At 41.0% G+C, this 111,617-nt stretch carries 140 protein-coding genes and 1 pseudogene (2 of these 141 running past the window's edge); 11 read left to right on the forward strand and 130 right to left on the reverse strand.

Annotated elements, in window-relative coordinates:
• A protein-coding gene (gene htpG / locus DWX96_RS03425) for a molecular chaperone HtpG (RefSeq protein WP_118056802.1) crosses the window boundary here: on the forward strand, positions 1–721 show its end. Its footprint begins 1,391 nt before the window's first position; 721 of the gene's 2,112 nt are visible here — the last part of the coding sequence; its start codon lies off the left edge, out of view; its stop codon occupies positions 719–721.
• 109 nt (positions 722–830) lie between these two features.
• Here htpG and DWX96_RS03430 read toward each other — a convergent pair whose 3' ends face one another.
• The 14 genes from DWX96_RS03430 to DWX96_RS03495 form a co-directional block, all read right to left on the reverse strand.
• A complete protein-coding gene (locus DWX96_RS03430) occupies positions 831–1,820 on the reverse strand; it encodes a peptidylprolyl isomerase (RefSeq protein WP_118056803.1) in 990 nt (329 codons plus the stop codon).
• A 47-nt stretch (positions 1,821–1,867) separates the two neighbouring features.
• Positions 1,868–3,271 (reverse strand): NAD(P)/FAD-dependent oxidoreductase, encoded by a 1,404-nt coding sequence (locus DWX96_RS03435; protein ID WP_118056804.1) that lies wholly within the window; start codon positions 3,269–3,271, stop codon positions 1,868–1,870.
• Between the two features lie 18 nt (positions 3,272–3,289).
• Positions 3,290–3,550: a hypothetical protein gene (locus DWX96_RS03440; RefSeq protein ID WP_022243115.1), complete on the reverse strand. Its 261-nt coding sequence runs from the start codon at positions 3,548–3,550 to the stop codon at positions 3,290–3,292.
• A gap of 18 nt (positions 3,551–3,568) precedes the next feature.
• Entirely contained in the window at positions 3,569–4,174 is a 606-nt protein-coding gene (locus tag DWX96_RS03445) for a Maf family protein (RefSeq protein ID WP_118056805.1), read from the reverse strand.
• A 538-nt stretch (positions 4,175–4,712) separates the two neighbouring features.
• Entirely contained in the window at positions 4,713–8,330 is a 3,618-nt protein-coding gene (gene addA, locus DWX96_RS03450; RefSeq protein ID WP_118056806.1) for a helicase-exonuclease AddAB subunit AddA, read from the reverse strand.
• 3 nt (positions 8,331–8,333) lie between these two features.
• Entirely contained in the window at positions 8,334–11,762 is a 3,429-nt protein-coding gene (addB, locus tag DWX96_RS03455; RefSeq protein ID WP_118056807.1) for a helicase-exonuclease AddAB subunit AddB, read from the reverse strand.
• Position 11,763: 1 nt separating this feature from the next.
• Entirely contained in the window at positions 11,764–12,774 is a 1,011-nt protein-coding gene (locus DWX96_RS03460; protein WP_117947624.1) for a LacI family DNA-binding transcriptional regulator, read from the reverse strand.
• A 44-nt stretch (positions 12,775–12,818) separates the two neighbouring features.
• On the reverse strand, positions 12,819–13,412 hold the full coding sequence (locus tag DWX96_RS03465; RefSeq protein ID WP_118082910.1) for a ribonuclease H1 domain-containing protein: 594 nt from the start codon (positions 13,410–13,412) through the stop codon (positions 12,819–12,821).
• Between the two features lie 105 nt (positions 13,413–13,517).
• Positions 13,518–14,195: a DUF6198 family protein gene (locus DWX96_RS03470; RefSeq protein WP_255415045.1), complete on the reverse strand. Its 678-nt coding sequence runs from the start codon at positions 14,193–14,195 to the stop codon at positions 13,518–13,520.
• A gap of 36 nt (positions 14,196–14,231) precedes the next feature.
• Complete coding sequence (locus DWX96_RS03475) at positions 14,232–14,774, reverse strand: DUF3877 family protein (RefSeq protein ID WP_118056809.1); 543 nt, start codon at positions 14,772–14,774, stop codon at positions 14,232–14,234.
• A gap of 94 nt (positions 14,775–14,868) precedes the next feature.
• Positions 14,869–15,744: a hypothetical protein gene (locus DWX96_RS03480; protein WP_117699317.1), complete on the reverse strand. Its 876-nt coding sequence runs from the start codon at positions 15,742–15,744 to the stop codon at positions 14,869–14,871.
• Positions 15,745–16,035: 291 nt separating this feature from the next.
• Complete coding sequence (locus tag DWX96_RS03485; RefSeq protein ID WP_117699318.1) at positions 16,036–16,272, reverse strand: hypothetical protein; 237 nt, start codon at positions 16,270–16,272, stop codon at positions 16,036–16,038.
• A 397-nt stretch (positions 16,273–16,669) separates the two neighbouring features.
• Positions 16,670–17,968, reverse strand: a complete 1,299-nt coding sequence (locus DWX96_RS03490; protein WP_118056810.1) for a tyrosine-type recombinase/integrase — start codon at positions 17,966–17,968, stop codon at positions 16,670–16,672.
• An 84-nt stretch (positions 17,969–18,052) separates the two neighbouring features.
• On the reverse strand, positions 18,053–18,673 hold the full coding sequence (locus tag DWX96_RS03495; protein ID WP_005604344.1) for a helix-turn-helix domain-containing protein: 621 nt from the start codon (positions 18,671–18,673) through the stop codon (positions 18,053–18,055).
• 175 nt (positions 18,674–18,848) lie between these two features.
• On the opposite strand from DWX96_RS03495, the gene DWX96_RS03500 reads away from it, so the two are divergent.
• Both DWX96_RS03500 and DWX96_RS03505 read left to right on the forward strand, forming a co-directional pair.
• Positions 18,849–19,079, forward strand: a complete 231-nt coding sequence (locus DWX96_RS03500; RefSeq protein ID WP_005604346.1) for a helix-turn-helix domain-containing protein — start codon at positions 18,849–18,851, stop codon at positions 19,077–19,079.
• Between the two features lie 350 nt (positions 19,080–19,429).
• A complete protein-coding gene (locus DWX96_RS03505) occupies positions 19,430–20,956 on the forward strand; it encodes a MobA/MobL family protein (protein ID WP_105309368.1) in 1,527 nt (508 codons plus the stop codon).
• An 85-nt stretch (positions 20,957–21,041) separates the two neighbouring features.
• Here the strand turns inward: DWX96_RS03505 and DWX96_RS03510 are convergent, their stop codons facing one another.
• The 11 genes and pseudogenes from DWX96_RS03510 to DWX96_RS03570 all read right to left on the reverse strand — a co-directional run bounded on the left by DWX96_RS03510 (position 21,042) and on the right by DWX96_RS03570 (position 27,108).
• Positions 21,042–21,728, reverse strand: a complete 687-nt coding sequence (locus DWX96_RS03510) for an SdpI family protein (RefSeq protein WP_105309369.1) — start codon at positions 21,726–21,728, stop codon at positions 21,042–21,044.
• Complete coding sequence (locus DWX96_RS03515) at positions 21,725–21,994, reverse strand: autorepressor SdpR family transcription factor (RefSeq protein WP_005604351.1); 270 nt, start codon at positions 21,992–21,994, stop codon at positions 21,725–21,727. The genes DWX96_RS03510 and DWX96_RS03515 overlap by 4 nt, the downstream gene beginning before the upstream one ends.
• A 257-nt stretch (positions 21,995–22,251) precedes the next feature.
• Positions 22,252–22,491 carry a DUF6061 family protein gene (locus tag DWX96_RS03520; protein ID WP_005604353.1) on the reverse strand — a complete coding sequence of 80 codons (240 nt, stop codon included), beginning with the start codon at positions 22,489–22,491 and terminating at the stop codon, positions 22,252–22,254.
• Positions 22,492–22,775: 284 nt separating this feature from the next.
• Positions 22,776–23,090 carry an XRE family transcriptional regulator gene (locus DWX96_RS03530; protein WP_242986319.1) on the reverse strand — a complete coding sequence of 105 codons (315 nt, stop codon included), beginning with the start codon at positions 23,088–23,090 and terminating at the stop codon, positions 22,776–22,778.
• A gap of 250 nt (positions 23,091–23,340) precedes the next feature.
• Complete coding sequence (locus DWX96_RS03535) at positions 23,341–23,562, reverse strand: hypothetical protein (protein ID WP_242986320.1); 222 nt, start codon at positions 23,560–23,562, stop codon at positions 23,341–23,343.
• A complete protein-coding gene (locus tag DWX96_RS03540; RefSeq protein ID WP_117840915.1) occupies positions 23,549–23,797 on the reverse strand; it encodes a hypothetical protein in 249 nt (82 codons plus the stop codon). Before DWX96_RS03540 ends, DWX96_RS03535 begins: the two co-directional genes overlap by 14 nt.
• 4 nt (positions 23,798–23,801) lie before the next feature.
• A complete protein-coding gene (locus DWX96_RS03545) occupies positions 23,802–24,359 on the reverse strand; it encodes a hypothetical protein (protein ID WP_242988719.1) in 558 nt (185 codons plus the stop codon).
• Between the two features lie 473 nt (positions 24,360–24,832).
• Positions 24,833–25,720: pseudogene (locus DWX96_RS03555) on the reverse strand (type IV secretory system conjugative DNA transfer family protein); the annotation flags it as partial.
• A gap of 105 nt (positions 25,721–25,825) precedes the next feature.
• Complete coding sequence (locus DWX96_RS03560) at positions 25,826–26,098, reverse strand: hypothetical protein (RefSeq protein WP_242986327.1); 273 nt, start codon at positions 26,096–26,098, stop codon at positions 25,826–25,828.
• A 448-nt stretch (positions 26,099–26,546) separates the two neighbouring features.
• Positions 26,547–26,858 carry a type II toxin-antitoxin system RelE/ParE family toxin gene (locus DWX96_RS03565; protein WP_118056812.1) on the reverse strand — a complete coding sequence of 104 codons (312 nt, stop codon included), beginning with the start codon at positions 26,856–26,858 and terminating at the stop codon, positions 26,547–26,549.
• Positions 26,848–27,108, reverse strand: coding sequence for a type II toxin-antitoxin system Phd/YefM family antitoxin (locus DWX96_RS03570; RefSeq protein WP_117699361.1), 261 nt, complete (start codon positions 27,106–27,108; stop codon positions 26,848–26,850). Before DWX96_RS03570 ends, DWX96_RS03565 begins: the two co-directional genes overlap by 11 nt.
• Positions 27,109–27,413: 305 nt before the next feature.
• Here DWX96_RS03570 and DWX96_RS03575 point away from each other — a divergent pair, with 305 nt between their 5' ends.
• Entirely contained in the window at positions 27,414–28,016 is a 603-nt protein-coding gene (locus DWX96_RS03575) for a Type 1 glutamine amidotransferase-like domain-containing protein (RefSeq protein ID WP_117840910.1), read from the forward strand.
• Positions 28,017–28,261: 245 nt separating this feature from the next.
• On the opposite strand, the gene DWX96_RS03580 is transcribed toward DWX96_RS03575, so the two are convergent.
• On the reverse strand, positions 28,262–28,522 hold the full coding sequence (locus tag DWX96_RS03580) for a type II toxin-antitoxin system Phd/YefM family antitoxin (protein ID WP_117699361.1): 261 nt from the start codon (positions 28,520–28,522) through the stop codon (positions 28,262–28,264).
• A gap of 292 nt (positions 28,523–28,814) precedes the next feature.
• Here DWX96_RS03580 and DWX96_RS03585 point away from each other — a divergent pair, with 292 nt between their 5' ends.
• From DWX96_RS03585 to DWX96_RS03595, 3 genes are all read left to right on the forward strand, one after another.
• On the forward strand, positions 28,815–29,396 hold the full coding sequence (locus DWX96_RS03585; RefSeq protein ID WP_117840908.1) for a methyltransferase family protein: 582 nt from the start codon (positions 28,815–28,817) through the stop codon (positions 29,394–29,396).
• Between the two features lie 140 nt (positions 29,397–29,536).
• Positions 29,537–30,037, forward strand: a complete 501-nt coding sequence (locus tag DWX96_RS03590; RefSeq protein WP_197420879.1) for a helix-turn-helix domain-containing protein — start codon at positions 29,537–29,539, stop codon at positions 30,035–30,037.
• A gap of 60 nt (positions 30,038–30,097) precedes the next feature.
• Positions 30,098–30,541: a GNAT family N-acetyltransferase gene (locus DWX96_RS03595; RefSeq protein WP_117840906.1), complete on the forward strand. Its 444-nt coding sequence runs from the start codon at positions 30,098–30,100 to the stop codon at positions 30,539–30,541.
• Positions 30,542–31,017: 476 nt separating this feature from the next.
• On the opposite strand, the gene prfA is transcribed toward DWX96_RS03595, so the two are convergent.
• The 5 genes from prfA to rho all read right to left on the reverse strand — a co-directional run bounded on the left by prfA (position 31,018) and on the right by rho (position 35,751).
• Complete coding sequence (gene prfA / locus DWX96_RS03600) at positions 31,018–32,091, reverse strand: peptide chain release factor 1 (RefSeq protein WP_022243126.1); 1,074 nt, start codon at positions 32,089–32,091, stop codon at positions 31,018–31,020.
• 1 nt (position 32,092) lies between these two features.
• Complete coding sequence (gene prmC, locus DWX96_RS03605; protein WP_117699008.1) at positions 32,093–32,923, reverse strand: peptide chain release factor N(5)-glutamine methyltransferase; 831 nt, start codon at positions 32,921–32,923, stop codon at positions 32,093–32,095.
• Positions 32,924–32,941: 18 nt separating this feature from the next.
• Positions 32,942–33,862, reverse strand: coding sequence for a DUF1385 domain-containing protein (locus DWX96_RS03610; RefSeq protein WP_118056814.1), 921 nt, complete (start codon positions 33,860–33,862; stop codon positions 32,942–32,944).
• A gap of 80 nt (positions 33,863–33,942) precedes the next feature.
• A complete protein-coding gene (gene rpmE / locus DWX96_RS03615) occupies positions 33,943–34,143 on the reverse strand; it encodes a 50S ribosomal protein L31 (protein WP_022243129.1) in 201 nt (66 codons plus the stop codon).
• Positions 34,144–34,272: 129 nt separating this feature from the next.
• Complete coding sequence (gene rho, locus DWX96_RS03620) at positions 34,273–35,751, reverse strand: transcription termination factor Rho (protein ID WP_118056815.1); 1,479 nt, start codon at positions 35,749–35,751, stop codon at positions 34,273–34,275.
• A 208-nt stretch (positions 35,752–35,959) separates the two neighbouring features.
• Between rho and DWX96_RS03625 the strand changes: the two genes are divergently transcribed.
• From DWX96_RS03625 to DWX96_RS03635, 3 genes are read left to right on the forward strand one after another with little or no spacing between them, the layout of a single operon-like run.
• Positions 35,960–37,111, forward strand: coding sequence for an NAD(P)-dependent malic enzyme (locus DWX96_RS03625; RefSeq protein WP_022243131.1), 1,152 nt, complete (start codon positions 35,960–35,962; stop codon positions 37,109–37,111).
• A complete protein-coding gene (locus tag DWX96_RS03630) occupies positions 37,111–38,055 on the forward strand; it encodes a TIGR01212 family radical SAM protein (protein ID WP_242988721.1) in 945 nt (314 codons plus the stop codon). The genes DWX96_RS03625 and DWX96_RS03630 overlap by 1 nt, the downstream gene beginning before the upstream one ends.
• 4 nt (positions 38,056–38,059) lie before the next feature.
• Positions 38,060–38,575, forward strand: a complete 516-nt coding sequence (locus DWX96_RS03635) for a DUF4364 family protein (protein ID WP_022243133.1) — start codon at positions 38,060–38,062, stop codon at positions 38,573–38,575.
• 191 nt (positions 38,576–38,766) lie between these two features.
• Here the strand turns inward: DWX96_RS03635 and DWX96_RS03640 are convergent, their stop codons facing one another.
• From DWX96_RS03640 to DWX96_RS14870, 81 genes are all read right to left on the reverse strand, one after another.
• The gene (locus DWX96_RS03640) at positions 38,767–39,075 is read right to left on the reverse strand and encodes a histidine kinase (RefSeq protein ID WP_117469730.1); all 309 of its coding nucleotides are present in this window, start codon (positions 39,073–39,075) and stop codon (positions 38,767–38,769) included.
• Between the two features lie 14 nt (positions 39,076–39,089).
• Positions 39,090–39,674 (reverse strand): hypothetical protein, encoded by a 585-nt coding sequence (locus tag DWX96_RS03645; RefSeq protein ID WP_117469731.1) that lies wholly within the window; start codon positions 39,672–39,674, stop codon positions 39,090–39,092.
• Between the two features lie 27 nt (positions 39,675–39,701).
• Complete coding sequence (locus tag DWX96_RS03650; RefSeq protein ID WP_039891743.1) at positions 39,702–39,917, reverse strand: phage holin; 216 nt, start codon at positions 39,915–39,917, stop codon at positions 39,702–39,704.
• Positions 39,904–40,239, reverse strand: coding sequence for a hypothetical protein (locus DWX96_RS03655; RefSeq protein WP_118082912.1), 336 nt, complete (start codon positions 40,237–40,239; stop codon positions 39,904–39,906). Before DWX96_RS03655 ends, DWX96_RS03650 begins: the two co-directional genes overlap by 14 nt.
• Positions 40,240–40,264: 25 nt before the next feature.
• Positions 40,265–41,461, reverse strand: coding sequence for a reverse transcriptase domain-containing protein (locus tag DWX96_RS03660; protein WP_118082914.1), 1,197 nt, complete (start codon positions 41,459–41,461; stop codon positions 40,265–40,267).
• Between the two features lie 212 nt (positions 41,462–41,673).
• Positions 41,674–42,162: a hypothetical protein gene (locus tag DWX96_RS03665; protein WP_015544745.1), complete on the reverse strand. Its 489-nt coding sequence runs from the start codon at positions 42,160–42,162 to the stop codon at positions 41,674–41,676.
• Positions 42,159–42,302, reverse strand: coding sequence for an XkdX family protein (locus DWX96_RS03670; protein WP_118082916.1), 144 nt, complete (start codon positions 42,300–42,302; stop codon positions 42,159–42,161). The genes DWX96_RS03665 and DWX96_RS03670 overlap by 4 nt, the downstream gene beginning before the upstream one ends.
• 14 nt (positions 42,303–42,316) lie before the next feature.
• A complete protein-coding gene (locus tag DWX96_RS03675) occupies positions 42,317–42,628 on the reverse strand; it encodes a hypothetical protein (protein ID WP_118082918.1) in 312 nt (103 codons plus the stop codon).
• Between the two features lie 54 nt (positions 42,629–42,682).
• The gene (locus DWX96_RS03680; RefSeq protein ID WP_118082920.1) at positions 42,683–43,657 is read right to left on the reverse strand and encodes a hypothetical protein; all 975 of its coding nucleotides are present in this window, start codon (positions 43,655–43,657) and stop codon (positions 42,683–42,685) included.
• Positions 43,658–43,672: 15 nt separating this feature from the next.
• Positions 43,673–44,803: a hypothetical protein gene (locus DWX96_RS03685; protein WP_118082922.1), complete on the reverse strand. Its 1,131-nt coding sequence runs from the start codon at positions 44,801–44,803 to the stop codon at positions 43,673–43,675.
• A 7-nt stretch (positions 44,804–44,810) separates the two neighbouring features.
• The gene (locus tag DWX96_RS03690) at positions 44,811–45,884 is read right to left on the reverse strand and encodes a siphovirus ReqiPepy6 Gp37-like family protein (RefSeq protein ID WP_118082924.1); all 1,074 of its coding nucleotides are present in this window, start codon (positions 45,882–45,884) and stop codon (positions 44,811–44,813) included.
• 5 nt (positions 45,885–45,889) lie between these two features.
• A complete protein-coding gene (locus DWX96_RS03695; RefSeq protein ID WP_118082926.1) occupies positions 45,890–46,804 on the reverse strand; it encodes a phage distal tail protein in 915 nt (304 codons plus the stop codon).
• Positions 46,801–53,214, reverse strand: a complete 6,414-nt coding sequence (locus tag DWX96_RS03700) for a tape measure protein (RefSeq protein WP_118082928.1) — start codon at positions 53,212–53,214, stop codon at positions 46,801–46,803. Before DWX96_RS03700 ends, DWX96_RS03695 begins: the two co-directional genes overlap by 4 nt.
• Complete coding sequence (locus DWX96_RS03705; protein WP_003500495.1) at positions 53,211–53,588, reverse strand: HK97 gp10 family phage protein; 378 nt, start codon at positions 53,586–53,588, stop codon at positions 53,211–53,213. The genes DWX96_RS03700 and DWX96_RS03705 overlap by 4 nt, the downstream gene beginning before the upstream one ends.
• 9 nt (positions 53,589–53,597) lie before the next feature.
• The gene (locus tag DWX96_RS03710; RefSeq protein ID WP_242988723.1) at positions 53,598–54,371 is read right to left on the reverse strand and encodes an endolysin; all 774 of its coding nucleotides are present in this window, start codon (positions 54,369–54,371) and stop codon (positions 53,598–53,600) included.
• A 227-nt stretch (positions 54,372–54,598) separates the two neighbouring features.
• The gene (locus DWX96_RS03715; RefSeq protein ID WP_118082932.1) at positions 54,599–55,141 is read right to left on the reverse strand and encodes a hypothetical protein; all 543 of its coding nucleotides are present in this window, start codon (positions 55,139–55,141) and stop codon (positions 54,599–54,601) included.
• 14 nt (positions 55,142–55,155) lie between these two features.
• Positions 55,156–55,575, reverse strand: coding sequence for a hypothetical protein (locus tag DWX96_RS03720; RefSeq protein WP_003500504.1), 420 nt, complete (start codon positions 55,573–55,575; stop codon positions 55,156–55,158).
• Positions 55,576–55,659: 84 nt separating this feature from the next.
• Complete coding sequence (locus DWX96_RS03725; RefSeq protein ID WP_003500508.1) at positions 55,660–56,364, reverse strand: hypothetical protein; 705 nt, start codon at positions 56,362–56,364, stop codon at positions 55,660–55,662.
• Positions 56,365–56,378: 14 nt separating this feature from the next.
• A complete protein-coding gene (locus DWX96_RS03730; RefSeq protein ID WP_117469744.1) occupies positions 56,379–56,702 on the reverse strand; it encodes a hypothetical protein in 324 nt (107 codons plus the stop codon).
• The gene (locus tag DWX96_RS03735) at positions 56,677–57,009 is read right to left on the reverse strand and encodes a DUF7253 family protein (RefSeq protein WP_118082934.1); all 333 of its coding nucleotides are present in this window, start codon (positions 57,007–57,009) and stop codon (positions 56,677–56,679) included. Before DWX96_RS03735 ends, DWX96_RS03730 begins: the two co-directional genes overlap by 26 nt.
• A gap of 22 nt (positions 57,010–57,031) precedes the next feature.
• Positions 57,032–58,903 (reverse strand): HK97 family phage prohead protease, encoded by a 1,872-nt coding sequence (locus DWX96_RS03740; protein ID WP_117469746.1) that lies wholly within the window; start codon positions 58,901–58,903, stop codon positions 57,032–57,034.
• 13 nt (positions 58,904–58,916) lie between these two features.
• The gene (locus DWX96_RS03745) at positions 58,917–59,801 is read right to left on the reverse strand and encodes a hypothetical protein (protein ID WP_117469747.1); all 885 of its coding nucleotides are present in this window, start codon (positions 59,799–59,801) and stop codon (positions 58,917–58,919) included.
• Positions 59,801–61,153: a phage portal protein gene (locus DWX96_RS03750; RefSeq protein ID WP_117469748.1), complete on the reverse strand. Its 1,353-nt coding sequence runs from the start codon at positions 61,151–61,153 to the stop codon at positions 59,801–59,803. Before DWX96_RS03750 ends, DWX96_RS03745 begins: the two co-directional genes overlap by 1 nt.
• Before the next feature lie 275 nt (positions 61,154–61,428).
• Positions 61,429–61,911, reverse strand: coding sequence for a DUF7211 domain-containing protein (locus tag DWX96_RS03760; protein WP_117469750.1), 483 nt, complete (start codon positions 61,909–61,911; stop codon positions 61,429–61,431).
• Between the two features lie 11 nt (positions 61,912–61,922).
• Complete coding sequence (locus tag DWX96_RS03765; protein WP_117469751.1) at positions 61,923–63,668, reverse strand: terminase TerL endonuclease subunit; 1,746 nt, start codon at positions 63,666–63,668, stop codon at positions 61,923–61,925.
• A 12-nt stretch (positions 63,669–63,680) separates the two neighbouring features.
• The gene (locus DWX96_RS03770) at positions 63,681–64,094 is read right to left on the reverse strand and encodes a DUF7211 domain-containing protein (RefSeq protein ID WP_117469752.1); all 414 of its coding nucleotides are present in this window, start codon (positions 64,092–64,094) and stop codon (positions 63,681–63,683) included.
• Complete coding sequence (locus tag DWX96_RS03775; protein ID WP_118082936.1) at positions 64,091–64,630, reverse strand: phage head-tail connector protein; 540 nt, start codon at positions 64,628–64,630, stop codon at positions 64,091–64,093. Before DWX96_RS03775 ends, DWX96_RS03770 begins: the two co-directional genes overlap by 4 nt.
• Positions 64,631–64,644: 14 nt before the next feature.
• Entirely contained in the window at positions 64,645–64,863 is a 219-nt protein-coding gene (locus tag DWX96_RS03780) for an SH3 domain-containing protein (RefSeq protein ID WP_117469754.1), read from the reverse strand.
• Between the two features lie 11 nt (positions 64,864–64,874).
• Positions 64,875–65,222 carry a hypothetical protein gene (locus DWX96_RS03785; RefSeq protein ID WP_330416226.1) on the reverse strand — a complete coding sequence of 116 codons (348 nt, stop codon included), beginning with the start codon at positions 65,220–65,222 and terminating at the stop codon, positions 64,875–64,877.
• Positions 65,223–65,280: 58 nt separating this feature from the next.
• Positions 65,281–65,613 (reverse strand): hypothetical protein, encoded by a 333-nt coding sequence (locus tag DWX96_RS03790; RefSeq protein WP_319021197.1) that lies wholly within the window; start codon positions 65,611–65,613, stop codon positions 65,281–65,283.
• A 334-nt stretch (positions 65,614–65,947) separates the two neighbouring features.
• Positions 65,948–66,214 (reverse strand): hypothetical protein, encoded by a 267-nt coding sequence (locus DWX96_RS03795; protein ID WP_015544759.1) that lies wholly within the window; start codon positions 66,212–66,214, stop codon positions 65,948–65,950.
• Positions 66,215–66,224: 10 nt separating this feature from the next.
• Positions 66,225–68,981 (reverse strand): helix-turn-helix transcriptional regulator, encoded by a 2,757-nt coding sequence (locus DWX96_RS03800; protein WP_118082937.1) that lies wholly within the window; start codon positions 68,979–68,981, stop codon positions 66,225–66,227.
• A gap of 3 nt (positions 68,982–68,984) precedes the next feature.
• Positions 68,985–69,542 carry a DUF2800 domain-containing protein gene (locus tag DWX96_RS03805; RefSeq protein ID WP_117469756.1) on the reverse strand — a complete coding sequence of 186 codons (558 nt, stop codon included), beginning with the start codon at positions 69,540–69,542 and terminating at the stop codon, positions 68,985–68,987.
• Entirely contained in the window at positions 69,514–69,804 is a 291-nt protein-coding gene (locus DWX96_RS03810; protein ID WP_006776126.1) for a hypothetical protein, read from the reverse strand. The genes DWX96_RS03805 and DWX96_RS03810 overlap by 29 nt, the downstream gene beginning before the upstream one ends.
• Positions 69,805–70,103: 299 nt before the next feature.
• Positions 70,104–70,679, reverse strand: a complete 576-nt coding sequence (locus DWX96_RS03815) for a PASTA domain-containing protein (protein ID WP_242988725.1) — start codon at positions 70,677–70,679, stop codon at positions 70,104–70,106.
• A gap of 252 nt (positions 70,680–70,931) precedes the next feature.
• Positions 70,932–71,120 (reverse strand): hypothetical protein, encoded by a 189-nt coding sequence (locus tag DWX96_RS03820; protein ID WP_117469758.1) that lies wholly within the window; start codon positions 71,118–71,120, stop codon positions 70,932–70,934.
• A complete protein-coding gene (locus DWX96_RS03825) occupies positions 71,117–71,395 on the reverse strand; it encodes a hypothetical protein (RefSeq protein WP_117469759.1) in 279 nt (92 codons plus the stop codon). Before DWX96_RS03825 ends, DWX96_RS03820 begins: the two co-directional genes overlap by 4 nt.
• Positions 71,396–71,750: 355 nt before the next feature.
• Complete coding sequence (locus DWX96_RS03830) at positions 71,751–72,005, reverse strand: hypothetical protein (RefSeq protein ID WP_117469760.1); 255 nt, start codon at positions 72,003–72,005, stop codon at positions 71,751–71,753.
• A gap of 2 nt (positions 72,006–72,007) precedes the next feature.
• Positions 72,008–72,238: a hypothetical protein gene (locus tag DWX96_RS03835; protein WP_118082939.1), complete on the reverse strand. Its 231-nt coding sequence runs from the start codon at positions 72,236–72,238 to the stop codon at positions 72,008–72,010.
• A 5-nt stretch (positions 72,239–72,243) separates the two neighbouring features.
• The gene (locus tag DWX96_RS03840; RefSeq protein WP_117567483.1) at positions 72,244–72,456 is read right to left on the reverse strand and encodes a hypothetical protein; all 213 of its coding nucleotides are present in this window, start codon (positions 72,454–72,456) and stop codon (positions 72,244–72,246) included.
• Positions 72,446–72,580: a hypothetical protein gene (locus tag DWX96_RS14720; RefSeq protein WP_278286999.1), complete on the reverse strand. Its 135-nt coding sequence runs from the start codon at positions 72,578–72,580 to the stop codon at positions 72,446–72,448. The genes DWX96_RS03840 and DWX96_RS14720 overlap by 11 nt, the downstream gene beginning before the upstream one ends.
• Positions 72,581–72,949 (reverse strand): hypothetical protein, encoded by a 369-nt coding sequence (locus tag DWX96_RS03845; RefSeq protein ID WP_117469762.1) that lies wholly within the window; start codon positions 72,947–72,949, stop codon positions 72,581–72,583.
• A gap of 12 nt (positions 72,950–72,961) precedes the next feature.
• Positions 72,962–73,123 (reverse strand): hypothetical protein, encoded by a 162-nt coding sequence (locus DWX96_RS14365; RefSeq protein WP_199535183.1) that lies wholly within the window; start codon positions 73,121–73,123, stop codon positions 72,962–72,964.
• Positions 73,101–73,322 (reverse strand): hypothetical protein, encoded by a 222-nt coding sequence (locus DWX96_RS03850; protein WP_118082941.1) that lies wholly within the window; start codon positions 73,320–73,322, stop codon positions 73,101–73,103. The genes DWX96_RS14365 and DWX96_RS03850 overlap by 23 nt, the downstream gene beginning before the upstream one ends.
• 4 nt (positions 73,323–73,326) lie before the next feature.
• Positions 73,327–74,196, reverse strand: a complete 870-nt coding sequence (locus DWX96_RS03855; protein WP_118082943.1) for a hypothetical protein — start codon at positions 74,194–74,196, stop codon at positions 73,327–73,329.
• A gap of 4 nt (positions 74,197–74,200) precedes the next feature.
• A complete protein-coding gene (locus DWX96_RS03860; RefSeq protein WP_117469767.1) occupies positions 74,201–74,755 on the reverse strand; it encodes a LemA family protein in 555 nt (184 codons plus the stop codon).
• A 3-nt stretch (positions 74,756–74,758) separates the two neighbouring features.
• Positions 74,759–74,920, reverse strand: a complete 162-nt coding sequence (locus DWX96_RS14370; RefSeq protein ID WP_165859972.1) for a hypothetical protein — start codon at positions 74,918–74,920, stop codon at positions 74,759–74,761.
• A gap of 14 nt (positions 74,921–74,934) precedes the next feature.
• Positions 74,935–75,486, reverse strand: a complete 552-nt coding sequence (locus DWX96_RS03865; RefSeq protein ID WP_117567469.1) for a DUF5662 family protein — start codon at positions 75,484–75,486, stop codon at positions 74,935–74,937.
• Entirely contained in the window at positions 75,483–75,662 is a 180-nt protein-coding gene (locus DWX96_RS03870; RefSeq protein WP_181968352.1) for a hypothetical protein, read from the reverse strand. The genes DWX96_RS03865 and DWX96_RS03870 overlap by 4 nt, the downstream gene beginning before the upstream one ends.
• Positions 75,652–75,816, reverse strand: a complete 165-nt coding sequence (locus DWX96_RS14375; protein WP_015544764.1) for a hypothetical protein — start codon at positions 75,814–75,816, stop codon at positions 75,652–75,654. Before DWX96_RS14375 ends, DWX96_RS03870 begins: the two co-directional genes overlap by 11 nt.
• 178 nt (positions 75,817–75,994) lie before the next feature.
• On the reverse strand, positions 75,995–77,248 hold the full coding sequence (locus DWX96_RS03875; RefSeq protein WP_118082945.1) for a DEAD/DEAH box helicase family protein: 1,254 nt from the start codon (positions 77,246–77,248) through the stop codon (positions 75,995–75,997).
• On the reverse strand, positions 77,248–77,541 hold the full coding sequence (locus DWX96_RS03880; protein ID WP_117567466.1) for an L-tyrosine decarboxylase: 294 nt from the start codon (positions 77,539–77,541) through the stop codon (positions 77,248–77,250). Before DWX96_RS03880 ends, DWX96_RS03875 begins: the two co-directional genes overlap by 1 nt.
• Positions 77,538–78,440, reverse strand: a complete 903-nt coding sequence (locus tag DWX96_RS03885; RefSeq protein ID WP_118082947.1) for an N-6 DNA methylase — start codon at positions 78,438–78,440, stop codon at positions 77,538–77,540. Before DWX96_RS03885 ends, DWX96_RS03880 begins: the two co-directional genes overlap by 4 nt.
• Positions 78,441–78,502: 62 nt before the next feature.
• Positions 78,503–78,979: a hypothetical protein gene (locus DWX96_RS03890; RefSeq protein WP_117469771.1), complete on the reverse strand. Its 477-nt coding sequence runs from the start codon at positions 78,977–78,979 to the stop codon at positions 78,503–78,505.
• 23 nt (positions 78,980–79,002) lie between these two features.
• A complete protein-coding gene (locus DWX96_RS03895; RefSeq protein ID WP_118082949.1) occupies positions 79,003–83,349 on the reverse strand; it encodes a DUF5906 domain-containing protein in 4,347 nt (1,448 codons plus the stop codon).
• Positions 83,350–83,357: 8 nt separating this feature from the next.
• Complete coding sequence (locus DWX96_RS03900; RefSeq protein WP_118082951.1) at positions 83,358–83,591, reverse strand: hypothetical protein; 234 nt, start codon at positions 83,589–83,591, stop codon at positions 83,358–83,360.
• Positions 83,591–83,803, reverse strand: coding sequence for a hypothetical protein (locus tag DWX96_RS03905; protein ID WP_006772671.1), 213 nt, complete (start codon positions 83,801–83,803; stop codon positions 83,591–83,593). The genes DWX96_RS03900 and DWX96_RS03905 overlap by 1 nt, the downstream gene beginning before the upstream one ends.
• 9 nt (positions 83,804–83,812) lie before the next feature.
• A complete protein-coding gene (locus DWX96_RS03910; RefSeq protein ID WP_117469773.1) occupies positions 83,813–84,361 on the reverse strand; it encodes a hypothetical protein in 549 nt (182 codons plus the stop codon).
• On the reverse strand, positions 84,361–84,957 hold the full coding sequence (locus DWX96_RS03915) for a hypothetical protein (RefSeq protein ID WP_118082953.1): 597 nt from the start codon (positions 84,955–84,957) through the stop codon (positions 84,361–84,363). Before DWX96_RS03915 ends, DWX96_RS03910 begins: the two co-directional genes overlap by 1 nt.
• A complete protein-coding gene (locus DWX96_RS03920; protein WP_003500587.1) occupies positions 84,950–85,111 on the reverse strand; it encodes a hypothetical protein in 162 nt (53 codons plus the stop codon). Before DWX96_RS03920 ends, DWX96_RS03915 begins: the two co-directional genes overlap by 8 nt.
• A gap of 111 nt (positions 85,112–85,222) precedes the next feature.
• Positions 85,223–85,795, reverse strand: a complete 573-nt coding sequence (locus DWX96_RS03925) for a cell wall hydrolase (RefSeq protein ID WP_118082955.1) — start codon at positions 85,793–85,795, stop codon at positions 85,223–85,225.
• Positions 85,796–85,814: 19 nt separating this feature from the next.
• Positions 85,815–86,738 carry a DUF6353 family protein gene (locus DWX96_RS03930; RefSeq protein WP_118082957.1) on the reverse strand — a complete coding sequence of 308 codons (924 nt, stop codon included), beginning with the start codon at positions 86,736–86,738 and terminating at the stop codon, positions 85,815–85,817.
• Position 86,739: 1 nt separating this feature from the next.
• Complete coding sequence (locus tag DWX96_RS03935) at positions 86,740–87,000, reverse strand: DUF3310 domain-containing protein (RefSeq protein WP_006772676.1); 261 nt, start codon at positions 86,998–87,000, stop codon at positions 86,740–86,742.
• 11 nt (positions 87,001–87,011) lie between these two features.
• Entirely contained in the window at positions 87,012–87,611 is a 600-nt protein-coding gene (locus tag DWX96_RS03940; RefSeq protein ID WP_039891291.1) for a hypothetical protein, read from the reverse strand.
• Positions 87,612–87,625: 14 nt separating this feature from the next.
• Complete coding sequence (locus DWX96_RS03945) at positions 87,626–87,817, reverse strand: hypothetical protein (RefSeq protein WP_006772678.1); 192 nt, start codon at positions 87,815–87,817, stop codon at positions 87,626–87,628.
• A gap of 80 nt (positions 87,818–87,897) precedes the next feature.
• Positions 87,898–88,221, reverse strand: coding sequence for a hypothetical protein (locus tag DWX96_RS03950; protein ID WP_006772679.1), 324 nt, complete (start codon positions 88,219–88,221; stop codon positions 87,898–87,900).
• A 26-nt stretch (positions 88,222–88,247) separates the two neighbouring features.
• Positions 88,248–89,006 carry a DUF6353 family protein gene (locus DWX96_RS03955; protein WP_242988728.1) on the reverse strand — a complete coding sequence of 253 codons (759 nt, stop codon included), beginning with the start codon at positions 89,004–89,006 and terminating at the stop codon, positions 88,248–88,250.
• A 63-nt stretch (positions 89,007–89,069) separates the two neighbouring features.
• Entirely contained in the window at positions 89,070–89,855 is a 786-nt protein-coding gene (locus tag DWX96_RS03960) for a hypothetical protein (RefSeq protein ID WP_118082959.1), read from the reverse strand.
• Positions 89,856–90,216: 361 nt separating this feature from the next.
• Complete coding sequence (locus tag DWX96_RS14380; protein WP_015544740.1) at positions 90,217–90,390, reverse strand: hypothetical protein; 174 nt, start codon at positions 90,388–90,390, stop codon at positions 90,217–90,219.
• 52 nt (positions 90,391–90,442) lie between these two features.
• Positions 90,443–91,255 carry a DUF6353 family protein gene (locus DWX96_RS03970; RefSeq protein ID WP_226970617.1) on the reverse strand — a complete coding sequence of 271 codons (813 nt, stop codon included), beginning with the start codon at positions 91,253–91,255 and terminating at the stop codon, positions 90,443–90,445.
• A gap of 18 nt (positions 91,256–91,273) precedes the next feature.
• The gene (locus tag DWX96_RS03975; protein WP_054344782.1) at positions 91,274–91,591 is read right to left on the reverse strand and encodes a hypothetical protein; all 318 of its coding nucleotides are present in this window, start codon (positions 91,589–91,591) and stop codon (positions 91,274–91,276) included.
• Between the two features lie 164 nt (positions 91,592–91,755).
• Entirely contained in the window at positions 91,756–91,974 is a 219-nt protein-coding gene (locus DWX96_RS03985) for a hypothetical protein (RefSeq protein WP_054344783.1), read from the reverse strand.
• 78 nt (positions 91,975–92,052) lie between these two features.
• On the reverse strand, positions 92,053–92,274 hold the full coding sequence (locus DWX96_RS03990) for a hypothetical protein (RefSeq protein WP_118082961.1): 222 nt from the start codon (positions 92,272–92,274) through the stop codon (positions 92,053–92,055).
• 475 nt (positions 92,275–92,749) lie between these two features.
• On the reverse strand, positions 92,750–92,998 hold the full coding sequence (locus tag DWX96_RS04000) for a DNA-directed RNA polymerase I (protein ID WP_117469780.1): 249 nt from the start codon (positions 92,996–92,998) through the stop codon (positions 92,750–92,752).
• A 171-nt stretch (positions 92,999–93,169) separates the two neighbouring features.
• Entirely contained in the window at positions 93,170–93,586 is a 417-nt protein-coding gene (locus DWX96_RS04005; protein ID WP_118082963.1) for a hypothetical protein, read from the reverse strand.
• A gap of 49 nt (positions 93,587–93,635) precedes the next feature.
• On the reverse strand, positions 93,636–93,860 hold the full coding sequence (locus DWX96_RS04010) for a beta-lactamase induction signal transducer protein (RefSeq protein ID WP_118042286.1): 225 nt from the start codon (positions 93,858–93,860) through the stop codon (positions 93,636–93,638).
• Between the two features lie 331 nt (positions 93,861–94,191).
• Positions 94,192–94,398, reverse strand: coding sequence for a hypothetical protein (locus DWX96_RS04015; RefSeq protein ID WP_054344786.1), 207 nt, complete (start codon positions 94,396–94,398; stop codon positions 94,192–94,194).
• Position 94,399: 1 nt separating this feature from the next.
• The gene (locus tag DWX96_RS04020; protein WP_006772692.1) at positions 94,400–94,819 is read right to left on the reverse strand and encodes a hypothetical protein; all 420 of its coding nucleotides are present in this window, start codon (positions 94,817–94,819) and stop codon (positions 94,400–94,402) included.
• Positions 94,819–95,070: a hypothetical protein gene (locus DWX96_RS04025; RefSeq protein WP_006772693.1), complete on the reverse strand. Its 252-nt coding sequence runs from the start codon at positions 95,068–95,070 to the stop codon at positions 94,819–94,821. The genes DWX96_RS04020 and DWX96_RS04025 overlap by 1 nt, the downstream gene beginning before the upstream one ends.
• A gap of 94 nt (positions 95,071–95,164) precedes the next feature.
• The gene (locus DWX96_RS14385; RefSeq protein ID WP_006772694.1) at positions 95,165–95,329 is read right to left on the reverse strand and encodes a hypothetical protein; all 165 of its coding nucleotides are present in this window, start codon (positions 95,327–95,329) and stop codon (positions 95,165–95,167) included.
• Between the two features lie 28 nt (positions 95,330–95,357).
• The gene (locus tag DWX96_RS14870; RefSeq protein WP_118082965.1) at positions 95,358–95,672 is read right to left on the reverse strand and encodes a DUF6431 domain-containing protein; all 315 of its coding nucleotides are present in this window, start codon (positions 95,670–95,672) and stop codon (positions 95,358–95,360) included.
• 144 nt (positions 95,673–95,816) lie between these two features.
• On the opposite strand from DWX96_RS14870, the gene DWX96_RS04035 reads away from it, so the two are divergent.
• Positions 95,817–97,055: a tyrosine-type recombinase/integrase gene (locus DWX96_RS04035; protein ID WP_039891300.1), complete on the forward strand. Its 1,239-nt coding sequence runs from the start codon at positions 95,817–95,819 to the stop codon at positions 97,053–97,055.
• Positions 97,056–97,257: 202 nt separating this feature from the next.
• On the opposite strand, the gene DWX96_RS04040 is transcribed toward DWX96_RS04035, so the two are convergent.
• The 18 genes from DWX96_RS04040 to DWX96_RS04125 form a co-directional block, all read right to left on the reverse strand.
• Entirely contained in the window at positions 97,258–97,857 is a 600-nt protein-coding gene (locus DWX96_RS04040) for a flavin reductase family protein (RefSeq protein ID WP_118056816.1), read from the reverse strand.
• Positions 97,858–97,939: 82 nt separating this feature from the next.
• Positions 97,940–99,592 (reverse strand): putative manganese-dependent inorganic diphosphatase, encoded by a 1,653-nt coding sequence (locus DWX96_RS04045; RefSeq protein ID WP_118056817.1) that lies wholly within the window; start codon positions 99,590–99,592, stop codon positions 97,940–97,942.
• A gap of 24 nt (positions 99,593–99,616) precedes the next feature.
• A complete protein-coding gene (locus DWX96_RS04050; RefSeq protein ID WP_022243136.1) occupies positions 99,617–100,411 on the reverse strand; it encodes a hypothetical protein in 795 nt (264 codons plus the stop codon).
• A 53-nt stretch (positions 100,412–100,464) separates the two neighbouring features.
• Positions 100,465–101,211 carry a tRNA (guanosine(37)-N1)-methyltransferase TrmD gene (gene trmD, locus DWX96_RS04055; protein WP_118056818.1) on the reverse strand — a complete coding sequence of 249 codons (747 nt, stop codon included), beginning with the start codon at positions 101,209–101,211 and terminating at the stop codon, positions 100,465–100,467.
• An 8-nt stretch (positions 101,212–101,219) separates the two neighbouring features.
• Positions 101,220–101,765 carry a ribosome maturation factor RimM gene (gene rimM / locus DWX96_RS04060; RefSeq protein WP_022243138.1) on the reverse strand — a complete coding sequence of 182 codons (546 nt, stop codon included), beginning with the start codon at positions 101,763–101,765 and terminating at the stop codon, positions 101,220–101,222.
• A gap of 162 nt (positions 101,766–101,927) precedes the next feature.
• Positions 101,928–102,335, reverse strand: a complete 408-nt coding sequence (locus tag DWX96_RS04065) for a hypothetical protein (protein ID WP_117840898.1) — start codon at positions 102,333–102,335, stop codon at positions 101,928–101,930.
• A gap of 93 nt (positions 102,336–102,428) precedes the next feature.
• The gene (nrdR, locus tag DWX96_RS04070) at positions 102,429–102,881 is read right to left on the reverse strand and encodes a transcriptional regulator NrdR (protein WP_022243140.1); all 453 of its coding nucleotides are present in this window, start codon (positions 102,879–102,881) and stop codon (positions 102,429–102,431) included.
• Between the two features lie 164 nt (positions 102,882–103,045).
• A complete protein-coding gene (locus DWX96_RS04075; protein ID WP_022243141.1) occupies positions 103,046–103,297 on the reverse strand; it encodes a YlmC/YmxH family sporulation protein in 252 nt (83 codons plus the stop codon).
• 61 nt (positions 103,298–103,358) lie between these two features.
• Positions 103,359–104,459 (reverse strand): redox-regulated ATPase YchF, encoded by a 1,101-nt coding sequence (ychF, locus tag DWX96_RS04080; protein WP_118056819.1) that lies wholly within the window; start codon positions 104,457–104,459, stop codon positions 103,359–103,361.
• A 186-nt stretch (positions 104,460–104,645) separates the two neighbouring features.
• Positions 104,646–105,104, reverse strand: coding sequence for a DUF6548 family protein (locus tag DWX96_RS04085; protein WP_117699077.1), 459 nt, complete (start codon positions 105,102–105,104; stop codon positions 104,646–104,648).
• Between the two features lie 12 nt (positions 105,105–105,116).
• Positions 105,117–107,708: an ATP-binding protein gene (locus DWX96_RS04090; RefSeq protein WP_118056820.1), complete on the reverse strand. Its 2,592-nt coding sequence runs from the start codon at positions 107,706–107,708 to the stop codon at positions 105,117–105,119.
• Between the two features lie 78 nt (positions 107,709–107,786).
• On the reverse strand, positions 107,787–108,722 hold the full coding sequence (gene cysK, locus DWX96_RS04095; RefSeq protein WP_117699075.1) for a cysteine synthase A: 936 nt from the start codon (positions 108,720–108,722) through the stop codon (positions 107,787–107,789).
• Positions 108,723–108,738: 16 nt separating this feature from the next.
• A complete protein-coding gene (locus tag DWX96_RS04100) occupies positions 108,739–109,641 on the reverse strand; it encodes an NAD(P)/FAD-dependent oxidoreductase (protein ID WP_022243145.1) in 903 nt (300 codons plus the stop codon).
• Positions 109,635–110,045, reverse strand: a complete 411-nt coding sequence (locus tag DWX96_RS04105; protein WP_118056821.1) for a M67 family metallopeptidase — start codon at positions 110,043–110,045, stop codon at positions 109,635–109,637. Before DWX96_RS04105 ends, DWX96_RS04100 begins: the two co-directional genes overlap by 7 nt.
• Positions 110,046–110,105: 60 nt before the next feature.
• A complete protein-coding gene (locus DWX96_RS04110; protein ID WP_117699072.1) occupies positions 110,106–110,912 on the reverse strand; it encodes a HesA/MoeB/ThiF family protein in 807 nt (268 codons plus the stop codon).
• Positions 110,896–111,117 carry a sulfur carrier protein ThiS gene (gene thiS, locus DWX96_RS04115; RefSeq protein ID WP_022243148.1) on the reverse strand — a complete coding sequence of 74 codons (222 nt, stop codon included), beginning with the start codon at positions 111,115–111,117 and terminating at the stop codon, positions 110,896–110,898. Before thiS ends, DWX96_RS04110 begins: the two co-directional genes overlap by 17 nt.
• 29 nt (positions 111,118–111,146) lie before the next feature.
• Positions 111,147–111,470, reverse strand: coding sequence for a thioredoxin (gene trxA / locus DWX96_RS04120; RefSeq protein ID WP_022243149.1), 324 nt, complete (start codon positions 111,468–111,470; stop codon positions 111,147–111,149).
• Positions 111,471–111,491: 21 nt separating this feature from the next.
• Positions 111,492–111,617 carry the end of a sulfurtransferase TusA family protein gene (locus tag DWX96_RS04125; protein ID WP_242988730.1) on the reverse strand. 126 nt of this gene lie beyond the right edge of the window, so the window shows 126 of its 252 coding nt (coding positions 127–252); the start codon falls outside the window, past its right edge; the stop codon is at positions 111,492–111,494.

The following is a 111,617-nucleotide window of genomic DNA, read 5'->3' on the forward strand; positions in this document are numbered from 1 at the left end:
AAAAAATACGGAAGGAAATACCGAAGATACAAAGGCTGAAGATACCGCTTCAGACAATGTGTCTGATGCTGATAAGACCGCTGATACTGCTTCTGACTCAGAAGAAAAGGATGAAAGAAAACCGATTTACTATGTTACCGATCCGGTTCAGCAGGGACAGTATATCAAGATGTTCAAGGAACAGGGCATGGATGCAGTTATCTTAAATCACAATATCGATACCTCCTTCATCAGCCAGTTAGAGCAGCGTAATGAGAAATTCAAATTCATGCGAATCGATGCAGACCTTACCGATTCCCTGAAAGAAGAAAATGCTGAAGAGACTAAAGAGACTGAAGAAACACTGTCCAAAGTATTCAAGGATACTTTAAAGAATGATAAGCTTACGATTAAAGCTGCCAAACTGAAAAATCCCGACATTGCTTCTGTTATTACTCTCTCCGAGGAAGGCAGACGTATGCAGGATATGATGAAAATGTATGCCATGAATGGCATGGGCGGTATGGATACTTCCATGTTTGCGGCAGACCAGACACTGACCTTAAATACCAGTCATCCTCTGGTCCAGTACATCTTAAATCACAAAGATTCCGAGCATGTACCAATGTTCTGTCAGCAGCTTTACGATTTAGCTGTTTTAAGCAACCAGCCATTATCCGTAGATGCTATGACAAAATTCATCCAGCGTAGCAACGATATCATGATGCTGTTGGCAAAATAAAAGTTCAAGAAGAACTACCCAAAAGGGAATCTGATTTTCATCAGATTCCCTTTTATAGTTGCCAGCGGCAGATTCTGTAGATTTTTTCTACTATTGTTCTACTATTGTTCTACTCTTCTAACTGGTAATATTTATCCAGCACTTCAAAAAAACTGTTGGTGGTTATGGTTCCGTCTGTTTTAAGTTCCAGTTCATCCCAGGCTTTTTCATTGAGGCTCGAAGATAAGTCTGCCACAAAAGCATCATATTCGTCATTAAACGCTTCTTTCTCACGCTTTTTAACAATCTTATCCTTATTTGCATCCGTCAGCTCCTGATTGAATTTATTGATGCACTTGATAAAATAATAACCATCCTCTGTCGCAATGCTTTCTGATATTTCATCATCATTTAAGTTAAATGCAATATCCTCTACTTCCTTTGGCATCTCATCTCTTCCAAAGGTAATATCAATCTGGGCAGCCTCATTATAATCTGCTGCTACTGTCCGGAAATCCTCTCCATTTGCCAGTCTGGATGCCACCTCTCCTGCACGGTTCTGATCCTTTACATAAATCTGCTGTGCTTCCATAACCCTTGCTTCATCATCACTGACTTCCTCATTGACACCGGTTGTTAAAGATGTATACACCTTGCTTGCCAGTGCATAATTCTCATAGAGCTTCTCTATGGTTGCCTCACTGACATCCATATAACTTTTTTCCTCTTCATTCAATGACTCATAATATTCTTTTGCAGCCAGCTTCAGATTGGTCTTTTCTTCTTTACTTAAAGTAATTTCCTTCTGCTCTGCCAGCTGGTCCATACAGATTACCCTGGTCATTTCCGATAATGTAACGTCCTTCACATACTGCTCTAAATCATCGGTCTGATACTGCTGTTCCCACAAATCGATTCCATAGACATTTCCATATAGATTCTGGTAGTTACAAAGATATACCTTGGCTTCTGCCAAAGATACCTTTTCATGCTCTATCTTAAAAACTTCATTAGCAGATAAGCCTGTTGTAAATACAATGTCAGTTTTTCCAAGACTGCATCCACCAAGAAATACGGAAATGCTTAAGACCACTGCGGCAATTTTACTCTTTCGTCCCATGAATTTTCTTCCTTTTCTTATTCGAAAACCAATTCTTTGGTATGTTTTTATGCTTCAAGACTCTTTAATATACTTCTTGCCACGCTGATTCCGTTTGCAGATGCCTGCTGTAATCCTCTGGTTACGCTTGCACCATCACCGATGGCACGCAGACCTTTAATGCTGGTTTCAAAATCTTTGCTGACAACAACTTTATTGGAATAGAATTTTACTTCTACACCATAAAGTAATGTTTCATCACTGGCAATACCAGGTGTAACCTTATCCAGTGCCTCTAACATTTCTTCGATATCTACCATAATACGATGTGGAAATACCAGTGATAAATCTCCCGGCACTGCATCCTTTAAAGTTGGAATCAGATTGTTTCTCGCCAGGCGTTCCTCTGTAGTTCTTCTGCCCCGCTTAAAGTCACCAAATGTCTGTACTAAAATTTTGCCATCACAAAGCATGTTGGAAAGCTGTGCAATCTGCTTACCATACTCAATCGGAGTCTTAAATGGCTTGGTAAAGTTCTTGGATACCAGCAATGCAAAGTTGGTATTATTTGTTTTCATATCTTTCGACTTGTAAGCATGTCCATTTACAACCGCAAGTCCGTCATCATAATATTCGGTTGCTACTTCACCGGATGGGTTTGTGCAGAAAGTACGCACTTTATCGTCAAAGGTTGGTGTATGATAAACCAGTTTTGCTTCATAAAGGTTTGTATTTAAGAAATCCATAACCTCATCACGCACTTCCACACGGACACCGATATCAACCGTACCTACCTTGGTTTCAATCTCTTTTTCCTTACAGATATGTGAGAACCAGTCTGCGCCTTCACGTCCTACTGCAGAAATGATTTCTTTCGCATAATATGTATCTCCCTTTTCTGTTACAGCACCGGTTACGGCATTGTTTTCTACCAGAATATCCGCTACCATGGTATTAAAGAGAATCTCCACACCAAGGTCTAACAAATGCTTCTGCAGACGTGCATAAATCTTATATCCTTCTTCTGTTCCAAGATGACGAATCGGACACTCGATTAATTTTAAATTGGCATTGATTGCTTTTCTACGAATCTCACGGATTTCTTTTTCCTTATCCACACCATAGACATTAGTGTCTGCACCGAATTTCAGATAAATATCATCCGATTCTTTAATTAAGGATAATGCTTCTTCATATCCTAAGATTTCCGGCAGATTGCCACCTACATCCGGTGATAATGATAATTTACCATCTGAGAATGCTCCCGCTCCGGCAAATCCTGTTGTAATCGAACACGGCTGACATCCTACGCAGACCTTTGTCTTACGCTTCGGGCACTGGCGTTTCTCAATGCTTCTTCCCTTTTCTATCATGAGAACCTTTAAATCCGGTCTCTTTTCCTTTAATTCATAGGCACAGAAAATTCCGGACGGACCTGCACCGATAATGATTACATCATAGTTATTGCTCATATTTAATACCCCTTTCGTTTACGCTTCTACCACCAGATATCTGCCATCTGGCAGTGAAAATACTTCTTCTGCTTCTTCAATTTCATGATTACTCATTCCGGATACATCCGCACCGCTTTCGTCTAAGAACTGTTTTACTTCTTTGATGCTGTCACAGATAACCGCCATACAGTCCTCTAAAAACGCTTCTGCCTCTTCTAAACTGTCTGCCACATTTTCATCAAATAACTGTGACTGATGCTCCAAAAAGTAATTCAGACATACCTCATCGTATTCCATTTATTCTTTCCTCCTGTTTTAAGAAAATTTATACACATCAATACCTAATTGTTTTAATTCCTGATAAATCCGGGCAATCGGCAGACCTACTACATTGTTGTAATCACCTTCAATTTTTTCGATAAATGCAGCTGCTTTTCCCTGAATTCCATATGCACCTGCTTTATCCATCGGTTCCCCGGTATCTATATAACGGTTCAGTTCCTCATCTGTAACCGGATACATGGTTACTTTCGTACATTCATAAAAACTGTATTGCACTTTCTTTCCATCCTCCCGCATCCAGAGCGAAACTCCGGTATAAACTTCATGGATACTTCCGGAAAGTCCTTTTAACATTGTAAATGCATCCTCCCGGTTCTTCGGTTTACCCAGCACTTTGCCATCCTTTACCACGACGGTATCTGCTCCGATTACCAGACTGTCCTGTTCTCCTACTTTGGCTTCTATCATCTTCTCATAAATCTCTCCCGCTTTCTGCTTCGCCAGATTCATGACAATCTCAGAAGGCGTATCTCCCACCTGCGTTTCTTCTCCCTGTGCCGGAAATACCAGAAAGGTAAGTCCAAGCTGCTCTAAAAGTTCTTTTCTTCGTGGGGAAGCTGATGCTAAAATTATTTTCACGTTTTTTCTCCTTGTGTTCCAGTATATTATAAGTGAGTGGATGAAACGGTTAATAGAAAAGTTTTTACGTCTAAAGGCATTTGCTTTAACCTTTGAAATGCCGAAGTTCTAAGGCATATGTTTTCCTTTTTTCTATAAATACAGTCTTTCCAATGTTTGACAGACACATTGCACGGTTCGCTGCCTGCGGATACATGAATAGGCTTGTTAGGGGCACTTAGAATTTCGTCTGCAACCAGGCAACGCTGGTACAGGGATGTGTACCAGCGAGGCACAGATGAACACGGATGTGAATTTGTGCCGGTTGCCAGACGAAGTTCATATATTAGCCGAAATTCTTAGTGCCCCTTACAGGCGTATGCGGTATCCGCAGACAACGGACAGTGCGACGTGTCGGTCCAAGCAACGGAAAGACAGTTTATCATCAAGGAAAATATACGCCTAAGAACTGCTGGTATTTCAAAGAAACTAAAACAAATGCTCTTCATACGCAAAAACTTTTCCTATTAACACTTTCCCTCCCATCACTTATGACACCTTATACTTCAATTGCCTGATTCAACCGGAAGGAATAAAGATACTTCTCCTTCACCGGAAGCGGAAATATCCGTTCTAACGCTTCTGCATATAAATCCAGCTGTTCTTTATACATATCCCGCAGCCTTGTGGCACTATCTACCCGGTCTGTCTTATAATCAAGCAGTACAATTCCATCTTCTTCCACCCAGAAAACATCTATGATTCCCTGGATTAAAACCATCTCTTCTTCCATCTCATGATTTCCCATGACAAACGGCTTCTCGCGGAACAAATCATCCCGCATTGCAGCTGCTTTCATACGGGGTGCAAGCTGCGATTTTAAGAATAATTCCACGGATGGTATACGGATTAATTTTTGCATATCCTCAGATACTTTACCTATTTGTACCAGTCCTGTCAACTGCTTTTTTATATTCTCTGCAAATTCATCGGAACGATCCGGCATTTTCGTAAAATCATAGCATTCCATCAGACGATGCATTGCTGTTCCACGCAGTGCTCCCTGATTTACTTCTGCTTTTCCTTCCATAAATGCCGGAACATATGGGGTAGATACTTCTTCTAAGAATTTCGGTGTAACATCCTCTTCTTCCTTTGCTGCAAGCTCCCTCATTGCCCGGTGTTTTAATTCCGATACAGAATATTTTGTCACCAGATGAATGGCATCCGGGTGCGGATACTGATAGGATAATTGTTCCTTTATCTTTTCATACAAAGTATCCGAAACTTCCTCCGCCTGCTGCACACGCTGCCTCAATGACACATGTTCTGTTATCTGATGCGCCGCCTCGTCCTCTAACATGCTCCATGGTGTCACATAGGAAACCTTGTCCCAGCTGCCACTGGCGGCTGCCGCCGGAAGAATCCACTCCAAGAAGGTCTTTGCTTCTGCCCGCTCTTTAAAATTAAGTGCTTTTCGGTTACTTCCGCAATAAATTTCTCTTATCTGCTGCAGCATTTCTTCATCCTTGATATAACCGGTTATAATTAATTTTTCTTTGGCTCTTGTAAATGCCACATATAAGACACGAAGCTCCTCGCCAAGGCTTTCTAATTCTGTCTGCCTTGCAATTACCTTCTTAAAAAATGCAGGTACTTTTATCCTCCGGTCTTCCTCTATAATATCAAGTCCAACACCAAGGTTCGGATGCAGAATCATCTTGCTGCGGCTGTCCTGCTTATTAAAGGATTTGCCCATTCCACTGACAAAGCAGACCGGAAATTCCAGTCCTTTACTCTTGTGGATACTCATAATATTTACGGCATCCTCATTTTCTCCCACAAGCTCTGCTTCCCCAAAGTCCACATCATACTTCTGCAGCTCATCAATATATCTTATGAAATGATAAAGTCCGCGATAACTGGTTTTCTCATAGGCAATGGCTTTTTCTGACAGCATATGAAGATTTGCAAGTCTCTGTCTACCCGCCGGCAATGCCGATGCATACCTGGCATATCCCGTTTCCTTCAATACCTTCTGCAGCAGTTCGTGCATTGGTATATCCATGGTCTGTCTACGAAGTTTTTTATATGTTTCGGAAAAACGTTTTAATTTTGCCCGCATGTCTTCATCCGCTGTTGATTCTTTTTCTGTCAGCTCTTCTTCCGCTTCCAAAAACATCTTTACGCACTGATGATACGGCTTGTCCTCTGCCAGTAACCGGAGTCTTGCAAGCTGCTCATCGGAAAGACCTGCCATTGGGGATTTTAATACTGCTGCCAGTGGAATATCCTGTCTTGGATTATCTAATATCCTAAGATAATTTAATACCGTCCTGATTTCTAATGTGGAAAAATATCCGGTTCTTGAAACCGTATGTGCCGGAATTCCATTGGCATTTAAAACCTCTGCAAAAAGGTCCGCCCATTCACTTAAACTACGCAGTAAAATTACAATATCGCCATAGCGGACTTTCCGGAATTCTCCGGTTTCTTCGTCTACCACCTCTTCTTTGCCTACCATCTTCCGAATCCGGTCTGCAATTAATTTTGCTTCCAGTTCCTGTTTTGAAATCTGCTGTTTTGTTCCCTCTTCCAGTTCCTGTGTAGTTGTAAGAAGAATCTCACTGTCAAAAGCATCCTCTTTCTCGCCCGCCGGATAATCTGCACCACAATACAATGCCGCCTCATCGGTATAATCCACACCGCCAAGATTCCGTTTCATAATCTGATAGAAAATATCATTGGTAAAAGTAAGCACGCTGTCTCTGCTTCGAAAGTTCTTATGCAGATCAATCCGCTGGCAGGGTGCATCTGTTGTCTCATAAGTATCAAACTTTTCCATGAAAAGCTCCGGTCTCGCCAGACGGAAACGATAAATACTCTGTTTTACATCTCCTACCATAAAAAGATTATTCTGTCCGACCACTTCTCTTGAAATTGCCCGGAGAATCGTCTCCTGCACATAGTTGCTGTCCTGATACTCATCAATCATAATTTCTTCATAGGCATTTTGAAATTCCTTTGCAGTCTCCGTTGGTTTCCCGGTCTCTTCCTCTACCAATATCTCTAATGCAAAATGCTCAAGGTCTGAGAAATCCACCAGATTCTTATCCTGCTTTCTTTCTGCGAAAGCATCGATAAAACGCTCCGTCACTTCAGCTAACGCTTCTGCTGATGGCTGCACCAGAGTGAGCTGCTCTAAGATTTCCTGAAAATTAAGGGCAAAGCAGTCACTTTTTAACTTTCCGATTCCATCCTTAAGCTTCTTACGTTCTGTCTTTACCTGCTCCTGCTTTTCCGGACTTCCGATATAATCCTTTGCCCTGCCTAATGTTGCAAATTTACATTTTCCTAATTCTTCATAAAAATCCTGATAAGTACTGCAGGAAAGCAATTCCTCCATCAGCTCTACATCCTGCTCACAGGCTTCCTCATACATATAGGGGCCATCGACATCCTGACAAAGTTCATGATAATGCTCTGCCTGCTCTAAATAGCCCTTTACCATCTGCTTCCCATATTCTACCGTCATTTCAATAAAAGGCGCCTGTTCTAATTCCTGCTCTGTTTTTATCTCATAGCAGCTTAACGCTTCCCGAAGCCACTGCTTCGGCCATGGATAACTCTGTGCATAGGAATAAAGTTTAAAAATCATATCCCGCACCGGTGCATCACTTCTACTGGTTCCATAACAGGAAATGAGATGCAAAAAACCCGGATGTTTTCCTTCATAACACTGTTCAAACAATCCGGTCATTACATCTTCCCGAAGAAGCTTTAACTCGCCTTCATCTCCAATCCTGAAATTCGGCTCCAGACCGATTTCATGAAAATGATTCCGAAGCACATAAAGGCAGAAACTGTCTATGGTAGTAATCTGCGCATTCTGCACCAGTGCAGCCTGCTGCTGTAATCTCACATCGGAAGGATTCTCCTGCAATGCCTTTTCCAAGGCTTTTGCTACACGCTCTTTCATCTGGGCTGCCGCCGCATTGGTGAAGGTTACCACCAGAAGATGGTCAATATCTACCGGATGCTTCTTATCCAATACCAGCTCTTTGATTCTCTCTACCAGTACGGCTGTCTTTCCGGAACCTGCTGCCGCAGACACTAAGATATTACGGTTTCTTAAATCAATGACCTGCTGCTGTTCTTTTGTCCATGTCATTCCCATTTCTTAAAAAACCTCCTTCATGCGTTCATAGATTTCCTCGGAAGATAATTCTTCCAACCGCCTTACTTCATATCCCGGAATCTTTTTATCAAATCCACAGACCGCAGCATATGGACAATAATCACAGCTGCTCCGGTTCTTTAATAGATACGGATTCACCTCTGTATTTCCCTTTAAAATAGCATTTCCAGCTTCTGCAATCCGATAGCTGGCATAATCCGCAATCAGCCTAAATTCTTCCTTGTCCACAGCCTTATCGCTCTTTCGCACCGTTCCGTCCTTATTTACAGAAATCGGAAGGACATTGGATTTACCGGAAAGTTCCACATCCATGGCACGGTAAATATCATCCTCTGTATTTACCACTCCATCCAGACGTAAATTTTCCAATATCTTTCTTCGAATCTCTTCTTCAGATTCACTACCGGTTCCTTCCACCATCGGATCATCAATATGATAGTAGAACATACCTGCCGGCACTATCTCTTTTGCCGGATTTTGCTTTGCAAATAATTCCATGGCTGCATTCATATAAACCACAAGCTGAAGCTTCAGGCCATGGTACAGAGATAGCAGTTCAAAACCGGTATTACCGGATTTATAATCAATAATCTTTACATATAACTTATCTTTGTCTTCATAAGTATCAATACGGTCAATTCTTCCCTGGAGCCGCATATGCTCTTCTTCACTGAGTTTAAAATTCACTGCATTTAAATCATCCGCATAGGAAAATCCCACCTCAAACTGCGATGGTTCAAATTTTCCCTGACGAATCTGGCTGGTCAGTGCCCAGATGGTCCGTGCAAAAATCTTTTTCATCTTTGCTACCTGATAACGGTTTGCCGCTGTATCTGCCATGGCTGCATTTCCACTGGAAGCAATTGCTTCTTCCATTGCCCGCTCCATAAGCTGTTTTTGTGCTTCTTCTGTAATATCAAACCAGCTATAGGATGATTCTTTCAGATACCGGCTATAATTTTCCAATGCCTGATGATAGATATTTCCCATATCCGCCATACGGAATTCAAAGAGTTCCCGTTCCTGTAAACGCAGTCCATAAGTCAGGAAATGGGCACAGGCACAGGCTGCATACTGTTCCAACCGCGTAACACTGTTCTTTAACTCATTTCCATAAAGAGCCTTTGCCACAGTTCGGCTGATTGGCTCTGCATGATATTTAAGCTCTGCTGCATCAAGAATAGCTTTTACCTGCTCCCGATATGCCGGTTCCTCTTCATACCAGTGCAGCAAAGCCTGCCAGAGTACTTCCTTCTCATCATTCCACCCGGCATCTTCCTGATACAGTCCCTCTAACAGAAATGCCATGCTGCTCTCCGGTGTTACCAGTGTTTCATCAACCTGTTCTCCCGTTATCAGCTCTGCTTTTAACCCCGGGAACAGTCCCTCAATCATATGAATAAAATAGGACGGGCGCTTTGCACTTCCATCACTGCCTACCCTTGCATAGGTAAGATAAAGTTTTTTCGATGGCTTTGTCACTGCAAGATAAAGGTAAAAACGCTGGATAAAAACACGTTCCCTTGCTGTAGGAGCCAGTTCCATATGATTTTTCGCAAGTTCTTCTCTTTCCAGCTGGGAAATGATGCCGCCACGATTATCGGATTTTGGCACAATACCATCATTGACTCCCACGATAAATAATACTTTTATATCATCAAGACGGGTTCTTTCGATATCACCAATCATCACGCAGTCATAGCCACCCGGAATCACGCCTACTTTGGCAGCTTCAAAGCCAGCCTCTAAGACCTTGGCATATTCGGATATGTCCATGACTTCATCACCCAGAAGCGTTGCCATCTTATCCAAAATATCCATTACAATGCGATAAATCTGTGCATATTCCTTTGCCTTGGCTAAGTCCTTCGCCTCTTTATACTGATTCTCCCGGTATTTTAACTGCTGCTCTATCTGTAAGGACACAATAAACTGATAGAGTGCTGTCGTGCATTCCCGTACGGTAGCACCTTTTTTATGAAATACAGCCGCCAATTCCGAAAATGGCTCCATTACACGGATCCGGAGTTCATTTAAAGCTTCTAAATCTTCTTCCGCAACCTCATGGGTGGTATAAATAAATCTTGCCTCCCATTTTTTCTTTCCACGGATGCCTGCTGCCAGTACATAATTTTCCAACAGGTCAATCTCATCCTCACTGATTTGGGATAATCCACAGCGCAGATAACGGAACATTGCTTCCTCCGAAAAATTGTCCTCGATTACCTGCAAAAGAGACCGGACAAATTCCAAAAATGGATGCAGTAAAATATTTTTCGTTGTATCTAAGAAAAACGGAATGCCAAACTCCTCCATAATCTGCGGCACATAGCTTCCATACTCTTCTATGGCACCGGAAATAATGGCAAAATCCCGGTAGCGGTATGCTCCGGTATGCACCAGCCTTGCAATCTCTTCTGCTGCATACTGCAGTTCTCTTCTTGGATTTGGCAGGGATAAAATCTCTATGCCTTCTTTGATTTCTTTCTCATCCTTCTTTTCGTAGCTATGATGTCTGGTACGAAACAGATTCTGCTCTAAGAACCGTAGTACCGGTGCCTCCCGGAACCGGTCAGCTTTGGGATTCTTTAATACCACCGGCTCTGTTACTTCAAAATGCTTCTCTTCCGCCATTTTCATTAGGCTGGCTACCGTCTTCTTACTCATGGCAAACAGCTCCTGCATATCATGATAAGAATAAATATCCTCTGCCGGGTCAATGGTTACTGTCACATATATATCTGATACAATTCCCATCAGGCGGTACAGCACGTTATTCTGAATCGGTGTAAATCCGGTAAATCCATCGAAAACCAGCACGGCATCCTGTAAAAGCTTTGATTCCTCTGCCATATCACAGAAGGCTTCTAAAACTTCTTCAGCAGTAATATACATCCCGGAAATTGCACTTCGAAAACCCCGGTACATGGTCAGGATATCCTGCAGTTTATAGGAAAATGCCGGTGGCATATTCTGTTCTTCAATAAATGTTTCCAAAGTATCCGGATCGATATTATACTGTGTCAGCTCTGATATCAGGGACTTCACTTCACTGATATATCCCATCTTTTTCATATTTCCCTGCATGACACATAAATCATCCATCCGCTCTTCGGCAACCTTACGCAATACAAGGTTTTTCCCGGTCTCCTCTAAAACTGCCATATTCGTCTTTCCTAATTCGTCGAAAATACGATATGCCAGTCGCTGGAAGCTGACCACATCTATATTCATAATACTGTTTTTTTCCTGTAACCGAACAAGTTCACGCTGCGTCTGCATCGTGAACTGTTCCGGTACTACTACATAATAATTTTTCTTTAAATTCTTCTGAGCTTCTTTGACTGTTTTGCGGAATACATAGCCTGACTTTCCGCTTCCAGCACTGCCCAGCACAAATTGCAGTGCCATATCAGATTCCTCCTACTGATTCTCCTACCAAAAGTTCCCCATTGATAATCACACGCTCCACCAGCGTTGTCTTAGGCTGCTCGATTCTCTGTACCAGACGTTTTACGGCCTCTTCCCCAATCTTTCTGGTATTCTGCCGTATAGTCGTAATCTTTGGACTCATCATCTGGGATACTTTTGTTCCATCAAAACCTGCAATAGAAATATCATCCGGTACTTTAAGTCCCATTTCATCAATTACATTAATCCCACCAATTAATGCTGTATCATCCGGGTAGAGAATACAGGTCGGCGGGTCAGGCAGATTTAAAAGTTCCCTGGTTGCCTTTGCCACAAGCCTGGTATCTAAATATTCTCCTTCCTTTAAGTAGTCATCCGGAACATTCAGATTAAAGCTCTCCATTGTCTGGAAAAAGCTGGTCAGACGATCTCTGGTAACAGCCGAATGTTTTTCCCCATAAATGTATGCAATTTTCCGGTGTCCCTTGGAATAAATATAACGTACCAGTTCATTCATCCCTTTTACATTATTAGAAGAAACAACCGTGCAGTTGTGATATACATAATCCACAGTAACAATCGGAATATTACTCTGCAAAAGTTCCTGTACCTCCGGTTCATCAAACCTGGCACACACAATTCCAACTCCGTCAAAATTCCGGTATTTGCAGTGTTCAAGATATGACATCTTATGATTCACATGCTCATTATTAATAAAAGTGATATCATAGCCTAATTCTTCCGCCTTTTCTTTAAATCCATTTAAGATGCCAGAGAAATATTCATGGGTAAGCCCTCTTCCGGCCTCCTCTTTAAAAAGTACTCCTAAGTTATAAGAACGGTTCGTCTTTAATGCCCTTGCTGCCGCATTCGGAAAATACCCCATCTCCTGTGCTGCTTCTTTAATCCGTATCCTGGTCTTCTCTCCAATATCGCTATGTCCATTCAACGCTTTACTTACTGTTGCCGTTGAGACACCACAACGCTTCGCTACGTCCTTTAATGAAACCATTTCTTTCCTCCTGTTTTATCCCCGTATCCACTCTTCTGCAGATACTATAGCTCAATTCCGACTGCCTCTTTTGCCAGCCGGTCTGCTTCTTCATTTCCTTCTACTCCTGAGTGCCCTTTTACTTTTACAAAATGAAGTGTAATTTTATCCTTTATGCCCTGAATATAGTCATAATAAGCAATGGTCCCTTTCTTATTCCGTTTCCATGCTCCTGTTGCCCACATTTCAATACCCATATAGTCATAATATATCGTAAGCTCTGCCAGTCCAAGTTCCACTGCCTTCTCAATGGCAGCCATGCTTCCTAATACTTCTCCTGCCACATTATGCATGGATACCATTTCTTCTTCCGATCCTGAGCCCTGCAGCACTTCTTTTTTCCCATCTGCCATCAGAAAGCCGCCATATCCGTATACCTTAGTTGCAATATTATAAGAGCCATCCACAAAGGCATAATTTTCCGGCTCTTTTTCTACTGTCTGCTGCTTCTGACCGATATATTCTTCTGCCGCTTCCCTTGTTGGAAAGCTTTTAAATTCTGCTCCCGGAAAACCATCGGTCTGCTGCTTACACATATCCCAGCTCATATAAATACCCGGTTTCTTTCCTTTTCGGACTGCATAAAACTTTGCTGCCATTCTTCTTCCTCTTACTATCTTTTATTTCTGTGAATTTTCTTCTTTTCTTAACTTACATCATTAGCTCTATTTTACCATTTTTCCCTTCGAATGGCTAGGACAAGCTTAGGATTCGTAACGATATTTTCCAAAGAAATGATTGTATACTGCAATTACTCTTCCCACTCCAAGTACTGACAATAGTGTACCGGCTCCAATCCCGATAATTTCTCCCTTTATAATAAGTCCAGCGATACAGGTTATCGTAACGTTACACACATCAAAGCAGTTTTTGGTAAACCCTACCGACTTTCCGGTAAAGTCTGCAATTGCCTGTACAATTCCATCTCCCGGATTTGGTATGATACGCATATTTAAAGACATTGCGGCTCCTACACCTGTCAATATGATTGCCAGTATCAAAAGCATCAAACGTGCCGGAACGCTGCCCCAGAATGTACCTGCACAGTCTTTGGCATATTCAGGAACGAATCTTGCAAAAAGGTTCATAAACCGGGTAAATACAATACTAAGTGGTATCTGCAGAATATCCAAAAACAGGCGTTTTACATATTCTCCTTTTTTGCGCCGGATGGTATGTAATATCATTTCTATCAATACAAAAATGCTATATAAAATCAGCGTCATATTGCCCAAATTCATTCCACTGATTACCGATACACTGTATGCTACCGAAATAATCGGAGATACGCCAAGTCCCGTCTTGGTATTTAATATAATTCCCATGGCAAGTAACAGTAATCCTGCCACATATACGATTCCTCTGTTTATTTTCTTTTGCAACTTCTCTTCCTCTTTTCTTTTATCATAAAATAGTTCTTACTCTACACTTTCAGAAAACAAATCCCGGTAATCCTCCGGCATAAAACGATGATAGATGATATGGCAGCCTTCGTCCTTAAAGCAATAATAATAGGAATCCTCTCCGCTTTCAAAATAAATGAGATAGTCAAAATCCTCTGTCTCAATTTTCTCAAAATGTATCTTCTCGCCGGTTCCTAAGAACAGCTTATGGATGTCCTCTATGGTGCAAGGATGTGTCTGCAGCAGAGCCACCAGCTTTTTAATAAAAGAATTTCCACTTCTTTTTTCATGCACATATTCTGCACCTTCTTCCGGCACTACAAAACAAAAGCGGTCCTTGTTTCTGCTGATTTCTACTCTGCCAAGCCGTATTCCTGCTGCTTCATAAAATTCTTTTTCCAATTCTTCCGTTGATTTTCCACCCACTTCTTCTCCTAAGAAATGTTTTAAGGAACTTAAAGGATAATATAACCGGATTTTTTCTTTCCGGTATCCAAGCTTTACCTGCTCCTCCTGTATGAAATCCATAATTCCTTTTTCTAATCTGCTATAATCCATTGTATGCTCCTTTAAACGTGGAAAAACAGAACCACCTTTCGACGATTCTGTTTCATGCTGATACAAAGTAAGCTTTGCCCACTTTGCTCAGTTTCTATTCTGCATTGATATACTCATAATCCCGGTCTAACTCAATTGCCACACTTCCATCATTGATTGTGCCATCATATGTATGTGCTTCATCTGTTCCAAGACCCTTTACAATTCCATTTTCATATTCTTCTGCGGTACGCTGTGTCTGTAATACGAACAGCAGTCCCTTATATTCTGCCGGTGCTGTTACTTTATAAGTCTCTTTTATTTCATAGTAAGTCACCATCGGATACTCACTGCCATCCTCTACCATCCAGTCACCAAATGTTGTCTCTGTATCTTCTGTGGCTGCCACCTGATATGTTGTGCCGGCACAAGCCACTTCTGCCATCATAGCCATGGAACTGTCTGTTGCAGCTACATGCTGCGGCAACACCATTCCGGTAGTTGCATCCACGAGGCTGATGTCTTCATATTCGATATAAGCTTCTGCATCCGTCTGTATGCCATTCCACGGAATCTTTGCAGATAAAGTAACCGTATAAACTGTATTTCCTTCTTCGTCTGCCTCAGTACGATTCCAGCTTATCTCATACTCCGCCTGATTTAAATGATTGGTAAAATCAGATGCCTGCACAAAGGTCTCACCATCCATGGTTCCTGCCATATTGTATACATTGACATTTTTTATCACAGCGGTATTCTCTTCGGTTTCCATTTTGTGCTGATACATACCGGATAAAACATACCAGGTATCTTCCTTAAGATTTCCCTGTGCCTCTGTCTCCGTCTCTGTGGCATGGAGCCCTTCCACTGCTTCTGTTTCTGTATTTCCTGCTGCTTCCTTGTCTGTATCTTTCTCCTTTGGTCCGCATCCATCCAGCATTCCTAATACGACAATGCAAATCAAAGCTGCCGCCCATATTTTCTTCTTCATTTCCTGCTCCTTCACTCTATCCATAACACAATATATTCATTCTTATCCCCGCATGCGATTGGTTGCACACGGACTTTACGATTATACCGTAGATGAAGGGGAAGTGCAAGGAGTTAATAGAAAGATAATTGTGGTATATACTCTGTAGTTATATTTAGCAAAAAACAGCCACCAATCGTTAGATTTGAAACCTAACTTTTGGTGGTGGCACACAATAACCTCTCCTGTATTACTTTTATATTATTCTTTATAAATTATTCCAATATATTCCCATAATAATTTTGGGCTAACTTAAAAATCGTATTGAGATGATTCTTTCCCTTCATAACTACCATTTGGGATTGTTTTCTTAAATGCAACTCCAATCGGCAAAATCCCCCTTATTATTCCCTGCCGAATAAACTGCTGGTCTTTTCCCATTAGTTTAGCAACTTCTATAATAGGAACATTCTTACCTGAAAACTCTGGAAGAATATAATAGATTTTATTATTAAACTTATTAGTTTGCTCCTGTGTTTCCTGTTCCATATGTGCTCACCTCATCTATATATTCTACTTCTTCAAATAGTATTTCCAATTGAATTTCTCCCTTTTTACAAAAGTGTGTCTGATGCATACTAACTCATTTTTATTCGCTTTCCCACACTTTTATTCATTTTCTATTCATTTCTTACTAATGGGTATTCTTTTTTACTCTAAGTTGTCGTGCAATTTATTAAATTTGAATTTTGAAAAAGCCAGCACCTTGAATGGACTGGCTCTTTCAATGTCTCCTGTAATTGACAAACTTGAATTTATCTATTAACTCTCTTAACTTTCCCCTATTTTCAAGGCTTCCCGCCATTGAAAATTCTATATATGTATCCTTTTCCCTTGTTTTTGCCCTTATGGGATAATTACAAGGGAAAATTCATTATTCAGTTGTTTAATCGTTGCCTGCCACTTTATCAAGAAGTCTTGCGGAAGTCCGCTTTGCTTCCCTTGTAGCATGGGCGTAGACATTCATGGTGGTACTCACGTCTGAGTGTCCTAACAGTTCCTGCACATCCTTAGGCTGAGCCCCGTTGGATAAGAGGTTTGTCGTGTAGGTATGCCTCAGTGTGTGGAAATGGAAACCTTCAAGCTCCGGTACTTTTCTTCCTGCTGTCCGGCAGGCTGTTTCTATGGTTGCCGGAAGTTCCAGACAACCATCCTCCCTTAAGCATACAAGGAAGATTTCGGTGTAATCTTCCGGCACATTCTCTGTCATTCCCAAATGATAATACTCGTAATGCACCCGATTCTTTTCCATTACTTCTCTGTAAAAATTCCGCTGGTAGAGTTCCCCATAATGAAAACGGTTTTTGTGCTGTTCCTTTTTTGCATTCCTCAAAATATCTGCGAGGGTATCGCCAAAGTCAACAACCCTGATCTTTTTCCACTTTGTCGGACCGATTTCGTGCTTATGGGTAGCACCATTGTAGCGGATGCTCCTGCGTACAGTGAGATACTGTTCTTCAAGGTTGATATCCTGCCATGTCAGACCTGCTACCTCTCCAAGTCTGAGACCTGTAAAGTATGCTATCTGAACCGGAAGAATCGCATCCCCACTTCGTTTTCCAAGCTGTTCAATCAGTTTCCGGTACATTTCAAAGGAAAGCGGTTTAACCTTGTCTCTGTCTGTGGCTGTTTCATCCGCAAACAAATCCGTTTCTTCCTTTTTATGCCTCATCACCACATACTGCATTGGATTGAAGGTAATAAACTGTTTCGGAAATACCGCAAACCGGAATGACTGTTGCAATACTGCTGAAAATGACCTTACATAATCAATGGAATATCCTTTTGATATAAAATCTCCCACAGTGCCTCCAAATGAGAGCAAATCCATAAACTCCTGCAGGTGTACCGAAGTCACCGTTTTCAGTTTCCTTTTGCTGATAGGGTGTTGTTTGATTCTCCCAATTGTCTGAAGATAATTGCCAACCGTTCCATTACTCAATGTGCCTGTCTTTAATTCTTCCTCAGCCCACAGGTCAAGCAACTCTCCGAGTGTGATGTTTTCAGCCTTTGCAACAAACCGCTTGGCTTCATAATCCTCCATTGCCTGCCTCAACAGCTTTTCCGTTTCGCTTTTGTTTTCCGTACCTGCAAATTCCTTCTGCACCAGATTACCGCTTGCATCTTCCACATAGAAGCGGTAGTACCATTTCTTGCCTTTCTTTCTTACAGAACCTTTTGCCATAATCGTTACTCCTTTCGATATCGACAATCGGAACTGATGAAATGCTTTCTGCGTGTAAGTATATCATAACTCCGGTTGTCTAATCTATACCGGTTCGGAGTCTTTCTCTGAAAGAAGATTTGCAAGCCTTACGGCTGCCGTTTCGGGATTCTTGGAATAGAGCCTTACAATGTCGCCCATGTCGTTCAGTGCGTTTACCGTATGGGTGATTTCCCTAAGGAACATAATCTCATTATATTCCTGATTGGATTCAAACCCCATTACTTTTGCAATTGTGGCATCTTCCGTATTCCCTTTAAAATTCTTACAGGCATATTGAAAGGAATCAACGAATAATTCGTATTCCTTCAACATCAGCAGCAGTAAATCTTTGGAAAAATCCGCTTCGTCTGCCTTCATATCATAAGGCAGTTTGGAGAGAATGGAAGTCATGGTATCACGAATCTGTAATTCCCTTTTATCCGTAACATCACTTGTCATTTCTTCCGTCTCGCCCTTCAGCCACTCCACTGATACATGAAGTGCTTCCGACAGACCATCCAGAACAAGCTTCTTGGTGTTGTCAATCGTTCCTGCCTCATACCGCTGTATGGTGGAAGCGGTAACTCCCATCTTTTCTGCTATATAAGGCTGGTTGACACCTAATTCCAGTCTGCGTTGTTTTGCCCTGCTACCGATTAACTTGCGTAATTCTTTATCTTTCATTCTGATACGCCTCCTTTTTCGGTATGGCTAAAGTATAACACAGTAAAAGCAGCATTGCAATATGCAAGTTAATAATTGCTTTTAAAATTTCGTAACGCTTGACAAGAAGATATAAAAGTTATATAGTAGGCATAGTCACAAAATTGCATTATGCAATTCAAGAGGAGGTGTTTTAATGACAGAAGTGAAGATTGCACTGTCCATTGAGGAAGCTGCCGACTATACGGGTATCGGCAGAAATACCCTGCGGAAACTGGTAGAATGGAAAAAGCTTCCGGTATTGAAGGTAGGACGGAAAGTCCTTATCAAAACGGATATGCTTGAAAAGTTCATGACCGCCAATGAAGGCAGGGACTTAAGGGACAAAGGAAATGTCAGAGCTGTCACAAGAAATGTGACAAATTAAATAGGGACAGTCCTAAGACCATCCCTAAGGTATGTATCTGACCGAAGCCATGATATACCTACACGCAAATAGATTATACCATGTGCTTCCTCTAAGATACAACCGGAAATTTAAGAAGTGGGGAAGAAACTTTTTTATACAAGCCCTCGGCGTTTGAGAGCGAAATACACCCCTCGCACAAATCTTACGATTTGTACTCTGTGTATTTCGCCCTGCTGGGAGCTTTCGCCGACAGGCGGATATGTTCGTAGACAGGCTACCTATGTAGCCTACTCACTTTCACATTAGAAAGTTTCCCATCCTCATTTCTTGCAGCTTCGTACTTGGCAGATACGGAAAGGAGGAAGCACATGCCAAGAAATTCATTTATTCAGATGACGAAGCTCCACAATGTCCGGGGAAGAATTTATTATATTTCAAGCCCAAAGAAGCAGGAAAATCTGTATGCGGTATATGAAACCACAGACCGTAATTTTTGGACTGACCTTGCAAAATATAATCAGGCAGAATTTAAAAAAAGCGGTACGGAGGGGAAATGTATTGAGGCAAGGGAATTGATCATAGCCCTGCCGGAATCTTTTACGGAGTATCCTCCAGACAGACTGTTGCAGATATTTACAGACCATTTCAGACAGACTTACGGAACGGACTGTATCGCAGCCCTGCATCACAATAAGCGGAAAACCAACTATCACATCCATCTCATTTTTTCGGAGCGTACACTCTTGGAACAGCCCATAGAAAAGGTTGCCACCCGCAATATGTTCTATGACGAAAAGGGAAATCATGTACGCACCAAGAAAGAGATACTTGATGAAGAAGGAAATATCCGTAAAAGATGTAAGGTGATTCACAAAGGTGAGGTATACGAAAGACAGATTTTCTCCATTAAGGATAAACACTTCAAGGCTGAAAATTTCCTTGATACCGTCAAGCAGGATTATACCAATCTTATCAATCAGTATGTGTGGGATAAAAGCCAGCGGTTAGAAGTTTTTGAGCGTGGCGGTATGTATCTTGCCACCAAAAAGATTGGTAAGAACAATCCGAAAGCCACCGAGATTGAGGCAGACAACAGTAAACGCACCTTGTGGAATCAGACTGTTGACAGAGCGATTGTAACGGGTGTTTCCAAGTCAGAAATCATGCAGATAAAAAAGGAACGGATAACGGACAAGATTGTGGAATCCGTATGGCTTTACGGAAACAGACCGAATCTGTTATCTTCCATTATCGGTACTGCCATTGCAGTATTAGAACTGTTAATCTCCAAAGTATTTCTCAAAACTCTGGAGCTTGCAGATAAAGTAATTTCCAAAGAGCTTGAAGCAAGACCGGAGAACACAGATTTCAAAGAGCAGAAAGCTGTACCAGAAGAAAGCAGAAAGCAGACAGATACACCAAAGCCTGCCATACCGCCAAGACCACAGCCATCACCGGAAGCAGTTTCTTACAAGCACTTATGCGAAATTTATCAAAAGCTGCAAGAACAGAATAAAGCAATTTTTGCACTCGAGAAACAGCGAAGTGACCTTGAAATTGAACTGTCCGACAGCAAAGGTATCTTCAAAGCAAAAAGGCGTTCCGAACTTTCAACAGAGATAGCCGGATTGGAGGAACGTATTTCCCGAATGAAAGCCCGATTATCCCATATCGTAAAGGAATACGGGTATCAGAATGCGGAAGCCTTCTACAAAGCATTTCATAAGTCAGAGACAGCTTATGGGGATTATCAGGACAGCCTTAAGAATTGGAAACAACGGTATGGAGAAAAGCCGCAGTCTCTACACGATAGGCTTATATCTAAGAAACAGGACATAAAGGAGCGAGAGTTAACAAGACCATATTCTCCACCAAACCGTGGAAGGAGTAGATAACAAACGAAGGGAGGCAATTGCCTCCCTTCGTTTGTTATCTCTCCGTAAAAGACTGGAATTTCACCCTCTCGCATAAAGATACAAATTATTTTTTTATTTCCTTATCATATATCTTTTTTGAGTATACCACAGTTACAATTGTTGCTAATAATAAATAAATCAACATAAAGATTGTGCCAGTCATCCCACTTGTAAATACGGTTGTAATGATAGTCAATAACCCCGTAATAATAATACATATTGCACCAAAGCGGTTACTCTTTCTCCATGTATTATCATTGTGCATACTCCAAACGGTTCGAACTCCCACTACTGCATTTCGTTTTGCCTTTGTCATAAAATTTCCTAATACAATAAATATAATACCACACAAAATACATGAAACTTTTGCAATGTCAATAACCGCATGTTCACCACCTGCATTTGCCTGTATCCAAGAAGAATAAAGAATAAAATAATGCATAATCCCGAACATGATTGCTTGCGAAATTCCTACAACACATAATACCTTTGCAGAAGATTTTGTTTCCATCTGTTCCTTTTCTGTATTTGCATTTTTTGATTTTTTCTCAAACACATAGATTAGCAAGTGCCAAAACAGTGTAATAAACAAAATAATTACCGGAAAAATAAAGCTTTCTGTTTTACTTCCCCATCTGTCAGTGTTTCCCTCCAAGTCATGATGCATAGGTATAATATCAGGCATAAACTGTAGTACAACACTTGTAACTACAACTGGTATCATTGCTACTATCCACATTATTTTTTTCATACTTTTTTTCCTCCAAACTGGTTAACCCATATAATTAATTCATCGAAAACCGTAGTGTTGATTTCATAATAAACAAAGTTTTTCTCTTTATATTCAGATATCAAGTCTGCGTTTTTAAGTAATTTTAAATGATAAGAAAGAGCAGCCGGTGTAATCTGTAATTTTTCAGCAATCTCTCCGGCATTTAATCGTTCATTTCTCAACATAATAAGAATGTCTCTTCGCTGGCTATCTGCCAATACTTTAAAAATGTTAGTTTCTCCCATATCTTTTACCTATTTAAAACTTTCTTTAAATAGATTTTAGCATGCTATTTGTTTTTGTGCAAGAACTATTTAAAAATAATTTTAAATAGAGGGGATACACTGAAAAATCAATGTGTCCTCTCTATTTACCTTAAGGCAAAATTCAAACATCTAGAAACTTAAGATTCCTGCCTCTTATTATGGAATAACCGTACGTTCTATATATTTTTCTGGAATTTTTAGTACTAGACCTCTATCATGATATTATATTAGCAAAATCACCACGTATCTAAACGATCCTCTGCATCAACCCATACTTGCATTTCTCCATCCAAGTATAATCTTGCATATTCTAATGGATTATCAATAGCCAAAGCATTCAACGAACACTGGGAGCCGGGAGTAGTTCTCAATCCTTCCTCTGCCTTATTGCAATCAATTCTAAGCACTACATTTTCAAACGTGGTTACATCTATGCTATTACATTGCGGATTATATCTTGCATAAATCAATCTCATATCTTATCTGTCCTTTCCTTAATTTTCTAAAAGTTTTGAAAGCATTTCAATCCGTTCTTCCTGCCATTTTCATTTCATGTTATAATTTGTTACTGGATTTTCTTTCCCTTAATTTTGCCCTTGTGAGCATTCGTAACATGAGGGAAAAGGATATAACACAAGGGAAAGCATAAGGGCAAACTCACTCGCTACAAATTTAGCATTTTCAAGGGGTTGCGGACTTCACGAGGATAAGATATAACAGTTAATAAATGTTATGAATTAAGTCAAATCAAAACTTGAATTTATCGCTTCTTATAGGTAATTACGATTCCAATAACAGAAGCAATGAAAGCAAATGGCGCTAATCTCACAAAGACAAATTCAAATCCATGTAATATTGTTCCTGCAACTGCAAATTCCGGGTTATTATAATCCCACCCTAGATAAGAACTTTTCATAATCGCAAGAGCAATAAAAACAAGCACTATAAACGCACATAGCGAGATAAATATCCAACGGATCGTTTTTACTTTGACCATGTTTCTCTTTGCCAACTGTAAATTAATTACCTCTAATTTTTCAGAGATTGCTTTTAGGTCATCTGTCATTGACTCCATTACAGTTTCTCCAAGCAATACACTTACAGAAGTATCCAATTCATCTGCTAATGTAATCAGCATATCCGAATCTGGAACTGATAAACCTGCTCGTGTCAACCCTAGACCAAAAAAAATTTAATTTTTTTGTACCCTCAAATATCACTTTCCATTATACCTGCTATTGCAGTATATTGAAAGCAATATTTATGCCTGCATAAGAAAGGAGTGCCACATTTTCTCGGCACTCCACACTCTTTAAACATCCATCTTACCTGAAAAATGGATCATCTGTATTCCATACAATCTCTATATTGTCCTCTCCATTGATAATCACTTTTTTGATTACCTTCTGGATTTTCTCTCTGTCAAAAGATTCCATATTGATGATACTTTCTAACTGTGTCTCAAACTTACTGGAAGAATTATCTTCTGGCGGTATTTCTGTTTTAAGCTGTTCAATTTCCTGATGCAATTCATCAATCTTCTCCATGGTAAAAAGAGTCTTCTCTTGGTAGTACACCAAATAAATCACTTATATCCTCTTCTGTCAATCCCATCTCTTCCAACTGTACTACTATGCTTTCCATCCCATCAAATAGAACTCCCAACTGTTGCTCAGTTATTGTGGACGAACCTGAAGCCATTGCGGTATAACTTTGAGAAAGTACCAGACTGACCGCAAGCACAATTGAACACATAAATTTTACAATCTTTGTTTTTGCCATACTTTTATCCTCCCATGTTTTGATTCAGTTTTTCTTGATTCCAATAAAAACTTAATTTTACTAGCAAGCCTTTTCTTTCCACATCTATAGTTGCATAAAGTTCATCACCTCCATAAACATAAAGCTCATCATCAACCGATTTCCATACAACATTTATATCACTTAAATTGTAATCTCTAAATATAAATACATTTTCTTCCACAATTTGTTTTGATATTATTTCTATGTCTTCTGTATTTTTTACATAATACTCTAGTATAAAATCACCATTATGCTTATAGTCATCTTCCGCATAAATAACATTACCCTCAAAATAATTTTTTTTGCCCAAATACAATTCTAAGGAGTTCATTCCATAATCAAATGTATGATCCACCCCTGATGCCGAACCCATCATTGTACACAATATTCCAAAAAATACCACCCAAAATCCATAGATAAAATAAAATTTTTTCTTTTTGCATTTTTTATCTCTATATCTGCCAAAGCACATTACATGCGTTATCTGATGTGCGAAGAAGAACGTTAAAAATAATGATAGCGCTAAATAGTAAACTTTCAAATTGTTCTCACCTCTCATCATGCATAATATATTCATTTAGTTATTCATATATTTCTCTGTATAAAAACCATAATAATTATTATACAAAAAAATTTAATTCTAATGTTGAAAAATATTGTTTACTTTTTTTGCTTCTATTTGTAAATGACAAAATAATTTTGTACACAATAATATAAACTAAAATCAATATATAGTATCGTGAATCACGAACTGTTCCAATAGCAATAAAAAATATAGTAGTCAATATAATTAGTATTGAAAAAACAGTAAAAATAATTTTTTTCATAAATATCTCCTATCGAAATTGTAACCCTTAATTGCATAAAAACGTTATACAACAATTAATGTGTTCATTCTACTTATTCTTTAAATTTAGTTGTACGCTTTACTTACCTAAAATATCAACGAATTTAACATCATTTTCATTTACATAGACACAGTATAACATAATTCCTGTGCCTATGCGATATCATTTAATGCTTATTCCGATATGAACTCATCTTCTCCACAGTTACCTCCGCATAAAAGTAAGTAAGAATCGTTGCCTTCGGAACTCCTGCAGCAAGTGCTTTCTTCACCTCTTCCTTCTGCTCCGGTGTATATGACCAGTGTAGCATTCTGTTTGTGATGGTATCCTCCCACTTAGGCTTTTCCCTCTCAGGATTCCTTACAGGCTTAGCTCCAGTACTTCCATTAGACGCATTGGCACTTTCTGCAGCATCAGACTTCTGCGATTCATCGACATACTCAAGCTCATTTGCTTGCTCCCTGTCAATCTTTGCCTTCTGCTCTGCTTCATCCTGCATTGAGAATCTTCTGCTTAATTCCGCATCACCAAGCATCATAAACTGCTCATAGGTAAGAGAATCTATATACACATTCTCGCCCTTATCCTTCAGTTTTTCATAATACTTAACTGCCTTATCTGACAGAATCTCAAATGGTGGACCGATAAGATTATCTGCTCCCATTATCTGATGAACATAAGGCTCTCCCTTGCCATCTGCTGTCTGGTTAAACATCGGATGATTGAATGGTATGAACTTATTGTCCATGATAGGAACAAAACCACGGATAAAGATAATACACTTTTTGTTATCCAGCTTTCTGACCTCATCGGGTGTAAACAGTTCTCTTCCTAATACATCATAGTTTCTTGAAGAGCTTCCCTGTCTGCCCTTTGTCTCCCCGCTTGACTTCTTATCAATCGTCCCTTTGCACAAAAGCTCCGAGACATACTTGTGTGTACTCTGCTCATTGCCTCCAAGATAAATGAAAGTATCGCAGTTGCCGGGAATTGTCTCCCAGGTATCTTTGAAAAGTGCCTTTAACTGGGCAAAGTTCTGAATGATGATGCGTGACTTATACAAATGCTGTCGCATTTAAGGTTATGCCGGATACGGCATTATGTTCGTAACAATGGGACTTTTTTACAGCCCCTCTGCACTATGTTAAATATTACAATTTCAATCCAAAGAAGTTATGATTATATCATTTTCAACATCTGTATGCAGTATCTTATTCCGAATAGTTCTGGCTGCTTCAAGCACCTTCGATATCAGTAGTACAAGTTCCGTAATCGCCATATTAAGTATCAATGCTAATCGTTGTGGTTTGTTTCCATACAGTTCAATCGACCTTTTTATCGGTTCTGTGATATGTTCCCTTTTTTTCTGTAAAATCTCATCCATAGGAACATCACTTATGATTGCTCTGTCAACCTCCCGATTCCAGTCCATCCGCAGTTTATTATCCTGCTCAATCTGTTCAGTTTTGGGATTATTTTTTCCAATCTTCTTGGTAGCAAGATATGGACCATTACGATCAAATACTGTAGCTCTTCATTGGTGAGTGCCATGGCATGAACCTCCTTGCATAAACAAAATTCATACCCTTAAATGCACCCTATGAATATAAAAAGGCTTCCCAGATTATCTGGAAAGCCTTATGGTATTGTATTTGAATTTGGAATACTTGATTTTCTAATTGCATACGCAATTCGTGAAATGTATAATTATACTGTTGATACATCAGACACACAAATGTAAATAGGGACTTGAATTTTATTTATACGGAACTAACAGACCTGTCATTTTTATTAGTTGCAATATCTTCCATTACTAAATTTTACTTTGCAGTATTTCTATTATACTAAATTTAATTTGTAGGATGAATACAACACATTTTTTATAATTTACTTTGATAATCCTCTAACTGATGAAAAATACCAACTACATTTACAACATCCGCTCTCACATCAAAAACGATAATATAATTCATCTGTGACACAACTGCCTCACGATATCCTCTTTTAGCAAGATATGCATCTCTGCACTCTGCGAACTGAAATGGATTAACCTCTAGCCTGTCACAGATAGTATCTATACTATCCAACAGATGCTTTGCTGCCTGTTCATTCCTTAAGCAATAAATTAAATGATACACAAGATTATCAAGCAGTTCATTCGCATGTTCAGTAACATTTATTTTATATGCCATACTTCGCCCTCATTTCTCTAAGCGCAGTTCTGGCATCCTTTACCTGTCCTTCCTCTATTTGCTTTTCAGATATTTCAATATCTCTGTACATAGCAATCTGTCTCATGGTTGACTCATAAGTCTCCATGCTCATAATTACCATATCTCCATATCCATTTTTCGTAATATAAATTGGTTCCTCTGCTTTATGACACATATCAGATATCTCTGATGTATTCTTCAAATCTTTAATTGGAATTATTTGTGGCATAATGTACACCTCCTATTCATGGTCTAATTATACCATAATTATGTCTTTTTTCAATTTAATTATCACGTAAAGTGAAATTTTTAATTTTTAATTTCTATGTCCCTATTTACATTTGTGTGTCTGATGTATCAACAGTATAATTATACATTTCACGAATTACGTATGCAATTAGAAAATCAAGTAGTCCAAATTCCATAAAATGAAATTTTAGGGCAAATTACAGACATTGGCTTGGCTGTAGTATTTTTTAACAACGTGTGTTAGACTACTGTTATACAAATCGGAATTTATAAAGGAGAATATTGATGAAATTATTTTTATGTTCGCACTTTTCAAGTGTAGGAAGTCTGATAAAGGAAGAAATTGAAAATAAGAAAGTCGCATTTATTCCAACAGCTTCACTGCGTGAAGGCTACACCGGTTATGTCGGCTCGGCTCGAAAATTATTCAAAAAGTTGGGAGCGATCATAACTGAAATTGATATTTCAACGGAGGCTTATTCAACGATACAGTCTGTTTTTGAAGAAGCAGATGTAATATATTTTACCGGTGGAAATTCTTTCTTTCTTATGGACCAGCTCCGTAAAACGGGAACTGATGGACTGCTGAAAAAGGAATTGGCAAATGGAAAATTGATGATCGGCGAGTCGGCAGGCGCAATTATATGCGCTCCAAACATCCAATATATCGAGCAAATGGATGAAAAGCCGGAGGACTACTCACAAGAAGATGATGCAGGGATTGATTTGATTGATTTCTATGTTCTTCCGCATTATCTTACAGCACCATTTAAGAAAGTTACCGAGAAAATAATGACTGAGTTTTCGGATTTGAATCTATGCCCAATTAACAACCGTCAGGGAATTGTAATTGATGGTGAAGATTCAAAGGTTATTTGCAAAGACTAATTTGAAAATTCCAGTTTGTCAATTACAGGTGACATTGAAAGAGTCAGCCCATTCAAGATGCTGGCTCTTTCAAAAATTCCATTCTAATAAATTGCACGACAACTTAAAGTAAAAATGAATAAAAGAGTGGTGTTTCGTATAATTATGAGTTAGTATGCATCAGACACACTTTTGTAAAAAGGGAGTAAATTAAATAATGCATAAGATTATCAAGTAGTTCATCCGCATGCTCCGCAACATTTATTTTATATGCCATACTTCGCCCTCATTTCTCTAAGCGCAGTTCTGGCATCCTTTACCTGTCCTTCCTCTATTTGCTTTTCAGATATTTCAATATCTCTGTACATAGCAATCTGTCTCATGGTTGACTCATAAGTCTCCATGCTCATAATTACCATATCTCCATATCCATTTTTCGTAATATAAATTGGTTCCTCTGCTTTATGACACATATCAGATATCTCTGATGTATTCTTCAAATCTTTAATTGGAATTATTTGTGGCATAATGTGCACCTCCTATTTATGGTCTAATTATACCATAATTATGTCTTTTTCAATTTAATTATCACGTAAAGTGAAATTTTTAATTTTTATGTCCCTATTTACATTTGTGTGTCTGATGTATCAACAGTATAATTATACATTTCACGAATTACGTATGCAATTAGAAAATCAAGTAGTCCAAATTCCATAAAATGAAATTTTAGGGCAAATTACAGACATTGGCTTGGCTGTAGTATTTTTTAACAACGTGTGTTAGACTACTGTTATACAAATCGGAGTTTGGAGGTACACGATGATAATAAAAATTGTTACAATTTCACTGATGGCAGTGTTCTACATCTGCTATTTTGCAAAGCTGATTAGTCAGAAAAAGCAAGGCATAAAGACAGATCAATTAGGAAAAGGAAAAGAGGGATTTGTCAAATTTATAGAAGTGGCTCTTAAAATAATCACATATTTGCTTCCTGTAATACAGATTATCAGTATTGTGTTTTATTCGGGAACAGCACATATTGTGTTGCAATTTACAGGAGTTGTAATAACAATGTTCGGTGTACTTGCTTTTATTGTTTCTGTTACACAGATGAAGGAGAATTGGAGAGCAGGTGTGCAAAAAGAAGAAAGGACCATTTTGGTAACAGCGGGCATCTATTCTATTAGCAGAAATCCTGCATTTTTGGGTTTTGATTTAATGTATATAGGAATATTGTTTTCGTTCTTTAATTGGTTCCTTTGCTTTGCCACAGGTTTTGCAGTGGTATTTTTTCATTTGCAGATAGTCAATGTAGAGGAAGATTTTTTGATAGAAGCATTCGGAAATGAGTACCTGCAATACAAATCAAAAGTATGCCGATATTTAGGAAGAAAAAGATAACTTGAAGTTCTTGGGGCTAAAGCCAATATAAATAATACTAGACAGATTTGTCCAATAGCGTAAATACGGCATTTTCTCGCTTTGTGTCGTGTTATGTTTAGTAGAATAATATTACTCTGTCAATGAAAGGAGGAAACAGTATGGATCAGAAAAAGATTGGACGTTTCTTAAAAGAACTTAGGAAAGAAAAGAATATTACACAGGAACAGCTTGCTGAAAAGATAAAAGTTTCAGGCCGAACGGTTTCTAGATGGGAAACAGGTTCTAATATGCCTGATATTAGTTTGTTGGCTGAATTGGCTGATTTTTATGATGTTAGTATACCTGAAATCATTGGTGGAGAAAGGAAAAGCGAGAATATGAATGAAGAAATAAAAGAAACAGTATTGAAATTATCTGATTATACAGAGACAATTAATCAAAAAATTAAAGGAAAGTTATTTGTACTTACGGTTATTGCAATAATAGGAATGATTGCGTTTGTGATTATTGAATTTACAGGACTAGATACACCTGGAAGTGTCTATGAAAGAGTAGCAAGTGCAGGTCTTGGGTTAGATTGTGGTATGTTAATAGTCCTTGCAATGTATCTTTCTGGACTTTTAGGAAAGATTAAGGCAAGACGAAAAATGAAACGATAGTACAACTGTAAATAAAAAGTCTGATAGACCGTAAAATTCTAGTTTGACGGAGTAATAGATATGAAAATCCGAGAAGTGAATGAGAATAAAAAGCAATTTATAGCATTATTGTTATTAGCTGATGAGCAGGAAAATATGATTGATCACTATCTTGAAAAAGGTACTATGTATGTACTTGAAGATGGTAATGTAAAAGCTGAATGTGTCGTTACTGATGAAGATAATGGAATACTTGAAATTAAAAATATTGCAGTTGATCCTCAGAATCAAGGACAGGGCTATGGGAAAGCATTGATTGACTTCCTTGTAAGTAAATATTCAGATGAATATTCTATTTTGCAGGTTGGAACAGGTGACAGCCCGTTGACCGTACCGTTTTATGAAAAATGCGGATTTGTCCGATCTCACAATATTCCGAATTTCTTTACGGACAATTATGACCACCCAATTTATGAGTGTGGTGTACAGTTAATAGATATGGTATATTTGCAAAGATGTTTATAACTTCCAGTTTGTCAATTACAGGTGACATTGAAAGAGTCAGCCCATTCAAGATGCTGGCTCTTTCAAAAATTCCATTCTAATAAATTGCACGACAACTTAAAGTAAAAATGAATAGCCATTAGTAAGAAGTGAATAGAAAAATGAATAAAAGAGTGGTGTTTCGTATAATTATGAGTTAGTATGCATCAGACACACTTTTGTAAAAAGGGAGATTTCTATTTACTCTTCCATTCTTGTTTTCTTATAGACTCTAATACTTGACTCTCCAAAGTATCCTAATACCCACAACAAAGAATGTACCTTGGCACATTCTCGCACCTGCGGCGGTCGCTTGCGACATCTACCTTATACGCCGCAGTGCGCATCCTCGCGAAGCGTTTTTTACTTTACAGGAAAGCAATTTCCTGTAAAGCAAGAAAAAAGCAATCCTTTGACCTAACCAAAAGACCGCTTTTCTTGATTCTTACTAATTCATATTAATTCTCATTCATCTTCGCCAATTTTGCTGCCTGGTCTGCTGCAATCAGAGCATCTAAGATTTCCTGGATGTCACCATTCATGATTTTATCCAGTTTATAGAGCGTAAGATTGATTCTGTGGTCGGTTACACGTCCCTGTGGAAAGTTATAAGTACGAATCTTCTCCGAACGGTCACCAGTACCAATCTGGCTTCTTCTGGCTTCTGCTTCTGCATCATGCGCCTTCTGGCATTCTATGTCGTATAATTTAGCACGCAAAAGGGCAAATGCTTTCTCTTTATTCTGAAGCTGTGATTTCTCTGTCTGGCTGTAGATTACAATTCCGGTTGGATAATGAGTCAGACGAACCGCAGAGTCTGTAGTATTGACACACTGTCCACCGTTTCCGGATGCACGCATAACGTCGATTCGGATATCCTTTTCATCAATCTGGACATCAACTTCTTCTGCCTCCGGCATTACTGCTACTGTAATGGTAGACGTATGGATACGTCCGCCGGACTCTGTCTCAGGTACACGCTGTACACGATGTACACCAGATTCATATTTCATAACAGAGTAAGCGCCCTGTCCGGTAATCATGAAAGTAACACTCTTCATTCCACCGATTCCGATTTCTTCGCATTCCATCGTCTCAACTTTCCAGCGTCTGCTCTCTGCATAATGGACATACATACGGTAAATCTCAGCTGCAAACAAAGCTGCCTCATCTCCGCCGGCACCGGCACGGATTTCCACAATGACATTCTTATCATCATTCGGATCCTTTGGAAGAAGAAGAATTTTCAGTTTCTGCTCTAATTCTTCTACTCTTGCCTTGGAATCATTTAATTCTTCCTTTGCAAGCTCCTTCATTTCTTCGTCTGTTTCTTCGTCCAGCATAGCAAGCGAATCTTCAATATTCTGCTTACACTGTTTGTATTCTTTATAAGCTTCCACGATAGGAGTTAAATCGCTCTGCTCCTTCATCAGCTTACGAAAACGCTCCGGATTATTTGCCACATCCGGTTCACTTAACTCACTCATCAACTCTTCATAACGAATCAATAAATCCTCTAAACGATCAAACATTTTAATTTCCTTTCCCTTTTACCACACGATCATTTCGTGCAAGGTCTTTGATTACTTCAACTTCTGTAAATCCTGCGTTACGCATCAGCTCAGAGACTGCTTCTCCCTGGTCATAACCAATTTCCATGTAAACATATCCGCCAGGATTCAAATAATCCTTTACCTGTCCGGCAATCTTCCGATAAAAATCAAGACCATCCGCTCCGCCATCCAATGCGTTTTCCGGCTCAAAATCCCGCACCTCCGGCATCAGTGACAGAATCTCTCCTGTCGGTATATAAGGCGGATTCGCCATGATTACATCAAAAGTCTCGGTAATATTATCAAATAAATCACTGCGTATCCAGTCCGCATCCACTTCATGCATCTTTGCATTTTCTTTCGCTACCAGCAATGCAGTTTTCGAAATATCACTTCCAACACCGGTAAGTTCCGGTGCATTTTTCAACACACTGATTAATACACAACCAGACCCTGTACAAAGGTCTAATACTTTCATCCCCGGCTTTACAATCTTCAATACCTGCTCCACTAAAGTCTCGGTATCCTGCCGCGGTATCAGAACATTGGAATTTACTTTGAATCGAAGCCCCATAAATTCCTGTTCTCCAATAATATACTGTAGCGGAATATGTTCAGCTCGTTTCTGTACTGCAATCTCATATTCTTTCTGAGCATCCTGTGTAATATCTTCTTCCCCGTGAACGTAGTAGTAACTGCGTTCAATCCTGCATACCATCTGTAAAAGATACCATGCATCCAGTGCGGCATCCGGCACTCCTGCATCTGTAAGACACTTTGTACCAAATTCCACTGCCTCTCTATAAGTCATATATTACGCCCTTTTCTTTTACATTTCGCTCAAATATTTTTTCCAGTCAAATACTGCTTCCACGGAAGCAATACCAACCTCAATCATAGAATCATCCGGTTCTCTTGTTGTAAGCCTCTGCAGCCACAATCCAGGTTTACTTAAGAAATTCACTACCGGATTATCACTTTTTCCGGCAAGCCGGATAAATTCATATGACACACCAGCAATCACCGGTATCAGCAGCAAACGAAGCACTACCTTCAAAATCCGGCTCTTTACATCAATAAATGCAAAGAAAATAATACTGATAATCATTACAAACAGGAGAAAACTTGTACCACACCGCTTATGCAGTCTGGAACTCTTTCTCACGTTTTCTACATTCAGCTCCATTCCATGTTCAATGCAGTTAATGCATTTGTGCTCTGCTCCGTGATACATGAATACACGCTGGATATCCTTCATTAAGGAAATTGAAGCAATATATGCCAAAAAAATCATCATTCGGATGATACCTTCAATCAGCGCCAGTGCCACATGGGATGTAATAAATTTCTGAAAAATCAAAGAAAGATAATATGGCAGAATCATAAAGATTCCAATGGCAAGTACAAAGGAAAATGCAACAGTAATACCCATTTCTGCCTTTTCTTTTTTTGCTGCTGCCTCTTTTGATAATTCTTTCTTTTTTGCTTTGGTGTCTTCCTCATCCTCTTCAAAGAAAGATGCGGAATATGTAAGCGTTGATATTCCAAGTGTCAAAGACTCCACAAAACTTAACACTCCACGTAAAATCGGAATGTTCCGCAATGTCTTGTTTTTAATCAGTCCATAATACTCTTTGGTATCAACGGTAATCTCTCCATCCGGCTTCCGGACTGCCACGGCGTACTTTTCCTTATTTTTCATCATTACGCCTTCTAAAACTGCCTGTCCACCGATTCCCGAATATTTCATGTGTGACCTCTCTTCCTGTTTCTAAAAAAAGGTTGAGATTAGAAACCTCAACCTTATCTTTCAGTCACATTGTGCAATTTCTATTTCATGCCGTATTTCTTATTGAACTGCTCAATACGTCCACGAGCCTGGTTAGCTTTCTGCTGTCCAGTATAGAATGGATGGCATTTGGAACAAATTTCAACGTGAATATCCTCTTTGGTTGAACCAGTTACGAATGTGTTACCACAGTTACATGTAACTGTTGCCTGATAATAATCTGGATGGATTCCTTCTCTCATGTCTCTCACCTCTCATATATGAATTGCTTCGCAATTACGACATTTGTCTAATTTAAGTGCGATACTGTTTAGTTTCCGAATAAACAGCTTATTCATTGTAGCATAGGAAAAGCTGTTATGCAAGTGTTTTTAAACAAATTTTGTCTTTTTTACAGTCTGGATATATTCCCGGTTGTTTTTCGTCCGGACAAACATATTCAAGATGCTCTCAACCGCTTCATCGGTACGCATGCCATTGATTGCCTTACGCATAATAAATACGGCCTCCTGCTCTTCCTGTGTCAGTAAGAGGTCTTCTCTTCTTGTACCGGATTTTACAATGTCAATTGCAGGGAATACACGTTTCTCAGATAACTTACGGTCAAGCACCAGTTCCATGTTACCGGTTCCCTTAAATTCCTCGTAAACAACATCATCCATCTTGCTTCCGGTATCTACCAGTGCTGTTGCAAGAATCGTAAGGCTTCCGCCCTCACGCATATTACGGGCTGCACCAAAGAAACGCTTCGGCATATGGAGGGCTGCCGGATCAAGACCACCGGATAAGGTTCTTCCACTTGGCGGAACTGTAAGGTTATATGCTCTTGCAAGTCTTGTAATACTGTCTAAGAGAATCATAACATCCTTCTTATGTTCTACCAGACGTTTTGCTCTCTCAATTACCATCTCGGATACTCTCTTATGATGCTCCGGCAATTCGTCAAAGGTAGAATAAATAACTTCTACATTCGGTCCTTCAATTGCTTCCTTAATATCGGTAACTTCCTCCGGCCGCTCATCAATTAATAAGATAATCAGATGCATCTCCGGGTTATTCTGCTTTACTGCCTGTGCCACACCTTTTAATAATGTAGTCTTACCTGCTTTTGGTGGGGAAACAATCATTCCACGCTGTCCCTTACCAATCGGAGATACTAAATCTACAATTCGCATTGCCATTGCACTATGGCTTGTCTCAAGCCGGATTCTCTCATCCGGAAAAATCGGAGTTAAATCTTCAAAATTCTTCCGCTTTACAGCCTCTGACGGATGCAGGTCATTAATAGAAGTAATGTATAATAATGCAGAGAATTTTTCAGCCTGTGTCTTAATTCTGGTATTTCCGGTCACAATATCTCCGGTTTTCAGATTGAACTTACGAATCTGGGACGGAGAAACATAGACATCATGCTCTCCCGGCAGATAATTTTCACAACGGATAAATCCGAATCCATCCGGCATAACTTCAAGAATTCCATGTGCCTTCACACCGCTGTCTAAGTCCTTGTTTTCTTCTGCCACACGCTCCGTTTCATCTTTTTCCGAAATATGCTCATCCGGTGTATGTCTTACTGTGCTTCGACGCATCTCGCCCCCATGTCCCCTCGCTGCATTTTCCCGGTGCGGACGTTCTGCGCGATAGGTTCTGGTTTCTGCTACCTGCTCCGTAGTTTCTGTTGTACCTTCTGCTTCTTTCTTGGCTTCCTGCACCTTTGCTTCCTTTTCATCTTCCGCCAGCATCGCTTCTACTAACTCAGCTTTCTTTAAGGTAGAAATTCCTTTCATTCCCCTTGCTTTTGCCAGTTCACGCAACACTGCTGCAGAAAGACTTTCATACTTCTCTCTCATTCTATTCTCCTTACCTCTTGCTTATTTGATTATCTGCTAAATAATTGGGATTTCTTTTTGAAATAAAAATAATTGGAACGTAAGATTCGTCTTTTCGTATTATACAACAGTTTCTTTCAAATAGGAAGTCCTTTTTCTTGCTTTAAAAATTTTTTAATGATATGATACTAGACGGAAGTAATCAATGGCTAAGAAAAGGAGACGAACTATGGATACCAACGAAAAAGCAATTGAAATGCATAAAAAATGGAATGGAAAATTAGAAACCATCTCCAAGACACCGGTAAAGACCCGGGAAGATTTATCTATCGCATACACACCTGGTGTTGCGGCACCTTGCCGTATCATCGCAGAAAATAAAGAAGAAGCTTATACTTATACCATGAAAGCCAACACCGTTGCCGTTGTCTCAGACGGAAGCGCTGTTCTCGGTCTCGGAAACATCGGACCGTACGCAGCCATGCCGGTTATGGAAGGAAAATGTGTACTGTTTAAAGAATTTGGAAATGTCAACGCTGTTCCAATCTGCCTTGACACACAGGATACCGAAGAAATTATAAAAACTGTTAAAAATATTGCTCCAGGATTCGGCGGCATCAACTTAGAGGATATTTCCGCCCCACGTTGTTTTGAAATTGAAGAGCGTTTAAAGGAAATGCTTGATATTCCGGTCTTCCATGACGACCAGCATGGTACTGCTATTGTTGTTCTTGCCGGAATTATCAACGCATTAAAAGTAACCGGAAAAGAAAAAGAAAACTGCCGCGTTGTTGTAAACGGTGCCGGTTCTGCCGGTGTTGCCATCACCAAACTGTTACTGACTTACGGCTTTAAAAATGTTATTATGTGTGACCGCATGGGAATCATCGGCAAAGATTATCCTGACTTAAACTGGATGCAGAAGAAAATGACCGAAGTTACCAACCTTTCCAATGAATCCGGTACCCTTGCCGATGCATTAAAGGGTGCTGATATCTTCGTTGGTGTTTCCGCACCGAATATCGTGACTCAGGAAATGGTTGCATCCATGAATAAAGATGCCATTCTTTTTGCCATGGCAAATCCTACTCCAGAAATCATGCCAGACCTTGCCAAAGCTGCAGGTGCTAAAGTGGTCGGAACCGGAAGAAGTGATTTCCCGAATCAGGTAAACAACGTCGTTGCTTTCCCGGGAATCTTCAAAGGTGCTTTAGAAGGACACGCTTCCCAGATTACAGAAGAAATGAAGCTTGCTGCTGCAAAAGCAATTGCAGGGTTAGTATCTGATGAAGAATTAAATGAAGACTTTATTATGCCGGAAGCATTTGACCCGCGTGTTGCCGAAGTGGTAAGCCAGGCAGTCAAATCACACATCCGCTAATGACAAACGACACGATTTCACTGTGGGGGGAGAAGCGCTACCACTCTCTGGACTACTATTTAAAAAATACCTATCACGAAAAGGTATACCGGATTGCATTAAATGCCGGACTCAGTTGTCCCAACCGTGACGGACGCTTAGATACCAGAGGCTGTATTTTCTGCTCTGCCGGTGGTTCCGGAGATTTTGCCGCCTCTCCCACACTTTCTATCACAGAGCAGTTAGAAACTGAAAAAAGGATTCTGAGAGCAAAAAGAAACTGCAACAAATTCATTGCATATTTTCAGGCATTCACGAATACTTATGGTTCTGTGGAACACCTGCGGGATCTTTATATGCAGGCAGTAAATGACCCGGATGTGGTTATTATTTCCATTGCCACAAGACCTGACTGTCTGCAGCCTGAGATTCTTTCACTGCTTGCCGAAATCAATGAAAAGAAAACCGTCTGGGTGGAACTTGGTTTACAGACAATCCATGATGACACCAGAGTGTTTACACGAAGCGGCTTTACTTATGAGACTTTTCAAAAAAGTCTCTTCGCCCTTCACGCCCTTTCTATCAAGGTGATTGTTCATCTGATTTTAGGACTGCCCCACGAAACCAGAGAAATGATGTCTGCTTCCGTTCAGGCAATTGCAAATCTCCCGGTCTGGGGAATCAAGCTACAGCTGCTTCATGTATTATCCGGCACCGATTTAGCCGCTTATTATGAAAAGACACATTTTCCGGTATTTTCCATGGATGAATACTGTGAAATGATTATTGACTGTCTGGAGCTTCTGCCTCCGGAAATGGTGATTCACCGGATTACCGGCGATGGTCCAAAGAATTTACTGATTGCGCCGATGTGGAGCACCGGAAAACGGACTGTTTTAAATCAGATTCACCGCCGCTTAAAAGAGCGGAATACTTACCAGGGACGCTTAGCAACTAAGAGGTGATTTTATGGCTGAACCAGCTACTTTATATAAATTAATTATTCTGCACATGCTTGAACATATTGATTTTCCATTGTCCAATGCGCAGATTTCAGATTTCTTTTTAGACAGGGAATATACCGACTACTTTACGATTCAGCAGGTCATTCATGACCTGATGGATTCCGGGCTTGTCCGTACGGAAAACACCCACAACAGTACACGGTATATCATTACTCCTGCAGGAAAAGAAACACTGCATTTTTTCCATGACAAAATATCCCCTTCTATTGAAGAAGATATTGCAGCTTATTTTCAGGCAAATAAGCTTGCCATTAAAACAGAAAATGCATATCTATCCGATTATTACAAAACACCGGAACAGGAATACGGTGTGCGATGCCAGCTCCGGGAAAAAGGCCGTACCCGCCTTGATTTTACTTTAACTGTCCAGACAAAGGAACAGGCGGAAGCCATCTGCACCAACTGGCAGAATCAGGCAGATGATGTATTTGCCTGTCTGATGGATTTACTTTTAAAATAAACGTTATTCAAAAAGCGGAACAACGAGAAGATTTTTCTCTCTGTTCCGCTTTCTATAATTTCTTATATTTTCAGTTATTTTGTTCTTTTTATAATAGAAACAAACTATCCAGCATTTACAGTACCTAGAGGGTTCAAATGTAGGAATAATCGAGAAATAAACGACACCCACACAAACTTAACCACCTCTATCTACTGTTCAAAACCGTCTTCAATCACATCGCCCGTAGAATCCAAAAGAACCGAGTTGCGAGCTTTGCGATAGATGGTTTGTCCCTGAATTGTTTTACCGGAACTGTCTTTGATTGGGTTTCCACTTGAGTCCTGGATGTTGTCTAAGAACACGAACTCATTAGGATATCCTGCGAAAGCCGTTCCGGTAATAATTGTACCATCTGCTTTGTGTGCTGTATAGCCCTTTAGCAAAGCTTCTTCCGTAACAGTATCGCCGGTAAGGTCGATCAAAACTTTATTGCCGAATACGACTTTATTCGCAGCCATTTGACAAAACCTCCTTATCCGATTGTAACAGTCTTTCCTCCGGCAGAGTTATCGGTTTCTACATATGGGATTGCCTTAACTGTAACCTGAGATAAGCAGTTGTACTCTTCATCGGGCATGATCGTCTGAGCTTCTTTGGACGGTGTTACTTCCTTGCTCTGTGGCTTCATATCCTCAGAACCAGACATGGCACCCTCAACGCCAAGAATCGTCACACCCTCACGAATGTTAGTAGCAATAAGCTTTGCCTGTTCGGTGGCGTCAATAGACACCTTACCAGAGCCATCATGATAGCCTTGCGGTACTGTATATTCTCCAGCCACAGTTGAGATGATACCCTTGACAGCGCCGTTGTTCTTCATAGTACCTGTAAGCTTACTTCCACGGGCGTGCGCAGTCTTTCCTACGAGAATCTCAGCGACAGCCGCGGTATCTTCGGAAGTATCGCTGTCGAATGTACAGGTACCCGTGATCTTTGCACCACTCTTATCATGAGCAGTAATACCTTTGAGGACCTTATCTGCACTGACGGAATCGCCAGTAAGATCGATAAGGACATCCCCCCCGTAAATGACTTTGTTTACATTCATATTTGCCATAATGTTTAGTCCTCCATGACACTTTCATTATTTTTCTTTATCAGCAGTCTTGTTGTACTGGGATGTACTGATTCCAAGGATAACACCAAGGAAAGTATCAACCGCAGTGATGGTTCCGACTACCTGCTCTCCATACGGGAGACCCCAGATTCCAGCCAGTGCAAAATATAATGTACCAGCAGCCGGAAGCAGATACATAGCAATCCACTTAAGGATGTCGTATGTCTTGTTACTCATGCTCATTGTGCTCTTCCTCCTTCTCTATAAATTTATGAATCGGGAGTTTGTCCACCTCCTGCATAATTCGCTTTGCTGAACCATTCCCGCCCATACGTTCGTAGGGTTCATAGAGATACACTCTCAGATTCTCATATTCATCCTGGGTTACACACCCACGGTCAATATACGACATTCCAAGATACATGATCCTGTCATGTGCCAATCCAATAAGCATCTCTGTTTTTACATCTTTTTGCTCGCTTTTCTTTTGCAAATAGGCCCACAGCCCAGAAGATGCAAGAACTGAGCTAAAGATCGTAAGTACAACCTGAAACCATGGTTTCATCGTTTTCCTCCTTCTTTATGTGCAATCATGCAGACCTATCAGAAACAATCAGCTTCTTGTTGACTATTGTGATTTCCTTACTAAATAGGTCTTCGTAAAGCTGTATTAAATTCTTTCGTTGTTCTCTGGATAAGAGTTTATAATGTCCTCCCATCCAACCGCGAAACATATTTTCGACATTGTCGTAATCCGCTTCTTCATTTTCAACCTTAACGGCAAGTTTCTTGAGTTTTCTACGCATTGCGGTAACTCGATCCGGGTTTATTCGTTTGATGACTTTACCTGTATCCGTAAGTGTGTACTTGATTTGCAAGAATTTGTATTTGCTCGAAATCTTAACGATTCTGGTTTTCTTACGATTGATATGGATTCCAAGTTCGGCTGCTATTTTATAGACGTTTTCGAGCAAGTTTTCAAGCTCTTCTTTACTGGGATTCATGATGTACCAATCGTCCATATACCTTCCATAAAATTTCTGCTGACGCACATACTTGACGTAATTGTCAATCGGATATGGATAATAAATTCCAATGACTTGTGAAAGTTGATCCCCAATATTGACGGACTTCTCCATCCACTTTTCGCCAGTGAGCTTCTCTTTTGGAATATTCCGATACTCCAGTTTACTGAAAGTATCGATCATACAGGTCTCGTATTCCTCGTCAGACATATACGAAACATCGATCTGGAAACCCTTAAATATCAACGTTAAAAGCCAGTCAATAAACTCATCATCATTGAACAGCTTCAACAATTCTCGTTTAGCAATCTCATGGATAATATTGTCATAGAACTTTGAAAAGTCACCGAATAGAATATAACCGTCATTTCCGTATAATTGGTAGTATTTGTGGAGATGGATTTCGAATCGTTTTCTCTGTTGTGAAATTCCGCGCCCCTTGATAGATGCGCAGTTATCATAAATGATATGTTTTCTAACTTCTGGAAGTAAAACCTCATCGCACAGAGAATGTCGGACAATGCGATCGCGGATTTGAATGCTTGTAATAGGTCTTATTCGGCCTCTTTCGTGCAGCTCGAATTCCTGTGTCGGTCCATTTTGAAGTGTCCGATTTATTAGATCGTCTTGGATTTCAAATATATACCGCAGGAAATTCATCATGAATTTTTGCGTCGATTCTTTCCACTTGCTGCTTTTCACAGAGACCTTATAAGCCCTATACAAGTTATTGGCGTCACAGACAATCTCCTCGTAGTTCATAACCTATTCACCGTTATAACAATACTTACCGTAGTAAATTGTATTAGGCTTTATTATTTATCCTTGCGGAACGGATAGCATCTCCTTCTTCGTTGGTTAATCGAAGAATCCGGACGAACTCCATTAGAGTTCGAAGCGTTGTTGTAGTTCGTATTGCCATTGTTGTTCACATTGGCAAAGTTAGCCGAAGAAACGACGCAATTTTTTAGATGTTACCCTTTTTCTAACCGCGACTTAATCGCCATGTCTCTTTGACGCCACCTTTTTATCAATCCGATTTCTCGGTCGATAGCTTTAACATACCGGTTGTACACATTCAGATCTACATCGAATATTTCAACAACCCGCTGCAACTCGTTGATGAGCTGCTCGCAATTTACAATGGCCGCATTCTGGTAATCTCTCCTGGTCTCGTACTCGTGCATTGTCCGTGGGTAAATGGTGTTTGCCGCTCTAACATTGCTCGTTATCAAGGAAGCACACTGGTTTACTTTCGATTTGAAACTCCGCATCAGTTCCCTGTACTTAGCAAAGTTTTCTTCCGAAATTTCTCCATACGCATACTTCTTCCGAACAAAGCCGTCCACATCCTTAACACCAAATCCCCTCTGCATAAGGAGTATCAGCATATCATGCAACTCGATCGAGTACGTAATCGCTTCGAATTTTGACTCTTTTCTGTCGCCTAACAGAACGCTCATTCGTAATCTTTACCGGTGATCTCAGCGAACTCCTCTTTGGTGATCCAGCCCATCTTCACCGCATTACGAACTCTGGTCTCATTCCACATTTTCATGCGGTACCAAAGCTTTACTTTACTGTAATTCTTGCTATGTTCCATGGTGATCCTCCTTCTTAAAGCTCTACATTGGACATCATCGCAATGTAGGCGATGTCAGACTGCATTTTGGTTCTGGCAAACTCCTCCTCAGAAATATCTCTAAGGACAAACCAGTATTCGCCAGGAACCTGCTCAACGATCTGAACCAGCTCCATATTCGGATGAACAGTCTCGGTTGTTCCGTCGCTGATAGTAACCGGAGAGCAGTTATCTGCAAATGCGGATTCCTCAATCTTTTCTGTAGAAATGAAATTGTTTCCGTTCAGCTTAAGATTGGAAATCTCAGTTCCATCACCGAGGGTAATTTTATAGATTTTATCTTCCATGATTAGAAGCTCCTTTCAAAAATATAAACGGGGCACAAGGCCCCGCGATTTTAATTAACCAACCGGGAAGACCGGACGAACTCCATACGAGAGCGAAGCGGAGTTGTAGCCCGCAGCGCCATAGTTGCCCACATAGGCAAAGTGAGCCGAAGAAACGACGTCTCTTAACCACTGGTTGTAAGATCTGTTTACGATGAATTTAGGACACACCATGAACAGCGCCAGCTGAGTCTTGCTGATTGTGTAGATGCTCGGAACAGTAGAACCGTCAGAAGTCGGACTGAAATGAAGATGCCCATACATCATAGGTTCGTTCGGGAGCTCAATACTGGAATCAAACCATGCTCCACCGGACGGTCTTCCGTTTGCAACCGCATTGCACAGGTATTCTCTGTGAGTAAGAACAGAACCCTGGAAAGCCGCATTGACGATTGTCTTTGCGTTCGCCAGGTTCTTTTTATACATCTCAGAACCAACGTATCCACCTGTTGTAATATTGGTAGTATTCATCTGTGCATTGTAAAGCGCTTCATCCGGCATGATCACAAGATGATGGCTGGTAAATGCAGTGTCACCGCAGTTGTACCAGTAATCCATATCAACGATACGCCAGATACGGCCTCCGATACTCCAATAATCGCCAAGGAACATTCCTTTAAAGGAACCGTCCTTAATAGCAGCTTTCTGTACCGCTGTCAGAGCTGTTCCGAGATTCTTACCTCTGAAGATAACCCGGCGAAGCTCCACTGGAGCAAAGCTGTCCAGCATAGCAAAGAGCGCATCTTCAGCAGCGATAGCCTTGTTTCCTTCCGTAGTCCCGACAAGAAGTTTGTTGCCGGATGCTAATGCATTCACCTGTGTAAGCTCGGAAAGATTTACTCCTCCGATAAAATCTTTGGAACTTAAAAGACCGATTAACGCTTTTGCTAAAGCATCTGCTGCGATGGTCTTTGTTCCGTTAGGTCCGTCAAGCAGAAAAATATTACTTGCCGCTAATGCCTGGACCTTTTCGTAGTCTGTGATTTTCATTTAATGAATCCTCCTTTATTTGATGACAAAAATAGCCCGACCTTCAATAACATCGCCATTGCTGTCACGGAGAAGATCACTGGAATATGTACGTCCAATGACCGTATCCAAATTGCTGTCAGTAATGGATGCATCCGAAGAATCGAGCACGTCTCCATAAGTACGGTATCCATTGTCGTAAAGCTTCTGATATACCGTGTATTCATTTTCAAGGTTGGAACTGAACTGATTAAGAATATCTACCTGCTTCTGTAATTCCAGAAGTTTTTTCGCAAGACTCGCTGCCGTATTGCTGTCCAGCAGTGCCTGTAACTGCTCAAACCAATCACGGAATTCCGTTTCTGATTTCTGTTTCCAGTCAGCCATTTCAGCAGTATTGGTGCTTGTGTATTCGTTGAACCACGCCTCCCATTTTTCTTTCCAATAGGTACTTGTGGCTTCCATATCTGCTGTGTGCTCCGAGTACCAAAGGTTCCACTGAGCTTCCCATGCCAAATATGCTGACTGAATCTCCTCGGTCTGTGCCAGGAACCAGGTAGACCACTGCTCTTTCCAAAACTTATTTGTTTCTTCCATATCAGTAGTCTGCTTTTCGTAGAACTCTTTCCACTGGTCCTGCCATTGGGCAATCAAATCATCGATTTCAACCTTGTCCAATGGAGCCGTTACGAATGGACACTCTGAAGTTCCAACACAGTTCGTGATGTTTGCCTGTCGAATAGAAGTGACTCCGGCGCCGACATAAATATACGCCAGTGGATATTGCCAGCGATCATTTGTCTTCACCATCGTAGGTTTCGTTGGATTCGATGCTGGGGTTCCTTTAATGATTTTGATGTCATTTGCTCTGACGGCCTCTCTCGAATCCACTTCAAGTACAACTGCATCATATCGGTTCAACAGAATCTCGGACTGTGGAACTACTAACGGTAACAGAGCGTCATTCAGCGTCCAAGTGTGATTGAACCAGGCTCGTCCGACACCAACGTTGATAATCATTGCTTCCGATTCTTTTACAACCATTGCAGTTCCGACATGCTGCAAGATTCCGTCCTGAATGATTCCATCGAAAATGCTGGACATCTGAATAGCATCGTAGCGCCGATCTCCTTCTTTTGAATTATAAAATCCAAATGTTACACTCACTTCTTCATCACGCTCCTTCCTGTTCTATAGTCTTAAAAGTCGGATAGACGGAATAACCGTCCTTATCTTCTGAACGAACAATTTCAAGAATACGAGCTTTTGTCTCGTGTCCGTATTCGTTCGCAATCTGTACAATGTCCCCGTTAAAGAAATCTTTTCCATACTGGAACATGATAGTTGTTTCCGTTTCTCCCTCAAATGAGGTAATGCTCACATTTTCTGCAAGTTTTTCTTTTCCTCTTTGCTGCAACTGAGCCATATACTCGGCATCGGTCAATGCATCATCACTTCCAACATTCGAAGAGATGTCACGAGCATCCGTAAACAGTTCCCTACGATTCAAACCAGAACCACCGCCAACTGTAGTGTATCTTCGACCAGCACCCTCGCCTTCTCCACCAACCAAAGTCACGGTTTTCAACGAAGCTTTGGATTCGATATAGTTACTGTTGATGATATTCTCAAATTTCGGAGAAAATATAACGTATGGATTCTCTGTCTGATCGTATGACCTGTCAGAACCGGCATACAATTCAAAGACGAACTGCTTTTCATCGTTCAGCGTAATCTTGAAACCGATACCCTGCTCCTCGCAAATTTTCTGAATGACATCGTATAGATTATCACCTGTATATTGAGCTTCCAGTTTCAACTTTGTAATTGCCGGGTCGATTGATTCTTTGAAAATAAAGTTTGGAATTTTTCGATTGCTGTCTGATGGGGAAATTACATTCTCATTGAGCAATGTTTTAATTCCATTTTGAAGATTTCCGCTTAATAGCTTCTGTCCCCAGACGATTCGCCTATCGAGAATAGATTCTAACGAGCGTCCAGTAACCGTTACATGGTTACCGTCTTCGGTATCGGAAGTAATCTGGATTTTTTCTACGATCATCACATGCTCAGATTCCTTGCTCTGCAAATAATAGTCCTGTTTGATATATTCCAGAAGACCATCTCGCATTGCTTCATACAGCTCAAAGTCACCATAGGCATAATACCGATCAGTCCAGATGAAGGATTCGTACGTATCCACGATGGAGACTGCATCCAGGTCAGTGTTTAAAATCATCACATCCATAGTGCTTATACCCCCTCGTAGACAATACGGTTCTCAATCTTAAACTGTAAATTTGTACTTCCGTACTCAGCTGTATAAGCAAAGATGTTGTCACCCTTCGCAAGCTGGAACCAATCTGCATTTTTATCCAGGCAGTTCAAGATGTTTGTAGTCTTTCCGTTTCTAAGAAGCGTAATCGACTTGTTTCCTTTTACAGTGCAGATGATAATTTCGTCACCTGCTATAATTCCAGAGCCAGTGAATTTCTCCAATTTATCGGTATCGATCCGCATCACTTCACGAGTACCGGTATTATAGATTGTGATATTGCTGGCTTCACCGATTGCATGAATCGTAATAGTCACTCCAATTTCAGCGTCGCCATTATACACAACCACCTGCTCTGTTTCATTTTTGATTTCTCCCATTTCCAGCAACGGGTCCTGAAGCGATTCGTTACTGAAAGGAAACTCAAACAGTGCCTCTACGCCATAGAAGATAGTCGTGTTGATTCCGTCTTTTCCAGCAGAATAAAAGAAAGGATTCGGACACACGATTGAGATATCCGAACCCTCATCTTTACTGAAGATTGCTGGATCATTTGATTCGACGTACCCTTCAATCTCCGCCTGCCTGTTATCGGTTTCGATAAGCATTGTGAGTTTCTTTTTAATAGGAAAATACTTGTATGAAAGCTGTCTTACGTCTTCGATGGAATCCTTCCACATATACGCAAGAGAAATAACAATGTTTCGGCTCGGCATCCTTGAAGAATTGAACAGGCTTCCATCGTTTGTAGCGATTTCTGTCGTATTGATGTTCGCTTTTCCCGGCCCCAAGCCAGTTACAGACTTGATGATGAAACCGGATTCCTCCGGTCTCGCTAAATCAAGTCGGATACTATCGCCAAGATAGTTTGTAAACGTGACTGCTCGAATCAAGTTTCCACCATCCTTTCCATCGCCGAGAACTGATTCTTCGTCTGCCGATAAATCTCTGTTCTCGACAGTGCCTTAGGCGAATAGTTATTCTGTACAAATTTGTAAGAGTTTCCTGTATTCGGATTGGTATCTTCATTTTGAAGATTCCGCTCACGTGATGCTGCAATTCCTGTGCTGACAGTCAACGCCTGTGATCTGCTAAACAGTGTATTCAGTCGATGGCTCTTCTCTTCAATGTCTGACAGATCCAGAATCGGTCGAATCATAGGCTGAGTATCAACGCCGTTGTCGATCATATCCTTTACCTTTGCGATTGCGTTTCCAAGACCTGTTTTTGCTGATTTAGCCATATCAGCACTTGCGTTGTATGCCTTTACTGCATAGGTTCCGATTGCATTGACGAATCCCAATCCAAAGAAATCACCGATATGGTATCCTACTCTGGAAGGTGAATGTTCGTCCAATTCGTCTTCTGCTGCTTCTGCCGCAGCCCTTGCCATTGCTCTGGCTTTCGCTTCTGCGCGATATGTGTTCTCACTGATTCCATCAGCAAAGCCCTCTACCAGGTAAGCACCTGCCTGTTTAAACTGATCATGGTAGTCCCGGATAGCCGTTACAGAAGCATTAAGATTCCCGGTGAAGGCAGTTTTTACTTCTTCGGCTTTTTCCTTAATGCCAGCAATGAACTTAATCATGCACTGCATTCCTGCATTTTGAAATTCCGGATACTTGTTCGCAATAGCTGTGAGGCATGAACTTAAGATGTTTACAAACGCATTTCTAGTTTCGTAATCTTTCGATTTGATTCCGGCAATGAATTTGATCATGAGGTTCGCACCTGCTGTATTGAATTGGGTTTGCTTGTTGTTGATAGCAGTAACACAACCGCTAATTATATTGGTAATGGCAGTTTTGGTATTTCCGTCCTGAGATTTGATTCCGGTGATGAATTTCGTCATCAACGTAGAGCCTGCCGTATTGAACTGGGTTTGATAGTTTGTAAGGGTCGTAAGTACAGCCTGCATCATGGTCGTAAACGTAGATGTCATATTGCTCTTTTGCGCATTAGCCGCATTGATGAATGTTGTCAGCATAGATGTTGCGGCTGATGTCACTCTTCCGCTCGCATCTGTAAATGCGTTAATAAAGCTGTCGATTCCGTTATTTCCAAGCTGTGTAAGCGCTGTACTGAAACCGCTCATACCACTCGTATCCAACTCAGCCATTCCCTTAGCCATCTCAACAAGGCGATTTACCTGTGTGATTACGCTCGACATGATTCCGGTATCAATTCCAGAAATAGAATCCGAATAACTCTTAATTCCACTTCCGAACTGAACCAGACTGTCACCGAAACCGCCAAGATCGTTGTCGCCAGTAAACCAGCTTACAAGTCCTCCGGTATTTGGAATGGTGTTGGCAAGCTCCACTAGGGCTTTACCAGCTGTTGCTGAGTTCGTAATAGCCGCAGAATCCATACCCATAATAGCTTCAGAATATGCCTTCATAGCTTCACCGAACGGTACAAGTTTCTCACCGAAAGTATCAACATCGTTGTTTCCAGTAAAGAATGCTACAACGCCACCTGTATTGGGAACAGTATCAGCAAGCTCGACTAAAGCCTTGCCCGCCGTTGCAGAATTGACGATTGCATCGGCTTCCAGTCCACGAACCGCATCGCCAAATGCTTTCATTGCTTCGCCAAATGGTACAAGCTGTTTTCCAAACTCACCCATATCGTTTTCACCAGCAAAGAATCCTACGACACCACCAGAATTTGGAATGGTTGTTGCCATCTCTGCCATGGCCTTGCCAGCGATTGCCGCTTCTGTAACGGCATTTGCATCGAGTCCAGTAATTGCATCCCCGAACTGTCTCATAGCTTCGCCAAATGGTACAAGCTGCTTTCCAAAGGCAGTCATGTCATTTTCTCCTGCGAAGAAAGACACTAATCCGCCTGTATTTGGAATTGTGGCTGCCATTTCAGCTAATGCTTTGCCAGCTGTCGCCGCATTTGCCACGATTTCCCCGTCCATGTTTCCGATAGCTAACGAGAAATCTCTCATAGCTTCGCCAAACGGTACAAGTTCCTCTCCGAACTTAGATAAAGACGATCCTCCTGTAAGCCAAGAAGTCAATCCCTGTAAAATATCAGCCGCTGTCAGAATAAGCACAGTCTCGGCTAATGCCTTTACTCCGTCCATCATAGATGGCTGAATCTGACTAGCTCCCTGTAAAAACGGCTGAACATTATTCATAAAAGTGGATAAATCAGCTCCAATTTGCGGGAACTGACTCGACACACCGCTCATAAATCCGCCGACGATTCCACCAACGAACTGACCGATTGCCGTTCCGATTCCCTGTAAAAGCTTTCCACCTTCTCCGATAAGCCAAGAAAGTCCTGGAAGTTTCGATAAGAGTCCGACGGCTGCAAGCACTAACGCCATCTCAGCAACAACCGCACCCATACCAAGGATTCCAACCATTGCTCCTGGAACAAGCGATGCTGTTGCACTAAGAGCAAGCATAATAGCTGATAACAGACCGATTCCGGCAATTCCTTTTAGCAAAGCTCCAGTATCGATTCCTCTCAGTGCATCGACGATACCAGCGAAAAATGCTACGAGTACATCGACACCAGCTTTAATCAGTGACGGCAGATTACTAGCAATACCATCTAAAATTCCAATAAGGAATTTGAAAGCTAGATCTACAATTTGAGGCGTATAAGTAACCAGAGCCGCTAATACACCAACCACTAATTGTAAAGCTCCGTCTGCCAGCTGCGGTACACAGGATACGAAAACATCGATCAGCGTTAAGACAACTGCCTTTACAGCTTCACCAATAGCTGGCGCTCCGGCAGCAATAACTTTGCAGATTGCGATAATTCCTTCTCCGACTTTTGTAAGAACAGCCGGAATTAAGCCAGCGATACCAGTAACGATAACTGTCAGTGCTGCTACGATTGCAGTCGCTCCAGCGGCACCAGCAGTTGCCAGCGCTGTGAATCCGATAGCAAGTGCCGAAAGTCCTGTGCCAGCTGCAAGTAAACCCGCTCCGATTGTAAGAACCCCAACACCAATCAATGCAAACGCTCCCGATAATGCCAGAATAGTCGGAACCAATGGTGTAAGTACCGCGCCTGCTACGCCGATAATTGTGAATGCTCCGGCAATAGAAATAAGTCCTTTCGCAATCGCTTCCCACGATAACGCTCCCAAAATACTGAGTACCGGCGCAAGAACAGCTAAGGCTCCGGACGCAACCAACAATGCTGCTGATCCACCAAGCGTACCTTTCATGAAATTGAGACTGATAGCCAACTCAGCTAAGGCCCCACCCATGACGGTAAGACCTCTACCGATCTCTTCCCACTGCATACCTCCGAATTTACTCATACAGTTTGCAATGGTTTCAAGTGCGCCGCCGACGATAACGAGCCCAGTTCCAATACCGATCATGTTCTTCGGCATCAGATTAACAGCAATAGCTACCTCTGCAAGTGCGCCGCCCATAGCAGTTAAACCTCTGCCGATTTCATCCAACTGTAATTGACCAAAATCTTTTACAGCGGAAGCAAAGATTTTCATTGCAGCGCCAATAGCAATTAAGGCTACGCCAGTAGACATTACGTGTTTTGCATTTCCAGCCAAATTCGTAAAGACAGCAAGTTCGGCAAGTAATCCACCGATTCCAGCTAATCCTTTTCCAATCTCGCTCCACTCCATCTGACCAAAGTCTTTGCAAGCGGATGCCAGAACTTTCATTGCCGCCGCCAGAATAACAATTCCAGTCGCAGTGCTAAGCATTTTTCCGTTAAATTTTGCAACTCTAAGGAATACAGCAATCTCAGCAAATAAGACTCCGACTCCTGTTAATCCACGTCCAAGTTCATCCCACTGTAATTTCGATAAATCCCTACATGCCGAAGCCAGGATTTTGATAGCTGCTCCAAATATAATTAAGCTGGTAGCGCCTTTCATAACTTGTTTCTGACCGCTTGCCATGGCTTTAGATGAAGCAACAACAATAGTCGTAAGACCGGCAATTCCAACCAGACCTCTCGCAAGTTCACCCCAATCAAGGTCTGAAACTTTCTTCAAAGCTCCTGCCAGAATAGATACTGCAACTGACATAGCGATCATCGCGGTACATGCTTTGGATACTTTTCCCGTATCACTGCTGATTTTGTTAAAAATCGCCATCGCTCCAAGTAGATTAGCAAAGAGAACTGTGATAGCCCCAAGAGAAACTGACAGTTTATCGCTATCGATCAAAGAAATAGCTACGATAGAACCAGCAAGCAAAGCGATTGCTGCTCCGATTTTAAGTAACGTTCCGGCTTTAAGATTTGTCTGATATGCCTCAAAGCATCCTCTAACGCCGTCAAGGATTCCAGTTACTCCTTCAAGAACGCCATTCAACCCCTCAAGAGGTTCTGTTACACTCTTTAAGAATTTTGAAATTGATAAGGCAATTCCGCCAACAGCAATGCTATTAAGGACATCAAGAACTCCACTGAAATCAGCATCTCCGAGTTTCTCGGCGAGTGTTCCCATCATAGTCCCGACTGCATCGGCAATACCGCCAGCAATTACTTTCACAGCGGTCCACAATGCTTCCATAACTTTGAGAAATTTACATTTTTCAAGTGCTTCGCCCATCATCTCGAAAGCAACGATGACTCCGCTCTTCATTTTTCCAGCACCATCACCAATCTGAGCCATGCGATCATGTACTCGTTCAAGGAATGAGTGGAATAATTCAAATCCAGGAAAATCAAACTTCTCCCCGGCAGTTTTTCCAAATTCTTTTACTTTTTCTCCGGCAGTTTTAACAAACGTAATAGCTATCTTTACGATATCAACAACCGTCGAAACTGCTTTGCCAAAGACATCTGTCTTCTTTACCGTTTCATCAAGCTTAACAAGATACTCACCGAAACTTCCAGTAAGTGATAACACTCCGTTTCCAGCCGGTAAGAAAAGACCAATCAATTCGCCGACACCACCGGCAACAGCTTTGAAAGCTTGTCCGACGATATCAAGCACTGCAAATACGCCTTTAAACGTATTCTTCAGATTCTTTGAACTTTCTTCCCCCATTTTGAATTTTGCTGTCAGATCACGGATACGCTCTGTGATTTCGGCTAACTGTTTTCCAGTCATTGGCGGGAAGATTTCGTTGAATGCCTCCCGAACCGGCTTGGCAACGCTAACCAGTCCCTCGAAAACATTCTTTACTGCTTCGATCATCATGGTACGACCGCCAAGGTCTTTCCAATCCTGAAGCATTTTATTTCTCGCATCGGCAGAAGCATTGATTACGGCACTGAACGTATCGCTCACCTCAGTAAGTAATTCTTTTGCCTCTTCAAAGTCGCCGACGATAATTTCCCAGCTTTGTGTCCATCCTGACTGGGCAGCCTCTTTCAACGTGTCGAACAGCTGAGTAAAAGTCTTTACTTTTGTTGCTGCATCGTTCGCTGTTTTACCCATCTCCATAATGGATTTGATCTGATCATCGGTATATCCCATGGTCCGAAGCTGATCTTCGTTGAGATCACCTGTAAATTTTGCCAAGGTTTCAGTCAAGATGTCAGAGGTAAGCCATCCTTTACTAAGGGTCTCTCTGAATGAGCCCTCATCTTTGATCATTTCGTCAATGGCAATTCCATGAACTTTAGCCGTTTCTTTCAGCGCATCCTGGAATACCTGACCGCCCATACCAGCGTTTACCACTGAGTTCCAGTCCTGCAATTTTACTGTTCCTGCCGCTAATGCCTGTGAAAGCTGATACATAGCGGTACTTGCCTGCTGAGAGTTGGAACCTGATACGGCTGCAAGGTTCGCAATACCCTTGATAGCTGCTACAGATGTGTCAAGATCCACTCCAGCCGCGGTGAACGTACCAATGTTACGGGTCATTTCCGTAAAATTGTAAATGGTCATATCTGCGTAATGGTTTAATTCATCTAACGCATTATTTACCTGGTCAAGAGTAGTTCCTTTTGAAGAGGTATTCGCAAGGATTGTCTGAACGGCATTGATCTGGGTCTCATACTCCTCGAAACCGGATTTAATCGGATCGATTGTAAAAGCAGAGACCAGATTTTTTCCAGCAGCAAGTGCAGAATTGGTAATGTTCTGTAAAGCGGTAATCGCCATTACTTCCAACGCGGAAAATCGCACTCGTACAGTCTCAACTGCATTGCTAAGTGGTGACATATTTCCACTGCATTTATTTGCGGCATCATTTACGGTTTCTAAGCCTTTTGCTGCCCCTTCGAGGTTAAGACTCTTCTTCAACTTATCGAGGCTTGATAAACTGGTCTGAATATTCTGCTCAAACTGCTTGTTATCAAACCGCATTTCGACGACACGTTCATCAACGGTTGTACTCATAGCTTAGTAACCTCCTTCCATGCCGCATCTGCAATTTTGTCAAAAATAGGCTGGATAGCAGGATTGATGTAGTCTCGCCCCTGTACCCAGCCGCCGTTTCTTGTTGCATGTCCGTACTGCAAAATAACTGCAATAGGGACTCCATTTTGAATATTTGTGTTGTAAAAGCTGATCGACACAGAACTTTGCTTCTGCTCTATCTTGTAGTGCCACGAATTTGCCGTCCGTCCCGTATCAACTGGTGTTGCAGACGCAAGGGCGGCTACGCCCTCTCGACCATACTTATCGAGGTCACCGAGACGAACCGATTCCTTTGCTCGCTCTAAGAATCGAGTCAGCTTAGAAAAATCACCCTTTTGTCTGAACGTGATCATGTGAATCTCCTACTTTGCTAAGTAAGCACTGGATGAGAAGCCCGTATACTGTATACCATCAAGTACAAACTGGATGTACAGCCACTTAACTCCGTTTGCCATTGTGTAGTAGCCATAGCATTTAACCTTAGTACCAGCCGGGATTTTACAAAGAGCTTTCTTATTGGTTCCGGCATCATTACGGCAATAAAGAACTGCCGTTGTTTTATATTCACCAGCATAGGTTTTGTTAAACTGCTTGGCAGAACAGGTAGCCACCACTTTCTTTGAAACTGACTGGTTCTGATCCTGTTTGGTGTTGGACGGTGTTACCGCTGATCCATTCAGAATCTGATTAACCATGTTCTGAACTTCTGAGTAGCTGTATCCGTACTCAGTAAGCAGTTTCTTACGGTTATCACCTCTCCCCCACAGTCCAACAATTACCTCATGAGCGATGGTTTTGATATCTTTGCCCTTGCTTAATCCAGGAGCGGAAACAGCATTGTCGTCGTACTTTGGTGTGATGAAGCCGCGGATGAATTTTCCATTGATAGACAAGGTTCTCTTCTTAACCGCATTACCGTAGTTACCCTCTTCAACAACCATGTAACCGGATTCCTTATGCACCTCGATCACGGTACCAACATGATCTGGATTGCCTGTGTTGTCGCCGATTCCGTTATCCTGCCAATCATACAAAACTCCATCCCCAGGACTCGGGACATAAGCATCATTCTCCTGCCAACATCCCATTTTCTTTGCTGCCTCGATAAGGTAATAACAGGAAATTTCCATGGGCATAATACTCTCATATCGGAGAGCTGCCGCTAATGCAGACCAGGTACAAGCACACCAAGCCCAGTCATAGCGCATACGAATCCCACGAGGAAATTTGCCAGAACAGATCTTCTCGAAGAAGTCGTTATATAAATCAATAATGCTTTTGTGTGAGCCGTTAGATTCCTTCTTTCCATCCCAGGATTCGACAAGATTAACGACGGCCTGTCTTGATTTCGCCATTTTTATCACTATCCTTTCGAATTAAATTTTTTTCTGTTTGCGGCATTTACTTCCGCATGATGTCTGTACAAATCTCGTTTGCTCCTCTTCTTCGGAGGCTTATTTTCCGCATTGCAAATCCGGATAAGCATTAACAAACGATTCAAATGCCATTTCTGACACTCAAACGGAATGTGATACGCGGTCATCCAGTAATAGATAAGCTCACTGGTTATCTGCTGCCTGTTTATTGGACCGCCTTTTTCTTCCTTAACAGTTGAAGCTGTCATAGGCGCCTCAATATAGGCATTTACCGCATCAATGTGAGAATTGGTAACACATTGATAAACAAGCGGATCAACATTCTGTGTAAGGGTCATACAACGTATATAATCAATGGTTTCTTCATAGGTCTTCTGCTCTTTAGATAGGAAGACTTTGCACCATTTACTTTCCCATTTTGAAAGTGAAACGAGCGAATGCTCCAAACGCAACTTCTGTTCCTTTACAGGGATAAATCGCTGATTCCGCTCATCCCACAGATCAGTTCTTGGTATCGTAAGTTCAAGCATTCGATCTCACCTCTTTAGTTCATGGTGGCAACCACAGGAGCAATCTCCGGATTTTCCGAATGCTTCTTGATATCTACAACTTTCGGAATTACATGGTTTACGAATTCAGCGGCTTTGCTGTCATCTGTAGCCAGTTCCATAAACAGAAGATTGTAGAACTGAGTGCAGGCAAACTTTCTGGAAATCTCTTCGGACTTCTCGAAATATGTGCCGTCAGCACTCTTCTCTCCGTATGCCTTTAAGATAAATTCCTTAAAGAACTTGATAATGGTCGGCTGATCTTTTGCATCTACGATGCGCTGAAGCATCTCAGCAACTCCACCAGCTGTGCCCAATTCCATCTCCATAACCTCTGTTTCGGTAAGGTTGAAGAGCTTTGTTTCAGTGCGTTCAACACCATTAAAATCTTTATAAGTCTTTGTTACTGCATACATGATTTTGTTCTCCTTTCAAATAAAAAGGAGTCGCCAGCTTTCCTGAATACGACTCCATCTGTGGTTTGTGTATTATTTTTTTTATTAACCTTCTGCGGTCATAATCTTAATTACTTCATCCGGAAGCGGAAGTCTCGGTTCAACACCATCGTCTGCTTCGGCAGAAGAAGGATCTTTACCATACAGGATCTCTTCAAGAGCAGCCAGTTTCTTAGCATCGACCTTGGTAGAATCGAAGGTGAGAATAGAAGTAGGCTTCAGCTTCTTTCCATCGATTAAGGTTGCAATCTCGACTGGTGTGGTGCTGAACTCCCAGGATAAGGTAATAGCTTCCGGGCTGTCATTTACAGTGGAATAACCCTTCTCGGAAGGAGAAGCTAAGCAACCATAAACGAGATGAAGCTTATAGCCGTAATCGTTGGAATCAACATCGTTACCGAGAAGTGTCTTGTAAGATAAGCCGAACATTTTACGGTTCTGCTGTCCTGCAAACACTCCAGGGGCGATTTCTTTGGAACCGTCGCACTCTGCGAACTCATCCGGTGCCATATAAGCTTCGATTGTGCCGCCAAATTCCTCTGCGGACATAAGGTTCAGATACTTGATGTTGTCTGCATAAATTGCAGTAGGTTCTGCTCCAGACGGGCTCTCTGTTACGGTGCTAAGACCGTTCCATGCGGTACCAGAGTTATATACGCCACCGGTCTGAATCGGGTAAAGGACGCCCTGGCTGACACCGGTCTCATACAGGCGCTCGCCAGTCTTGTCCCAAACGAGTTTCTTTTTCATAGAATTTGTCCTCCTTAAAAGAATATTTCAAAGACATCATGGTTTAAGTTGTCTTTCGGATAATGCCGATTGAATCGACTTGTCGGCATAGATGCTACTTTGCCAACGAGAGAACTATCCGGATCGCTGTCGATGACTGTTACTGAATACTTTCTCGCAGACAAATAAACCCCGTCATTCGCAAACGTATTCTCGATATCGTCGAGAGCGTAAACGATGGCGGGGTATTTCATTTTTACCGATGACGGTGGTTGAAAATAAGCACGACACTCTGGTCCTTTGTTTGGACACGAGAGGATGTCGCATAAAGCATTATGCAGTTTCAGTCGTCTGCTCATTGTAAACACCTCCAACGGTTAATATTAAACGGGGATACTGAACTTCAACATTTGAAATTTTCCATTTAGCCCCCATATACTCGATAAATCTCATCGAATGAAAATTCGCATAAGCAAACGGATCGGCTACGATGCTGAACTCATTCGACACATTGAGATTGTCATTAAGGTGGTCCGAACTCTGATACTGTCGAGTATTCCGAATAACATCTCCGTAGTAATTACGAACAGTAATCTTCTCTCCCCAGACACCAGGTCGGATCTCATCTGTTACAGCATAGCCGATTACCCCGTAGAATTTACTCATTTTGAATTTTCTCCTTTAAGACTTAGGCTGTGTGATCCTCGGAACCGGAAGAAGCAGTTGTTACGTCCTCTTCGATTGCGATTGCAGAGTATACACGAGTAAGAGCACCAGAGCATCTGGTCTCAAGCAGGGATTTCTCCTGGTTGAAGTCGATATCGAACTGAGTGAAGTGAGTAACCTCTCCACCCTTGGTTGCACCGAGGGAGTAATCAGCCAGATTTGCGATAATGGCAACCAGCTTCTTCTTTTTGCTGTCGGAAGTAGTTCTAGTCTTACCCTCAAACTGCTCCGCAGTATTGATACTGCCAACATTCAGTGCAGTGGCAAGTTCGGTCTTGGAAGAGTAAATACGTCTTCCGTTGATGTCTCTTGCCAGGAGCATCTGATTCAGCATATGAGGAGTAATGAACAGATCCGGGGTACCGGTGCCCTTATAATCCTCTCTTGCATACAGAACGGTATTGATCATGGCCTCTGCGATGATGTAGTTCTCACCAAAGTTAGCCGCGGTATTGGTTCCCTGAAGTTCTTTCTTAGCAGCTGCGACATCGAGATCAACGTGAATGGTGTACAGATCATCATCCAGCCAAATCGGTCTGATGTGATCCGGAGAAATCTTGCCTTCATCTCCGTCGTCTCTGCCATCACCCAGCATGATTGCAGTTGCCAGCTCTTCATTGAGCATCAGGCGGTCGATGTTGTACAGGTATGCCACATAGTCGAAATCGGTGATGTCGATGATATCATCTCTATGCAGCGCACTCTTTACGTACACAGTCTGAGGGTCGGTAGTTCTGCGAACCAGCTTGAAGTTGCCAGTCTGCTTCTTCTGTTTTCCCTTAGTATAGCCTTTAGCCTTAAGAGCATCGATGTTACGGATATCTACCTGGCTAGTTCTGATTCTGGAAATCGGACTCTTATGAACTTTGTTCATTACAGTTGTGATCCAACCCTGGTCGTTAGTAATCAGCTCCGGTGCACCAGGACGTACATCCTTGTATTCCGGGAACAGAAGTGTTACATTGCCATCTCCTGTCTGAGCAAATCCGCTTGCAAGAGCATCATGCTGAAGTGCATTCTCATTAGCATAGATCTCCAGCGCGGTCTGGAATGTTCCTACCTGGCTTGTCTTTGCCAGCTTAAGGATTTCCTCCTGGTCTGCGTGAGACAGAAAGCTCTTATCATCGCGCTTGTCGGTGTCAAAAACATTGTGTTTCATATTGTCATCTCCTCCTTTAGATTCATCATCCTCTTTTTTAGGATTTTCTTTGTCTACGAATTCAGCCATCATGGCGAAAACTGCTGTCTGCTGTTTCTCGTTCATGGATTTAAAAATGTCTTCGATAGTCTCAACCTTATCGTCTTTTTTCTCTCCATTATCTGATTTGTCATTAGGCTCGATTTTTTCTTCTTCCTTCTTTTTATCCAGCTCATCTGCGGAATGCTCCAACCGACCCATGATCATTTCATTATAGCCAATGACAATACCGGTTTCCCCATCGCCATGCATCACCACATCATCGATAAATGCTCCTGGATTTGCACCGGCTAATACCAGACTTACTTCTCTGATAATGCCATGAACAACATCGTGTCCGGCCTGTTTAAGCTGATTGGCAAAGATAGAAAGAGACTGTACGTCGCCATGTTTTACAAGTTCCCGTGCAGTCTTTCCTGATTCTGTATCATTAAATTCACAGAACGCATAAACTCCTTCATCTCTATTTTCGAGATGAGCTAATCCAAGCACATTCGCCGGATCAGCATGATTATGCATCCATACTAACGGGACAGTCTGCCCGTTCTGTCCTTTGAAAGCGTCTTTTTTAATGACTCTTCCATCGGCACACTGAAGATCATTTCTAGTGGCCCAGCCACCAAAGTCATACTTCATTTTGATTTTCCTCCTATTTTCTGATATAGTACGATAACGGATGCGATGTCTTCTTTGATGAGCTGGAAGACTTTTTCTTTGATTTCTTGACCTTCTTGTACTCTGACTGAATCTTGTCAAATTCATCCTGATAGGTTTGTTCATATGACGAATCAAGGTCAGCTTTAGCCGCTTTGTAAGCTTCTCTAACTGACTTAACCGCTGCTTTAAGCTCGGAGCTAACTTTTGCTCTTTCACTTTTAGCATTAGCATGGTTCTCAGCTTTTTCTTCCTTGGTATCGGACGATACTTTCACTTTCTTGTTTGTCGCATCTGTTCGAACACTAGCCTTGTCCGTTTTGGCATCGCTACTGATTTTTGCTTTATCTGATTTTGCATCGTTTCTAAGCTTTGCAATCTTTGCGGTTCTTTCAGCAACACGCTTAGATCTCTCAGCCTTAGATAATCCTGATGGAATTTCTATTGCCATCAAACGCTCGATTTCGGCATCCTTTTTATTATCGATTCGTTCCTTCTGGCTAGATGATTCCTTTTCAATTTCTTCCAAATCAGAATCTTTATCAGTATCGATGCTTTTCTTCCTATCGGAAGCATTTTGGGTTAAGGCCTCATTCAGTTCTTTCAAACGAGAAGATATCTGTTCCTTCGTTGCTTCTGCTTTTTCACGAAGTTCCGTAATTTTCTGATCTCGCTTTTCCTGCTCTTCTTTGACCTTTGCTGCCTTTTCAGATTTGATATTATTTTTTGTATAAGACCAAATCTTCTTTCCCTCATCATTCAGCGATGTGGTAGAACGGCCTTTTAACTCTCTGGTACGCATATAGTATTCATGCGCTTTCTGAGGATCGTAATAGGGCGATGCATAATGTCTAAGAACCGCAACTTTAGGTTCATCCATTAAGAATCATCTCCCTCCTTATCATCGCCAGACGTATAATTGCCGATGATGTCATCGATTTGTGCAGAAATGCTGTCAAGAACTTCATTAACCAGAGCATCGTAATCACTGGTATCGCTGGATTCTGTTTCTTCACCGCTCGTCGTAGCATCTGTTACGGAACTACCACCAGGCTCACTTAAATTGCTGTTTCTCAATTCATCAGCCTTAGGATCAGCGGATGGCTTCCAACCAATTACCTGTCTGATTTCGTTTGATGTAGCAATTTCATTTCTGGTAAACTTATCAGAAATTTCAGCAAGATCAGCTACCGGAACAAGCTTGAATGGATCTCTAAAGAACATGATTGACTTGTTTTGGGCTCTGGCAGTCTTCGTTAAGAATTTTCTCTTCATTTCATCAACGATTGCGGAAATGATCGGTTCGATTGTCCGGTTGTAATAATTCAGCATAGTCTTCTCGTCTGCGGTACCATCTAAGATGCTCTGAGTAATTCCTAACTGGCTGTAAAGCATACTCGTTAAGTATTCAATCTGCTTCATTAGATTGTTTTCCAACGAACGATTCAACTGTGTGATTCGCTCTGTTCCGTCAGTATAAGCAATGCCATACTTAGAACCGGACAACTGCTGCTCGATATCTTTACGCCGCTTCTCTGCCTGCTGACGCCTTGCCTCTGATTTAATTACATAAGGTAGCTGAATGATCAAATCCAACTTGCCGGAGCTGCTCTGTTCATCGACAGCATCTAACAAATTCAATTTTCGAATAAGCCTCTGCATCGTCGAATTCGGTTCGTTAATTACCGCATACAGTGGATTTTCTACGATAGCAACCGTATCTTTCGGAACAACAATTTCTTGTTTTCGCCCAGTATTTTCGTTATATACCTCAACACGGACGTGACGAGGATACCAGTCACGAATTCGACCAACTCGCATCGAAAGAATCTGATATCCTTTTGTGTCATCTGGATCATCATCGGTATCCACAGGAATGATTGCTACACAGCCTTCATCCATCATGGACATAACAACATCTTGGATAAATGCCCTACCAGTCTGATCAAGATTGGCTTCCAACGACAAACATTCGTTTAAACCGCTTTTTATAACATTTAAAAACCGCCCTTCATCATCCAACTGAACGTGCTGAATGTTGATGGCGGCTACGTCTAAAGCGATTCTATTGTATACGGACGTGACTATCGATCTTTCGTTTCCTCTGGTAAGGCGAAAACGATCAGGACGATATGAATAACCCGAACCGATATTCTGTGACATCATGGTAGGGGCTCTATTGCGAAAAGCATTCCAGGCATTTTTAAACCTGGAACTTAATGATAAATCCATTTTGAATTCTCACCTCCTAAAAATAGGCAAAAAAAAGACCCCTTTTCTTAAGAGGTCTCCAGTAATTTTACACCGGTATTTTGTTCAGTATAGATTCGCATATGATTCCGTTACTATCGGGATTATAATGCTCGTCTAAACACTTCAGTGTCAGGAAATTCCCAACCTTTTCTTCTATGTCTGCCCAATATTCATCGGTCTCAGATAAACCGTTAAAATTGCAGTCCAATCCGAGTGACTGCATAAGGTTTATTTCTTCTTCACTGAACATATGCTCATCCTTTCTTTAAATATTTACGCTTTGTTCTACTTCCTGTACACCAAGTGGTTGTTATGGTTCCATTTTCAGGATTCACTGCTACTGTCGCAGATTTCCCTATAAACTGCTGACTTGGTCGTCCAAGGTTATCGGTTTTTGTTTTAATGCTACCATGATTCAACGGATTTTTCAATGCATCCAAAATTCCTTCAACGGTTACCGGTCTTGATTCTGTTTGTGTCCTATCAAGGGCATGATCTGAAAAGCGTGTAACCAATATTCCGTTTGAAGCTTTTACAGGTGTTCGCAACTTACTATTCATTCTTGCCTGGATAGAGCTTCTATCATGAGCTAATTGTTCTTTCGTTCTCCGAACTCCCCATTTCATACCTTTTATTCCATAATGCATCAAATTATCATTTGATTCGATACGAGCTACTTTTCTGATGGTGTAGGGTCGTAATACAGAAGAGCAATCAATTAACTTTGCTATTAGCATCTTTATACCCCCTACTCGAATGCTTCCCGATTCGCCTTGAATGCGATGTACGCATCCATCATTGCGGCGACGGCGTCGATTTTTTGCTCATACCGCTTTTTCAGCAATTTACGGTTCCCGTTAGTATCTTCCAGAGTAATACAGTTTCCCATAGCAAATGTCATCAAATCCTCATCAAACAGGAGCATTCGCTCTTCTGAAAGTTTCTTCAATTCGCCAAGTGGGACAGATTCTGTCTTTGCACCCTGGATAACTTTTTCTATTCCGAATGGTCCATTTTCACTTGCCCAACGTTCAACAAATTCCTTTGCATTGTATGGGTCATAACCAAAGCATCGTACATCATAACCGCATTCAATAATATGGTTATCCAAATCCTCATATACTTCCATCATGTCAAGAACCGTCCCTTCCAACACAATAAGACTTCCCTCTTTCATAAACTGATCGTATTTAATTCTCATTGCTGCTGGGAGTTTCATCAGAGTCGATGAGGAAATGTAGTTTCTGGTTTTGACGCCGAATGATCCGTTCGACAATGGGAATAAAAATGTGAATGCACAGAAATCGTCGCCTTGTGATAAATCAGCTCCCAAAGAACATGGCATCTGCCAATAATCTCGATGGCGATGTGGGAGAGTTTCTTCATATGTAAAGTAATATGTGTATCCCTCCATAGGAAGTCCGAAGCGCTTAGCCAAAATATCGTTTCGAGCTGCCGGAGCCTTTTCTGCTCTCTCAACGTCCAGCTGATAGGTTTCATAAGAAACAGTCTTTCCAAGGTTCGGATTTGCTTTCAACCATTTATCCGGATCGGCAACCTCATCGATAGAATCCAGCTTATACCACCAGATCGATACGTGCGGATTGATATAATCCCCTTTTAGAATATCCATCAATTCCATTTTGATTGTATCGCCAGCACCGTTACGGACAGTACCCTCTGAACTGATCGCAACGATAAGGTAGTCGTTGACCTTCGATGCACCCTGTTCGATTGCTCCGATTACATCTTCTCGAATATCACCAGAAAGCCACTCGTCAACCGTCGCCACTTTAAGCTGAAGTCCCTGAAGTTTGTCGATTCTCATTGGACGAATTTCAAGAAGCGATCCAGTAAGGAAGTTTTCAATTCCTTTCTTAGTGGATGCCAATTTCATTCTATTCGCCTTTGATCCGGTTGTGTTCTGCAACGATCCTTCTGTAAGGAACTTATAGAAAGGTCCTCTTGATCTGGTAATAGCGGTTCGAATCGGGGACAACACCTCTTCTGCCTGCTTCATCGTCGGGGCTGTGGTTATCTGATGTGTCGTTGTGACATCAACATTTAAGAAGAAATTCTGCAAGCATGAACCATACATTGACTTTGCAGCACCTCTGGCCACTATGAGATATTGCTTATTAACCAATCTTTTTCGGATAGACTTGGTAACGTAATGTCCTCCATGGCCATCCTCATAAGGTTCGTATACGCTTCGCTCAACAAAATAGTACCAACCGAAAATCTGTTCAGCCCAAACTTTAAATGTGTCAAGCAGTTTCAAATCTGAACCGTCAGTTAAAGTAAGCTCATTTTCGCAATAGCTGATAAAGCCCTCTACTGCTTGGTCATCGTAATAAATTCCCGGATTCGCAATGAGATCATCGATTCGGTTCATCTCCATCTCGATTTCTCGACATACCGGAATTTCGCCACGAATTACGGCATCACGAAACATGCCGTAGTATTTCGGGACGGCAGTGTTCGATAACGCCATTATTTTCTTCTCCTACTTCTTCTTATTCGGGTTTGCAGCAATGTACTGTGCAGCCTCTTTAAGATTGAATTCCTTTGTCATTGCAGTCTTGACGGCATAAGTCATTGCTCCGGCCGCAGCCATAGTCAACGCTTTCTTTCCTGACGCAGAAAGAATTTCTGACACATACTTTCTGCCAGGTGCGATGTCATCTTCTGTAAGATTCTTAAACTCGCGTTCTAATTTAAGTCTCTCAATTCTTTTCTTCAGATCGGAATCGGACATTGTTCGCCGATTCTTAACAGCAACCTTACGTGCTGCTACCTCATTCTTATCGTCTGAGGGCTTGGAAGAGTGTCCACTGGCTCTGGCAAGCTGTGCCTCCGATCTTCGAACTCCCCATTTCATTCCAAGAATTCCATGGTGTGCTAAATAGGCGTTATTCATTTTGAATCTCCCTCCTTTGCGATGTAACTGGTAACACCTCCACTGGCATTGGATGTCTGATAATACGGGACTTCATGAATCACAAGGTCTTCACTAAGCACTTTTCCAGACGTATCCAAAGTTTGAGTCCGATGCGCCTTTGGTGTAACTTCATATGATCCGGAATAATGCTCAGGCTCATCTGGATCGGTGTCATCGTTTTCCGCAGCAACATTTAGACGCCATTCGTATTCACTGATTTGTGTTTTATAACACTCCAGCACGGCTGAACTAAGCGGCGGATCGAAAAGAAGTTTGACCTTCAAATGCATATAAGATTTGACAAGCATGTATTTGGATTCATTGGAAATGAAATCTTTCCATGTTGCGCTCTTATCTTCGATCATGAAACCTTTGGATGGGCCGACACCAAGCTGTGTAAGAATCGAGAACACAGAATTGATGTGCATGATCAAATCCGCATCGAAATGTTCATACTCCTCTGCGATTCCGAGTAATTTCTTGATTGATGTCAGTACACTATCTGTAATATTCATGATCGCACCTCCATCTAACAGAGTTTTATAAACTCGCTCATACAATACCCGCTGATACCGTCCCCAGTCTTTACTTTATAAAAACCGGAAACAGACTCATCGTCGCATACCTTCACAACTGTATCCGAGCCGATGATCCCTAATGATCTGGATGCCTGCGTCGGGTCTTTGCGAATGTTTAAATTCATACAATTTACCACAACACCCATAAGTGGCTTCTTGTTTCCTTCCATAATTTTCCCTCCTAATGCCTCCATGGGCATGTATCATTTTTTCGTCGTTCATTTGGAACTGTTAAAAGTAGTTTTTCATCTCCATAATGTATGGCATTGTGGGTCGATAGAGTTGTTGCGATTAGATACTCTGGATTCAGAACCAAATCAGTCCGCAACAGTATGTCCTGCTGCCTTATTGGGTTCATATGATGAATAAGAATCTTTCCACGAATCTCGTAACCATCCAATCCAAGATCACATCCATTATCACGAATAATAATTTTTCTCCGAATGTCCTTCCATTCTTGAGAATTGTAAAATATCTGATTAAGGTATCTATCAAATCCGAATGTCTCTTCGCCAACTACTCCATCCAAACGAAGATACTCGTATCGTTCCTTAAAAGTTGGAAGCTGCAAGAGTTCTGAATAGCATCTAAGCATCATCCACCTCATCTCCATGACCGCTATAACCACGAAATGCTTTTAATGCATCCGCATACAGCTTCTCAGAATTTTCAATAGATTTTAGATTCTGGGTCTTCGCCTCTATCAGTTCCTTCTGTTTTTCCAAAATCTCTTTTTCGATTCTTTCTTTCGTCGAACCGAGCTTCAAATAATGAGTAATCACCTGCGACGAAGCGGTTCCCTCTCGTAACTGCTTTTCAGCCAAGTCAACAGCCAATGAAACAAGCTGATTCTCTCTTGCTTCTGGCGTTAATGCTGGACGCATCATCCTAGAAGACTCGGATTGCTTTGCTTTCCTCAAAGTTGATGCCTCCTTCCATTTAGTTGTTCGTTACTTCCGTAAAGGTTTTCACATACTTTTCCAGTATTTAAAAGAGCCTACAAATCATGACAATGCTACTCAACGAAAGGAGAACTAACTTTGAGCCGATCCCACAGAAACCGTCGTCAAATATCATGAGTTATAGACCCTTGTAAACACTGGAACAGTTGAAAAGGCTCCCTAAAAATACCCTCCGGGGAAATTTTAAAGACCGCCGCGATATGGGTGGGGGTATGTTTTTTAGACACCCCCCTATACCCCTTTTAATCATGTACTGGCGGTTTCGGCTTTTAATATGCCGATGAAATCATTTTTAAGAAGCTTTTTCTTTATGTTCATTTGTTTCCGATTTACTTGTAACCTTTCGATAGATGTTCTGGAAATCATAACGGATTATCTCATCAATAGCTCGCTCTACTTCCTTGTTGTTCTCTTCATCCGATAACTGATCCGATGTTCGAGCGATTCGACCAAGGTAAGCAGTTGTGTGATAACCTTTTTCTTCATCGAACATGAACCATTGAGTGAACTGTTCAAACGGATCATAAGGATTATCAAAAGTTGTAAGCGCAAATCTCATCTTACTTAGTTCACTCCTTTCCATTCAAATACTTAGAAACTGTTGAAGAAGAAACCCCAAGAGCTTCCGCAATCTCTGAAGTGCTGTAGCCAGATGCGCTAAGTGCAGCGATACGATTCTGTTTAGCTGTACTCAGAGCAGTGCTTGCACGAGGCGTTGCTCTCTGACGAATAGTATCCGTATTCGTGTTATTCAGAATTTGTGTAAGCTTATTCTCAGAAATTGCTCCGGCCTGGATGGCTTCCCATTCTTTATCCGTAATTTCGATGTTGGATCTCTTAGCTCCTACAGAACTTCTTGCCTGTGCTAGAGCCTGCTGACTTGCCTTCTTAACTTCAGCTTTTGTCATGTCTGGATTGTCTTTTCTCTTAGCCGCAACGGTAGCGTTCGCCATTGTCTGAGCCTGTCTCTCCCTAGGAGCATTCGCTAAAGCTAAATCAAGCTTAGCATTTAAAGACTTTACTTCTTCAGAATAAGTTGCCTTAGCAGAAGCAGAGTAAGCAATTTTGCCTGTACTCATCATCTCCCTACGAGCCTGGTTAGCTAAAGACTTCATAGAATTCGCATAGTCGGCATAAGCTTCTTCCTGGGGGGTACCTGAAGAAAGAGTACGGGCGTCTTTTGTTTCAGCCATCTTTGTACTCTTCTGAGTTCTCACCTGAATTTTTCCATTCTTATCGACATACTCTTCCTTAACAGACTTGTATGACAGCGATCCATCTTCGTTGATTGTCGGAGAGCCTTTTCTCTTAAGAACCTGTGTCTCAGATTTTGCTCTTGAAATTAGAGTAGATGCTCCTTCATGGTAACGACCTTCTGAATCTACATTTCCCTGATACTTCTTCTTAAGAGAAGCGATACCATTGTCGATTTCACTCTGCTTATAATCCAGTTTGTGTTTCTCAGCATCGATTACTACCATACTGTGACGAACCGCTCTCGCTAATTCATCCTGTGTGGCTCCCTTCAAAGTCATATCAGTAATCAGATTCGATACTTTACCCATTTCTGTCTGAGTATTTCTCATAATCTTATACTCTTTACCATTACGATAATAATGGTCTACGCCATCAGCATCTTTCTTAACAGTTCCACCATAAGCATCCTTGGTATCGAAACCTTCCAAACCTTTTAATGGAGAAGTGGAAGTAATCTTTACCTTACTCTTTGTGGAGTTACAAGGAATTACCATTACGGTATCACCATCAAAGTCCGCTCCTGATAAACGGTCTGCATTCTTCTTATTGATACCGATTGCATCCGCCGGTGTATTTCCGAGAACGCTCTTTCCTTCAGCCAATTTATTGTTGACCTTCAGAATAGGAATCTCAAAAGTTCCACCATGCGGGTATCGAATCAAAGCAACTGTTTCTCCATCTTTGTAGTTTGGAGCATACACCTCATTGTCTTTGATTGTTGTTAATGGGAGAATTACCTGATACTTCTGACGAGGTAACGCCGCTGCCTGCAAATGTACGGCGGCCGCATCGCAATCGTCAGCAAATGATTTTAACAGAGCCTTCTTTACAGTGGGGTTTGTTAATGAACAGATTTCATCATATTCTGCCTGCTTATCAGCTTTTGCCAAACCTAACTGCTTTTTGATAAGTGTCAAACTCTGCTTAGAAAGAAACTGTGACGGAAGTGTCTTACTCCATTCACCCCAATCGCCTTCTTCTGCTCTCTTATTGATCAGAGAAAGAGACTGTTTTTTTCCGGTTACAGGATCTGTATACTTACCCTTTGGATCATCGTAATAGCTCTGACCTCCATGCTCCTTAATCAGGGAACCAAACGGATTATCTGGATCATCCTTAATTTTCTTAAGAACATCTTTTGTAGGAGTGCCAGACTTTTTATTAGTGTTGAAAATCACATCAACGCCATCCGGCATATTATCAGAGTAAACAGCCATACCTTTAAGGTAGTGAGTTCCGTCAACCATAATACGGACCTGTGCATAATGAGAATCACCTAAAGACAGGTCTTTCACGCCTCTACGGAGTTCAATTACACCATCCTTATCAACGCCACCTTGATCGGCATAGCGGATCTGCAAGCGCTTTGAATCCATGCTGGCCGGATACTCAAAAGATTTTCTGAAAGACTCCCCATTGTCATAGGAGATGTAGTCTCTTACAGAATGGACATTCTCGAAGTCATAAATATCTTTGTGCTCGGTTCCCGGTGGACAAATGACCTTGATATTGGTCTGCTTTCCAGGATTGGTAACCTGTGGAACGCCGCCGCCATAAATCGGATAACCTTCCAATTCCAGCATATAAAGAGCCTGGTTTAGTTTTTCTTTTGACACGCCAAGTTCTCTTTCAACGCCGGTTCCGACATCGATCATTCCCTTTTCTTCAATGAGTTTTCGCAGAACATCCGCAGTGGCCTTAGCCTGGTTCATTCTGTTTTCCGAAGTTTCGTTCAATAAAGAGCGGACAGACGAGTCATTAGCAAATCCCATCTTATCGGCAATTTCATTTAAACTGTAACCTTTTTCACGAAGACTCTTTGCTGTTGCTACCTGAAGAGCACGACGTTCATCTTTAGCGAGGCTCATCTGAGTACGAAGCTGTGTGGTAGTCAAACCCATATTCTTAGCAATGTCTGTTTCGCTCATTCCGGATTTTTTTAATTCCTGAACACGGCTAAGAAAATCTCCACTATGCTGATATGGGTTCTCTCCAGAACCATAAGGGTAACGCCCAGAACGCCGTGGCATACCATAATGCATTAAAATATCTTCCACAATGGAATTCATAGCTTACCCCTCCTGTTCTCTGATTCTTTTAATCACCTTATCAAAAGTAATGATTCTGTCCATGATTGGAACAATATCCTCAGCCGTTGGATTATGGTACAGAATTTCATTGTTCTGATAAATCCGCAATTCCATTTCGATATCCCCTGGCTTCACTTTATATTCCAAACAAAAAAGAGCCGCATATATTTCAAGCTGCTCCATGTGTGCCGGAATCTTTCCGGTCTTCAAATCGTGAATTCTTAAGAAATTATTCCGAAACAAAATTGCATCGGCTGTGCCAAAACAATTATCGGAATAGTAAAGGATCTGCTCCGGCGTCATCTTAAAGCCAATGGCATCGTTCACATACATATTTAATGTCTGCTTCGATTTTGGTAATTTCTGATTGAGCATAATGCACTGCGCCGCAAATGCATGTAATACAGTTCCTTTTTGTGTGGCAAGGAAATTCCGATACGCTTCCGCAACTTTATCCTCACCGTAATTTATCCAGTGATATTTACTGGCACCAAGAAAGGCGTGTTGTCCTTCAAGGTTCGAATGATTGTTGAAGTTCATCCAGTACCTCCTCTTTATTCTCTGGACATATAAACCTCGAAAATGACATCTGATTCATACGGTCCACATAATATTCCTGATTCGGCTGCTTCTTTGCGCCAGCACTTTTTTTACATTCTAAGGAAGCCCATTTGTCTTTGTGTAAAACCAGCAGATCTGGAATTCCCTGAATATAGGTCGGGTCGTTTTTCATCACGATACAACCCGGAAATCTTTCTTTCAGTTCCTTGATCAAATTTGCCTGGAACTTATTTTCCAACATAATGGAGCCTCCTTTCAATTTTCTAAAAACTCAAAAGAGGATGTGGTATTTAATAAAAATGCCTATTTATCCTCTCTCTTCATAAAAGGGCATGTTTTTTTCGCGCGCAAAAAAAGAGCATAAAAAAAAAAGACAGAGACACGATTAAGCATCTCTGTCCAAATATGTAGTTGTCAGCTGTTGTTTCTTAAATATCGGATCAGTATCCAAATCAACCATAATCCACCGGTACACAATGTCAAAACGACATCCAGGATTAACCCTGCTGTGCTACGCTTTTTCTTTCCGCCTTTACTCATCTATTTTTCTCCTTTCTCAGCCTCTATAGCTTTTCGATCTTTCTTAAATATCTTTTCTAAACCGCTTTTTGCAGAATCCATGGTTTCAGAAACACTTTCTTTTAAACGTTCCTTCTTTTCCTGTTTCTCAGCGGCCTTCTGTTCTTTAGCCTCCTGCTTAATACGAACACTATCGTCAAATATCTTTTGGCTCTCCTCGATAACTTCAGCAGTTATGTATCTCAGGCAAACCGTTGTACCGATTTTCACTTTCACACCTTGCTTTGGGTTCGAGTCTATAACTTGAGTATCCTCGTAATCGCGATACTTTGGATCGGCTTCTTTCATACGAAGCTTACTCTTTGAAACTTTCAAGCCACGTTCCGTCAGTAATTCTTCTGCCTGTTCCAAATCTATCGGAAACCCCTTACGATATAATTCTGGAATAATAACTTTCGTATCTATTTTCTCAGTCGGCTTATTCTGAGCATTATCTATTGCTTTTTCAACCAAAGGTGTAACCGCAGTAATCAAACCACCAACAGCTCCGATTGCTCCTATGACACCCGAAATGTTTTTATTTGATTTCGTTCCCATATAATCACCCTTTCCATACTCAAGTAGGAATTTAGGGCAAATAAAAAGTGCGCCCCAATTTGAGAGACGCACCGAAAAAGCGCATCTCTTATTGTTGCCACACAATCTCTTCGCCGTTCAAGGGTACGAGTAAAAGAGAATACACTTTTTACCAAAGTTATTCCCTCGAACGCGATTTCATTATTAGATTGTGTGGCTCTTATAGTATAGCATGAAGCACACAAAATGGAAAGCGGATTCTGTAGCCAGATCCTAGGCTGCAAGCATCTTAGCTCGCTTTGTCATATCATCATAAACCACCTTGGTTCCGTCTGCTAAATATACGACAATGCTCATGTAGTTGTACGGACGATAATCCTGAGCTTCTTTTGATAACCGCGGATACACCGATTTGAAATTATTGAAAATATCTTTCCATGTCACTTTACGCTTTACATTCACGGCAAACCTCCTGCTATTGGATATAATGCTCCAAATGGATATCCACAATACATGCCTCCAGTACCTGAGTAGAAATCTCTAGGAATGGTATAGCCAGACATCAGATCATCCAAAGATAGATATGGCGGATTATCGACCCACAGCCATCCTTGTGACACGAATATTTCACTCTTCATTATCACATATGCGCCCTTCGGAATATCTTTATTCGCTCGCAAGTGATGCGGAAAATGTTCACACAACCAATCCTCGACTAATTTCTTGTCATCTGTCATAAAATCACCTCTTTCTTGCTTCTGGTCAAAAACCCGCTTTTATTCACCTATTACTATATATTTTTAAACTTTCTATCATAATAGTTTAGTATTAAAAGTGGGAAAGTGGGCAGAAAGCCCGCAAACCCGCATAAATACTTGGTTTTTACTGGTCAAATCCGGGTTTTTGAAAGTGGGCAAAACCGGGCAAATGGCCAGAAATTTGACCAAAATTCGTAAATTTTCTCCAAATCGACACCAATTTTTCAGTTCTGGTCAAAAATATCCTGGCTTTGGTCAAATCCTAAAACCCAAAAGTGGGCAGAAAAATGACCTGCTACTACAAAGATTTTTAACCTAGATTAGCTGAAATCAGTCAGAAATTCCGCCTCTGATACGGTAAATTTCGTCTTCCGACCGGCTTATAAGCGTACGTAGACCTCGTAGAATCCGGCAAACGTCTGTGGGATTTACACTTCCAAACGATATGAATTTTCCGCTTCTCTTCACTCTGCTCGATTTGTCCTGAAACAGAATTCAACGCCTCCGCCAATTTTTTCAGTGGTTCCATAGCCTTAACCCAAGCTTCAGATAATGCTGCACATGCTTTCTGTAACTCTTCTACTGTCATAATCATATCTCCTTTACATCATAAACACGACTTAATGATACTTTAGTGATTTTGCCGTCCTTTTGAACCATTGCATAGTTTCCGCTCCAAAATCCAGTCCCGATCTGTAATAATTCATAAATATCGGTATTTAATTTACATTTACTGCAATCATCAACCACATTAAACATTTCCTGAGTTGCAATGCAAGCAGAACAGGTTGAGCGATCAGATCTTACCTTACAGATTTTCATCTCACCTACCTCCAAACCTTTCCCGTTCTCTTATCCTTCAGCACAACTCGTCCCTCGATATGGAAATCTGCCAATTCACAAAGTGAAAACAGAGTGTTCAGTAACTGATGAAACCTCACATCGTCCTTGTCCTGTTCCTGCTCCACGTTCTTAATCGCGTTATAAGCTGTCGGATCATTGTAACCCTCTGCATTTTTTCTGTCATCCTTAGCTGTCATCTCTACCTCCCCATCTCATAGAATCGTCCATCCACATTGCAGCATTCATAACAGATAAAACAATATATCCGCCTAAAACAAGAATAGCTGCCAAAATGATAATTCCTAAAATTAAATATCCCATTTACTTACCCTCCACTTCTTCTAATCGCACTCCACCATATATCCAAAGATCTTCTTTGAGCTTGTCCATGTCTAACTCATCGTTTTGCCACTTTTCATAATATTCGAGAACATGCTCTGTAAACTCCGGAATCCGCTTTGCATATGTCTTCGTCCAATAGTGATCCATCAACACTTCAAGCGGCAGAGTAAGCAGAAGGATCATCGCCTGATTGATAGCATCATTCGTAGCCTCCTGCTTAACTCTATCCAGTTCACCAGATATCTTTTCTCGAACCAGGGCATCTAATTGAGCTCTTGTCAGATTGTATGTAGCGGTCTTAGCTTTCTGCTCGCACTTCTGTGCCCTTCTCCTTTCAGCCCGGCTCATATAGCCGCCTCCTTAATTCATAATGCAATTTTCTCTTGATACAAATAATAAAATGCCCAACATCAAGGTAAATAAAAAGAACGTTGCATCCCATTCAATCGGGATTGTCAACGCTCCAAGTACAATGAATACCATTCCGTATATCTTGTTCTTAATTAAGTCTCTTCTCAACATTGTCTTTCTCCTCTTTTGACTTTGCGATGCCAGCTGCTACAGAATCCATTTTTATCATAGTCCCAGCTTCTCGGAACCGTCCATATGCTCTGGCTGTAGCACAGTGCTCAATACACTTCATAACCCTGTCGATCAGTGCATAGAGGCATACATAGGCAATAAGAAACATAATGATAAGCTGCATAACTGTAAAATTCATAAATTTAATCCTCCGTTTTTCTTTTATAAATATAACCTTTGCTACTATTTCTAACCGCTCCCTGTAAGGCGTTAATTGAATTATCATCCAATCCGCCTGCGTTCATAATCAACTCTGAATACGGAAGTTCTTCAATCCATTCGTTATCGATATAGTAAAAACCAAATACGCATAGTCCGATAACAATTATCCAAATCACCCAGAATAACCATAGTTCCCAATCGCTTTCCAAATAATCAACAGTTTCTTCAATGGTGCTGTTTTCATAAAATGAAGAATTATCAGATATGGTTTTATCCCGTAATTCAGTAAATATGGTTCCTATATATTCCGTATCAACTCCATAATACTTATGCCGGATATGACTTGATTCTTTTATAGTGTCAATATGTTCAGTACTTGGAAACTCTACCTTGTTCGATGGGAAGATGTGTCCTAAAAATGTAATTTCCGAACATCTTTGTTCTTCGCTTCCCGCATAGTCCCAAGACCAATAAGTTTCAGTTTTGGTATGTGTCTTTCCTTTAGAATCGGTTGTAGTGACAGTTCGTGTATGCATATTGTAATGTTCCTCTATTTTTTCTATATACATATACTCCCCGTTAATTTCTGGATATGAAACAGTATCCACAGCCTTCAAATCTCCATAAACGAACGCATAACCAACGTCGGTTCTCATCCCATATTCAAACAGCTCAGAGCTTTCGATTTTAATAGCTTTATTGTACTTTTCGTTCCGATCCAGAATATAGTTTGAAATTCTCCCAGAAATCACAAAACCAATAAGAAGCATCATTGCGATTATGGATATACTTGCCAGAATCTCACGCTTAGTAATTTCAAAATCTCCAAAATCAAAGCCTCTATTTTTCATGGCATCAATCTCCAAATAAATTTTGAGGCGCATCTACAGGAGCACCATAATCAAGGTACTGATACTGCTTCGTTTCATATCCCAAAATATTTAAAAAGAATCTAGTAGGAAATTTTCTAACATAGCGATTGTATTCTTTAATCTGCTTGTTATAATTTTCTCTATATTCGGCGATTAAATTTTCAGTAATGGACAATTCATTCATCAGTTCCTTGTAATTTTCATTGGATTTTAATTCTGGATATGCCTCTGTAACAGCCGTTATTGCAGTGGTTACATTTTCAAGATTGGTTGTTTTTCCTCGACCTTCTACAATAGCCGTAAGAGTTTCTGCCTCATGCTTATCGTACTGCTTAACACAATCAGCCAGATTATATACAAGGTCGACTCTCCTTTTTTCCTGTACCTTGATGTCAGAATCAGCCGTATTGACCTGCTCCTCCATTGCAAACGCTTTGTTTTGTGCTCCCTGTACTCCAAAAATACACATAAAAATAACCGCTATAATTCCAGCGGCCACGATAAGTACCAGTTTCCAATTTTCTTTAATTGCTTTCATATTCTACTCTTCCTCCTTAATAATCCCGATAAATTCCACTCGCTCTTCTGCCAGACTTACGAAATACCTTTTTCCCTTATAATCGACGATGTCACCCTCGTACTTATAGTTCTTGTCCGGCTCCGAAGCATACGCTAAGATGTTTATTTTTGTCGTTCTATTCATAGCTCCTCCAAATATCAAGCTCCAGGTTGCATGGCTGATTGATCCGCATACTGCAATGCCTGAAGTTTTTTCTTCATATTGTCTAAAATATACTCGACTGTGATTTTCGTTGTCTGCGCCAGTTTTATATACTTAGAATGTTCCTCGTACCACTTGAATATCTCATAGAGATTTCCACTCTGCCAACTGAATGACCACCAATCACAAATCATCTCAATGATGTAATCGTATGGCATTTCCAAAACGGTCTCCAGTTCACCGTCTTCCATATCGTCATGGATAAGAACCCAGTGCTGCCAATGATGTGGATTCCGGTGAATGTGAAGTAACCATGCTCTCTGATACCGCTGTACAACTTCATAAGAGCGATTATTTCCATAGAAATATGCATCGTATGCCTCATACTCATCCGGCTCGTTCTTAGACTGATCATGAGCAAATTCCGTATTCCACCCGGCGGTGAGTGTATTTGTCATAAGTCCAGGTAAATTCTCAGAAAGCCAGTCGAACCCTCTTTTCACATTAGCTCGATGTCTGGCTAAATATTGATCGTACTGAAAGCTCACTTTTGACCCTCCTTCTTTTTCGTTGTTATTAACCTTTCATAAAGCTCTCTCGCTTCATCTCCTTGGAAAGCATTGATAATCTCTACAGACTGATTCATCCGTTTTCTTCCCACAACCATTACTCCAGTATCGTTTTTGTTTGAAAAATCAACACTAACTAATATACTATCTACCATTTTCAGCCTCCTTCCAGTAAACAGGTTTATCTGAATTGGCATTCATCGGCTCTGCCAAACAGTCGTTACACGGATCAAATTTTTCTTCGAGATCCTTATGCTCGCAGGTTTTGCAATAGGTTTTGAAATCAACCTCTTTGTAAATATTTTCCATAAGCTATTCCTTTCACATATAGTAGCGGAGCCAGATCGCATACCATACCTGCTCGTATGTACAGTTGGATAATAAGGTTTTAAATTCCTCCTCCGATAGAGACTTTATCCGAAATGACATAACTCGCAAAAATACAATGATGTTCCTAAGGACTTCTATCATCTGTGTCACCTCCGCTTTATGCTGCCATACTAGATGACTGCTCAAATACTATGGGCTTTTTATTGATCCATTTGGTCTCATTAAATGTTTTCTTATCTTTCAATGCTTTGCTGATAGCAAGATCGATACCAGACCGAGATTTCAAATGGTAGTAATACAGATCCGTATATGGCGTATTCATTCTGTCTATTCGACCGGCAGACTGTGCCATGATCTTATACGAATAATTCTGAGAATAGAATATAATCGTGTCCGTCGTAATACAGTTCCATCCTTCAGCCCCAGCATTGTATTGAACTAAATATACCCACGCATCGCTAGTCGGCACTGGCTGATGTTTGTGGCCGTTCCACTCTCCGACTTCATATCCAGAGAATATCTCTTTCAGAAGCTCGAGCTCATAATCGAAATTGTAAAATATAATCGCTTTCGGATGCTTCTCCACAATTTCAAGTAAAGCTATTTGTCTGGACTGATCGGTGTTTACAATTTTTCTCCATACATAGCACAGACCAGCAGCATTGATAATTGGTTCTTTTTTAAACGGGTCCCATCTGGTTTTTCCGACATCTTTATATCTTTCGATATTGTACTTGACATAAATATCCTCGTGATGCGAAACCGTCTGGCGCTTAAAATCCATATTCACCAAGATTTTGTTTCGCAGTCGAATCAATCTTCCAATATTCAAATATCGGTCAATTTTAGGAAATTTGCTGAATCGGCTATAGACTATATGCTCTCTTGTAAATTCGCTTCGGTTTTTATAAAATCCATTAGCCACAAATACTGGAATATAATCCTGCCAGGTATCACCAGGTGTTGCAGATAACAGTATCCACTCATTTACCTTAGCTATTTTCAAGAATGCTTTAACCCATGTTCCAGAGCCTATAACACGCTGCTCATCAAATATAAAGAAAGCGTCCTTAACATCTGCATACTTCTTGATGTTGTTCCAGGAATCAATCACAACCTTATTAGTATACAAGTTCTCTTCTTTATCCGTTGATAATAGAAACGGCGAGAGTTCCTCTTCCCATTCAAAGGTGTCTCGTTTCCTAGCGGTTGTGATTATGTACAAATCCTTAATGTTCACATCGTCCATAGGAACATACTCATCCGTTCCAAGCTCTCCGCCATTTCGAACATAATAGTAGGCCAACGAAGTTCTGGATTTTCCGCTACCAACACCACCACAAAGTATGCAGCCATTTCGCATTCGTCGTACAGCTTCTTCCTGATAGTCCCGTAATTCTACGCCAGCCATCACACACCTTTCGTGATGAATACATCTTCTACCTCGACTTCGTAGCCATCTCCATCCAGATCTGCTTTTGGACCATACAAGAGCATACAGGTTGTGATGGTTTCGTCACTCTGATTCTCTGAACGATAGAACTCATACAGGCAGTCCAGCACTTTTTTGGTGATAGATAATTTACGACAATCGTACACAACTTTGCTTAAATCTGAAACGCCCATGATTTTAGCAACATTGTCATAAAGCTCGCTGATTCCGCATGTACACTGCTCTTTTGAAATAGAATATCTTTTTTTCATTCGTCATCACCCTTTCCAAATAACTTGTTAATCTGACGGAGCATTCTTCTGGTACTCCATACGTCTGAGAAATACATAGGTGTATACCAATAATTTTCATATGAATCGTCCGTAGACATTGGGTCAGTTATCGAGTTACCTATTTTTATAAATCCAGCCAATCCAAGAAGCGAGATTTGGATATAACACATCAGCCCAACAATTTCATCAATGTCCTGTGCAACTACTAAAATATGATTCTGGTAGTTCCTCGGCGGATCACAATGTTCAAGTTGCTTTCGTATTACATGCACACCGGCAATCAAAGTTGCTCCAGCACCGCAGCATGGATCGTTAATTGAGATATAACCATACTGCTCTATCTTTTCTAAAGCATCAGTCGCTACCACTTCGGCCATAAGTTCGCAAACATGATACGGTGTGAAGAATTGACCGGCCGAACGATTTCCAAGATCCAACCGCATAAACATTTTTCCGAGAAAATCCTGCTCCTGGTTCTGATCCAGTGCCATAGTTGTGTACGCTGCTAATTCTGGAAATATAGCTTGCTCTTCTTTTGAATACTGACGAATAATTTTAAGATATCGCTTCTCTCTTTGGTCGTAGTTTTCTTGGTCTAAAACATTCGAGATTGAACACGCATGAAGTAAAATATAATCTCTCCACACATCCCATGCTCGATGTCTGTATGTAAGTTTCTGAAAAGATTTTAAGAATTTATTCTCCCAGTCAATTTTCGATTCAGATTTCGTAGTTACTTCCGGTGGTTTCTCATCCTTCTTTTTCGTTTCACCGAAAGTTGGTTGCCACTTAGGTGGCGGTTCTTTTGCTTTGAATGCTTTAGGTACCGTAGTCTTGATCTGTGGTTTCGACTTCGGTTTTTTCTTATTCCAAAACATAATTTTTCTCCTTTCATAAAGTAAGAGTGCCGGCTTTGACACCGACACCCTCAAAACATGATTTATGCGAACGGCGGCTCCTCTTCATCCGCATATTTCTCAGCAAACACATCCTCTTCAATCGTGACATACATGGTCTTCAGATATGCCTTGATACCGGATTTTCCGTTTACTTCCCACTTTGACGGGCTGATGACCAGATCAACATTTCTGATCTCAGCATAGTCAAGAGAAGATACAGACTCCTCATCCAGCTTTGTTTTAGCTCTTCTGGTAACCATATATACATTCGGCGGAATATTATCGAACCGAACAGCTACCTGAATATAGTGAAGAGGCGCTTCATCCTCGTCTCTCGGCGGAAGGATTCTCACATTCCATCCATCTTCGCCGAGTTTCTGTGCCTGGTCTGCATCCGGGATCACAACGCAGAAATTACGGTTGCCAGCTCTATTGTACTTAGTCTCCTCTCCTCTGAAATTTCTGAACATAATACGAGCATTTTCAATAATCAGCTCATTTACATTTGCTCTTGCCATGATTAAATTCTCCTTTATTTTTTTTAATTTTCCGGTGGATTCATTGCGTTCTTCATCACAATATCTGAAATATCATAATCAAGGTCACAGTCCATATGGAAGTTATCTTTGTTGAAATGCGGACAGTCGAAGCATGTCCGATATTTATCCTCTCCGCACGGCATCGCCCATGGAACAACACAATCAACATCAGCGTCATTTGCACCAAGCTCTGGAATATACGGATCATCAGACACGAACCACTCGAAGTCACCGTACTGCGAAATAGTTTTTACAGCCTCGTCAACCAGCTTGTCGTAGTAGGATCGGTCAATGCCATCTTCTTTGCCAAGTTCTTTGACCATTTCTGATTCCATCCAACGATAACCTTTGGAACCCGTTGCAGCATAGTAACGACCGTCTTTTTCTCTCATCAGAAGTCCAGCCCCATATCCATCTTTCATCGGACAGAACTGACCAACCTTTCCGATAAAGTGATAGTCGTGTCCTTTTTCGATCAATGGTGTAAGCTTCTGACATGTTGTTTCAAAAGTTGTGTCGGATAAGAGTCCTTTCTTATAGTCGCTCTCTGCCTTACTGAATTCTTTTTCTTCCTTACTGACATCTGGTAACCCCTCATTCAGATCCAAATATAAAGAGCTGCTCACAGATTTGGTCTCGCACATATCTTCAAATGCGATTTCTTCTCTGCTAAACAGCTTCTTAAATACATATGGAATCTGGAACTGAGTACCTGTCGCAGTCCATTTTCCGCCTTTCTTTTTGTTGTCTTCAGGTATGTAACCATACATCTTCTGGCATTCTTCTGCTGATTTGTACTTTGCGATATATACGGCATCGTTGACCAAACACATACGATCGTATGTAGCCTCGTGTTCAAATGTGTATCCATATCTCTCGCCAAAATCCATAACAAACTGAATAATCTCCGGCGTTGCATCCGGGATCTTAATAGAGTCTGTCTTAATATGAGCAACCTGGAATCCACGCTTCAGAACCTCGTTCTTAAGATCGATCATGAATAATGCTCCACGTTTTGCCACGATGTTATCGATGTTTCTTGGATCACGGAACGGATTATCAAAGGACGCAGATGTAAGACCATATACTGAATTGATAGCCGTCTTAAGTGCGTTAGCGAGATCCTTTGATGTCATTTCACCGTCGATAACTCTCTGAATATACGGAGTAAGCTTGCCATCCAGCATGGTATTAACAATATCCCAAGCCTCATGCTTAATGCTTACACGACCCTCAACAATATCGCGGAACGCCTTCGTAAATCTCGGTCCAAACAGGACCTCAGCAATAGCACTATGCGGATGCATTGATGAAATATCCAGAAGTGCTGCATTTCCATACATTCCAGGAACGCCCTGAGCAAATCCGCCCTCGCCCACTTCTTCTCCACGATATGTGGATTTTCCATGGTCAAATACATACCCAGGAAAATATGGAAGAATGCTGTGAGTTTCGAATGGAACCTCATCCTCATCATTGTACTTCCAACCATAGTGAGGTTCTTCCATCATCTTAGGGCAGGCTTCCTTAAGGAAGTCCATACTCTCTTTATCCAGCGACTCTACCGGCTCTGCCAGATTTCTGTAATGGAATTCTGACTGTGGTTTCCGGTTGGTTCCAAATATAATTCTGGTTGTAAGAGAGTTTGTAGTATCATTAACAGTCATCTCTGCTAAATCTGCCAGAATCTGTCGTGCTGTCCAGTCAGCCTCAAGATAATTAAAGGCCGCCTCAGTAGCAATAACATCGTTATCACAATACTCAGCGACCTTAATCCAAAGCTCTTCCGGAACCGGTTGGTCCCATGGAAGACCAAGCTCCTGGTGATGCGTTCCAGCTTTGATGACTCTTATTTTTTCATCGGAGAATCCTTTTTTCTTAAGATCATCATCGGTAAGGTTTCCCATCTCGATTTCCAATTTCTTAAGACTCTTCTTATTACTAGCCGAAGCGAAATCGTACACATCCGTATAGGATACGTTATATGCCTCTCCAAAGAAACAGTTTGGACTTCCGTTAATGATTTTCTGCGAAAGGTTATAGAGCTGTTCGTTTGTATAACCCATTAACCTTGCATACAGAATATGGTTATCATATCTCCGACAGTTGAAGCCAACCAGTCTGAACCGCATCAGCTCCTCGATCTCACTCGGAGACGGGTTGATCATTCTTACAACAGGCTTTCCCTCGCCCTCTATTTTCCAGTTTACAAGGAATAAGTTTGGAAAAACCTCAATATCATAGAATACCAGCTTTGCGTCATCATTTTTAACCGCTGTGGACGGATCTGCGGATTTAAACTGCATTTTGTTGACCAACTTAATACAGTAATCTGCCTGATGAGTGCTATTCGCTGCAAATGCTAATACTGCATTGCGCATGTCTGTGACGTCGTACTTCAAATCGCTTCCATACGCATCTTCCAGTATCTTGTAGATAAAATCGATACTGGGCTTAGTTCCCGGATGTATCTCTTTATTAAGATTCCGTTTAATCAGTGTTCTAAGCCCTTTCTCGCTCTTAATCGCTTCAAAATTTACCATTTTTTGTTCTCCTTTCAGCGGTAAACCGGAGCTAATTGTTGCGATAGGCAAATGGTTACACTTTGACAGCATACGCCGCAAAGAGCTTTTGCCCGTGAACACCTTAACTTCAACATGGTCGTCATACACTCTGCTAAGCTGTGTCGGATCGCCGGTATAAATATAATGAAGATGTATACCTTGTCCAGATTTACTAAGCTCAGCATAGGTCGGAGGCCACTTGCTTGCTTCTGCTAAATTCTTTTCAAATGACTTGTTTCCAGATTCGTCTGGAATATCAAAGTCAATCACAATATGATTCTCCGGAACTTTCACATAATGAAGTTTTTTCGTATCAATTCCAGATAATTTCGTGCGGACAGAATCCCATTTTTTCTGAGGTGTTTCGTTTTCCGAAGCATACTGTGCAGGGCATTCCGAACACACATCATCAAATATAGATTCAGTGCTATCGAATTGGATCAGTGCCGGTTTGACTACTTCCGCCTTTTCCTCTACAGTTTCTTCTTCAAATTTTTCTGTTCTGAACCCGATGTAATAACTTCTAACGCGAGTTCCATCATCAAGATTGAAGCGTTCCTGAAAATCATGAAAATAGTTTTTAAGTTCCTCTTTGAATACCCTCTGTGAAAACGGGAACCCAACTTTGGCGTCGTCACAGTAGGTTTTGTACATCTCCCATGCGGCTTTCAGAGTTGTCCCGTTTTCTTTCTTAAATACATGGTACGAATCGATAATGAAGTTATAGAAATCATTAGATGCACCAAGCATCGTAATCGGAATATAATCGTCATAACGACCAGGATTGTTCGAATATACCTCCTGGCAGTGGTAAGCGATAGCTCCCAACTCAAATTCCACTTGCTTCACAATCGTTTTGTACTCTTTTGGATTCAGCTTATTTCCAGATGGCGATACATCGATCAATCGTCGAATCAGACCGGACTTTGCATCCGTAATCTTGACCGGCTTATTTGTTCCCATAAACAGGAAACATTTGAACCGGTTTGAGTACGTAGACTTGAATTTTTCGTTCACAGTCATCAGCTCATGAGATACCAAGCTGTTCAATCTGGTATTATCCTCAATTCTCGATAAATCGCCATCGTGCTGAATGGCAACCAGAGGGTTTGTTTTAAATGCTTCCAATGCAAATGAATTGCTGGAAGATCCAAGTGCTTTTGCGTCAAATACAGAATAGTATCCGTCGAAAAGCTGCTGAATAATGTTAAGAACTGTGGATTTACCTGTTCCAGCAGCTCCGTATAAAACCATAAATTTTTGCAGTTTTTTGGATTCTCCAGATACGATTGACCCTATAGCCCACTCAATTTTTGTCCGCTCTTCTTCCGAATATAAAGTAGACATCAATTTCTCATAGGCAGACAAATCGCCAGCTTCAAGCGGATAATTCAACTTTTTGCTGGCATAGTCTTTTTTATTAGTTTCTGTATTGGAAAATATAAGTTTGTCATCCAACGTATGAAAGCTGTCCCTCATCTGCTTCTGACAATACTTATGCCATGAGTCGATCATACCCGACTCGGCATCCCACATATGCAGGACTTTAATATCGGAGTTAAAACGCTGGCGGTTCTCCTCAGCATATCTATCCAGTTCGCGGTCAATGAGCTGCAAGGCATCTTGCTCGTCCGTAGACCATAAACCACGTTCCTCAATCCAGATAGCATAGAAATCACCACCTCGAATCATTAGATCGGTGCTTTTTTTAATAATGAACTTTGGATAGATTTCTATTACTCCACGTTTCGTTGAACGTGTTGAAATCACCATAAAGTCGATCATCGCATTTTTTACTCTCCTTCCGGACGCTTAAGTTCCTCGATTTCCTTTTCCAGTTTTCTGATACGCAGTGCCTGGTCCTTCTGCTCGATTTTCATAACAACCAAGTTTGCAGTTGTCATGACAGCAAAGATTGTGAGCTGCTTATTGAAGCTCCGCTGTTTACTGACCGCTCTTGTAGCAACGTCCAATCTTTTCTCAGATGACCGTAAGCTGCTAAAAATATAAGTAAGCATTTCGCCCATTACTTTTTACCTCCTCTTAATCCGTTCATGAAGCTCTCAACAGTCTCAAACCGCCAATTTCCTTCGTTGTTGAACGTAAATATAAATTCCTGATGGTTCTTCTGACGGATGCGAATACTGTTCTTTCCGTTCTGGAACCAGGTTTCCACATTATCCCCAGCGTACTGCGGAAAATATAACTCGAACCACTTGTATACCTCACTATGGCTCATAACGCCCTCCTATCTGATATTGTCGAGATACCAGTTGGCCTGATACCAAATCTCGATATCTCTCATATCGTATCTGCAATGCTCGATTGTGAATAATCCACCCTTGCCATCCCGTCCGTAGTCACGATTCAGGAATCGCCGAATAACATCGATGGCATGAGCCTTGTCGAATTTGGAATCATCCATGGAACCCAACCCAAGGCTCACTATCATATCCCAAAACCACTGACCTGTCCGATTACCGATGTCAGGATCATCCATGATGTGCTCTTCTAAGCGTATAGCAAGGGCAATAATCATTTCTAAAACACTGCACGGACGATTATCCAAATAACTTGCAATCATACTATCCCGGTATCCTTGCTCGTTTCCGAATCTATATCGAAGATCGATCCCATCGTCATAGCGGTTGCCATCAAGAGCAATCGTATACGTAAAATCCGTATCATGAAGCAAAAATAACAACTTACGATACGACAAACCTCGCGAATATTCATCGTCGCATACGAGCTGGTACATCCAGTCAAAATATGCATTGTTCAGCTCATCCCGTGTCATCATACCTCCATCTGATGCGGCATATCTTCAACCACTTCAGAATAGGTCCTCTGATCAAGGAGAATTTCGTAATCACACTTTCTTGCGTCATTACGAACAAAGACAGAGTCGTCCTCATACTCTCCAAAATGATTCAAAGAATCAATTCCAACAGCATCTTCCACATCCTCAATTACTTCATCGTTTTCATCAGCCAGTACACCATCTGCATAGTAGGTAAGGCTGATCTGCTCATACTCTTCATCGTCACCAAACTGCTCCGGCGGAATCACATACGGACCGGCTTCAGAAACAGGCTTTTCTTCCTCGTCCGAACCGAAATCAGAATATCGGGTGTAACCCTCTTTTTTCAGACGTTCCGCATACTCTTTAAGATCTGGTTTTTCTTTGTCCGCATCTTTAATACCTTCAGCAACGGTTTTCTTTACGGACTGATCCTTTAATTCCTGCTCACGTCTTAAGAAAACCTCTTTTACAGAGTCAATTTCTTCCTGCGCAAGAGCTTCGTATTTATCTTTAAGCAGATACCATGTCACTATCGAACCAGTCACAGTGCCGACGATAAATGCCAAAGAAAACAGAGCTTTATTACTCATCTTCGTCCTCCTCGTTCTGAATTGTCATAACAGTGAGAGCAAGCCCACCAAAAAGTAAAGAGGCACTCAACAGAATGCCTCCTGTGATATGTCTTTTTCTCTTAGTATCCAGTATGTAATCCATCATGGATATAAAATTTCCAATGCCATCCATCAGTGATGCTCCTTTCCGCCCATAAGAACGGCTAGACCACTAACAAAGCAAATGCCAGCAAATGCTGAAAATGTTAATCCCATGAAACCTGTCATAGTTTAGGACTCCTTTCTATTCATAACTTGAAAAATAATGATTACCTACTTGAAACATTGGTGTTCCGTATTTTCCATATCCGCCAGCAGTGAAGAATATCGTATCCACATTGGTTCTGGATTGCAGTTCCTCTTCAACTAACTGGCAAATATCATCATCCACAAAACACTTATCGACTCTCCCATTCCACATGGATGAAAACTGATTTGCCTGATATATAACGCCATGCACTGTATCCGGGAAATATACAGAATCTACACGATTTAAGATGGTGTCGATCACTAATCGTTTTCCTTCCTCGCATTCGCCCTCAGCTTCTGCCATAGTTACAAGAGCGATTAGCTCAATATCTTCCTGCGGCAATAGCGTATCCTCCACATACTCTTCGATTTCAACTGCCGACACCGTTTCCTCTAAGGGTTGCTCAGAAATAATTACAATAGGATCAATAGGTTCAGCTTTTAAAGTCGGCTGCATTTCGATATACTCGTACTGATTTACCCGTTCTGCTGAGCAGACAAAACCTGTGCAAATAATCGCAAATACGCAAAGAGTAGGAAGGATTACCATACGAATACAATTTCGCATATGTATCCTCCTCACAAAATTAGATCAGATCGAGAATCGGTCCGTCTACATTGAACTCCATAAGAATAGCTTTCTCATAACCGCCATCCTCAGTTTCACGGTTGGTTTCCAGAATACCGAAATCAACGAAGTTGTCGCCGTTTTCATTTCCCTCCGGTTTATAAATCCAACCAACAGTCTGGCTCATCTTAGTACGCTTAATACCGAGCTGATCGTATACATCGCTAAGGAATAAATATCCATTAGCCTTGAGCTTGTCGTTTGCCAGATTCTGCTGAGAACGCAGATACATAAGGTTGTAATCCATATTGGATTCGTACGCCTCACAAGTATCGTCAAAGAAACGGGCATAATCGTTCGTAGAAGGTGCTGCTACATCTACGGTAGACTTCACCTTTTTCTCTTTACCACTGTCCGGATCAGTTACAGTTTCCTCAAATTTCTTTGCTTTGATGTTGTAGCGAAGTTCTTTATCAACCTCCGCGCCAAAGCGCTCAACCACCCGATTTCTGTACTCCTTGAAAGTCTTATCCACAGTTGCATAAGCGGCTGCCAGTGCTACATTTCTCTTCTTGAGAATATTGTGAGATGCAACAATACTTGCGATGGATAATGTTCCAAGAGCAACAGCAGGAGCATAGAGCTTAGCGACTTTTACACCAGCCTGTACATAAACGATAGTCAAATCTTTCTTTGCGTCATCCTTAGAATACTCCGCCGCCAGTTCCTCATTTTCAGCACATTTATGAATGGCATCAATATCTTTCTTGGACTTCTCCAATACGCTGTCCAACTTAGTTGTTGCATGGCAAGCCATAACGGCACTTGCAACAGTGCCAACAACACCAGCCACTACCAGAATCTCAGGGCTATGCTTCTTAAGTTTCACACTTACTTTGCTGAAGGTCGTGGAAACGTTCTTAATGATTTCTTCTTTCTTCATATCAGTTATTCTCCTCTTCAATTTTTTCTTTCTTCTCTAAATGATCGATCAAGTGCTGCGTGTACCACATGATCTTTTTCAAATCCTGAATGCCGTTTTTATTTTTCCAGCGGCACGCATACTTGATAATGTTACCAGTATCGGTCGCTTCGATACCTTTTAAATCGAAAGTGAATGCCTCAATAACATCGATCACTTCCAAACCTGTTTCTGACTGATAATGGCTCGGATGAGACACCATTTTATCATCTGATTCGTACATAAATATCCCTCCTAGTTCAACGGTAATGCCTTCGGAAGTTTAATCATGTATCCGTCTCTTACACGAATTACAGATGCATTCCGAATATCGGTCCAACCGTATTTATTGTCTGTATAGTTGCCAGAAACGCCAACCAGATCATAGAAGTCAGCGACACTAACTACCTGGTATGTAGCAATAAGCTCGTCCATTCTTTCCAAAACGTCTTCTGCTTCACCACGAGATTCCAGAATGATATCATCGTAATCGTATCCAGTTCGTGTTCTTGATACGTTTCCCGAATCTCGTCGATCCCGATCGTCATAATACTTACGGTAAGAAATCTTGGATGACGTTGACGATCTCCCACCTCTTGAGTTTCCGCTAACACCAAGGAATGCTCTGACAGCATCCAAGATAATGTCTTTTACGGCCGGAACCACGATATCTTCAAAAATATAGCTTTTTACATCATCTACGTCTTCCGGAACAAATACGTTTGTAATCTTCTGAAGACCATTCTTTTTCTTCGATTTGACAGAACCACTGACAACCTTTTCAACTCTTTTCTCCGGAATATCATCATTCTGGTTCTGTCGTGATTTATGGGAATTGGATTTGTATTCCTCCATCTCTAAATCTCCTTTCAATTAACCGTTACCACTTTTCCAGGGAGGGTTATCCTCGTACTTGGAATACGGTTTGTTTTCTTCTTAAACTGATACACCAGATTACTTCTGGCTTTCTTTTCGGATGCCGCGTATGTAGAACCCTGCCATCTATTTGCAACGCAGGTATCAAACTCCATAACCGGTCCATCATACATATACTGATTCATAGGACACCTCCCTTAAAAAGCAAAAGGGAAAGCACCCTGTTATAGGTACTCCCCCTCTGTCTGAATCATCGATTCAATTCTTATTCAGAATCCTCTTCTGTCTCTTCATCGATATCCGTAAACTCTCCGTCGACGATATCGCCCTTCGGCTGAGTTACAACCGTCTTACGATTCTCACGCCAGTTCTTGAATTTTGCTGTGGCCGGAACGACTACAAATTTGTAGGTTAATGCACCTGCAATCATAGCCAATCCGATAGTTGTTGCTTTCTTCATACCGCCGTTAGAAGCCGCCTTCACGATCTCCTCAGTAGTTGTTTCGATAACCTCTTCGTTGTTGTTCATGATTTCGTTGTTCTCCATAATATGTTCTCCTTTCAGATTTGAAATATGTGGTTCTTCCATAATAGTGTTTGTAAATTCTGCGAACCTTACATTAAGCCACGGAAGTCATACCTCGGACCATAGCCATAATCAATAACCAGACAAGGTGTTCCATCCGTAGCAAGCTGGGAACTAAATCTCAGATCGATATATCCATTATCAATATTCCAGCCAAGATCATCGCCAAGCTTAATAGGCTCTAATCCGACCTCATAATAGAAATCATTAAGTGAAATATACATTTCATCTCGCATTTGACGATTTAATTCATTCTCAGCCTTTTTTAATTTGTCGATGTCCGATTTAAAATATCTTCCGGATACAGCATCGAAACATAAGGTATCGCCTTTTGCTGTGACGATAACTTCTTTGTTTTCAACTGGATTTTTCTCAAGACGTTCCTTAGCAACGGCATCCCTCACAGTCTGTTCCTTTTTCTCGCCGATTGTTTCTACCACTTTTTTCTGATAATCTCTCAATGTCGATTCGGAAATGGTATACGCTGCTGTCAGTGCTGCATTTCTTCTGGCATTAACAGAACTTGCTCCGATAAGACAAGCTACTGATACTGTTCCAGTAACTGCCGCTGGAATATAGCATTTCCAAGCAGTTTTAACGACATCCATCGGCTCCAGTTTATTTGCGTGCTGACGTCGCTTTTCCTCATCCAATAATTGGATTGCTTTAGGAGTAGCTCGTACAGCCATTACGGTAGTCGTAACCATTCCAGCAATTCCAACTCCTGTGAGGATTTCAGGACTATGTTTTACTGTAGCTGTTTTTACACTTCTACAGATCTTAGTCAAATTAGGTTTCTGCATTTCAGTCTATCCTCCATAAAATATAAACGGGGCACAAGGCCCCGCGATTTATCTAACCAACCAGAATTCCGGACGAACTCCATATGAGGTCGAAGCGTCGTAGTAGTTCGTATTGCCATTGCTGAACACACCGGCAAAGAAAGCCGAAGAAAATTCCTTTTTAGTAGCATTGCGGAGCCAGCCGAACTCACAATCGTTTTTGTAATAAGCAACGCGGTTTCTTCTCTGTTTCATAAGAGGAAGCTGCTCATCGCCATCCGCTTCGATGTGATCTCGATCCCATTTATCGGCCCAGCCACAAATCTCTCCGAGAGTCGGGATTGATAAACCGGTCATTCTCTGCTTAAGAACCGCAGGGAACATATTGTACAGCTCGCTATCGATCCACTTTTTCAGATCGGACTGAGAATATCCGCCAGCATTGCCACCATCTTCATTCATCGGGCGTTTGGCAACATAATCGTCGAAAATGAATAGCACCTTATTGTTCGTAACTTTCTGAACTGTTGCTGTAAAGTTTCCGAGCTTTCCTAAAGGAACCATCATTTTATCGCCAACTTTAATGTCTGCTGGAAGGATAGAATACGGATTATGTACCGTATCTCTAAATAAATTCAAGGTCGCCTCAACATCAGCTCTGCAATAGCGAACTGTATCGCCAATATCAAATGTCGGAAATAACGGTCCCAAATCAATCGCATAACAACCCTCTGATTTTCCCTTTTCGTCAAGATCGATGTACTTTCTATACATCCTCTCTACCGTCGGAACATCGATGCCTCTTTTGGTTAAGTTGATAATTTCTTCTCCTAATGTCATTTCTCTTGTACACATAGTACGTTCTCCTTTCAGAATATAAAATTTTTATTTGGTAACTACGAAATTAGCAGGTCAATAATCCACTCAAGCATATCTTTCGCACAAGAAAAAACATAACTTGTTCGTGGATTCACACATGAATATGAATCACATTCATCTCGAAATGATTCAATCACGATCAGCGGTGGTATCTCTGGGTGTTTGCAGAGTCGTATTAACACTTCTCTTCCAGCCCATCTCATATAACTCGCCTGCTCAAAGTTATATCCACGCTGAACCACGGGCATTGTTGCGATAGCATAACGTACAGTATAAATGGCTCTTTCAGTCGGCGATTCCATTTGTCTCCTCCAAAAGAAAAAGCGAAAGAGCCTTGTTAGGACTCCTCCGCTTCATCTTTGTCTCTCCGGGCAAGTGCTTCACTGACCTTTTCTTCAATTTTCTCGTCCATTTTCTGTTCATTCACCCAATCGGTAATAAGGTTTACGCCTACACCAATCACGGTTGCTGCTACTCCAATAGCCTTAATCCATTTACTTTTATTGCTCATAATGACACTCTCCTTTCATAATACAGCTTGTAATTTCTGCGAATGACCAGATTTATTCAGAATCCCAGCCGGCATCCGGAACCCAATCCATATCGATAACCAATACTTCAAGTCCATCATCCAGTGTTACTTTGGAATGGTTAAAATCGATCCAGTATATTCCTGTATCAATACTCCATCCAACCGTATCTCCCCCTTCTAAAGGCTCAAGACCAAGCAGTTGATAAAAATGATTCGCCGGTAAATATCCGCTGATGACAAAATCACGGTTCAAATGATATTCCGCCTGAATAACTCTGTTGATGGAACTTTCGAAATATCGATTGGAATAGGCATCGTAGAATAACCTTTCGTCATTCGGATCATGCTCATCAAAATCAAGTGAACTGTTTCTAACTAATCCAGTTGAAGTAATATACACGTCCTTAGCCTTTTCCGCTGCGATAGCATCAACTATCTTCTGGTGAGCCTCTTCGCCGTACAATTCCTTTAGCTTATCCTTATAGTTGTTATAGGAATCATTCAGCAACGCATAAGCGCTGGTAAGTGCTGCCTGTTGGCGTTTACTCAACACATTGGCACCGAAGATGCAGAATATCGTTGCCGTACCGCTAATTGCTGCCGGAATATAGCAGACCCATGCTGATTTAACAGCTTCAAGTTTGCTATAAGCCTCTGGATCACCGTCGTGATTTGTCTTACTATCCGCTCTGATTTTACGAAGAGCTTTTGGTGTCGCACGTACAGCTAATACCGACGTTACGATAACCCCAGCCGCACCAAGACCAGACAATATTGTCGGTGATGCTTTTCTCAGATAGATTTTCGACCTCTGAGCGAGTCTTTGAAGATTTGGTTTCTTCATCATGTTCTCCTTTCGTTTTTATTTCATAGCATGTAATAAATCCAGGACATCTGTGGATATGTCCGCTGCTACTGAAAACATAAAATTGTTATCCGGATTGATTTTTGAAAACTGATTCATTATTCGCCGGAAGTCACCAACAAATGTGATGAAATCTTCAACCGATCCAGATTTCTTTGGATAAAGTCTACCGACGATGTATCTTTTCAACTCATCAATAGCCCATACCGAATAGCTCGATTTTTCAAGCTCTTTCTTCCATTTCCAACCTAATGGAAACCACGCATCCATCTGATACGTATCGCATAACAATAAGTCAAGTTGTTCGATAGACATCTGCTCTCTCCTTTTTGCAAAAAATAAAAGAGAAACAGGATGGACTCGAACCATCGACTTCGGGACTTTGATCGTCTCGCGCTCTCCCAACTGAGCTACTGTCTCTCATAATATGCCTTGTAAATTTTGCGAAGTAAAAGAGGCGTTGTATGCGCCCCTCTCAGTTAATTTAAACCAACGCTCTTTAAGATGCTCATCAGCTCATCTTTATCGAGTTCTGCATCTACATCCAAGTGAAGATGAGTCTTCCCATCGTTTACAGTAGTAATAGCCTCGTTCAACTGAATATCAATGTTGTATCCAGTCTTCTTGCGTATTACCATCTTTATTGCTTTAGAAATGATTCCTCTTGTGAATTTCGATACTATTCTCATTTCATCCATGCTCCTTTTACTCCTTTCAAAGCCTCAGTTTTTCATAAAAGAAACTGCGATTTTAGCGAAAAAAAGAAAGAGCCCTTGTTAGGACTCCTCTTTTGATTCATCAAGTGAAATAATATCCTGTAATATACAGTTCACTTCATTGTATAGTGTATAAAATTCCTCAGCATTTCGAGCGTGTTTTGCTCTTACTGCTGGTGTTTTTGATTTATCACCAACAATATCGCACGCATTTTCATAACACTCTTTCAATCCACGAATGTAGTTATTCACTATACGAACCGCTTCTTCATATTTATCCATATCTATCACACTCCTTTCTCCATAAAAGGAATTGTAAAAATCGCTAAATATCTCGCCGGTCAAAGCAAGTTTCCCATCGTTGGCGCTGTATTGGTTTCATTTTTAACGCCCACATTATTTGTCTTATAGTGACAGTTGGATATAATCCGTCCGTACACTCTCCGGATCGGCTGTCGAAATATTCCTTAAATTTTGGATGTAAATATAAAGAGTCTGTCAGCCATGAATCGACCTCTGTCCAATATGTACTTTTTGTATCGGCACTAAATCGCTGTTGGATCACCGCCAGCCCTTTATCGCCTATCGTGAATAATGTGCAGCGATCATATACAGGATGATTACAAATATAAAGCTCACCATACATCGATAAATAGATGTCTGGCTTTTGGTAATGGTACCGCATTTCTATCTCCTCATAGCAAAAAGAAAAGAGCCTTAGATTTCTCTAAGACCCTCTCCTACTTAGCTTATGTTTTTAATCGTCTGAATCTTCCTCGGAATCATCATTTGCAATGCCCAATACTTCTTCTCTGGTTGGGTATAAGTTCTCATATTCTTCATTGCCTTCACGGCCGTAATCATCTAAATCTATACTGTGGCCGCAGTGGGGACACACCAGTGTATCTTCCCACTCATCCTCGAACTCCATTAAATGCCCACACTCATGACAGATATACTCTCTGCTGAACATTGCTTTAATCTGCTCCTCGTTAAAAATACTCATAGCTAAATATCTCCTTTCGTACTGTCCAGCCCCTATACATATAGTATACAAGCTGTTGTCTGTAGTTCAAGAGATAAAGCTTTATTCTCTCATAATAGCCCTTGCATTTTTCACGAGAAAAACGAAGAGGACATGCATTACACACGTCCCCAACGTTTCAGAATTTCCTCTCTACTTCTTCGTAGGTCTAAAACGGTTGATTAACCCTTTGAATGTTGAAGATGTGAAGGTTCCAGTTTCTTCAAACTTAAATCCTTTATTCATCCAGATGCCGTAACACATCAACGGAATCAATAATTCTGCCGCTGCAATACCAACTCTGAAATATCGATCCTTAATCTGCTCTGCGATTTGCCGTTCTTTGAAGTCATTATCTTTCGTAACGGACTCTCCATCCATCATACGCCGATTGTACTTCTCATCAGCATCCCACACGCTCTTGTTCTCTTCGATTCTCAGCTTATAAAGCTTCGTCAGATCATCAATCGCTGTTGATTTCTCTTTGCTTCCGGACTGCAAATCAGATAAAGCCTTAATCTGTGCTGCAATCTCCTCACTTAATAATCCATCAACGTTTTTCTCTTCCATTTCGTTCTCCTTTCAAATAATTATTAGGTTCATTCCATAATAGAGAGTGTTATTTGTGCGAAATATAATTTTTAAGCTCCACTCGCAGACGTACGTAACGCTGCTTGTAAATTGCATCTGCGCCAGATCGATCTAATTCAAGAAATAAATAAGGTCCGCTATCTGGATCTGATTCATCGACCCTAAGCGAACCTACTGGCTTTTCTCTAAATATAAATCGTGACAGTAACACCCCAACCATTATTCCGATCAGTAATCCAATCACTAAGCTCACTTCTACTCCTCCTTCCAAAAAGTTTTTCTAAAAATTACCACCAGGCAATTTCTCAAATATCAAAATAGCATGTTTTACGGTAACCTACGTACGGTATCTAACCTAGGATAAAAAGAAAGAGCCATTGCTGGCTCAATCTTTGTTACGATAAGACTTGTAACTAACTCTTCGATTTCTTTGTTCGTTTTTAAGATCATTTGTTACGGTAAACATCCCTACTATAAAAAGTAATACCCCACTTTCAAAAGCGATCAATACCGACAACAAATAAATGATAACGTTCTTTAAATTAGACATAGTAGTCACTCTCCTTTCATAAAGGGAGTTGTAATTATTGCGTATTCTCACCCTCATACACCGTCTTCTTCCTAAGATCAGACCAGGTAATGTAGCGATCTTTCTTGCATACCGGGCAAAAGAATTTGCTAATCTTTCCGCCGATATCCTCAAATTCTTTGCTCTCGCCCTCAAGTCTGCTCTGGCAGTTCGGACAGTTAAACCGGTATACCTTCTTCACAGCTCTATCAACAATCTTCATATCATTTCCGCTCCTTGTTAAGTAACCAGAAGAATCGTCTGTACAATTCGTAGTAGACATCCTTACAACATGGAATTTCTAATCTAGCTTTAAGAATGTCATAAGACCATCCCTCTGTTACAGCTTTTAAAATATACTCTGCCAGTTCTCGATCAGTCTGCTCTGCAACCCTCTCGACCATATCCGTACGTTCGGAATAATATGTCTTAGCCATAGCGCATTTTGCAGTTGGATCACCAAGTGTACTGGTGATCACGAATGATGCTGAATCTTTTGGTGGATTAGCATACCCGTCAAGAACCGAATAAGCTTTTCTCCAGATCGGATACTGAAGACAAAAATGCTTCAATTCGTAATAACGGTGTTTTTCTATCCAATAAGGATTCTTTTCAGATAGCTCCGGACGTATTGTTGTTCCCATTAGCGCTTCTCCCCTTTCCACACATAACCAGTCTCCTCGTACAAGCGCTTCGGTGAAATATAAAAATTGATACGTCCGTACTTAGAATTCATGTCCTCAATTTTTGTCACTAACTGACCATTCCTTGTGGCTTTTCCGATTGGCAACCATCCAGATATAATACCGGCCCTAACCCATGACGCGTCTTTGCCGTAAATTCGTGCCGCAACCATTACCGGAACCGAGCCAGTTGCAAATTCATTTTCATTCATTGGCTGCTACCTCCTTTCAACGGCTATTCTAGGTTAGGAACAGCATTTAGTAAAAACAACCTCGGTGGATATGAGCAAAAAGAAAGAGGCTTTGCTAAGCCCCTGTTCTCATTTTGTTAAACCGTAGTTTCTGTAACCGAATACGCATTACAGTCAATTCCTTTCCGATGTTTTCCTGCTGACGATAATCCTTACTTCTCAAAAGCATATCCTCGAAAAATCGAATTTTATTCAGCAGATGTCTTTCTTCTACACTCATATCGCACCTCCGTAAATATGTATTCTATTCATAAAAGCAGTTGCGATTTATGCGCCTTCCAACGTATCATAGTCATCTCACATGGATAATCTTCATATCCAAAAGTCTCGCAAGTGATCAGTCCCTCTATAACACCGGCTATTATTTCCGATTCGTATTGCTTGTATGGGTAAATATAATCTGGGAGATACCGATGTATACATCTGCATTCGGAGCATTGATACCTCGGAACATTCACCCATTTGCTCACACGACCTTTCGTCCGTACAATTCTTCTAACTTTGTCATAGTATTTCAATTTTCCACCGCAGTCCTGGCAGGTTGATGTATTGTTACTGATCATATACCTAACCCTTTCTATCCTAGGTTAAAATATAAAAATTTAGTGTAGGAGTTGACAATTCCTACACTATGATATATGATTACTAACGATAAATCAACAATCCAACATAAAATCTCGGTTCATTATCATGAGGAGGGATTTAATATGCTGATACAATGCCCGGAGTGCGACTTACAGGTAAGCGATAAAGCAAATACCTGTCCGCATTGTGGATACCCGCTGAAACCAGACGCAAAGCCCAAATCGTCTCGTAAACCAAATAAGCGCAGGCGGCTTCCAAACGGTTTCGGTCAAATAAGTGAGATTAAAGGTAGAAATTTAAGGAACCCTTTCCGTGCAATGGTTACGGTTGGAAAGGACAAGAATGGCAAACCAATATGTAAGCCGTTGAAACCTGAGTCATACTTTCCAACATACAATGATGCATACACAGCTCTTGTGGAATTTAATAAGAATCCGTATGACCTGGAACCGTCTATCACAGTCAAGGAACTGTACGACAAATGGACACCAGAATATTTCAAGACTCTGAAGAGCGACGACAGCGCCAGAGCTACTACATCGGCTTGGCAATACTGCTCTGCTGTTTACGATATGCGAGTCATGGATGTTCGAGCAAGGCACATAAAAGGCTGCATGGAAGAAGGTGTTGCTACCGTAAGAGGCCAAGAGCAGACACCAAGCGCATCAATGAAGAATAAGATAAAGACGCTCTTCAATCAGATGCTCGACTATGCTGTTGAATACGAACTTGTAGATCGGAACTATTCGAGAACATTCAAGCTTACAGACGATACCATTAAAGAAATACAGACTGTCAAGAAAGAACACATTCCATTCTCTGATGATGAGATGGCTCTTCTGTGGAAGAATCTCGGACATAAATATGGGATTGAGTTCATGATTATTCAATGCTATTCTGGATGGAGACCCCAGGAGTTAGGTCTGATAGAATTAGCAGATGTTGATTTATCGAACTGGACATTTAAAGGTGGAATTAAAACCGATGCTGGTGAAAACAGAGTTGTACCGATTCATCCTCGGATAAGGGACTTGGTTTCTAAATCATACGAAGAGGCTGATCAACTTGGGAGCAAATATCTTTTCAATTATACAGATGAAGATCGCCGCGGTAAGAATACCAAGTTGACATACAATCGGTATAGCAAAATATTCAATCGCATTCGGGACGAGCTTAAACTCAACCCGGATCATAGACCTCACGACGGCAGAAAGCATTTCGTAACCAAATGCAAAGATGCTAAAGTCGATGAATACGCTATCAAATATATGGTCGGACATAAGATTTCAGATATCACCGAAAAGGTGTATACAGCCAGAGAATTTGAATGGCTCAGAACTGAAATAGAAAAAATAAAATGACTTGTATTTGACGCTCAAATATAGGAATAGCGGTATAGGAGTAGTGCAGGAATAATGTATGAATTACCTACATTTTCCCACTTTTTACTACTCTTAACCGCTTCATAATTCCTTGATTTTACTGGATTTTCTCGGTATAAGCCACCTAACAAGTTTCTATCTTATTCTTTTCTATTTTTTCTTTTCTTATTTTGTTTCTTTCCTATTTTGCTTTTTTCTTTCTGCCATTCTTTGAAGGCTTCTGCTTCTTTACGCTGTAACCAAAGCTTCCAAGCTTCTTACCCAGCAGAAAATATTCTCCATGGGAATAAGTCACCAGCCCGCTCTGATTCAGTTCGAATTTACCTTTTTCATTCATATAGGAATCATCAACGGTAACGCCTACTACATCTGCCAGAAACATATCATGGCTTCCAAGATGTAATATCTGGCTTACCCTGCAGGCAATGTTTACCGGACTTTCTGCAATTCCCGGTGCCGATACCTGCGGAAGGTTCAGTGGTGTCAGATGCATGGCATCAAACTTGTCAACGTCACGTCCGGATTTTACGCCACAATAATCCGTGGCACAGACCAGATCCTTCGTCACAAGATTTACAACAAATTCGCCGGTTTCCGCGATTATTCCATGGGAATATCGTTCCGGGCGGACAGATATGGAAAGCATTGGCGGATTCGTACATACCGTCCCTGCCCACGCTACCGTAATAATATTCGGTTTTTCTGTCGGTCTCTGGCAGCTTACCATCACTGCTGGAACCGGATATAACATATTACCCGGCTTCCATGTTTCTTTCGCCATTTCAATTCTCCTGTATAAGTTGTTATCTTATTTCTGTCTCTGATATAGGCATTTATACCTGCTATCATCCTGCCGTAAGCATTTACGCTTGCTGCAATCCTGCCATTAATGCCGGAATCATCTGTTTCTTACGGGATACTACTCCCTTTAAGTAAAAACTGCCTGATTCATCCGGCTCTCCAAAGCACTCCTTTAAAAGGCTGCCTGCCTGTGCTCCGGCATAGATTACTTCCGAATTCTCATCCAGAATGTCCGTCAGCATCACAAATACGGCATCCAGTTTCTGCTCTCCCAATGCAATTTCCAGATATGGCTGCAGCTTCTTCTTCGCCATGCCAAGCTGCACGTCACTCATGGCACTAAGCTGTGCTACACCAAAATCAAATTCATCGGTATGGAAGGTTTTAAAATCCTGATAAAACAGTTCTTCTGTTGTCTTTTTCTTAAAATCACTGCCGGCTTCAAACATCTTCTTGGCCAGCTCTTCAATATCTACTTCTGCAATCTTCGCCAGCGCTTCTGCTGCTGCCCGATCCATCTGTGTACAGGTCGGTGAACGGAACATCAAGGTATCTGAAATAATTGCTGCCAAAAGAATTCCGGCTGTCTTTTTATCAATGATTGCTCCCTTTTCCTGATACATCTGATAAATAATCGTTGAAGTACAGCCCAATGGCTGGTTCCGGAAAAATACCGGAGCAATCGTCTCAAGGCTGCCCAGTCGGTGATGGTCAATAATTTCTAAGATTTCTGCATCTTCGATTCCATCTACTGCCTGGGATTTTTCATTATGGTCAACAAGGATCACCTGTTTTTTCTGTAAATTTAAAAGATTTCGTCTGGAAAACATACCGACATATTTTCCATTCTCATCCAGTACCGGAAAATCACGATGACGCACTTTAGACATAGTCTCTTTCACATCATCCACATAATCCTCTAATTCGAATGTAATCAGATGCTCCTTTTTCATAATATATTTAATCGGCATACTCTGATTAATCAAACGCGCCACGGTAAATGTGTCATATGGTGTGCTGATAAGCATACAGTCTTTCTCTTCTGCAAGCTGCACAATGGTCTTTGTAATCTTCGCTCCGGAACAGACAATCACACAGCTTGCATTCATTTCCAATGCACAGAACTGTGATTCATAACGGTCTCCTAAGATAACCATATCGTCATCTTCAATATACTGCTCCATCATATCCGGTGTGGTAGCCGCAACAACAACCTTACCTTTTATGAAGTAACCATGCTCATTTCCTGTTACAAGAGTTCCATTTAAAGTTTCAACAATATTCTTATACTGCGTCCGGGCAGTTGCAAGAATCCGGTTGTCCAATACATCCATATAGGATTTTGCAATATCACTGGTAACAATCATTCCCTGCAGATTGTTCTCATTGTCAGTAATCGGCAATGACACGACATCTAAATTCTTCATCAGCTCCCATGCCCGTTTAATGGAAATGTGACTGCTGACACCCTCCGTTCTACGATATTCAATATCCTTAATCTGTGCACCGACATCTGTTACCAGTTCCGGTTCCGGTACATCAAAAAATTTTAGGACATACTTCGTCTCTTCGTTCATATGTCCTGCTCTTTTCGGTATAAAAATACCGTCCTCTGTTTGATTTTTTAAATCTGCATAGGCAATCGCCGCACAAATAGAATCTGTGTCCGGATTCTTATGTCCAATTACCCATGTCTTTCTCTTTCCCTGTGTCATATAATTCCTCGTTTTAACTACTGCTTAAAAATTAAATACTCCAAGAGAATAAAGAATAAATGCCACCAATACTACAAAATTGATAACAGAAAACCAGGTTAAGCATTTTGCATAACCTTTTACGGTATTCAAGCTCTTCTCTAAAGTATCATTTTCCTCTAACTTAACGGTAAGCTCTTTGATTAAGTCCTGCATATTGCGGTAGCACTTTACATCTTCGGTATGTATTTTCTCAGCCAGTTCCAGTTTCATGCTGTCTAACTGCTGGGAAATTTCCTGTAAAGATGCCTGCATCTGTGCAGTCTGTTCTGCGGTTCTTCCGGTGGAATCACTTACGTCTGCTGCAATCTTTTCAGACAGTGCATTCAATTTTTCTTCTACACGGTTAATCATTTCTTCCATCTGACCGTGTACTCCGGTAAGAAGAACATCTGCTTCTGATTTACGTGCATTTAAAACATGCTGCAGTTCTTTTGCTTTTTCTTCTCTTTCATCTACGATATTCTGTAATTCCTGCACTTTGTCTTCTTTTGTAACAAGCAAAGCCTGAAGCTGTTTTGCTTTCTCACGGAATTCATCAATCTGCTTTAATAAGAAATCTTCCTTATCCATTCCTTTATCCACCTTACTGTTTGTCCTCTCTGACCTGTTATGCTGTTCGTTTTCTTTTAACGAAGGGGCTGCCTTTCTGGTCTCCGTATTTCTTATCTGTACCTTCTGTTGTGTCACCGGCTCTTTTCTGCTCCGGTCCGGCGTCCCATAACTCTTCGCATTTTTACGGTAAAACATCGTTTTCAGCACATCAAAAAAGCTTTTCACTACCGTCTTCCTCCTGCGGAATCTCTTCCATTCCTATTACTGCTAGACACATTCTAGCATTTACCCTGTGATTTGTCCAGCAAATGCTCAACCATTGCTTTCTCCTTTGCTGTCAAATCTGCATCTGCCAGCAAATCCGGTCTTCGTTCCATGGTTCTTTTAATGGATTGTTCTCTCCTCCATGCTTCTACCTTTGCATGGTCTCCGGAAAGTAAAATAGCTGGAACTTTCTTTCCCATCCAGTCTTCCGGTCTGCTATACTGCGGATATTCCAATAAATTTCCTTCAAAGGATTCTGTGGTTCCGGATTCATCATTTGCCAGTACGCCAGGCACCATACGGGATATCGCATCCACCATGACCATTGCCGGAAGTTCTCCTCCTGTCAGCACATAATCTCCAATCGACACATAATCCGTCACAATTTCTTCTAACACACGTTCATCGATGCCCTCATAATGCCCACAAAGCAATACCAGGTCTTCTTCCTTCGCATAATCCTTTGCCATTTCCTGCTGAAACGTATTGCCCTGAGGTGTAAGATATACTGTTCTTGGCTTTCTTCCAATCTTCTGCGCCACTGCCTGCCACGCATCATAAATCGGCTGTGCCTGCATTACCATCCCGGCTCCGCCACCATACGGATAATCATCTACTTTTTTATGACGGTCTAACGTATAATCCCGGATGTTAATTGTTTCTATATTTAAAAGTCCTTTGCCAACTGCTCTTCCGATGATACTGGTATTCAGTCCCCGTTCTACCATATCCGGAAATAATGTTAATATATGAAAATTCATTTTGCTACCTACTTCTTATTAATATCACGAAGCCCATTTAAAAGGTGTACCGTAATGGTGCCTTCCTCTATATTGACATTTTTTACACAATCCTTAATTGCCGGAAGTAAAATATCATCTTCCCCATCTTTATGTAATACATAAATGTCATTTGCACCGGTCTGAAGTACATCCTTTACTTCACCTAAATCTTCTCCGTCATCTCCGACTGCCTTTAAGCCAATCAAATCAGCCACGAAATATTCATTCGGAGCCAGCTTTACAGCATTTTCCCTTGTTACATAAAGCCCTCTGCTCTTATACTTCTCTACATCATTTATATTATCAAATTCTTTGAATTTTAATATTACCAGATTTTTAAAGAAGCGCGCCTGTGTAACCTGAAGCTCCATCGGTTCTTTTCCAGTATCCAAAAATACCTGCTTCAGCTTTTTAAAACGCATGACATCATCTGTTGTCGGATATACCTTCACTTCGCCACGCACACCATGTGTATTGGTAAGTACTCCTACCTGCAGCATTTCTTCCTTCCAGTCTTCCTGCACTTTCTTCATATTCTATCCTCTTTCTCTTATACTTCCCGTTCTTCAGACAAGCCTGAATTTAATTATACAAAAGAAGCATAACTGCCGCAAGTAAAAAAGGTAAGATTCTTAAGAATTCTTAGGAATCTTACCTTCTAACGGTCTCTTACTTTTTTATAATCAAAATTGCTCTTATAAATTAAAGTTTTCTACATTTCGCACTTTTGCAGTATCCGTTGCAGTAATCTGCCGGATTCCGCTCTGTTCAATGTTCTCTCCCACAAAGAACTGATACTGCTGCAGTACCTGATCTTTGTGCATATCGGATAATGCCTTCTCAACATCCAGGCTATGTATATCACTTTCAGAACCTTTCATCTCGTAGGTACGATCCGGCTGGTACTGTGCTGCATAATCTGCTGCCCCAAAATCCTGTTCTCTTCGTACCGGAGTCTCTAAGGTATCCTTCTGCTGCTGTTCAGATGCACCGGCATCTGCTGCCGTCTTAACAACCGGTGTATCTTCTACTGCATTCCGGATATTCTGTATGCTGTTGTAATCGTAAAATCCCGCATTGGGACGAATTCCTGAAATATTCATAACGATCACGTTCCTCACATCATAATTATCTGCTACTAATTTTATCGGATAAATTCAACCAAAATTAACCCTTTTCTCCAAAAAGATTTTCTTTTATTTATCCAGCATTTTCTTTAACTCATTCATAAAGGTATTTACATCCTTAAATTCACGATATACAGATGCAAAACGAACATACGCCACTGCATCTAAATCTTTAATCTTATCCATCAGAATCTCACCAATTACGGTACTTGGGATTTCCTTTTCTTCCCGATTAAAAATCTCTGTCTCCACTTCATCAACCAGTCTGGTTATCTGCTCCACGGATACCGGTCTCTTATGGCAGGCACGAAGTACACCTGCTTCAATCTTGGAACGGTCATACTGCTCTCTGCAGTTATCCTTTTTTATTACAATCAATGGAATTGTCTCAACTTTTTCATAAGTTGTGAAACGTTTTCCACAATCGTCACATAATCTTCTCCGGCGAATGGAGTTATTGTCATCTGCCGGTCTCGAATCAATTACTCTGGTATTTTCACTGCTGCAAAATGGGCACTTCATCTTTTTTCTCCTATTCTAAAAGCTACGCAAAACATGCTTTGTGAATTTTACGTAAATAATACCGTTTTTCCATCACCAAACGTTCATAAAGAACTGCTGATATCAGCTTTTACAAATATTGGTCGTACTATTTTTAGTATAACTTTCTCGTATTCTTATGTCAACTAACTTTTCACATCTTCTACACAGACATCTACCAGAATAATATCCGGTCCAATCCGCACAACACGTTTCCATGGAATAATATATTCGCATGCCGGACAAAAAATACAGAAAAATTTTCCCGGCGCAGCTACAACCAGTGCACAGATTCTTCCATTGCACTCATCCAGTTCCAAATCCACCACATTTCCCAGGCAGCAACAGTCTGCAATATTAATCACCTGCTTTTCACACAATTCACAATAGCGTATCATGTGCCTGCCCCACTGTGCCTTTTCTTCTATTTATACTATGCCGGATTTTTCAAAAGGTTCCTTATACGTTGAAACGGAATAAAATAATATCGCCATCCTGAACAACGTAATCTTTTCCTTCCAATCTTACCAGTCCCTTTTCTTTTGCTGCTGTCATGCTTCCACACTCAATCAGATGGTCATAGGATACCACCTCTGCACGTATAAATCCACGCTCGAAGTCGGTATGAATCTTTCCTGCCGCCTGCGGTGCCTTGGTTCCCTTGGTAATAGTCCATGCTCTTGTCTCATCTTCTCCTGATGTAAGGTAGCTGATAAGTCCTAACAATTTATAGCTTGCTGCAATCAGTTTCTCAAGTCCGGATTCTTTTAATCCAAGGTCCTCTAAGAACATTGCTTTTTCATCATCATCTAATTCCGCAATTTCCTGTTCAATCTGTGCGCAGATAACAAATACTTCACTGTTTTCTGCGGCTGCCTGTTCTCTTACTCTTGCAACATGTGGATTGTCTGCGCCATCATCTGCAAGGTCATCCTCACTTACATTTGCTGCATAGATAACCGGTTTTGCAGTTAATAAATTATAAGATGCAAACCATGCCTGCTCGTCCTCATCATCACTCAACGGATAAGTCTTTGCCATCTTTCCTTCTTCCAGATGTGCCTTTAAGGATTTCAAAAGTGCCTCTTCTTTTGCAAGTGTCTTGTCCATTCTTGCCTGCTTGGTAACTTTTGCAATTCTTCTTTCCAAGATTTCAATATCAGAAAAGATAAGCTCTAAATTAATGGTCTCAATATCACGAACCGGGTCAATGCTTCCGTCTACATGGACTACGTTGGTATCTTCAAAACAACGTACAACATGAACGATGGCATCTACTTCACGAATATTGGCAAGGAACTGGTTTCCAAGTCCCTCTCCTTTGCTGGCTCCTTTTACAAGTCCTGCAATATCTACAAATTCAATGACTGCCGGTGTTACTTTCTTGGAATGATACATCTCGCCTAACACCCTCAGACGGTTATCCGGTACGGTTACGATTCCAACATTCGGGTCAATGGTACAAAACGGATAATTGGCTGATTCTGCGCCTGCTTTGGTCAGTGAATTAAATAATGTACTTTTTCCTACATTTGGTAAACCTACAATTCCTAATTTCATGATTTATATTTCTCCTTTGAAAAGTATTGTTTTTGCTGTATTAAAAACTTTCATACAATAACATATAGTGTACCACACGAAAGAAAAAATGTACATTTCTAATTTCTTATACCAGTTTGCCACCAGGCAGCATGATTAAAAACAGCACCTGTCATATTTCAATGGATGTTTCCATAACTAGAGCAATCATAACAGCATCTTTACACCGACAATAATTAAAATTATAACTGACACTATAATCAGGATTTTTCTCTCTGTCCAAAAATTGTCTGTTTTTCTAGTACTTTCAAATGTCACATTTTCTCTTCTATTTACGGGCATATTAGAATTTATCTGTTGTTGCAATAATTGATGTTTCACGGATAGCGGATCTTTTGCATCCATAATCTGTTGGTAAAACCATCTAAGCCACACTATATCTGCATCATCATATTCCACATTTCCTTCATGAACCAACTGATTTCTTTTCCATCTAAGTTCCTTGAGTTTTTTATATGTACTTGTCCATAGATGAATTTTCGCCTGAATCACCCTGTTTGTTTGTTCCATATCCTCGATATACCTTGATATACCATGATTTGTTGCATAAATCTCATTGCATAATTTTTCCAAATGAATATACTCATCTAAAAATTGATTATCCACTTCGTCTCTCTCCTATTCCCTGATTGCCTGCACCACTTTCTGCCATTCTTCCATGGTCTTTGAATAAAATACTTCTATCTTCTGCATATCTCTTTCTTTTCCTGCACATTCCAACTGATAGAAATAATCCCCCAGCTGTTTTGCACCGATTCCCCAGGCCTCTCCCTTTAATCCATGGGATATGGTAACAAAGGATTTCCATAATTCCACAGTTTCTGTGGTATCTTCTGTTCCAGGATCAGATGCAGTTTCCGTTTTCTGAAGGGATTCTGCTGTTTCATTGAGAAGCTGCAGCTTCTTTTCTTTTTCGTCTGCAAAGATGCCTAACAATGTCCTATAGAACTGTTCGTCTCCATCTGCATAAGACAGTCCTTCCTCTACTGAAATGCCGCATTTTTCCAGCTGGTGAAATAAAATATCCGTCTGAAGAGAAGCTATCTTTTCTTCTCCGCTTAAGTAAAGATTCTGTTCCGGGATACTGCCTTTTAAATATTTTTGTAAGATGCTTTCTAAAGTTTTGGATTTTACCGGCTTGGTAATATACTCTGCAAATCCTTCGTTTTTATACAGTTCTTTTGCACCAGCTGTTGCATTAGCGGTAAATGCCACTGCCTGAGTATAATGATTTCGTCCTTTCTCATCTGCACGGATGAGGTGCAGCGTCTCTATACCATCCGGCTTCGGCATCATATGGTCTAAAAGAAGTAAATCATATGTTTTCTCTTCACATTTTTGAATGGCAGTATTTCCATCCATCACGGTTTCCATTTTAACCTTTGTCTTATGTAAAAGATGTTCTAATACCATCAGATTCTGCTTATTATCATCTACCGCAAGAATGGTAAAGCTGCTGTAATCCGCATTCATACTTTTCGCACTCTGTTTTGTAAAATGATGTTTTTCCGATACTTCTACCCACGGAATCCGAATCGTAAAGGTACTTCCCTTTGTCACTTCACTAATCAGGCTGATGCTTCCACCCATAGCCTCTGCCAGTTGTCTTGCAATATCCAGTCCGAGCCCGATTCCGTCTTTCCTGCTGTTTCTGGCATTATTGCCCCGTTCAAAGCTTTCAAAGATTTTATCCTGATCTTCTTTTCCTATTCCGATTCCACTGTCAGTCACAGTTATCTTTAAAAAGGTATCTCCATTTTCCGCCGCTTTTTCTGCGCCCAGCTCCACAAAGCCATCATCTGTGTATTTCAACGCATTTTCCAGAAGATTAATGATAATCTGACGGATATGTGCCTTGTCTCCATAGAAATGTTTTCCCGGTTTTAATAATGGTTCCTCCATCCGCAGCCGGAAGCTTAAAGATTTCTTCTCTGCCTGTGGTCTCATCTGGGCTGCTGCGTCATTGATAACCTCTTCTAAAGCAAATGCATCCTTCTTTATCTGAAGCGTACCACTTTCTAACCGTGAAGCATCTAACACTTCTTCTATCAGTGCAATCATACTGTCACCGGCAGATGCAATTTCTCTGGTATATCTACGGATTTTCTCTTCTGATGTTTCTTCGGAAATCACTTCATTCATACCAAGTATCGTATGCATCGGAGTCCGCAGCTCATGGCTCACTTTCATTAAAAATCTGGTCTTGGCTTCATCCGCACTACGAAGTCTCTGCATCATTTCCAAGTTTTCTGTCTGATCGATAAACCAGAGCATGCAGCCATCTTTTTCACCATTTTCCACAATATCTTCCATACGAAGTTCATAGATGCGGTCATTTTTATGCAACAGCCTTTCCCGGTTTGTCAGTGCCTGCAGGATTTCTTTTTGCCTGCTTGCGGCACTTCCTACCTTTATTTCCGGGAAAAGTTCCTTCATACGCTGATTGACGGAAATAATTTTATTTTCTGCATCCAGGATAATCAGGCCTTCTTTTCCATGATTAAATGCATTATCCACCGCAGCCTGCAGAGAGCCAAAATATCCATAACGAATCATTGCCATCATCATGCAGAACATCATAATTGTCATGGCAATGACTACCGGATTATAACTGCCAAATACACCCAGACCCTTTAAGATTAATTCCAGTGCAAAAGTTCCCACACCTGCTATCATATAAATAATCCGCTTTTTATGAATCGGTGAACTCTCCCCGTAACGCATGATACACAAAATAAATACCGCAAGTATTACCGTTCCCAGATGTATATAATGCAGTTTCCAGATGATTCCGGGTATAACTTCAATCCGGTGATATATGCCATCTTTCAATATCCGCATTGTTTTATAAAAATATGGATGATATTCTGCCGTAAATACTCCTGTCAAAACAATTGTATTAATTACTGCCTGAATAAAATAAATAAACTTTGGAATTTTTAATCTGCCAAATTCGGATGCAAACCATAAAAATGCCATCAGAAAGCCTGCCTGTCCCACATACTGGATACACAGCCCCGCAAGTGCCTCACCAACGGTATCCGAATGCACCAGTTCCAGATGAACTCCCACCACAAACAGCATGGTAAAAATATCATAAATAATAAATGCAAGCTGTGCTTTGGAGAGCTTTTTATGAAGGCAGACTGCCAACATAAAAAGCATCAGGATAAGCGCTATAATATTTACCGACACAAGAAAATAGAACATACTTCTTTTCCTTTCGTAAAAGTCTTTTTGACTCTTTTACCATATTATAGCGGAATGCCTGATGCTTTTCCACTGATTTTATTTTGCAAATAAAGGAGTAGATAAATAGCGGTCCCCGGAATCCGGAAGAAGCACCACAATGTTCTTTCCTTTATTTTCTTTCCTTTTTGCCAGCTCAACAGCTGCCTTTAATGCAGCTCCTGCACTGATTCCCACAAGAATTCCCTCGCTGCGGGCAAATGCTCTTCCTTCTTCAAAGGCATCATCATTTTTGATTGGAATAATCTCATCATAAACAGAAGTATCCAGTGTATCCGGAATAAATCCGGCACCGATTCCCTGAATTTTATGAGGTCCGACTTTTCCCTGTGAAAGAACCGGACTGGTTGCAGGTTCTACTGCAACAATGTGTACGGACTTCTTCTGCTTTTTCAGATATTTTCCAACTCCGGTTATGGTTCCACCTGTTCCGACTCCTGCCACAAAAATATCAACGCTGCCTTCTGTCTGTTCCCAGATTTCCGGTCCTGTGGTTTCTTCATGGGCTTTTGGATTTGCCGGATTTTCAAACTGTCCTAAAATAATTGAACCTGGAATCTCTTTATGAAGTTCTTCTGCTTTTTCGATTGCACCCTTCATTCCCTTATACCCGGAGGTCAGCACAATATGCGCTCCATACGCCTGCAGAAGATTCCGACGTTCTACCGTCATGGTTTCCGGCAATGTTAAAATTGCATGATACCCTTTTGCAGCCGCCACAGAAGCAAGTCCGATTCCCGTATTACCGGAAGTTGGCTCGATAATCGTAGCTCCCGGCTTTAATTTTCCCTTTCTCTCTGCATCTTCAATCATGGCAAGTGCCACTCGGTCTTTTACCGAACCTGCCGGATTAAAATACTCCAGCTTGGCAATGATTGCCGCATCCTCTACACCTGCCTCTTTCATATAATTATGAAGATAGAGCATCGGCGTCTTTCCAATCAGTTCCGAAGCACTGTCCACTATTCCTTTCACACACGTTTCCTTCTTTCTATTCCATTCCTTTGATATATCCGGTTGCAGACTGAATTGCCACTGCACCATCTGCAACTGCTGTGACTACCTGACGCAGGCTTTTCGTCCGCACATCTCCTGCCACGAACAGTCCCGCAAGACTGCTACTGCAGTCTTCTCCTGCAATCACATAGCCTTTCTCATCGAGAACGTCAAGGTTCTTTAATAATTCCGTATTTGGAATCATTCCAACCGCTTCAAAAACACCATCTACAGCTATTGTCCCACCGTTATCTAAAATAATACCATCTACTTTATCTTCCCCGGTGATTTCCTGTACTCTCGTATTGGTAAGTATCGTTACATTGGAAAGCTCTTCTAATTTCTTTTTTGTCTTCTCTGCTCCACGGAATTCTGCTCTCCGGTGAATGAGATATACCTGTTCGCAGATATCGGATAAATACAATGCATCATCCAATGCGGTATCTCCACCACCGATGACTGCAGCTTTCTTTCCCTTATAAAAGGCACCGTCACAGACTGCACAAAAAGAAACTCCTTTTGCCAGCAGCTTTTCTTCTCCCGGCACCCCTAATCTGCGGTTCTGACAGCCTGCCGCATAGACTACGGTTTTCGCTTCTATGTTCTTTCCATCTTCACAGGAAATGACAAAGCTTTGCTCTTTTTTTGTAATGGCTGTAACCTCTGCCTCTTCAATGGTTACTCCAAGTCCTTCGGCATGCTCTAAGAATGCCTCTCCTAAAGAATAACCGTCTTTGCCCGGCAGTCCCGGGTAATTATCTACCCGGCTGCTGTATGCAATCTGTCCGGTTCCAAGATATTCTTTTTCCAGTACAACTGCATCGAGGTTTGCCCGCTTAGCATAGATTGCCGCACTTAAACCTGCCGGCCCACTTCCAATGATAACTACATCTAACATATTACCAGATCTTCCTTTGTTGATTCGTCGCCTTCAATATGAAATGAATTGAGTACCGGCTGTTCCGGTTCCATCAGAGAAAGAATCATATAGCTTGCTTTACTGTCATATGCAAGACGCTTATCTTCTTCGGATGGTCTTGAAGGAGATTCCGGATGGGAGTGCCAGTTGCCTAAAGGCATGAGACCATTGGCACGCATATCCTTTACGGCTGCTAACTGCTCTTTCGGATCCAGTGTAAAATGCTCATTGGAATGGTCGATATTGGTCAACAGATATACCTTTTCTACCACCTTATCCTCTCCGTCTTTGGTTCCTGCAATCAGTCCGCAAGCCTCTTCTGGTACACAGCTTTTGGCATGTGCCAGTATTTTTTCATAATCTGCTTTTTTTAATGAAATCATGCTATCCTCTTTCTATGTTTCATGGGTTATGTATCTGATAACATTTATTTACTGATACATTTATTTATCTGTACATTCTGCCTGTTCATAATCAATCAGCTCTGTTATGGTCGGATGTTCTCCACAAACGGCACATCCCTTGCCATTCCAAGGAAGCTTAATCTTGTGGAATTCCTGCTTAATTGCATCATAGGTCAATAACTGACCGGTCAGCAGATCTCCTACTCCAAGGATGTATTTGATTGCTTCCATTGCCTGAAGGCTTCCGATGACACCACCCATTGCGCCGATAACACCAGCCTGCTTACAGGTCGGTACGGCATCCTTTGGTGGTGGATTCTTAAATACACAACGGTAACATGGTCCCTCTCCCGGAACATAGGTCATTAACTGACCTTTGAAACGGATGATTCCTGCATGGGAAAATGGTTTCTTTGCCATAACACAGGCATCGTTAATTAAGAATTTTGCCGGGAAGTTATCGGTTCCGTCAATGATAAAATCATAATCTGCAATGATGTCCATGATATTTTCACTGGTAATGAATTCACGATATGTACGGACTTCTACATCCGGGTTCATTGCATTAATGGTCTCTTTTGCAGACTGCACTTTTGCTTTGCCAACATCTGCTGTCTGATGAATAATCTGTCTCTGAAGGTTACTTAAATCTACTTCATCTGCATCTGCAATTCCGATGGTACCTACACCTGCTGCTCCAAGATACATTGCTGCCGGTGCTCCAAGTCCGCCTGCTCCGATGATTAAAACTTTTGCATTTAAAAGTTTTTTCTGACCCTTAGCGCCAACTTCTTTTAAAATGATATGTCTGGAATAACGTTCAATCTGCTCATCCGTTAATGCCATAGCTTCCACCTCCCATGAAGTAAAGGAATTCTACATTATCACCATCCTTAAGAACGGTTGTTGCCTTTGCTTCTGTTTCTATAAATTCATCGTTAATGGATACGGTTACATATTCCGGTGTCTCTACATTTTCCTGCTCAATTAATTCCGGAAGTGTTAATCCGTCTTTTACTTCTTTCTTTTCGCCTGCTACTGTAATCTGCATAATTTCCTTCCTCTCACTTTTCTTTATTTTTATTTGTCAAGGGACTGGGTAATCCACTCCTCAAGTACCGCTTTTTTCTCTGCACCACTCTTACGGGCAATTTCTTCGCCATCCTTGAAGAGTACAATGGTTGGTACAGACATTACACTGTATTTTTCTGCCAGTTCTGAATCAAAGTTGGTATTTACTTTATAGACATTTAATTTTTCTGTCTGTTCGTCTGCGATAGCACCAATGACCGGTGACATTTTCTTGCACGGAACACAACTGTCTGAGTAAAAATCAATCAGCACCGGGAGGCTGCTCTTCAATACTTTTTCTTCAAAAGTGTCTTTTGTTACGCGTTCTGCCATTTCTTTCTCCCTTCCAGATGTTTAGTCCTCAACCTTCTTTACAATGAGGTTATAGGTTCCATCTTCGTTATTAACCAGTTTTAAAATCTGATGTCCTTCTTCTTTAATACTGCGTGGTACATTCTGTACCGGCTCGCCGTCATTCAT

Source organism: Roseburia sp. AF22-2LB, assembly GCF_003461125.1.
Classification (GTDB): domain Bacteria; phylum Bacillota; class Clostridia; order Lachnospirales; family Lachnospiraceae; genus Roseburia_C; species Roseburia_C amylophila.

Excerpts from the sequence above, each read along its gene's own strand:
- DWX96_RS04000 (WP_117469780.1), bottom strand. The coding sequence starts at position 92,998 with ATGAGTATTTTTAACGAGGAGCAGATTAAAGCAATGTTCAGCAGAGAG.
- DWX96_RS03670 (WP_118082916.1), bottom strand. The coding sequence starts at position 42,302 with ATGGAACATAGCAAGAATTACAGTAAAGTAAAGCTTTGGTACCGCATG.
- DWX96_RS14365 (WP_199535183.1), bottom strand. The coding sequence starts at position 73,123 with ATGTTGAGAAGAGACTTAATTAAGAACAAGATATACGGAATGGTATTC.
- prmC (WP_117699008.1), bottom strand. The coding sequence starts at position 32,923 with ATGACTTATAGAGAGGCAGTGGAATTTGGTACAAAGTGTCTTACAGAT.
- DWX96_RS03925 (WP_118082955.1), bottom strand. The coding sequence starts at position 85,795 with ATGCGAAATTGTATTCGTATGGTAATCCTTCCTACTCTTTGCGTATTT.
- DWX96_RS03890 (WP_117469771.1), bottom strand. The coding sequence starts at position 78,979 with ATGGCAAGAGCAAATGTAAATGAGCTGATTATTGAAAATGCTCGTATT.
- DWX96_RS03935 (WP_006772676.1), bottom strand. The coding sequence starts at position 87,000 with ATGTACGAATCAGATGATAAAATGGTGTCTCATCCGAGCCATTATCAG.
- DWX96_RS03540 (WP_117840915.1), bottom strand. The coding sequence starts at position 23,797 with ATGGCAAAAACAAAGATTGTAAAATTTATGTGTTCAATTGTGCTTGCG.
- DWX96_RS03460 (WP_117947624.1), bottom strand. The coding sequence starts at position 12,774 with ATGGTTTCATTAAAGGACGTAGCGAAGCGTTGTGGTGTCTCAACGGCA.
- DWX96_RS03985 (WP_054344783.1), bottom strand. The coding sequence starts at position 91,974 with ATGGATGAAATGAGAATAGTATCGAAATTCACAAGAGGAATCATTTCT.
- DWX96_RS04105 (WP_118056821.1), bottom strand. The coding sequence starts at position 110,045 with ATGATTTCATTAAAAAAAGCAGATTATGAAAAAATACTGGCACATGCC.
- DWX96_RS03435 (WP_118056804.1), bottom strand. The coding sequence starts at position 3,271 with ATGAGCAATAACTATGATGTAATCATTATCGGTGCAGGTCCGTCCGGA.
- DWX96_RS03745 (WP_117469747.1), bottom strand. The coding sequence starts at position 59,801 with ATGGATGAACCTAAAGTTGCGGTTCTTAGACATTATGCATCGCCCTAT.
- DWX96_RS03465 (WP_118082910.1), bottom strand. The coding sequence starts at position 13,412 with ATGGCAGCAAAGTTTTATGCAGTCCGAAAAGGAAAGAAACCGGGTATT.
- DWX96_RS03645 (WP_117469731.1), bottom strand. The coding sequence starts at position 39,674 with ATGGCAAATATGAATGTAAACAAAGTCATTTACGGGGGGGATGTCCTT.
- DWX96_RS14370 (WP_165859972.1), bottom strand. The coding sequence starts at position 74,920 with ATGAATAGAACGACAAAAATAAACATCTTAGCGTATGCTTCGGAGCCG.
- DWX96_RS14870 (WP_118082965.1), bottom strand. The coding sequence starts at position 95,672 with ATGATCAGTAACAATACATCAACCTGCCAGGACTGCGGTGGAAAATTG.
- DWX96_RS03870 (WP_181968352.1), bottom strand. The coding sequence starts at position 75,662 with ATGGTAGATAGTATATTAGTTAGTGTTGATTTTTCAAACAAAAACGAT.
- DWX96_RS03795 (WP_015544759.1), bottom strand. The coding sequence starts at position 66,214 with ATGAGATTTGCGCTTACAACTTTTGATAATCCTTATGATCCGTTTGAA.
- DWX96_RS03520 (WP_005604353.1), bottom strand. The coding sequence starts at position 22,491 with ATGAGATTGATTTATGCAAGATATAATCCGCAATGTAATAGCATAGAT.
- DWX96_RS04110 (WP_117699072.1), bottom strand. The coding sequence starts at position 110,912 with ATGGCATTAACGGATGAGCAGATTGAACGTTATTCCAGACATATCATT.
- DWX96_RS03730 (WP_117469744.1), bottom strand. The coding sequence starts at position 56,702 with ATGAGCAGACGACTGAAACTGCATAATGCTTTATGCGACATCCTCTCG.
- DWX96_RS03530 (WP_242986319.1), bottom strand. The coding sequence starts at position 23,090 with ATGGAGTCAATGACAGATGACCTAAAAGCAATCTCTGAAAAATTAGAG.
- DWX96_RS03710 (WP_242988723.1), bottom strand. The coding sequence starts at position 54,371 with ATGCCCATGGAAATTTCCTGTTATTACCTTATCGAGGCAGCAAAGAAA.
- DWX96_RS03970 (WP_226970617.1), bottom strand. The coding sequence starts at position 91,255 with ATGAAGAAACCAAATCTTCAAAGACTCGCTCAGAGGTCGAAAATCTAT.
- DWX96_RS03780 (WP_117469754.1), bottom strand. The coding sequence starts at position 64,863 with ATGGAAGGAAACAAGAAGCCACTTATGGGTGTTGTGGTAAATTGTATG.
- DWX96_RS03735 (WP_118082934.1), bottom strand. The coding sequence starts at position 57,009 with ATGAGTAAATTCTACGGGGTAATCGGCTATGCTGTAACAGATGAGATC.
- DWX96_RS03535 (WP_242986320.1), bottom strand. The coding sequence starts at position 23,562 with ATGGAGAAGATTGATGAATTGCATCAGGAAATTGAACAGCTTAAAACA.
- addA (WP_118056806.1), bottom strand. The coding sequence starts at position 8,330 with ATGGGAATGACATGGACAAAAGAACAGCAGCAGGTCATTGATTTAAGA.
- DWX96_RS04005 (WP_118082963.1), bottom strand. The coding sequence starts at position 93,586 with ATGGAAGAGAAAAACGTTGATGGATTATTAAGTGAGGAGATTGCAGCA.
- DWX96_RS14720 (WP_278286999.1), bottom strand. The coding sequence starts at position 72,580 with ATGGGATATTTAATTTTAGGAATTATCATTTTGGCAGCTATTCTTGTT.
- DWX96_RS03910 (WP_117469773.1), bottom strand. The coding sequence starts at position 84,361 with ATGACACGGGATGAGCTGAACAATGCATATTTTGACTGGATGTACCAG.
- DWX96_RS03885 (WP_118082947.1), bottom strand. The coding sequence starts at position 78,440 with ATGTTTTGGAATAAGAAAAAACCGAAGTCGAAACCACAGATCAAGACT.
- DWX96_RS03825 (WP_117469759.1), bottom strand. The coding sequence starts at position 71,395 with ATGACAGATGACAAGAAATTAGTCGAGGATTGGTTGTGTGAACATTTT.
- DWX96_RS14375 (WP_015544764.1), bottom strand. The coding sequence starts at position 75,816 with ATGGAAAATATTTACAAAGAGGTTGATTTCAAAACCTATTGCAAAACC.
- DWX96_RS03690 (WP_118082924.1), bottom strand. The coding sequence starts at position 45,884 with ATGGATGTGATGATTTTAAACACTGACCTGGATGCAGTCTCCATCGTG.
- DWX96_RS03595 (WP_117840906.1), top strand. The coding sequence starts at position 30,098 with ATGAAAATCCGAGAAGTGAATGAGAATAAAAAGCAATTTATAGCATTA.
- DWX96_RS04065 (WP_117840898.1), bottom strand. The coding sequence starts at position 102,335 with ATGAATATTTCAGGAATTCGTCCCAATGCGGGATTTTACGATTACAAC.
- DWX96_RS03650 (WP_039891743.1), bottom strand. The coding sequence starts at position 39,917 with ATGAGCATGAGTAACAAGACATACGACATCCTTAAGTGGATTGCTATG.
- DWX96_RS03845 (WP_117469762.1), bottom strand. The coding sequence starts at position 72,949 with ATGAGCCGGGCTGAAAGGAGAAGGGCACAGAAGTGCGAGCAGAAAGCT.
- DWX96_RS03440 (WP_022243115.1), bottom strand. The coding sequence starts at position 3,550 with ATGGAATACGATGAGGTATGTCTGAATTACTTTTTGGAGCATCAGTCA.
- DWX96_RS04020 (WP_006772692.1), bottom strand. The coding sequence starts at position 94,819 with ATGGGAACAACAATACGTCCGGAGCTATCTGAAAAGAATCCTTATTGG.
- DWX96_RS03750 (WP_117469748.1), bottom strand. The coding sequence starts at position 61,153 with ATGGATTTATCATTAAGTTCCAGGTTTAAAAATGCCTGGAATGCTTTT.
- DWX96_RS04025 (WP_006772693.1), bottom strand. The coding sequence starts at position 95,070 with ATGAATGAAAATGAATTTGCAACTGGCTCGGTTCCGGTAATGGTTGCG.
- DWX96_RS03975 (WP_054344782.1), bottom strand. The coding sequence starts at position 91,591 with ATGTCTATCGAACAACTTGACTTATTGTTATGCGATACGTATCAGATG.
- trmD (WP_118056818.1), bottom strand. The coding sequence starts at position 101,211 with ATGAATTTTCATATATTAACATTATTTCCGGATATGGTAGAACGGGGA.
- DWX96_RS04090 (WP_118056820.1), bottom strand. The coding sequence starts at position 107,708 with ATGTTCTATTTTCTTGTGTCGGTAAATATTATAGCGCTTATCCTGATG.
- DWX96_RS03875 (WP_118082945.1), bottom strand. The coding sequence starts at position 77,248 with ATGGCTGGCGTAGAATTACGGGACTATCAGGAAGAAGCTGTACGACGA.
- DWX96_RS03725 (WP_003500508.1), bottom strand. The coding sequence starts at position 56,364 with ATGAAAAAGAAACTCGTTTGGGACAAGACTGGCGAGCGCCTGTATGAG.
- DWX96_RS03630 (WP_242988721.1), top strand. The coding sequence starts at position 37,111 with ATGACAAACGACACGATTTCACTGTGGGGGGAGAAGCGCTACCACTCT.
- DWX96_RS03945 (WP_006772678.1), bottom strand. The coding sequence starts at position 87,817 with ATGAATCAGTATATGTATGATGGACCGGTTATGGAGTTTGATACCTGC.
- DWX96_RS03480 (WP_117699317.1), bottom strand. The coding sequence starts at position 15,744 with ATGAAGAAGAAAATATGGGCGGCAGCTTTGATTTGCATTGTCGTATTA.
- DWX96_RS03880 (WP_117567466.1), bottom strand. The coding sequence starts at position 77,541 with ATGAAAAAAAGATATTCTATTTCAAAAGAGCAGTGTACATGCGGAATC.
- thiS (WP_022243148.1), bottom strand. The coding sequence starts at position 111,117 with ATGCAGATTACAGTAGCAGGCGAAAAGAAAGAAGTAAAAGACGGATTA.
- prfA (WP_022243126.1), bottom strand. The coding sequence starts at position 32,091 with ATGTTTGATCGTTTAGAGGATTTATTGATTCGTTATGAAGAGTTGATG.
- DWX96_RS03770 (WP_117469752.1), bottom strand. The coding sequence starts at position 64,094 with ATGAATAACGCCTATTTAGCACACCATGGAATTCTTGGAATGAAATGG.
- trxA (WP_022243149.1), bottom strand. The coding sequence starts at position 111,470 with ATGGCAGAACGCGTAACAAAAGACACTTTTGAAGAAAAAGTATTGAAG.
- DWX96_RS03590 (WP_197420879.1), top strand. The coding sequence starts at position 29,537 with ATGGATCAGAAAAAGATTGGACGTTTCTTAAAAGAACTTAGGAAAGAA.
- DWX96_RS03805 (WP_117469756.1), bottom strand. The coding sequence starts at position 69,542 with ATGAACTTCAACAATCATTCGAACCTTGAAGGACAACACGCCTTTCTT.
- DWX96_RS03655 (WP_118082912.1), bottom strand. The coding sequence starts at position 40,239 with ATGAAACCATGGTTTCAGGTTGTACTTACGATCTTTAGCTCAGTTCTT.
- DWX96_RS03830 (WP_117469760.1), bottom strand. The coding sequence starts at position 72,005 with ATGACAGTAGAAGAGTTACAGAAAGCATGTGCAGCATTATCTGAAGCT.
- ychF (WP_118056819.1), bottom strand. The coding sequence starts at position 104,459 with ATGAAATTAGGAATTGTAGGTTTACCAAATGTAGGAAAAAGTACATTA.
- DWX96_RS03715 (WP_118082932.1), bottom strand. The coding sequence starts at position 55,141 with ATGCTTGAACTTACGATACCAAGAACTGATCTGTGGGATGAGCGGAAT.
- DWX96_RS03940 (WP_039891291.1), bottom strand. The coding sequence starts at position 87,611 with ATGGAGGAATACAAATCCAATTCCCATAAATCACGACAGAACCAGAAT.
- DWX96_RS03635 (WP_022243133.1), top strand. The coding sequence starts at position 38,060 with ATGGCTGAACCAGCTACTTTATATAAATTAATTATTCTGCACATGCTT.
- DWX96_RS03625 (WP_022243131.1), top strand. The coding sequence starts at position 35,960 with ATGGATACCAACGAAAAAGCAATTGAAATGCATAAAAAATGGAATGGA.
- DWX96_RS03920 (WP_003500587.1), bottom strand. The coding sequence starts at position 85,111 with ATGGATGGCATTGGAAATTTTATATCCATGATGGATTACATACTGGAT.
- DWX96_RS03915 (WP_118082953.1), bottom strand. The coding sequence starts at position 84,957 with ATGAGTAATAAAGCTCTGTTTTCTTTGGCATTTATCGTCGGCACTGTG.
- DWX96_RS04075 (WP_022243141.1), bottom strand. The coding sequence starts at position 103,297 with ATGATACGCTATTGTGAATTGTGTGAAAAGCAGGTGATTAATATTGCA.
- DWX96_RS03575 (WP_117840910.1), top strand. The coding sequence starts at position 27,414 with ATGAAATTATTTTTATGTTCGCACTTTTCAAGTGTAGGAAGTCTGATA.
- nrdR (WP_022243140.1), bottom strand. The coding sequence starts at position 102,881 with ATGAAGTGCCCATTTTGCAGCAGTGAAAATACCAGAGTAATTGATTCG.
- DWX96_RS04100 (WP_022243145.1), bottom strand. The coding sequence starts at position 109,641 with ATGTTAGATGTAGTTATCATTGGAAGTGGGCCGGCAGGTTTAAGTGCG.
- rpmE (WP_022243129.1), bottom strand. The coding sequence starts at position 34,143 with ATGAGAGAAGGAATCCATCCAGATTATTATCAGGCAACAGTTACATGT.
- DWX96_RS03990 (WP_118082961.1), bottom strand. The coding sequence starts at position 92,274 with ATGGATAAATATGAAGAAGCGGTTCGTATAGTGAATAACTACATTCGT.
- DWX96_RS03510 (WP_105309369.1), bottom strand. The coding sequence starts at position 21,728 with ATGAAAAAAATAATGTGGATAGTAGCAATGATACCAGTTGTAGTTACA.
- DWX96_RS03860 (WP_117469767.1), bottom strand. The coding sequence starts at position 74,755 with ATGAAAGCAATTAAAGAAAATTGGAAACTGGTACTTATCGTGGCCGCT.
- DWX96_RS03640 (WP_117469730.1), bottom strand. The coding sequence starts at position 39,075 with ATGGCTGCGAATAAAGTCGTATTCGGCAATAAAGTTTTGATCGACCTT.
- DWX96_RS03930 (WP_118082957.1), bottom strand. The coding sequence starts at position 86,738 with ATGAAGAAAGAAGAAATCATTAAGAACGTTTCCACGACCTTCAGCAAA.
- DWX96_RS03705 (WP_003500495.1), bottom strand. The coding sequence starts at position 53,588 with ATGATCACGTTCAGACAAAAGGGTGATTTTTCTAAGCTGACTCGATTC.
- DWX96_RS03815 (WP_242988725.1), bottom strand. The coding sequence starts at position 70,679 with ATGGGAACGAAATCAAATAAAAACATTTCGGGTGTCATAGGAGCAATC.
- DWX96_RS03580 (WP_117699361.1), bottom strand. The coding sequence starts at position 28,522 with ATGCCACAAATAATTCCAATTAAAGATTTGAAGAATACATCAGAGATA.
- DWX96_RS03895 (WP_118082949.1), bottom strand. The coding sequence starts at position 83,349 with ATGATCGACTTTATGGTGATTTCAACACGTTCAACGAAACGTGGAGTA.
- DWX96_RS04040 (WP_118056816.1), bottom strand. The coding sequence starts at position 97,857 with ATGGCGAAAGAAACATGGAAGCCGGGTAATATGTTATATCCGGTTCCA.
- DWX96_RS03585 (WP_117840908.1), top strand. The coding sequence starts at position 28,815 with ATGATAATAAAAATTGTTACAATTTCACTGATGGCAGTGTTCTACATC.
- DWX96_RS03515 (WP_005604351.1), bottom strand. The coding sequence starts at position 21,994 with ATGGGAGAAACTAACATTTTTAAAGTATTGGCAGATAGCCAGCGAAGA.
- DWX96_RS03495 (WP_005604344.1), bottom strand. The coding sequence starts at position 18,673 with ATGAAAGATAAAGAATTACGCAAGTTAATCGGTAGCAGGGCAAAACAA.
- DWX96_RS03960 (WP_118082959.1), bottom strand. The coding sequence starts at position 89,855 with ATGTGTACAAGAGAAATGACATTAGGAGAAGAAATTATCAACTTAACC.
- DWX96_RS03800 (WP_118082937.1), bottom strand. The coding sequence starts at position 68,981 with ATGAATTCCATTGTGGAAGATATTTTAATGCATTATGGTATGCCACGG.
- DWX96_RS03570 (WP_117699361.1), bottom strand. The coding sequence starts at position 27,108 with ATGCCACAAATAATTCCAATTAAAGATTTGAAGAATACATCAGAGATA.
- DWX96_RS14380 (WP_015544740.1), bottom strand. The coding sequence starts at position 90,390 with ATGAGCAATAAAAGTAAATGGATTAAGGCTATTGGAGTAGCAGCAACC.
- DWX96_RS03505 (WP_105309368.1), top strand. The coding sequence starts at position 19,430 with ATGCCAAGAAATTCATTTATTCAGATGACGAAGCTCCACAATGTCCGG.
- DWX96_RS03905 (WP_006772671.1), bottom strand. The coding sequence starts at position 83,803 with ATGAGCCATAGTGAGGTATACAAGTGGTTCGAGTTATATTTTCCGCAG.
- DWX96_RS03855 (WP_118082943.1), bottom strand. The coding sequence starts at position 74,196 with ATGAAAAATAGAGGCTTTGATTTTGGAGATTTTGAAATTACTAAGCGT.
- DWX96_RS03475 (WP_118056809.1), bottom strand. The coding sequence starts at position 14,774 with ATGGATTATAGCAGATTAGAAAAAGGAATTATGGATTTCATACAGGAG.
- DWX96_RS03560 (WP_242986327.1), bottom strand. The coding sequence starts at position 26,098 with ATGGACTGGAATCGGGAGGTTGACAGAGCAATCATAAGTGATGTTCCT.
- DWX96_RS03490 (WP_118056810.1), bottom strand. The coding sequence starts at position 17,968 with ATGGCAAAAGGTTCTGTAAGAAAGAAAGGCAAGAAATGGTACTACCGC.
- DWX96_RS03680 (WP_118082920.1), bottom strand. The coding sequence starts at position 43,657 with ATGAAAATCACAGACTACGAAAAGGTCCAGGCATTAGCGGCAAGTAAT.
- DWX96_RS03840 (WP_117567483.1), bottom strand. The coding sequence starts at position 72,456 with ATGACAGCTAAGGATGACAGAAAAAATGCAGAGGGTTACAATGATCCG.
- addB (WP_118056807.1), bottom strand. The coding sequence starts at position 11,762 with ATGGCACTGCAATTTGTGCTGGGCAGTGCTGGAAGCGGAAAGTCAGGC.
- rimM (WP_022243138.1), bottom strand. The coding sequence starts at position 101,765 with ATGAAGAAAGTGCAGGAAGACTGGAAGGAAGAAATGCTGCAGGTAGGA.
- DWX96_RS03720 (WP_003500504.1), bottom strand. The coding sequence starts at position 55,575 with ATGTATGCAGTAACAAAGACTTATAAAGATTTTAATGGTGTTGAACGC.
- DWX96_RS03950 (WP_006772679.1), bottom strand. The coding sequence starts at position 88,221 with ATGGAAGAACCACATATTTCAAATCTGAAAGGAGAACATATTATGGAG.
- DWX96_RS03810 (WP_006776126.1), bottom strand. The coding sequence starts at position 69,804 with ATGTTGGAAAATAAGTTCCAGGCAAATTTGATCAAGGAACTGAAAGAA.
- DWX96_RS03700 (WP_118082928.1), bottom strand. The coding sequence starts at position 53,214 with ATGAGTACAACCGTTGATGAACGTGTCGTCGAAATGCGGTTTGATAAC.
- DWX96_RS03900 (WP_118082951.1), bottom strand. The coding sequence starts at position 83,591 with ATGGGCGAAATGCTTACTTATATTTTTAGCAGCTTACGGTCATCTGAG.
- DWX96_RS04045 (WP_118056817.1), bottom strand. The coding sequence starts at position 99,592 with ATGACACAGGGAAAGAGAAAGACATGGGTAATTGGACATAAGAATCCG.
- DWX96_RS04035 (WP_039891300.1), top strand. The coding sequence starts at position 95,817 with ATGCTGATACAATGCCCGGAGTGCGACTTACAGGTAAGCGATAAAGCA.
- DWX96_RS03675 (WP_118082918.1), bottom strand. The coding sequence starts at position 42,628 with ATGGAAGATAAAATCTATAAAATTACCCTCGGTGATGGAACTGAGATT.
- DWX96_RS03665 (WP_015544745.1), bottom strand. The coding sequence starts at position 42,162 with ATGAGCGTTCTGTTAGGCGACAGAAAAGAGTCAAAATTCGAAGCGATT.
- DWX96_RS03835 (WP_118082939.1), bottom strand. The coding sequence starts at position 72,238 with ATGAAAATCTGTAAGGTAAGATCTGATCGCTCAACCTGTTCTGCTTGC.
- DWX96_RS03850 (WP_118082941.1), bottom strand. The coding sequence starts at position 73,322 with ATGAATTTTACAGTTATGCAGCTTATCATTATGTTTCTTATTGCCTAT.
- DWX96_RS03565 (WP_118056812.1), bottom strand. The coding sequence starts at position 26,858 with ATGGCATATAAAATAAATGTTACTGAACATGCGAATGAACTGCTTGAT.
- DWX96_RS04015 (WP_054344786.1), bottom strand. The coding sequence starts at position 94,398 with ATGAAGATTGTTGATAGAGCTGTGAAGAAGGTATACCGGTTTAACTGT.
- DWX96_RS03610 (WP_118056814.1), bottom strand. The coding sequence starts at position 33,862 with ATGAAATATTCGGGAATCGGTGGACAGGCAGTTTTAGAAGGCGTAATG.
- DWX96_RS03740 (WP_117469746.1), bottom strand. The coding sequence starts at position 58,903 with ATGAAGTATGACTTTGGTGGCTGGGCCACTAGAAATGATCTTCAGTGT.
- DWX96_RS14385 (WP_006772694.1), bottom strand. The coding sequence starts at position 95,329 with ATGAGTGTAGAAGAAAGACATCTGCTGAATAAAATTCGATTTTTCGAG.
- DWX96_RS03500 (WP_005604346.1), top strand. The coding sequence starts at position 18,849 with ATGACAGAAGTGAAGATTGCACTGTCCATTGAGGAAGCTGCCGACTAT.
- DWX96_RS03660 (WP_118082914.1), bottom strand. The coding sequence starts at position 41,461 with ATGAACTACGAGGAGATTGTCTGTGACGCCAATAACTTGTATAGGGCT.
- DWX96_RS03760 (WP_117469750.1), bottom strand. The coding sequence starts at position 61,911 with ATGCTAATAGCAAAGTTAATTGATTGCTCTTCTGTATTACGACCCTAC.
- DWX96_RS03430 (WP_118056803.1), bottom strand. The coding sequence starts at position 1,820 with ATGGGACGAAAGAGTAAAATTGCCGCAGTGGTCTTAAGCATTTCCGTA.
- DWX96_RS03485 (WP_117699318.1), bottom strand. The coding sequence starts at position 16,272 with ATGGAACAGGAAACACAGGAGCAAACTAATAAGTTTAATAATAAAATC.
- DWX96_RS03775 (WP_118082936.1), bottom strand. The coding sequence starts at position 64,630 with ATGAATATTACAGATAGTGTACTGACATCAATCAAGAAATTACTCGGA.
- DWX96_RS03765 (WP_117469751.1), bottom strand. The coding sequence starts at position 63,668 with ATGGCGTTATCGAACACTGCCGTCCCGAAATACTACGGCATGTTTCGT.
- rho (WP_118056815.1), bottom strand. The coding sequence starts at position 35,751 with ATGAGAGAGAAGTATGAAAGTCTTTCTGCAGCAGTGTTGCGTGAACTG.